The sequence below is a fragment of the Streptococcus sp. 1032 genome, from assembly GCF_013277015.1.
GTDB lineage: Bacteria > Bacillota > Bacilli > Lactobacillales > Streptococcaceae > Streptococcus.
The window spans coordinates 116212-231554 of record NZ_VMMD01000015.1 but is presented as its reverse complement, the minus strand read 5'-3'; the positions used below and the strand labels follow the sequence as shown (position 1 = coordinate 231554).

Sequence of the window (115343 nt, the reverse complement as noted above, 5' to 3'; positions counted from 1 at the left end):
AAAGCCGCAGAAGATGTTAAGAAAGCTATTGAATCAGCTACAACACAAGCAGAAGTAGATGCCAAAGTGACGGAAGGAAGCCAAGCTATCTCATCAGTTGCAGAAGTTGGAAAAGACAAGGCTAAGGCAGCAGTAGACTCAGCCCTATCTGCTAAGGAAACTGCAATTGACAGCAACGCTAAACTTTCAGACGCAGAAAAATTAGCAGCCAAAGCAGTGGCTAAGAAAGCGGCAGAAGATGCTAAGAAAGCTATTGAATCAGCTACAATACAAGCAGAAGTAGATGAAGCTAAAACAACAGGAATAACAGCTATATCAGCAGTAAATCCAGTAGGGAAAGAGAAAGCCCTAGCAGAAATTGAGACAGCTTTAGCAGAAAAATCAAAAGCGATTGATGCAAGAACTGATTTATTGACAGCAGAAAAAACTACTGCCAAAAAAGCCGCAGAATCAGAAGCAGAAACAGCTAAGGATGCGATTCGTAAGGCAATGAGTCAAGACGATGTTGCTAAAGTAACGGAAGTTGGAAAAGCTAATATTGCAAAGATTGATCCAGTAGGTGCAAAAGCAGAATTTAAGAAAGCTGTTAAAGAAGTACTGGCAGATAAGCTGAAAGAAATCGATGCGAGAACAGATTTAACTTTGGAAGAAAAAGATAAGAAAAAAGAGTCGGTAAGAGAAGAAGCGGAAGCAGCTAATATTGCAATCGATAGCTCCACAACCCAAGCAGAACTCGATAAAGTTCTCAGAACCTTCTTATACCAAGTTGATCAAGATGCACTTGTAGCTGATCTTCCAGAATTAAAACTAGAAGACGCCCTGAAAGCTTTAATCAATGGAGTAGTGAAAGTTGAACGCGGTACAGCCCTTTCCCAAGCAGATGTGTTAGCGAAATTAGATTTACCAGAAGAAATCTCAGTCATCAAGATGGTATTGCCTGATACGAATACTATCGGTACTAAAATTGCTACAGTGACATTAAGACTAGCGGATGGAAGTGTACAAAAACTTGAAGTTCCAGTTGAAGTGATTTCACCAAACAATCAAGATATGATACCTCCATATAATGGTGGAAACTACGGCCCTTCTGCCGATAACGGAATGACGAACACTCAAGCCAAAGTGAATAAATCCAAGTTAGAAAGTGCTATTCATCAGCTAGATGAGCTAATCATCCAAGAATCAGCTAAGCTTGATGCAGAAACTGCAAAAGAAGCGAATGCATTATCAGCAGATGCTAAGAAAGTATTTGCTAACGCAGACGCAAGTCAAGCAGAAGTGGATGCAATGGTGAAACGTATCGAAGACTTTATGGCGAAACTTGCTCCAGTAGCTGACCATGTAACTCCAGCTGAGGATCAAGCATCTCAAACACCAGCTGTAGCTCCAGCTACTGCTCAAGCAGCGAATGCCAACCAAGAAGCATCAGCACAAGCAAATGCGCCTAAAGCATCTAAAGAATTGCCAAATACAGGTACAGCAGATTCTACTGTAGCTATGGTAGCAGCTGCCGCAAGTGCCTTACTTGGTCTTGGTCTTGCAGGACGTCGTCGTAAAGAAGACGAAGAAGCTTAATTGGTAGATTGTTTGATAATTATCAGATGATAAGTCCGATTTTCAAAGCTGAAACAAGTACCTCTCATAAGAAAATCTCCTAGCAGGAAAGCCTGCTAGGAGATTTTTGCATTTCAGGAAGTAGACGGCAAACTGTAACCGTTCAATAACGAGGTATATTGAAAAATTTCCAGACTCGAGAACTCACTGATAGTTACTAAGCTGGAGATTTCTTATTTGCAGTTTTTGTAGGGAGTCAGTCTCGGAGAAATCAGACACTATAATGAACTGAGTCTGGACTAGTACAATATTGCTTCTAAAACATTGTTATAAATTGACTTGGTCTTGCCTTATACTCAATGAAAATCAAAGAGCAAACTAGGAAGCTAACTGCAGGTTGCTCAAAACACTGTTTTGAGGTTGCAGATGGAAGCTGACGTAGTTTGAAGAGATTTTCGAAGAGTATTAGCTTTCTAAAAAAGTTGAGAAAAGTAGTACCTTTATTTTTAGACAGAGATTAGGATGAGTTTTGAGAAAAAACGTTAAAAAGAGAAAAATCTCTATGGTCAAAAGTCTAAGTGAACTTGATAATAGGCCTTTTTTCTAAAAATAGTGGGCTTCATTGCTCCTAAAATTTAGTTTGAGAGACTAGCACAGGGTAACAGAGTGACGCCATCACGGTGCAAATAGAGATAAAATAAACAATTGATTTAGGACATTTGTTTGATAGTGGTGATAAAGTTTTAAATCTGCTACATAATTTGTGGAGTTTTTTCTATAATTAGGAGTTTAACCTAATCTGCAAATAGGAGTATACTAATAATGTAATCGTTATCAAAAGTCTAAAAAGGAATTTTTAGATGGATATCAAAATAAAAAGGGAGGAAATTATGAATAAGTTTTCAAAAACCTTGAGAGACAACTGGATCTTTCTCTTGATGGTTTTGCCAGGGGCACTCTGGTTGATTCTATTCTTCTACATTCCAGTATTTGGGAACGTGGTTGCCTTCAAAGACTACCACATGACCAGTAATGGTTTCATAGATAGTATCATAAATAGTAAATGGGTCGGACTCGATAATTTCAGATTCTTATTTAGTTCAAGAGACGCCTTTATTATCACACGAAATACGGTTCTCTACAATCTTGGCTTCATCTTTCTAGGTTTAGTTGTATCTGTAGGGATTGCCATTATCCTCAGTGAACTCCGTTCCAAGAGAATGGTGAAGATTTTCCAAACTTCTATGTTGTTCCCTTACTTCTTGTCTTGGGTTATCATCAGTTTCTTTACAGATGCCTTCCTAAATATTGATAAAGGGGTATTCAATCATTTATTGGAAAGTCTTGGTCTAAAAGAAGCCAACTTCTACGCTGATTTAGGAATTTGGCCCTATCTCCTACTTTTCCTAGGTATTTGGAAAGGTTTTGGATATAGCAGTGTCATGTACTATGCGACAATCATGGGAATTGATCCAACCTACTACGAAGCAGCGACAGTAGACGGAGCCAGCAAATGGCAACGGATTCGCAATGTCACCATTCCGCAGTTGACACCGTTGGTAACTGTATTGACCATCCTTGCAGTCGGAAATATCTTCCGTGCAGACTTCGGTCTTTTCTATCAAATCCCTCACAATGCTGGTCAGCTTTATAACGTAACCAACGTCTTGGACGTATATGTTTATAATGGTTTGACCCAGACAGCGGATATTGGGATGGCTTCAGCAGCAGGTCTCTACCAATCAGTAGTCGGCTTGATTCTGGTGGTTCTATCAAACTTACTGGCAAGACGAGTTGATCCAAACTCAGCCTTGTTCTAGAAAGGAGGAGAATATGGCAGAAAAGAAAATTAAAAAAGAAAAAATTGATAATGTCGGCATTCACTCCTTCAGTAAGAAAGCAGATATCTTCTTCAGTATCATTTCGGGTTTGATTGCCCTCTCTTGTATCCTACCCTTCGTATTCGTTATCATTATTTCAGTGACGGACGAGAAAAGCCTCCTCCAATACGGCTACAGCTTCTTCCCATCCCAATTTGGATTAGACGGTTTTGAGTTCTTGGCACAGTTTAAGGATAAAATCTTACAGGCCCTCTTCATTTCTGTCTTTGTAACCGTAGTTGGGACATTTACAAATGTCTTTATCACAACAACCTATGCCTACGCTATTTCACGGACAACCTTTAAGTATCGCAGATTCTTTACCATCTTCGTTCTGCTCAGTATGTTGTTCAACGCTGGTTTGGTACCAGGTTATATCATGGTGACCCGTGTACTTCAGCTTGGTGACACTGTTTGGGCCTTGATTGTTCCAATGCTTCTCTCACCATTTAACATCATCTTGATGCGTTCCTTCTTCAAGAAGACCATTCCAGAAGCCATTCTCGAATCGGCTCGTATCGATGGTGCCAGTGAGGCTAGGATTTTCTTCCAAATCTGTTTGCCATTGTCACTACCAGGTATCGCAACCATCACGCTTTTGACAGCACTTGGTTTCTGGAATGACTGGTTCAACGCCCTTCTTTACATCAAGAGTGACAACTTGTATCCATTGCAATATTTGCTCATGCAAATCCAACAAAATATGGACTACATTGCCAAAGCGGTCGGCTTGACTGGTCAACTGGGAGTTGCTCTACCGAAAGAAACAGGTCGTATGGCCATGGTTGTGGTCGCAACCCTTCCAATCGCGATTTTGTATCCATTCTTCCAACGCTACTTTGTAAAAGGTTTGACTATCGGTGGTGTGAAAGAATAGTGCTTATTGAGAAAGAACATTTCTCAGTTCCCAACTTCCCTTGTGTGAAGTTAATACTCTTCGAAAATCTCTTCAAACCGCGTCAACGTCGCCTTGCCGTATAGATGTTACTGACTTCGTCAGTTCTATCTGCAACCTCAAAACAGTGTTTTGAGCAACCTGCGGCTAGTTTCCTAGTTTGCTCTTTGATTTTCATTGAGTATAAGATCATTACATTGTTTATAAGTTTAAAAATAAAAAAAGGAGTTTTTATCATGAAAAACTGGAAAAAATATGCTTTTGCATCTGCTAGTGTAGTCGCTTTGGCTGCAGGTCTTGCTGCTTGTGGAAATTTGACAGGTAACAGCAAAAAAGCTGCTGATTCAGGTGACAAACCTGTTATCAAAATGTACCAAATCGGTGACAAACCAGACAACTTGGATGAATTGTTAGCAAATGCCAACAAAATCATCGAAGAAAAAGTTGGTGCCAAATTGGATATCCAATACCTTGGCTGGGGTGACTATGGTAAGAAAATGTCAGTTATCACATCATCTGGTGAAAACTATGATATTGCCTTTGCAGATAACTACATTGTAAATGCTCAAAAAGGTGCTTACGCTGACTTGACAGAATTGTACAAAAAAGAAGGTAAAGACCTTTACAAAGCACTTGACCCAGCTTACATCAAGGGTAATACTGTAAACGGTAAAATTTATGCTGTTCCAGTTGCAGCCAACGTTGCATCATCTCAAAACTTTGCCTTCAACGGAACTCTCCTTGCCAAATATGGTATCGATATTTCAGGTGTTACTTCTTACGAAACTCTTGAGCCAGTCTTGAAACAAATCAAAGAAAAAGCTCCAGACGTAGTACCATTTGCAGCTACTAAGAACTTCATCCCTTCTGAGAACTTTGACTATCCAGTAGCAAACGGGCTTCCATTCGTTATTGACCTTGAAGGTGATACTACTAAAGTTGTAAACCGTTACGAAGTGCCTCGTTTCAAAGAACACTTAAAGACTCTTCACAAATTCTATGAAGCTGGCTACATTCCAAAAGACGTCGCAACAAGTGACACTACATTTGACCTTCAACAAGATACTTGGTTCGTTCGTGAAGAGACAGTAGGACCAGCTGACTACGGTAACAGCTTGCTCTCACGCGTTGCCAACAAAGATATCCAAATCAAACCAATCACAAACTTTATTAAGAAAAACCAAACAACACAAGTTGCTAACTTTGTCATCTCAAACAACTCTAAGAACAAAGAAAAATCAATGGAAATCTTGAACCTCTTGAATACGAACCCAGAACTTTTGAACGGCCTTGTTTACGGTCCAGAAGGCAAGAACTGGGAAAAAATTGAAGGTAAAGAAAACCGTGTTCGCGTTCTTGATGGCTACAAAGGAAACACTCACATGAGTGGATGGAACACTGGTAACAACTGGATTCTCTACATCAACGAAAACGTTACAGACCAACAAATCGAAAATTCTAAGAAAGAATTGGCAGAAGCTAAAGAATCTCCAGCGCTTGGATTTATCTTCAATACTGACAATGTGAAATCTGAAATCTCAGCTATTTCTAACACAATGCAACAATTTGATACAGCTATCAACACTGGTACTGTAGACCCAGATAAAGCGATTCCAGAATTGATGGAAAAATTGAAATCTGAAGGTGCCTACGAAAAAGTATTGAACGAAATGCAAAAACAATACGATGAATTCTTGAAAAACAAAAAATCATAAGATCAATTGATTTCGTGTATTCATTCCTAACTCCTAAAATAAGAATCACTGCTTTCCTCAGGCTTATCTGGGGGAGGCAGTGATTTTTTGAAAGTTGTTGAAGCCATGTATGCTGAGGAAATGTATAAAGACTACCAAACCTAATTTATTTCAGGTTGTTATAAATACCATCTAAATATGAGTGAATTTCTTGTCGTATAGATTGTAAAGAATGATTTCTAGCTGTATCAATGACACCGAATATTCTGTAATGACTACGGAAAAGTTTATCATAATCAATGTAACTTCCTATGATGATAATGTTGGCAAATTCAGAACGGAGTCGTATATCTTCTATATAAGAATACATTGTATCTGAAGATAAAAACATTGATTTTATGATAAAATAGGTAGTAGTGTTATAGGAATAGATGATACGCCTAGAAACTATAATTCTCGTTTTTGTTGATAAGTTTTCTTTAATATAAGAATTGATGTCACTTGTGATGATATATCCTAATAATGAAAAATGTAGAATTTGAATTGTATCCATATTTCTCCTCTTGCTCTATCATATCAAAAACATCCGATAGAAGATGTCGAAATCTTAGATTGTATAACTGTTAGCATGAAATGTTGAAAAATAACCATTTATGATAACTCAGATACCTTTTAAGATTTTTTCCATCATAGGATACTAGTTTTGATATGATATAGGAGAGTAAGGAGGAAAAATATGCAAGAATATATTTTAAGCCAAGGCAGAGCAGTTGTTAAAGTGCCTCATTCTAAGATTTACTATGTGACAACACATCCTACGAAGGCACATGCTGTTATTTTTATTACAGCTGATGGAGTATTTGAGAAGTATATGAGCCTAGCTAGAGTTGAGGAAATGAGTCTGGGTAAATTGTTCAGATGTCATAGAAAGTTTCTTGTTAACTTATCCAAAGTAATAGGATTGAAGTATGAAACGAAGACCATTTTATTTATGGATGAAAGAGTATCAGATATTATCTGCTCTAGAAGATATTTTAAAACTGTAAAAGAAAGATGGTTAAATACTAAAGGGGACGAGAAATGAATATCTTTATATTAGAGGATGATTTTATACAGCAGACTAGGATGGAAAATCTGGTGTATGATATTTTAGAGAAGAATTGTTGGGAAGTAAAGCACTGTGGTGTTTATGGTAAACCGAATCAATTGTTAGAAGATATGATGGAACGTGGAGGTCATCAACTTTTCTTTTTGGATATTGAAATTAAAAACGATGTTAGAAAAGGGTTAGATATTGCTTTGGAAATCAGAGATAGAGATCCAAATGCAGTCATTGTTTTTGTAACAACTCATTCAGAATTTATGCCTGTTAGTTTTCAATATCAAGTATCAGCTTTAGATTTTATTGATAAGGAATTGCCTGAAAGCTCTTTTAGGGAACGTGTGGAAAAGGCAATCGCTTATGTTCACAAGAATAAACATCAACTAATGACTGAAGATTCTTTTGTGTTTACAAATTCTAAAGCACTCGTTCAGGTTCCATTTTCGGATTTGCTTTATATAGAAACGTCAATGATTCCTCATAAGCTAGTTCTTTATTCTATGAGAGAAAGAATAGAATTTTACGGTAAAATTTCTGATATATTGAAGCAAGAACCCAGATTGGTTCAGTGTCATCGTTCTTTTATTGTGAATCCTTATAATATCTCTTCAATAGATAAGGAAGAAAAACTAGTCTATTTGAAGAACGGGTCAAGTTGCCTAGTATCTAGGTTAAAAATGAGGGCATTGCTGAATATAGTTAAAGATTTACATGATAGTAAGGAGTAGTAAATGTCATTTGTGTTAGTATCTTTGAATTTTTACATACTTTTATTTCTTCATGCAAAAATTTATGGCTATCAATTGACTATAAAGAGATCTTTAGAGTTATTGTTTTTCTATTTTTTATTAGAGTTTTTACTTTTAACCTTGATTAAGATGTTCTATATCCCTGTTGTTATTACAGTACTAGATTATCCCATCTTTTTTATTATCTATACATTGTTGTTGGATAAAAAGAAATACAGTCTGATATCGACACTTTTTTATGCTCTGTTTCCTATCACATTTTGGTCGATCATCTATGATTTTTTTGTTGATTTTATTATTCCTAATTTTGCTAGTTTAACAGAAATATATGTTTATTATGATGCTACCATTTTCTCAATTTTAGCAAGTCTCTTATCTTTGCTTATAATAAAAGTTTTTCAGTATGATTTTAGCTATTTAAGAAGTAAAGTGTTGGATAAACATCTGGATCAAATAATGAGGATTGCTAATGCTGCAATGTTGGGTTATTTTATCCTTATTCCTTTTATTGGTTACATTAAAAACAGCCTGAATTTATCTGTAAATCATTATCAAGGAGCTATAACTGCAATCTATTTCTTTTTATTTATCTATTTTGTCAATATACTGGACAGAAATGTACGTGAGGAATTGCAAAAAGATTTAGTACTTCAAAAAGAGATTCAACTTCAAAATCTTAAGAGCTATAGTAAACAAGTAGAAGGACTTTATCAAGAGGTTAGAAGCTTTAGGCATGATTATGCAAATATCTTAACAAGTTTAAAGATAGGGATAGACCGAAAAGATATTGATTTAGTTGCTCAAATTTATGACAGTGTCTTGAAAGACTCAGGGAAAAATTTAAAAGATACAAAATTTGATGTAGTGAGATTGAGAAATATAGAGGATTTATCCTTGAAGAGTTTATTAATCTCAAAATTATCCGAGGCTCAGAGTTTACTAGTGCCAGTTTCTTTGGAAATAGAAAAACCAATCGTTATCAAAAAGATTGAGGAAATTGATTTTTTAACAGTTGTTTCTATATTGTTAGATAACGCGATAGAGGCCGCTGCAAGCGCCACTGTCGAGGAACCTCTAAGTGTTTGTTTTTTTGAAGATATTAGAAGTAATAAGCAAGTTTTAATTATCCAAAATCCGACCCTAGATAGAGAGATTGATGTTACAAAAATATTTGAGAGAGGAATGTCGTCTAAAGGGCAGAATAGAGGAGTTGGTTTGTCTAATGTTAATAGTATTTTGACAAAATACCCAAATATCATTCTAAAAACTACAAGTTCTAATTTTAGATTTAAACAAGTCTTAGAGATAGAAGTATAGGTGGGGATGGGTGACTTGTATCTTCTATAATCTTTTCATGATAAAACGCATAGTATCAGTCATTTTGAAATCTGATATTATGCGTTTTTATAATTCTATAGATTTTTTATGGTTTGAAAGTAGTCCGTAATTTTAATGGTGTTGTTATGGTTTCATATAGCTCTTCCCACAATCCTCCACCTGTAATCTGGTTGAGTTCGGTAGTTGTTAGTTCTTGAAATGAAGTTAGGTTTTGTTTCTTATCCATGTTATGATTCTCCTTTTTGATAAGATAATAAATAGTTATAGAGTGTTATCTGAAAATTAATCAGAATGTGTTAAAATTTTATCTTTGAAATAATCAAAATATGTTTTCTTTGCAGTTACACTAGTGACGCGACCTTGTAAGCCATATTGGATGAGTTTACTATCCTCATTAGATAGTTTTGCAAGAGCGCTTAGTTTAAAGAGATTTCCTTGCTCTGTTCTGGTAGGAGTTTGATCAATGCTCTGAAGTTGGCCGATGATGGTAATGCCATGATTTCCAATCTTCTCCAGTTTTAATCTTACAGTTTGTCCTTTATCTAGTAGAGGTAGATAGTCAGAAGCTACGTAGTAAGTGATTAGTACTTCTCTTGTGTCTGTGATAACAGGGAATATTTGAGCAATTTCTGTACCAGTTGGAATTCTATTTTTACCTTCAAATTCGCTGTTCAGATGAACGATACCTTTACTTGGAGCGGTTAAGGTATTGTTTTCTAAGCGCTGTGTCGCTTGATCTAGTTGTACTTTTAATTCTGTTAATTGATTCTCCACGGTTAGTTGTTGCTGAGAAGCTGTTTGTAAAAACTGAGTGCGGAGTACTTCAATTTTGGTTGCTAAACTATTATCATAAGTTGCTACACTTCTGATACCAGCTTGCTGAATTTTGAGACTTGCGATAGATGATTCCAGACCTGCAATACTTTGATTAATTTGAGATAAAAATGGCTCCTCTGTAGTTCCTTGTGTTTGTCCTTGTGAGGCTACAAGATAACGATTCAAAATTGACTGGTGCGGATTGCCAGTTGGTAAGCGAGCCCTTTTATTTATGATAGCATCACTCAGCTCCTGGTATTCTCTAATCTGCTGTTGAACTTTTGAAATTTCTTGTTCAATAGCTGATGAACTGCTATTGGCAAGATTAGCTTGATTTGAAACTTCGGTGTTAGTCTTTGTGATACCCAGTTCAAGATCATGGGATTGTTTAGTAAAATTCCTAAAGGTATTATGGTAGCCAAACTCATCCTCGCCAGAAAAAAGATCAGTCGCTTTTTCTAAGCTTTGTTTCAAAATTCCAAGTCCTTCTTTTTGCTTCTCAAGTCTTTGTAATTGAGTTGCTAAGGCAGTTTTCTGACTTTCTTCCATTGTTTCAGAGTATTTGATGAGTAAGTCCCCTTTTTCAACTACTTGATTTGCCACTAAATGATTAGCTAGGATAGGATTATCACTTGTTGACTGAATAGATGAAATGACACTTGTAGGGGCGATTTCTCCTTGGGAAGTGACAGTAATTTCTTTTGTGGCAACAAGGGAGAAAATCAAGATGAAAGTAAATAGTAATGAAAGAGGTATAATTAACACTGTCGCATAGTTATGGTAACGTCTCTGATAAAACTCGACGCTTCTAAAAAGATTAGGATTCATGACATTCTCCTTATTTATTGAATAGATGATGGTAGAAACCTTGCGCCTGCATTAACTCTTGGTGGCTACCAACTTCAATGATTTTCCCCTGGTCAAGAACAATGACACGGTTGGTTCGTTCGGCTATACTGAGACGATGGGCTACAAAGAGAATGGTTTTATCAGTTAGGGACATAAGATTATCTATAACTTTTTTCTCAGTCAAGACATCAAGACCGCTAGTAGCTTCATCTAGTATTAAAACAGGAGATTTAGTTAAAAGAGCACGAGAGAGAGCGATTCGTTGCTTCTGTCCTCCTGATAGACCAGCTCCATCAGAGAGCTGAGTTTGATAGCCCATAGGCATTCTTTCAATGTCTTGACGGATTTCAGCTACTTCACAAGCTTTTAGAATATCTTCTTGACTAATCATATGATTACCGCCCAAGGTTAAGTTTTCCAAAATAGAGCCATTAAAGATATAGGCTTGTTGGGGTAGGTAATTAATATGACGGCGCAAGACTTTTTTATCAATGTTTTTAATATCCTGATGATTGATGGAAATATGTCCTTTGTAGGGTTCAAAGAAATTGACAATCATTTTGGCTAAAGTTGTTTTACCAGAACCACTAACTCCAACTAGGCTAACCTTATCTCCTTGTTTAATCGTGAGATTAATATCTGTTAAGGTATCTCGTCCAAAACCATACTTATAAGAAAGGTCATCAAATTCAATATCGCCCATCAAAAAATGTGAATGAACAGGGTTTTCTTGAACTTGAAATTCAGATTCGACTAGATAGACTTCGTTCAAACGGTTATTAGCAACCTTCGCAGATTGGAGTTTGGTTTGGAGGTTGATAATATTTTCCATAGGAGTTGTAAAGTAAGAAAGAAGTGTGTTAAAGGTAATCAGCTGACCGATAGAAATTTTACTCGACATGACTAATTGAGCGCCAAACCATAGGATAAGGATATTCAGAACTAATTTTGTTCCCTGCTTTAAACTTGTTTGTAAAATAGAATATTTACTGAGCTTAAAGGATTTTTCCAAATAATCTACAAATTCGCTGTCTATATTTTGATAGCGATTTTCTTCACTCGTGAGCGACTTTATAGTTTCAATCCCGTTGATATCTTCGATAATGGCAGAGCTAACCATAGAATTACTTTGCATGACATCATGGTTCATTTTTTCGAAAGGCTTCATAAAAGAAAAGATGATGAACATGTATATAGGAATAGAAATAAGAGAAAGAAGGAAGAGATTAGGGTTTTGTGCCAGTAAGACGCCCCCTACAAGAATCAGAATAGAAACATCCAGGAAAAGAGAAAGAATGGTAGAAGCCAAGGCATCTATAATAGAGTTAGCATCTGTGAACCGTGAAATGATTTCTCCTGTACGACGTGTCGCAAAGAAAGACATGGGAAGTTCAAAAATATGGCGAATATAGGACAAAATTACATCAATACTTAATCTTTGACTCAGAACAGTTAGGAGATAATCTCTGGAGAAGCTCATGACTTGTTGGAGGATATAGGTGATAACCAGACCAACTGAGATGATTCCTAAAGTTGATTTCATCTGATTTGGAATGTATTCATCCAAGATTCCTTGGAGATAATAAGAACCACCTATATTGATAATCGTGACCAATAAGCTTGAGAGAACAATGTAAGCAATGAGAGATTTTTGCTTGAAAATCAGAGGAAGGAAGCTTAGTAGATCATTCTTTTTATCTTTATGGGGTTGATAGCTGGGTTTGGGAGCTAGAAAAATAGCTACTCCAGTCCATTCAGAGAAAAAGCGTTCTTTTGACATTTTAGTGATTTTTACAGAAGGGTCAGGATCACCAATAATCAGATAGTCTTTCTTTGTTTGATAGACAACATAGTAATGTTGGAGTTTTCCTTCTTTGTTAACGTGAACGATAAATGGATAGGGGACATCACTCATGTCAAAGAGCGTTTTATCTGCTTGAACAGGTCTTGTTTCAAAGCCCATTTCATCAGCGGCTTTTACAATGCCAAGGGCAGTCGTTCCTTCTTTATTGGTCTTTGCAAGTTCTCTCAAGTGAGCTAGAGAAAAATCTGAACCATAGAATTTAGCAATCGAGGCTAAGGCAGCAACACCGCAGTCTCTAGCATCTATTTGAGGAACAAATGTACGTTTATAAGAAGTCATTGGCAATCCCTTTCATATAGTAGATAGATATATTATGCCAAACTTTACTAAAAAACTTCCTGCTAAATCGTAAACGGTATTTATATTGTCATGAACAGTAATTTTTATTAAGTAAGATGAACCATTGATTTTTATAGTTGACGATAGTATATATTAGTTTTGGTCTTTGATAAAATTTATGAAAAACATTTCGTGATGAAAAAAAGACATTTTATGATTTTAAAGAAATGATATCAGTTGATTATGATATATTGATGTTGTCAAGGTTGCAACAAAACAAAAATTAAAAATAAAAAGGAGGTATTCATCATGAATACAAAAACAATGTCACAATTTTCTGTTATGGATAATGAAATGCTTGCTTGTGTTGAAGGTGGAGATAAAGTAGGGGCTGGAGAAGTTGTTCAAGCATTAGGAATTTGTACAATAGGAGGTGCAGCTCTGGGGAGTGTTATCCCAGTTGTGGGAACTCTTGCCGGCGGGGTTTTAGGAGCACAGTTTTGTACAGCGGCTTGGGGAGCTTTTAGAGCAAGTTAAACTTTTAGCGATATAGTAGATTGGAAATAGTAGTAAAAGGAGGTGATTTATATGAAATACAGATTATTTTTTGTTATTTTATTGAGTAGTATGTTGGATATTCTTTTAGGTACATTTTTGAAAATCTCGAATGTATCGATTGGGTGGATTGTTCTCTACAGTGGCTTATTTGAAGCAGGAGTTTTCCTTCTTGCTAATAAAGGTTTGGCGGTAAAAATCAAGGAAGCAGACATTCAAAAACGCTTTAAATTTATTTTTGGAAAAACGTTATGGTTTCAAATTCTTTTGCTCATCTTTTTGGCGGTAAAACTTTATCTTGGTTTGGATGAGAGACTGATTTTACTTTATGGAAATATTTTCATTGTCTTTAATGCCTTAGTTTATCTTTTGTCTACTAGCCAAATTAATTTAACAAAGAAAGCGTGAAAAGAATGGAACAATCAGTAAATAATTTTATCATTTTATCCGATGAAAAATTAACAATGATAACAGCTGGTGATAAACAACTTGCAGACAGATTTTTAAGTGGAGTAGGTGGTGCAGTTGAGGGGCTTTCGCTTTGTGCACAGACAATCCCTTTCCCAACTCCGCAGATTTATTTAATTTGTGCAGCTGGTGGGGCGGCAGCTTCAGTTTTATGGCCACATTAGAGGATTTAGTTAGGATATAGAATTATTAATCTGGGTATCTCTTTGCGCTTATACTCTCTATACTGTATAGGAACGTATCATGTATAAACACTTATTTTTTCCATATTCAAAAATCTTAGACTGGTTGACACCCTATATTCTAGTCTTGGTTTCTGACACCATTGCATTTAATGTTTTTGTGCTAACCTTTGTATCTGTAGTGGTTTTTTCTTTCCTGAATCCCATGCTAGCTTTTATAGCTATATTCTTAGGGGCTGGCTATGTTGTCGGATTTTGGTTATTAAAATGGTTTGTTTTAGAGAGATTGGAGGTAAAGGATGACTTGTAGGAAGGTGTACTTAGTGTTTAAGTGGTTATCTTTATGGTCGTTTTCAATAAAGATTATACCTTGTTTTTGATTTTTAGTATAGTAACGTCAAATGTAGCTCCTTACATTCATTCCTAACTCCTAAAATAAGAATCACTGTTTTCCTCAGGTTGGTCTGGGGAGGGCAGTGGTTTTTTACCTTATTTAGATAATTATCCGAATTAGATGATATAAACAATATTAAAATGATAACAGATGATTAAAATATTAAAATTTCTTATATCTTTATTAATTTTTCTTAAGTAGATTTTTAGAATAAAGTAGCTTATAATAAGAGTACAATGAAAGCGCTTAACATTGTGAAAATTCATCTTGTTCTGATTTAAGAGATCTATAGATACAAATTTTTAAGCAGTCGTATATAGATGTATATCATTTACATAGTTCTATATACTTAAAAATTTATACAATGATCAATTTAAACGAGATAGGTGAAAAAATGATAAAAGTTGTTCTCTATTCTTTTTAGGAACAAGAAATTTTACATGAGGTTATTCAAATGAAAAAAACACCCAATCGATGGTTAATTTTGGCAGCAGCCATTTTAACGAATCTATCTCTAGGTGCTGGTTACGCCTGGTCAGTTTTTCAAAAGGCGCTGCTAGAAACCAATTCTAGTCAAGGATGGGTTCAATCCCAAACTTCTTTGGCCTTTAGTATTTCTTTTGCAATGGTACCTGTTGGTATGATTATTTTCGGTCCTAAGGTTGATTCAGCAGGACCTAAGAAATTTGTATTCCTAGGTGGTATTCTCTTCGGTGCTGGTATGTTTGCTACTGGATTTGCTACTTCTCTTCCAGTCCTTTACCTCACTTACGGGGTTGTCCTAGGACTTGGTATTGGTTCAGCTTATGGAGCATCTACTTCAGTTGCCACTAAGTGGTTCCCAGATAAAAAAGGTTTAGCTGGTGGTTTGACAGCAGCAGGTTTCGGGTTAGGCCCGCTCATTATCGGTCCAGTTGCCAAAGCTTTGATTGCTTCTATGGGTGTTTACTCAACATTCAAAGTATTGGGTATCATTCTTCTAATTGTTATTTGCACTTCTTCATTGGTAATGGAGAAAGCTCCTGCAGCAGCGCCGGCATCTGGAACAGCTCAACCAGAAGGTAAAACTTACAAAGAAATGCTTCGTGATGGAAATTACTGGCTTCTATGGTTGATTTACGTTCTTGGTGCTACTGGTGGAATGATGATTATCGGTACTGCAGCATCAATTTCTGACCAGTATAAACTTGTAGGAGAAGCTACACTCTTTGTTATGCTGGTATCTATCGCTAATACATTTGGTCGTATCTTCTGGGGTACGGTATCTGATAAGATTGGTCGCTATCCTACTGTTATTGCCATGTTTGGAGCGGTTGCTACTGGTTTGTTGCTCACAGCCTTATTCAAAGGTCCTGGAAGCATCTTGGCCATCCTTGGAATTATGATGGTTGCCTTGTCATTTGGAGGCTTCCTAGGTTCATTCCCAGGAATTACTGCTGAAAACTGGGGAGTTACATACGTAGGGACAAACTATGGATGGATGTTTACTGCTTATGGCGTAGCTGCTATTGCTGGTCCTCAGTTAGGAGCACGTCTTGCACAGGCAAACCAAGGAGATTATACAATGGCCTTCTTTATCGTTATCGGCATGGCTATCCTTGGTATTTTACTCCAACTGTTCTATATGGCTAAAGCTAAAAAAGTTTAAAAATGAATCCTTGGAAAATCCAAGGATTTTTTAAAATATGATTGATACTAAGTGTAGTGTACAAGAAATTTTTTTCTAAATTGAAATATAGCAATTTCCAGTCAAATAAATTGCATTCGTTTTCTCAAGCAGGTATACTAGTATGGATAAATAAAAAATTTAGAAAATTTAAGAATAGAAAAGAGAACAAATCTTATGGCAAAAGATATTCGTGTCTTACTTTACTACCTTTATACTCCAATTGAAAATGCAGAGCAATTTGCTGCAGACCACTTGGATTTCTGTAAATCGATCGGCCTTAAAGGCCGTATCCTAGTCGCTGACGAGGGAATTAACGGAACAGTTTCAGGTGATTATGAAACAACTCAAAAATACATGGACTACGTTCACAGCCTCCCAGGTATGGAAGACCTCTGGTTCAAGATTGACGAAGAAAATGAACAAGCCTTCAAGAAGATGTTCGTTCGCTACAAGAAAGAGATTGTCCACCTTGGTTTGGAAGACAACGACTTTGACAATGACATCAACCCACTTGAAACAACAGGTGCTTACTTGTCTCCAAAAGAGTTCAAAGAAGCGCTTCTTGATAAAGATACCGTTGTCCTTGACACACGTAACGATTATGAGTACGACCTAGGACATTTCCGTGGGGCTATCCGCCCAGACATCCGCAACTTCCGTGAGTTGCCACAGTGGGTTCGTGATAACAAGGAAAAATTCATGGACAAGCGTGTCGTGGTTTACTGTACAGGTGGCGTTCGCTGTGAGAAATTCTCAGGCTGGATGGTCCGTGAAGGTTACAAAGATGTCGGCCAATTGCACGGAGGAATCGCAACTTACGGTAAAGACCCAGAAGTTCAAGGTGAGCTTTGGGATGGAAAAATGTATGTCTTTGACGAGCGTATCGCCGTTGATGTCAACCATGTCAACCCAACTATCGTAGGGAAAGACTGGTTTGATGGAACACCATGTGAACGTTATGTCAACTGTGGAAATCCATTCTGTAACCGTCGTATCTTGACATCAGAAGAAAATGAAGACAAGTACCTTCGTGGATGCTCACACGAGTGCCGTGTTCACCCACGTAACCGCTATGTTTCAGAACATGAATTGACACAAGCTGAAGTGATTGAGCGCCTAGCCGCTATCGGTGAAAGCTTGGATCAAGCAGCTACTGTATAAGATCAAACAGTCCTCAGGGGCTGTTTTTCTATGCTTTGTACTCAAAAATCTAAAGTTTGTTTCTGTATCTTTCAGGAAAATAAGGTTTACTGTATGTAAACGATTTCAAAGGAGTCCAGTTATGGCGAAAACATTTTTTATTCCAAATAAACAGAGCATTTTAGGAGAACAGGAGATTTTGACTGCCAAGTCTATCTTGGCCTTGGTAGATGGCTTGGAGTCACATAGCTATGATGCAGTCTATCTCCGTCAGCCTCTTAACCGTCTTGAGTATATCGAGTGTGCGATAGTGGGGCAATCACAATTTCTTTTTAAGGTCAGTTATGCTGATGGTCAAAAGGCTTACCGTGTCGATCTTCCTGACCTACTAACGCAGATAGACTGGGAGATCATCAAGTCATTTTTAGATGCTTTGCTTGCTTATACAGGAACTGAGATTGAGGGACTCGATGATTTTGACTTTGAAGATTATTTTCAAGCAAGTATTCAAGCCTATCTGGCAGACACTGCAGCCCGCTTTACGATTTGCCAAGGAATTTTTAACCCTGTTTTCTTTAGTCATGAGGACTTGGAAAGCTTTTTAGAGGAAGATGGTTTGGCTCAGTTTGAAGCGTGTGTGCGTGCGGTTCAAGAGACAGATGCTTACTTTGCAAGAGTTTCCTTCTATCAGGATGGAGAAGCCCAAGTGCACGGTGTTTACCATCTGGCTCAAGGGGTCAAGACTGTTTTACCGAGAGAACCATTTGTACCTGCTGCCTATATTGAGCAATTGGTGGATAAGGAAGTCCAGTGGGAGATTGACTTGGTTCAAATCACAGGAGACGGCTCTAAACCAGAAGACTATGAAGCCATTGCCCGATTGGACTATGCAAAATTCCTAGAGTCACTACCATCAGCATCTTACCACCAACTAGACGCCAATCAATTAGAAGTACAACCCATCTTAGACAAATATTTTAAAGCATTAGCACAAGAAAAGTAAAGCAGAAGCAGGTCAATCGACTTGCTTTTTTGGCATAGAAAAATCCTGCCATGAAAGACAGGATTGCTACTCAATGAAAATCAAAGAGCAAACTAGGAAGCTAGCCGCAGGCTGCTCAANNACTGACAAAGTCAGGAACATATATCTACGGTAAGGCGAAGCTGACGTGGTTTGAAGAGATTTTCGAAGAGTATGAAGTTTAAAGAAGGGCCAAGATACGAAGATAATCTCCAATCAGTGCGACTTCAGCTACAAAGAAGAGGAGGATAATAACTCCGTTCACAAGGACAGACAAGAATAATTGATAGAAGGAGTCGGCTTCACTTGCTTGACTTGGTCTGGTAATGATATGGAGACTAGCAAGCAGAATGATTCCAATGCTAATCACACATAAAAGGGCTGAAAATCGTAGGCTATCAAAGAAGGCAAAGAAACTAGCAATAGCAGTGAGGAAGATTGGAATTGCCAAGAGTTGACTATATTGTTGGAGAACCTTTTCTAGCGTCCAGTCCTTTTCTTGGTAGATAAATCGTCTCACGACGAAACTACCCAAGAGGAATGAAAAGAAGAAGAGTGTTGTCGCTACTAGGATAGAGATGATCGAAAAGAGATTTAATGAAGCAAATTGTTCAGGGAAGTGATTATGCATAGTTGCTATATGTCCATAGTAAGCATGTTTGATATGGTAGATACTAAAGAAAAAGGAAGATGCAGAAAACAGAATGAGCAAGAGAAAGGCTGTGTAGCTGTGTGTGCTACTTGTTTCAAGCTTGCTTGTAGGAGATTTGAGAGCCTCCACTAGCCAAGACCAAAAATCAAGTACTTGCTCTTTCCATCTATCCGTAGATTTTGGAGCTTGGTCGGGGATATAGGGACTTTCTAAGGATTTACTGAGAAGAAGAGGCTCTTTCAAGATTGTTTTTTGCTGAGGAAGTGCTTCTTGGCTTTCTTCAGCTTTAGTGACTTTTTCTGTTTCCTCAGAAAGATCTTGCTCTTCTTCAGTAGAATTAGATGCCTTCTTTTCTTCTATTTCTGTTCTCGCTTCACCGCCTTCAGGAGTTTCAATTTTCTCTTCTTGCTGGCTTTCCAGTTCGACTTCAGCTTGAGAGACTTCCTCCTCTACTTGAGTATTTTTTTCAATTGGTGTATCGAGATCGGCTATCGTTTCTTCAGCCTTGTCTGCAACCTCTTGAGCTTGCTCTTCAGGCTTGTTCTTGCTTGTTGTTTTTACAAAATCATTACTTTCAAACCATTCTTGTTTCATGGTAGAACCTCCTTTTTAGTTAGATAAATATGCTTCTATAGTAGCAGATGTAAGCGTTTTTGTCAACGTCTGCTTGGTGTGGATATTAGTTCAATATCATCATCAGATCTCGCAATGAGTTGATCCTTGACATCGGTTTTTTCAGTTTTGTAAGGGTTGCTTAATTCCGTACCTCTTGATTCAGGCTCTTCTCTTGTGAATTGGAAGATAGAACCATAGTTGCTTGAGATGTCCCAGTTAATTCGTTGGCTTTCTTTCTGGTCTAGGATGATTCGGAGATAATCTTTGGCAGTCAGTTCAACCTTACCATGGACTTGGATATTTTCAGCGTGGAAGTGATGTTCTGTTGACTCTAGCTGACTATCTGTCAGATTTGTATCAAAGATATTAACGATATTGGGCGTTGTGAGTTTACTGTTTTTGATACGACTTCCTTCAATTCGGAGGATATAGCCGTTTGTATTGAGGGTCGTATTTTCAAGGCTAGCATTTATGATGGTGGTTTGTCCGCGATTGGCTGAGATGTTGATCCCTTTTAGAGTTCTCCCTTTCGGTAGTCCGATGATGACATCATTAAAACGATTAGATGAACTACTTACAATATGGAGAATCCCATCAATTCCAGAAGAGATAAATGGACTTTCAGATAGTTTCTTATCAGTGAGACTCAGAGTTCTATCGTTCTGATTTGTGATAAGATCATGGTGAGCAGAAAGTGATGGATGATAAGAAATGTGGATTTGATCATCGAAAGAGTCTGTGATGGTCAGCGCGTGTTGGTGGAGAGTAATTTCTAGGTTTTCGACTTCCTTGCCAAAGGTTAGCTCTTCCGTACGGCTATCATAGACAGGTTCTTTGGACATGGAAAGTAGGCTCTTGATTCCGTCAGATTGGATGCCTACAAAGAGCAGGATAAAGCCGATAACGGTAGTCACCACACCAAAAATGAGAAATCCTTTTGTCAATTTACGCATGCTGGTCACCTCTCTTTCCTTTTTTAAGAACAAATTGCACCAAGCGAACAATGAGTAGACCGAAGAAACGAGCTACATAGGAAATGCCTAGTAAAACTAGTGAAGAAGCACCGATAGCCAGTAAACCAGAACCGAAAATCAAGATAAAGGCTGGTTTGGCTTGGGCTAAGACAGTGAAACTTTCAACTAAAAATAGGAATCCGCCAATGATACCAAGTATGGAAATCGCAAAGAAAGCCAGAATGACAGTCAAAGCGGCCACAAGGATTGCGAACAGGGTCACGAGGATGGCGATTCCCAGAGGAATGCCGATAGGTGCTGCAAGGAGAGCTAACAAGGCGATATGTAAAATTTGTCGGTTATTTTTTTGAGCGGGTGCCTCATTGATTTTTTTATCGAGAAGATTGGATAGAACTTCGTGGGCTGCTTCTTTGGGAGTTCCCAAACTGGCAATGAGTTCTTCTTCTCCTTCGACTCCAGCATCGTCAAAGAGTTCCCTGAAATAGTCCATGGCTTCAATTTGGTCAGCCTGAGGCAGTTTTTTGAGATAAAGTTCTAGCTGAGTCAGGTATTCAGTTCTTGTCATGGCGGATACTCCCTTCTATGATGCCATTGATGGTGTCTGTATAGAGTGTCCATTCATCTTTTAGGGTCAAGAGCTGCTCTATACCACCATTTGTCAAGGAGTAGTATTTGCGCATGCGACCTTGGAACTCTCTAGAATAGGTTGTCAGAAAGCTATTGCCTTCCAATTTTTTGAGAATGGGATAGAGTGTGGATTCTTTGATATTAGCGATCAGCTTAATGGTCTGGCTAATCTCATAACCATAAGAATCCCCTTTTTCCAGTACGGCCAAGATGAGAAATTCAATCAAGGCAGAGGATGTTGGAAAGTACATGGGAAACCTCCTTTTCTGATGTGTAGGATTTTTATATATAATTTTTCTATACATACATTGTACATCTAAAAGAAAGCCCTGTCAAGAGAAATGTGTAAAATTTTTATATATAAAAAAACTTCTAGGAAAAACTAGAAGTTTAGAGGATTTTATCAGCTCTGTCTACTATAAAGAGTGAGATAGTCATCAGGATATCGACGAGTAAGAGGGCAGCTACAGCTGGTACCCAAGAGTGGAAAAAGTCAAAACTGTAACCAAAGAGGGTTGGCCCAAAGGCTGCTAGGATATAGCCTCCTGTTTGAGATAGACCTGACAATTGGGCTGTCTTTTCAGGAGCGCTTGTCTTGAGTGAAAAATTGACCATGAGATAAGGGAAGAGGGCGCTGGTTGCGGTTCCGATGAGGAGATGGATGGCAAGCCAGTAAAAGAAATTACCGACTGGGAAAAAGAGCATGGAAATGCCGATAACACCAGCTAGTGAAACCAGAGTGAGCATGAGCTGACGGTTGCGAGTAGATAAGCTGGTTGTCAGGCTTGGGATGGTCATTGAAAAAGGAATGCTAATCAGAGAGAAGATAGAGGTCAGCAAGCCAGCTTCGTGACTGGATAGGCCTGCATGGATAGCCATGGTAGGTAGCCAGGTCATAGCGGTGTAAAAGAGCAAGGATTGAAAACCGGCAAAGACAATCACTGCCCAGACCTGTTTATTATGCATGACCTTTGCTTTGCTTTTTTGTTTTGTTTGTGGAGCCAGTCTGTGATTATAGCAGTGATTAGGCAGCCAGACCAAAAAAGTTGCTAGGCAGAGCAGGGTGAGGAGGATGATAAGTCCTTTCCAAGAACTAGCTTGTGTAATAGGCACGGCTAGATAGGAAGCCAGAGCCGTTGCAATCCCCATAGAGGTTACATATAAGGTGGTCAGAAAACCAATCTTCTTTGGTTGATTGGCTTGGATAAGACTAGGAAGCAGCACATTGATGACTGCGATACTTGCCCCAACCATCAAGGTTCCTAGATAGAGCAGGTGCAGATTGATTAGTCGAATGAGAGAACCGATGGTCAAGAAGAAGAGGCTGTAGGTGAAGAGATGCTCCAAGCCGATTTTCTGAGCCAGTCGGGTAGAAAATGGTGAAAAGAGGGTAAACATAAGGAGAGGAAGGCTGGTCAAGACACCAAGCGAACTAACTTCTACTCCCAGCCCTTGCGAAATATCTCCCAATATAATGGGTAAAACAGTAAAAGGAGTCCGCAAGGAAACACCAATTAGTATAATACCTGGAACAAAAAAGAGTGATTGCTTTTTCATAAAATACCTCTTCTAGCTGATTTTAATAACAGCTTATTTTAAGGCTTTTTCCCTATAATGTCAAGTAAGGTTTCTGGCTTTCAAGATAAAAATGGGAAAGTCTTGAAAATTATGATAAAATAGTGGAAGGAAATCTATACATTGGAGAAAAACTGTGTCTGAAAAGCAAAAAATCAGCGTATTGATGTCGGTCTATATCAAGGAAAATCCGACATTTTTAAAGGATGCTATTGAGAGTGTTCAAAATCAGACCCTGAAACCGAGCGAATTGGTTCTGGTTGAGGATGGGCCTTTGACACCTGAGCTCTATCAGGTATTAGACCAGCTTGAAGCTGAGTCTGATATTCCAGTGAAACGCTATCCTCTTGAGCAGAATCAAGGTTTGGGTCTGGCTCTTCGACAGGGTGTTTTGCGGTGTCAGTATGATATTATTGCCCGTATGGATACGGATGATATAGCTGTTCCAGACCGTTTTGAGAAACAGGTTCAGTTAATGGAGAAGGACAATCTTGACCTATTAGGTGGCCATATTGCAGAATTTATTGATAATCCTGATGAGATTGTTTCTTACCGTCGTGTTCCAACCCAACATGCAGATATTGTAGCTTATCAAAGGATGAGAAGTGCCTTTAACCACATGACTGTTATGTTCAAGAAGGACATGGTTCTCAAGGCAGGCAACTATGAGGATGGCCTTTATATGGAGGATGACCTCCTCTGGCTCAATATGATTGCTGCAGGAGCCAAGACTGGAAATCTGGATCAAATCTTGTGTCAGGTTCGTGTCGGAGCAGGGATGTTTGAGCGTCGTGGGGGACTGCGTTACCTCAAGCTCTATCGTCAGGCTCGTCAACGGATGCTGAAGCGAGGACAAATTTCTTACATGGAGTATGCCAAGAGTGTTGCGATTCAGATGGTTGTTGCTCTTTGTCCAGGATTTGTCCGACAGTTTATTTTTATGAAACTGTTACGAAAAAGCAAGTAAAAGATTGTAGCAAATCGTAAACTGGATAAAAAGTGTTATAATAACAATATAAATATCCAGCTCTTTTAAGGAGGAGTAAATTTCTATGAATAAAAAACTCACAGATTATGTGATTGATCTGGTGGAAATTTTAAATAAACAACAAAAACAGGTTTTCTGGGGAATATTTGATATTTTCAGTATGGTGGTTTCCATCATTGTATCTTATATCTTATTCTACGGCTTGATTAATCCAGCACCTGTTGACTACATTATCTATACGAGTTTGGCCTTCCTGTTCTATCAATTGATGATTGGATTTTGGGGCTTGAATGCTAGTATTAGTCGTTACAGCAAGATCACAGATTTTATGAAAATCTTTTTTGGTGTGACTGCGAGCAGCGTCTTGTCATATAGTATCTGCTATGCCTTCTTGCCACTCTTTTCAATCCGTTTCATCATTCTCTTTATCTTGTTGAGTACCTTCTTGATTTTATTGCCACGGATTACTTGGCAGTTAATCTACTCTAGACGCAAAAAAGGAAGTGGCGATGGAGAACACCGTCGAACCTTCTTGATTGGTGCTGGTGATGGTGGGGCCCTCTTTATGGATAGTTACCAACATCCAACCAGTGATTTGGAACTTGTTGGTATTTTGGACAAGGATGCTAAGAAAAAGGGCCAAAAACTTGGTGGAATTCCTGTTTTGGGTTCATATGATGATCTGCCTGAATTAGCCAAACGTCATCAAATAGAGCGTGTTATCGTTGCGATTCCGTCGCTTGACCCGTCAGAATATGAACGTATCTTGCAGATGTGTAACAAACTGGGTGTCAAATGTTACAAGATGCCTAAGGTTGAAACTGTTGTTCAAGGCCTTCACCAAGCAGCTACTGGGTTCCAAAAAATTGATATTACGGACCTTTTGGGACGTCAAGAAATTCGTCTTGATGAATCGCGTCTGGGCGCAGAACTTACAGGTAAGACGATCTTGGTTACAGGTGCTGGTGGCTCAATCGGTTCTGAAATCTGTCGCCAAGTTAGTCGCTTCAATCCTGAACGCATCGTCTTGCTCGGGCATGGGGAAAACTCAATTTACCTTGTGTATCATGAATTGATTCGCAAGTTCCAAGGGATTGATTATGTGCCAGTTATCGCAGATATTCAAGACTACGACCGTCTCTTGCAAGTCTTTAAGCAGTACAAGCCAGCTATTGTTTATCATGCAGCTGCCCACAAGCACGTTCCTATGATGGAGCGCAATCCAAAAGAAGCCTTCAAAAACAATATCCGTGGAACCTACAATGTTGCTAAGGCTGTTGATGAAGCCAAAGTACCTAAGATGGTTATGATTTCGACAGATAAGGCGGTTAATCCACCAAATGTTATGGGAGCAACCAAGCGCGTAGCTGAGTTGATTGTCACTGGCTTTAACCAACGTAGTCAATCAACCTACTGTGCGGTTCGTTTTGGGAATGTACTTGGTAGCCGTGGTAGTGTCATTCCAGTCTTTGAACGCCAGATTGCTGAAGGTGGGCCTGTAACGGTGACAGACTTCCGCATGACCCGTTACTTCATGACCATTCCAGAAGCTAGCCGTCTGGTTATCCATGCTGGTGCTTATGCCAAGGATGGGGAAGTCTTTATCCTTGATATGGGTAAACCAGTCAAGATTTATGACCTGGCCAAGAAAATGGTCCTTCTAAGTGGACACACCGAAAGTGAAATTCCAATCGTTGAAGTTGGAATCCGTCCAGGTGAAAAACTCTACGAAGAACTCTTGGTATCAACAGAACTCGTTGATAACCAAGTTATGGATAAGATTTTCGTTGGTAAGGTCAATGTCATGCCCCTAGAAGTCATCAGTCAAAAGATTGAAGAGTTTCGTACTCTTAGTGGAGATGAGTTGAAGCAAGCTATTATCGCCTTTGCCAATCAAACTACCCACGTTGAATAAAAAAGAAAAACGCATATTATCAGGTCAGTACAGAAGAACCTTGGTAATATGCGTTTTGTTATGTATAGATTTACTTCATTTTATTCTGAAATGGGGTTGTTGCCCAGTCTATGTTATTGAAAATACCCTAAAACTTCTAATGGTTTGTGGGCGATATAATCAGGTTGATAGTCTAGCAAGTCTGCTTGCTCCCCAAATCCCCAAGTGACGGCCAATTTCTGAATGCCTGTTTCTTGAGCTCCCAGCATATCAAACTTGGTATCTCCGATGATGATGGCTTGTTCCGGTGCTAGTTGATGTATCTGTAAGGCCTGGCGAATGACATCTGCCTTATGAGGTGTTTCAGGGCTGGAACCATAAATGCCATCAAAGAAATGATAGATTCCCAAGTTTTTAGTCATGTCTTGAGCGGTTGGAGTATTCTTTGTAGTGGTGATATAAAGAGGATATTTGCTCGATAGCTTCTCAAGCAAGTCTACAATCTGAGGAAATAGTTGAGCTTCATAGATACCTTTTTCCTTGTAGTAAGAACGGTATATCTGCACGGCTTCAGAAATTTGTTCTTTAGGCAGGCAGGTCGCAAAACTACTTTCGAGAGGTGGTCCCATAAAACCACGAATCGTTTTGGCATCAGGGCTAGGTATCCCCAGCTCCTTAAAGGTATGGGTAAAGGCATTGTGAATCCCGATAGAACTGTCAACGAGGGTTCCATCCAGATCGAAAAAGATAGCTGAGATAGAGGTCATGATTTCTCCTATTTGATAAGCTTATTCTCCGAAAATTTCTTTTTGGAGGTGACGACCAGTAGGGGTGGCAGCAAGTCCACCTTCAGCTGTTTCGCGAAAGGCAGTTGGCATGCTTGAACCCACTTGGTACATGGCATCGATCACTTCATCAACAGGGATTTTAGATTCGATACCTGCCAAGGCCATGTCTGCTGCGATAAATGCAAAGCTAGCTCCCATGGCATTGCGTTTGACACAGGGAACTTCGACCAAACCGGCCACAGGGTCACAGATGAGGCCCAGCATGTTTTTAATGACAAAGGCAATAGCTTGACTGGCTTGATAGGGTGTCCCGCCTGCAGCCAGAGTCAAGGCGGCAGCGCTCATAGCAGAGGCAGAGCCGACTTCGGCCTGACAGCCACCCTCAGCACCTGAGATAGAGGCATTGTTTGCGATGACTAGTCCAAAGGCACCGGCAGCAAAGAGGAAATCCAGCTGTTGCTCGTGGCTGAGGTCTAATTTTTCAATAGCAGCAGTGAGAACGGAAGGCAGACAGCCAGCACTTCCAGCGGTCGGAGTGGCACAGACCAAGCCCATTTTAGCATTGTGTTCATTGACTGCGATAGCATTTCGGGCAGCAGAGAGAATTGTGTAATCTGACAGAGTTTTTCCGTTTTTGATGTAGTGATCCAGTTTGGCAGCATCTCCACCTGTCAGGCCACTACGAGATTTATTTTCATTGAGGCCAAGTTGGACAGAGGCTTTCATGACTTCCAGATTGCGTTCCATGAGAAGGAAGACTTCTTCACGTTCGCGACCGGTCAATTCAAACTCTGTTGTAATCATGAGTTCTGCGACATTTCCTTGAAAGTCCAGATCAGCTTGCTCGACCAATTCTTTGATAGAATAAAACATGCTTCCTCCTATTTAAAGAAATTGACATTGTGGAGATGAGGGATTTTTCGAATTTCTTCGATAGCCTCATCACAGTTGCGACTGTCAACTTCGATAATCATAATAGCTTTTTCACCAGCTTTTTCACGAGTGACATTCATCTGGGCGATATTGATACCATAGCGTGAAAGGGCTTCTGTTACGAGGGCAATCATACCTGGAATATCTTGATGAACAATGATGATAGTCGGTGTATTCATATTGAGAGAGACGGCAAAGCCATTGAGTTCGGTTACCTGAATATTTCCTCCACCGATAGAAATACCAGTCACACTGATGGTCTTGTGGGCATTTTTAACGGTAATTTTAGTGGTGTTTGGATGAGGAGCATTGCTGTCTTTCTGAATGGTCCAGACAATCTTGATGCCACGCTTGTGGGCAATCTCCAGACTATTTGGGATTTCAGGATCATCTGTATCCATGCCTAAAATACCTGCAACAAGGGCTAGGTCTGTTCCGTGACCACGATAGGTCTTGGCAAATGAGTTAAAAAGTTGGAATTCGACTTCTGTCGGAGTATCATCAAAAATGGAAGAGACAATCTTCCCAATACGAACAGCACCAGCTGTATGGCTACTAGATGGGCCAATCATAACTGGTCCGATGATATCAAAGACAGATTGAAAACGAAGTGATTTCATCAGTTTCCCCTTATAAAAATTCTTATCTCTATTATATCAAAGAATGAGGGTCTTGGCTTTAATTGCGGATGAAAACCTTTCTAATACCTCAAATAGCATAAAAATAGTATCTTTTATGACAAAAAACACCTTATTTAGGGAAATAAAAAATAATTTTGTAATATTTCTACATAAAAGTGTCAAGAAACAGTAATATTTAAAGGGTATGATAGAAGTATAGAAAGAAGGAGAATTTTCAAATATGAAATCAACAACTAAAAAGATTAAAACAACTCTTGCAGGAGTAGCTGCCTTGTTTGCAGTATTTGCTCCATCATTTGTATCTGCTCAAGAATCATCAACTTACACAGTTAAAGAAGGTGATACACTTTCAGAAATCGCTGAAACTCACAACACAACAGTTGAAAAATTGGCAGAAAACAACCACATCGACAACATTCATTTGATTTATGTTGGTCAAGAGTTGGTTATCGACGGTCCAGCAGCTCCAGTAGCACCAGCTTCAACGACTTATGCAGCACCAGCTGCTCAAGATGAAACTGTTTCAGCTCCAGTAGCAGAAACTACAGAAGTAGTGGAAGAAACTCCAGTAGCAAGCGAAGCAGTAGCAGAAGAAACAGTTGCTTCAACTGTAAGCGGATCTGAAGCAGAAGCCAAAGAATGGATCGCTCAAAAAGAATCAGGCGGTAGCTACACAGCTACAAACGGACGTTATATCGGACGTTACCAATTGACAGATTCATACTTGAACGGTGACTACTCAGCTGAAAACCAAGAACGTGTAGCAGATGCCTACGTTGCAGGACGTTACGGTTCATGGACAGCCGCTAAAAACTTCTGGCTTAACAATGGCTGGTATTAAGAAATAGGGAAGGAGCTTTGAATGGCTCTTTTTTTTATTACTTGACAGGTTATATATGTTGATTTATAATATAGGTAAAGCAGGAGTTGTGTAAGCGTTAACAAATGCAGTGCCCTTAACTTTGTATTCAGCAAAGAATTATGATGTAGCTAGAAAAGAAAGAATTCTAGTTTGATACAATACTACCAGTCTTATTTAAAGTTGTTATGGAACTATTTTCAAAATAGATAGGCCTCTGTTTTAGGCGGAAAAGTTAATCAGGAGGTTAAGTGATGAACTACAATTTAAAATATCTTTTATCAGGAATATTTGTCCTAGTCTTTATAGGTTTCCTAGTCTGGATGCGTTATTTTAATCAGAGGAAGGAAGAAGAGCATTCGGATGTGTCTTTTGAAGCGAGGTTAGATAGTGAGGTCAAGGACTTATATAAACAACTAGGATTGGGTGAGGAGCCTCATTATTTCTTAGCCTATCGCTACCTACATCCTTGGTTTGATTTGGCGATTTTACCACCAACAGTTGAAATTTTCTTAACTAAAATAGCGTTGGTGATGGTAACTCCAGATGAACTACTGATAAGAAATATTGGGAATGGGATGACTTTCACAAGTGAGCATCATCGTGATTTGCGACAAGGCCTTATCCGCATTCCAAAATCAGAGATGAAAGAATTTGAGATTCGTAACTGGAAAAAATTTTTTGTATTTGGCGATTTTTTGACAATTAAAACAAGCCAACATAGCTATTATTTGCAGGTTAGAGATGATGGACTTCAAAAAGGAAGTCTTTCTACCAAACATTTCTCAGACTTGAAACGACAAGATTTTCTAGGATTATTGACAGATAAAAGGACATTCTGATAGACAATTGCCCTAGCGGCTTATTGTAAACTTTACAGATAAGCTGTAAATACTAGAATCCATTCAGAAAGGCAATTCCTATGAAAAATAAAATTTTAATCATTATTTATATTTTAGCCTCGCTAATCATCAATTTTCTAATCTTTTCACTTTTGCATATTGATTTTAAGTGGTGGACAACTCTGGCTATCAGTGCAGGATTTATTTACACCTACTTAAAATTTAGTAAAAAATAAAAAGAGGTTGCACTGATTAAAGAAAATTAGAATATATTAGAGGTAAACAGATAGTAGTAGGGGGATTAAGATTTCTATTGATGAGCCTGAATTTTCTTATAACGTTATCCAACAAACTGACCTATGAAACTTCAAAAATTTAAAAACCACAGGGTATTCCTTTCAACTTGATTGTATTCAAGATTGGAATTACAGTGTGGTTTTATTTAGAAGTTAGTTTTTTCTAAGCCCTTTTCTCTTTCCTTCCGTTGATAATAGGTCTCTACTTCTTTTTTGAGATGAGACAGCATAGAAGTTTCCTCGGTCAGCTCCAGAAGTGAGAAACCTTTTTGGATAAGTCTAGCGTCATCCCTACAAATCCCGATACGGGCATAGCAGATAGCAAGCCTATCGTAGTGCTTCTTTTTCTTGGCATCCTCTAGTAAAGTATAGCAGATTTGTTGACACATGTTTTTGTCTTGATGGTATAAGTAAATGGTGGACAGATTGAGTAGGATTGCCATTCGTAAGTCATATAAATGTTGGTAGTTTTTATAGACTTCTAGGCGTTGCAATATTTTTCCAGTGATGAGATGGAGGTGTTCGATGGGAAAGCTGAAAAGGATGGTATTGAGGATTTTTAGGTCGCTTTCATACCATGTATCTTGTTTTTCAATTTTTTCCCAAAGATTTTTGATAGTCTGTTTCACTTGATCTGACAGTTCCCCAGTCCCATGTTGACGGAGATAAATAACAACTTCCAGCATATCCCTGATTTCTTCTATAGGTAGGTCGTGGCGGGTCTTGAGATAGTTTTGGCATTTTTGAAATAGTTTTTCGAGTTCACTAGTCCCTAGAATTGAGCTCATATTGAGATAGGTTTGCATGATTTCTGTTCGTTGGCTTGGTTGATAGAGATGGCAGATATAGTCAAACTCTTCAAAACTCATATTGATTTGCCGGAGAAGAAACTCCATATTTTCATATTTGGGAGTTACCTTGCCGCTTTCAATCTTTGATAGGCTGGTTCTTGAGATGACATTTCCACAGACCTCTTCTTGGGTCAATCCTTTTGACTCGCGTATTTCTTTATAGACCTTTCCGAAATCATAACGCATAATTTTCTCCTTTTCGTGAAAAAAGTTAACAAATAATAAAATCCTATTAAAAATATTGTATCATAATAACAGGAATAGTAAAAAAGAAAACTAAAATAATGTGTGAAAAAAGTTAACTAATTTTAAAATAGAATAAAGAAGAGGTATACTATAGATACAAAATACAGATAGGAGGGAAAAAGTATGAATAAAAAAGTTTTTCGCTTTTTAGTTCTTCTTGCTTTCTTATTCAGCATTGCTACGGTTTTCCCATGGAACTGGCCGATATAATGCGCTAGTTGTAAAAATGAAAGGAAGGTGAGTCCAATGGACTACGATACTTGTTGATAAATTACTATAGCTGTTTTTACGGAACAGCTCTCAATAATAGGAGAAATAAATCATGAGAAAATTAGTTAAAATTGGTGTTGCATCTTTAATGGTATGTGGTATACTTGCTACTACAAATGCTTTAGCAGTATGGGTTGATGGTGGTCAATGGAACTATGGAGTAGGTTGGACAGGAACTTTTGGATATTCTGATTATTTACATTCTACTCGATCTCATACAGCAACTGTTAAGCATGGAGGTAGAATCTCTAAGGATCGTGAAGATCCCGAGGTTTGGGCTAAAGCTGCCCTTAATCAAATTCCACCAACAGGAATGGAATATTTCTATGGATTTTAAGTGAAATTCTCCCTCTTCTATTAGGAGAGGGAGAACTTTAGTGGAGGTACTTTTATGAAAAAAATCAGTCATCTTTGTATGTTTCTGCTGTTGCTGTGTACCACTTTTTTTGTTTTTAATGTAAACTACACACGTGAAGCGGTTCGGATTCGGGAAATGGGAAAGACTGTAGATTCTTTGGATTTGTATTTGAAAGATATTAACGAACCTGCAGCGTCTGTTCTTCGATTTTTTGAGGATGTATCAAAGGAGTACAAAGTCTCCATCATCAAAACAGACAGTGGTGATGAGGTAATCAAGTCTGGTGTTTTTGATAAAGATACCTTCCCCTACCAAGAGTTTGGGATTTCTTCTCTTGATTTTACCACAGATGGTGAAGGAGTCTACAGTAATAAAGAAATTTCTAATAAACTTGATACGATACCGACCTTTCTAAAAGCCAAGCCTATTCAGCTTATAACTTTTCAAACCTATATCAAGGATACATCTCGTAGTTTAAATGGTCGCTATACGATAACTTCTACACAAGAGATGGATAAGGATAGGATTGTACAGAAATGGAGCGATTTTTTCAAGATAGACCAGGCTACCTTGCTAGAGCCTACCTATAAAAGTGCAGTGGAAGTCATAAATCGAGATTTGCTTTTATCTGCCATTGTTTTTGTCTTGGCTATTTTACTTCTTGTGTTAGTAACAGTTTATCAGCCGATGATGGAGATGAAACGAGTGGGGGTTCAAAAGTTACTTGGTTTTCAAAGCGGGGCGATTTTAGCTGGTTTTGTAAAGACTAATTTTTATCTTCTCTTGGGTGGAAGTCTTGTCATTGACTTGGGACTATTTTTAGTGCTGGACTACAGGCCAAAACTTCTGTTCCCAAGTTTACTCTTATCCCAATTTCTGCTTTTACAGTTATATTTGTTCATCAGTTGGCTGACCTACCTGATGATTCAGAAAATGACAGTCAGTTCCATGTTGAAAGGTTTTTCATCTGTCAAACTTGGTCTCATCTTCAATTATGTGATGAAAATAGGGACAACTATTTTACTGACGGCCTTACTGATTGGGGTGGGCAGAAGTCTAGAACAAGAAAACAAAGAACTTGCTTATCAGCAACAGTGGGTAAGCCAAGGAAATTACCTGACCTTGGAAACCTTCAAACTCAATGATAATCTGTGGCAAGAAGAGCTAGCAGGGTCAGGGAAATCTACAGATTATTTCTACCAATTTTATCAAGACTTGCTAGCAAAAATACAAGTAAACTATGTGCGAAGTGCGAGTCTTTCTATCAAACCAGTCATCAAAGCTGAACAAGTGCAGAACTACCAACTGCCTGATAAGGTAGATGTTTACTATGCTAATAGCAATTTTCTAAAGAGCAAGGGATTCAAGTTACCAGATACCGGCACTAAAAAAGTTATTTTGATGCCAGCCAGTGACAAAGGACAAGAAGGCAAGAATCAATTCTTGGGAAAATCCATCGCCTATCTTTCTCTGAGGTATGAAGATCAGCAAAAGCAAACAATAGAAGATATGGATGTAGAAATTGCCTACTATGAAGGAGATTGGTCTTTCTTCCCTTATAATAATGAGCGAAAGGAAAATCTCCACAATCCAATCATTAGTCTAGTAAATGATCAAGACATGATGTGGGAAGAAAAGACTCGCTTGTCAACGACAGGTTTAAACAACCCGATGAAAGTTGAAAATACAGAACAAAATCAAAAAGTGATTACGGAGTTAGTTGAGAAATTATCAGATGGGAATTATTTAAAATTTTCATCGATTCAAGCCATTCAACAAGAGAAAGTGGATTCTTATCGAGATGCAGTTCGAAATCTTAATATACTCTTTGCTTTGTTTGGTCTCCTTAGCATGATGATTTCCTACTTTTTACTCGTTACTACTTTCTTGTTGAAGCGCAGGGATATCATTACCAAGAAGTTTATGGGGTGGAAACTGGTCGATCGCTATCGTCCTCTCCTCGTTCTGCTCTTGCTGGGCTATAGTCTGCCTCTTCTAGTCTTGATTTTCTTTGCCCATGCGCTCTTGCCACTCCTGCTGTTTGCAGGCTTTACATGTTTGGATATACTATTTGTGCTAGGCTTGGCTTCTAGGATGGAGAAAAGAAGTCTAGTAGAGTTATTGAAAGGGGGCATCTTATGATTGAGTTGAAAAATATTACCAAAACCATTGGGGGAAAAGTGATTTTGGATAACTTATCTCTCAGGATTGATCAGGGGGATTTGGTAGCCATTGTTGGCAAGAGTGGTAGTGGTAAGTCGACCTTGTTAAATTTATTAGGTTTGATAGATGGTGATTATAGCGGACGGTATGAGATTTTTGACCAGACAAATCTAGCGGTTAATTCTGCCAAGTCACAAACAATAATCCGTGAACATATCTCTTATCTATTTCAAAATTTTGCCCTGATTGATGATGAAACGGTCGAGTACAATCTTATGCTGGCACTGAAATATGTGAAATTGTCTAAGAAAGACAAGCTCAAAAAGGTGGAAGAAATTTTAGAGAGAGTAGGTTTGTCAGCTACGTTGTATCAAAAGGTTTCCGAGTTGTCTGGTGGGGAACAACAACGAATTGCAGTTGCTAGAGCCATCTTAAAACCCAGCCAGCTGATTTTAGCCGATGAACCAACAGGTTCTCTGGATCCTGAAAATAGAGATTTGGTCTTGAAGTTTCTCTTAGAGATGAATCGCGAGGGGAAAACAGTCATTATTGTGACCCACGATGCTTATGTAGCCCAACAATGTCATCGTATCATTGAATTGGGCGAGGGGAAATGAGTTAGTTCTGCTTATTTTGACTGAGTGAATACTAAATTGTCAAATTAAGTTAGATTTTTCATGTAACTCAGAAAAACTTGGTAGGGTGATTGATAATTCGATGATTTCCTAGGAATTCTATTTATTGAGTATAGGTCATTTATGTTAGTTTCTTTCAGACAAATGTGGTGTTTATCTGAGCCTAACATAGATGACTTTTTCTGTCTAGTTTAATTTTACAAATTGGGTCTCTCAATCTCAAAAGTGCATAGAATACTCATTACCATTACTTGAAAATTTGATAATCTTAAAGTAATTATAAGGAGGAATTACTATGTCAGCAATTACAGATAAATGGATAAAACTATTTAATAATGTCAATAATTCTCAGGAGTTAGATACATTTTTAAAGAATGTTTCAGGGAAAGGGCTCAATGAATGGGAACAACTATATAATGACTATGATGAAAGTAAAGATTTATTTATTGAAGAAGCGCTAGAACAAGGTGAATGGATGTTATATACTCCACAGCAAAGGCTTAAGACTAGAATCAATTGGTTAGATTTATATAAACCATTGTGTTATAAATATGTCCAAAAAATTTATAGTATTGTTGAAACTAAGAATTATATTTCTGATAAACAGACTTTTATAGAAGGTATTGAAACATATTTTTTTGAGATTTGTATGAATATTAGTTATCGTACAGTTGTTTTAGAAATTAATGATTTACGCAGAAATTCAAAACTTCTGGGGGAGAGTAGTGAGGATAGATATAAATACTATATAGACACTTTATTACGAGATAAAGAATATATTGTTGATTTTTATAAAAGATATCCAATGTTATATGAGGTATTAGATCAAAAATTAAAAAATATAAGTTTTTATATTCAAGAAATTTTAAATAATTTAGAAGACGACATTCAAGATATTCAGAATTATTTTAAAGTATCGAATTTACAATTATCCAAAATTAATTTTAATGCAGGTGATACTCATTCTAAAGGCAAGACAGTTTGTATATTAAATTTCAAAGATAAGGATATTGTGTATAAACCTCGTAATATGATATTGGATGTTAATTTAAAATTATTTGCAGAAGAATTTGAAAAGACATTTGGAATCTCGAATACATTATTTATCCCTAAGACTTTAACTAAGAAAGGATATAGCTATGTAGAAATGATTGAAATTCAAGAATGTTCTACTTTAGAAGATGTAAAAATATATTTCGAAAATATGGGGAAAATTCTAGCATTTTTACATTTGTTTGGTGCCAAAGATTATCATGGAGAAAATGTATTAGCATCTGGGAGATTTCCTTATTTGATTGATAATGAAACAATTCTTCATTTTAGTGAAAATGAGACAATTAATACATCTATACATAAAATGTATGACTTTGTAGCTAACTCAGTATATAGTACAGGTATTTTGCCAATGACGCTATATTCAATTAATAATAACAAAGGAATGGAAATAGGTGCATTAAATTCTGGTGCAAGAAGAGAATCTCCCTATTTAACACATCAGCTGTCTAATGTTGGCACTGATGAAATCAGAATTGAAAAAGTTTTTAAAGAGGTTGGAAGCTTTCCCAGTACTGTTAGATACGAGGGTGAGAATGTCTCTTGTTCTAATTATTTACCTCAAGTTCAACAGGGATTTGAAGAGATTTATAGAATTTTTGTTGATAATAAGTCAGTTATCTCAAAAATGATTAAGAAATATTTTAATAATTGTGAAACGAGATACATTTATAGAAATACCAATATATATGTACAGTTACTAGAGACTAGTCATCACCCAGAACTCTTAAAAAATCGTTATGATTTTGAAATGTATTTTCTTAGATTATGTGAATATGGTGATATTTCCAATGAATTTGATAGTAAAATGATTCATGATGAGATTAATCAATTGAAAAATGATGATGTCCCAATTTTTTATTCCGATTCATCTAATAATAATATTTCAAATGGAGTTAAGGAATATATTTTATCACTTGAGGGCGAAAGTATTGTAGAGAAAATTTTAAATAGAATAAAAATAGCATCTACTTCAAACTTAGTTCGTCAGAAGAGAATTATTAATATGTCTTTTATGGGGACCGAATTATTTGTAAAAAATATTGAACCTTCTAAAAGAAAAGATCTTGGAAGAGAATTATTTGTAAAAAGACTATTATCTAGTAGGTTTGAACATAATGGCGAAATTAGCTGGTTAGCAATGCTAGCTATGGATAAAAATTATGATATATCACCTATGAAGTATGATTTATATTCAGGTACAGCAGGCATTTTACTTGGAATCAATAGTTTAAAAATCAAGGAGTTAGAAGAACTTTTTCCTGGAGTAATGAAATACACTGTTAACTACATAAAGGATTTTAGTTCTGATATTACATATCAAAATGTTGGAGCTTTTACCGGAATTTATGGCTATCTATATGCATTGTGTGTATTAAAGGAGAGTAATAAAGATATTCCTTTGGAGATTGAAACATGTATCTTTGAAACCATTTTTAGAACTAAAGATATAGTTTCAAATTTAGATAATTTAGATATTATCGGTGGGATTTCTGGTATTTTAGGTGTTTTATTGAAAGTCAATAGTACATTTAAAGGAAATTTAGATATATTAAATTTGACAGATAAGTTGATGAAACTAATTGTTCAACGTCTGCTTAAAATATATGCCGAAGAAGGGGTATGGATTTCAGAAGATCCAGGGTATGCTCACGGGAATTATGGTGTAATTGTTCAGCTATATAAATATAGTTTAAGTTTAAGTACAGATTCAAATATTAGAAAAATGATTATTCAGTGTGTACAAGACTATTTAAGGAAAGAGAGAGAGGAACTAAATCCCAATAAAGTTCTAAAAGTAAGAAAAAATGCTAAATACTACTCCTGGTGTAATGGTATTGTTGGTATTGTAAAAGCTAAGCATTATTTGTTAATTAATGGGTTATCAGATAAGTTGTTATCGGAAGAAGTGGAGTATTACAGCAGAGATATACTAATTAATGGATTAAATTTGGATAATTCAATTTGTCATGGGAATGTGGGTAATTTGGTGATTTTGGATTCAATTTTACCTGTTCAAACTAATCAATTTGAAAATGAGATACATCAGGAAAGCAATCAATATTTATTAGAAAAAATGACCTATGAAACTGATGATTGGGGTGTTTTGACAGGTGAAATGGGAATATTGATGGCTAATTATAAGGCGGGTAGAAAATGTCTTAATGAATTGCTATTATTAAATTAAGGAGGAATGTAATGAAGAGAAGAGTACCATTTATAGAACAGCATCAAAAAACAGAGTGCGGTTTATGTTGTGTAGCAATGGTATCAAGTTATTTTGATCATGAGATTTCTGTCAAAGATTTACGTAATATTCAGGAAACAGGAAGGGATGGAACAAATTTTGGAAACTTAATTGATATATTAGAAAATATTGGATTTTCTATTAAGTCGTTTCGTTATCCCAAAGAACAAATTGAAAATTTCTCTAAAATTTTGACTCCAGCAATTGCCTTATGGCAAAGTAAACATTTTGTAGTAATTGAGAAGGTAAACGAAAAATTTGTATGGGTTGTCGATCCAGAACTTGGTAGAATTAGATATAGTTTGGAAGAATTTTCAGAAGGTTTTTCAGAGTATCTAATCAGTATAGTAGATAGTTCACAAGTATCTAGGAGAAAGAGTAAAGAAAACTTTCAAGTAGTTTATAAACAGTTGTTAAAAACTTGGCCATATTTTATTCCATTGCTTTTTTTAACACTAGGTAGTTATGGAGTAAATTTTATTTTTCCTCTATGGATGCAACAAATTTTAAACGAAGTCTCAAAGGGAGTTTTTATTAAACAATTCGATTTATTACTTAGATTCTTAGTTTTTGTCTCCATATATTTTATTATCATGTTGTGCCAGAGATATTTTGCAATTATATTGACAAGTGCTATTGATGAGCGACTAAACAATAATGTGATAAGTAATCTCTTTAAGTTACCTTATAAATTTTTTTCTACTAGAAGTAGCGGAGATTTAATCTACTCAATAAATGGTTTGTCTAGAATCAGACAGTTATTTACAAATCAGTTTATACTTGGGATTTTAGATATAGGGTTTGCTATTTGCATTTTAATCTATTTTGCTAGATTTAATTATATTATATCCTTATTAGCTGTTCTATTGTTTTTTTTGAATCTTTTTATATTATTCTTGACCAGACAGAGTTTAGAACAAAGAAATAAGTCATTTATAATTTCTCAAAATGACTTACAGAATAAACAGATTGAAATGGTTTATTCTATGATGGGAATTAAAATGGAAGGTTTTGAAGACCAGACATATAAGCAGTGGAAGAGTTTATTTGATAAAAATATATATAGATATAAATGTAGTGAAATTTTTTCAGGATTTGTGAATTCGTTATTTACTATTATCACATTTATTTCACCTTTTATATTGCTGTTTGTTGCTTTACAATCAAATAGTAGTGTTGGTATAGGAAGTGTATTTGCACTTTATTCTTTAAGTACTCTTTTATTCAGTAAAACTAATAATATTTTTGAAACAGTAGTATCATTTTACAATAGTAAAACGTTTTTAGCTAGGATAGTTGAAATTTTAGAAGAAGACATGGAGGAAAATGGAGAATTAAAATTTGATTTAAAAGGCGATATTGAATTAAGAAATGTATCATTTTCATATACAAAAGATAGTAAAAAGGTTTTAGAAAATATTTCTTTAGAAATAAAACAAGGAGAGCAGGTTGCAATTGTCGGATCATCTGGTTCTGGGAAAAGCACTCTATCTAAGTTATTAATTGGTCTATATCCAGCAAGTTCAGGAGAAATATTGTTTGATAATATAGATTATGATAAATTTGAGAAAAAATACTTACGTCAACAAATTGGAATTGTACCTCAAGATATGACACTCTTTAATAAAACTATTCTTGAAAATATTATAGGTGATAATATTATTTCACAAGAAGAAGTAGAGGAAATTTGTAAATTAGTAAATATTCACGATGAAATCCAAAATATGCCTATGGGATATCATACGCTAGTTTCGGAGATGGGATTGAATTTGTCTGGTGGGCAACGTCAAAGAATTATTTTGGCTAGAGCATTAGTCAAGAAACCTCGAATTATGCTCTTAGATGAAGCGACAAGCTATTTAGATAATGTAAACGAAAAACAAATAATGAGAAAATTTAAAGAGCAGAATATTACTATAATCTTGATTGCACATCGTTTATCTACAATTATTGACTCTGATCAGATTTTTGTTATGGACAATGGAAAAATTTCTGAGAGAGGGACGCATAGAGAGCTATTAAATAATAGAGATGGTTTATACAGTCAACTTTATCAAATGAATTATTAATTTTAATAAAAAATTTCAAGTTTAAGTTATTTTGCATTAAATGAGTTGATTATGCTTATCATTTGTATCACACTTCCAAGAAAAGTAAGAATAAACTTATGTCTCAGAAGTATGGGGTTTAGTTTTATAGTATCACTCACTAAAAATATTGGAAAATGTAAAAATTGAAAAGAATTCTACTTCGTCAAGGTGTAATGACCTCAAAAGTTGAACTATTAATTTATGCTAAGGATTGAATCCTGTATTGCACAGGACTCAGTCCTTTTAATTGTGGTTTCAAGCCAGTTTTTCTCTGTGAGAAAAATTAGTCAAATAATATAGCATGACCTGAACGAAGTTCAGCGAGCGTTTTTAGACGCCGCTGGAGAGAAACGGCTTATAGCCAGTGTACAAGCCACCCGTTTTCACGGGTGGTTATGACTAGTCGAATTGCCACCGATCAACACTTTACTCAAAATGGTTTCTATTGTTTCTTGATTGAGAGCTTGAAACAAGGTAAGTTTTAATTTTCTAATACGAACTTTAAGAACAGATTATTTCTATTTTTCTGAAAAAAACGACAAGATTATGGAATTTCCAAAGAAATACTCCGTTGTGACATCAATATAGCCTCCAACTTTATTTTCTACTAGCAGTATGCTGAAGGTGTGAGAATTATGATAGATACATTGTCATAGAGCTAAATTGATTGTTCCAATTTAATTGTTCAAGCTAGCTTGACATAGATAGAAAAAGATATTTCACACGGAGTCTATTGCTATATTAGAATATCTAGCTAATCAATCTGTATTACCATTTTTAATTTTTAAATCGTTCAATATTATTGCACGATTTACTCATTACTAAAGCTATTTAGCGATGTATACTTAGTAGTGTAAAGATGATTATCTTAAAAAAAGAAAGGAGAGTTGTTTATGACTAAACATATTCATAAATGTGAAGAAATTGATAGTCTTGATTTTGAAGTAAACGAGCAAGAGCTTTCAGGCAAATCAGGTTCAGGTTGGTTTACGGCAGTTCAATTAAGTCTAGCAGGTCGTTGCGGTCGATGGTTTACAGGATCATTTGAATGCACTAGTAACAACGTAAGTTGTGGTAAATAAAAATGGGGGAAAAATGATGGAAGAAAAGAAAATGTCATCAGAGATTGATAATTTGGATTTTGAAGTAAACGAGCAAGAGCTTTCAGGTAAATCAGGTTCAGGTTGGTTTACGGCAGTTCAATTAAGTCTAGCAGGTCGTTGTGGTCGATGGTTTACTGGTTCATTTGAATGTACTAGTAACAACGTAAGTTGTGGTAAATAAAAATAGGAGAAAATGATGGAAGAAAAGAAAATGTCATCAGAGATTGATAATTTGGATTTTGAGGTAAACGAGCAGGAGCTTTCAGGCAAATCAGGTTCAGGCTGGTTCACGGCAGTTCAATTAAGTCTAGCAGGTCGTTGTGGTCGATGGTTTACTGGTTCATTTGAATGTACTAGTAATCATGTAAAATGCGGTTAACTAAGGATTAGAAAATTTTATTCTGATAAATAGTATTTGTTAAATTTATTATAAACAAGGAAAGTTTTGCGAGGGACAATATGGAAAACAAGCAATATAATTCAGAAATTGACACTTTAGACTTTGAAATTAGCGCTCAAGAATTGGAAGGAACTTCTGGTGCAGGAGGCTGGTATTCAGCATTTAAAATGACTCTAGCTGGTCGCTGCGGTCGATGTTTCACATGTTCTTATGAATGTACAAGTAATAATGTTAATTGTTAATTTAGGAAGTATATATGTTTCTTGAGATGTGAAAATTTTCCTTGTTATAGTTGACAGATATAGAGTTAAATGATAAATTATAGGAGAAACAAAATGGAAGAAAATTATGTAGAAGTTGATAGCTTGCGTCATGAAATTGACAATCAAGAATTAGCAGGTAATTCTGCAGCTGGACTCAGAACAGCAATTCGAATGACTAGTCAAGGTCGCTGTGGGTGGGCTTTCACGCTTTCTTATGAATGTACGTCACCAAATGTCCGCTGTAGATAGAATGAACAAGATTGGAGAGTAAGATGGAAGGAATTATTGGAACACTTGAGTTTTATGCTCCCGTATTGATTCTAGGAGCATCTATTATTGGTATCGTCTACGTTATGAAAAAACGAAAAGAACGAAAATGATGTATATTTAAAAAGCCATACTAGTTTATGGCTTTTTTACTTGTCTTTAGAGAGATTATGCACGAATTACTCATGATATTAAAGCTCAGATTGATTATAATAGTCTTGTAAAATAGAAATGGAGGAATATTTATGTCACAATTAGTTGTAAAAAATTTAAATAAAGAGTTTGGGGAGGGAGATAGCCTAGTTCATGCTTTATCGGATGTTAATCTCTCTGTAAAGACAGGAGAATTTCTTGCTATTATGGGAGCAAGCGGCAGTGGAAAAACAACTTTGTTAAACTGTATTTCAACAATCGATAAGCCGACGTCAGGTGATATTTCCTTTGAGGGATTTGATATCATCAATGCAACAGATAATCAATTGGCAAACTATCGCTCACAAAATATTTCCTATATCTTTCAATCTTATAATTTAGTTGAAACTTTAACAGTTTATGAGAATATTGTCTTACCATTACAAATTCAAGGGAAAAAAGTTGCTGATTGTCATTTAAAAATAGAAAATATCCTAGAAAAATTATCAATTGGTCAATTACGAAATAAATTTCCCAATCAATTATCAGGAGGACAAAGACAGCGTGTTGCCACCGCACGTGCTCTAATTGATGAATCTAAACTGCTTATTGCAGATGAACCAACAGGTGCTTTAGATTCGGCTAACTCAGAAAATTTAATGGCTCTTCTGCAAGAGATTAATCAAGTTTTTGGCATTACCATTTTAATGGTGACACATGATCCGGCAGCAGCTAAGTATTCATCACGAATTATTCTATTAAAGGATGGACAAGTTACAGCAGATATGTACCGCCATTCTTTATCAAATGAAGAATACTTACAAAAAATTTATAAACATACACGATAAGGAGAAGTAGGATGTATCCAAAATTAATTCTCAGAAATGTTCAAAGAAATTTACAGACCTACACAGTTTATTTTCTTAGTTTAACGTTAATTTATAGTCTACTCTATGCATTTAATGCTTTGCCAAGTCATCCTGTTATGCAAAGTTTATCAGGTGCTAAGGAGATGATGACAACCATTATGACACAATATATGGGACTATTATCTTATGTTGTATTGAGTACAATTGCTTTTTTAGTTGTTTACTCCACTGGTTTCGTATTAGGTCGAAGAAAACAAGAGCTAGGTCTATACGCAACATTGGGGATGAAAAAACGTCATATTGTAGGAACGCTTTTCTGTGAGACAATGGTTGTTAATCTGTTTGCTTTGCTTGCAGGATTTATCTTAGGGTTAGGAGTATTGATTGTTCTAGCACATATTGCATCTAATTTTTTTATGGGGAATTATTTTGGTAATATGTTTTTTCTAGACATGAAATCAGTTAATTTATTAGGAATATCATATTTAGCAACAAGTGTAATCATTGGTGTGATGGACATAGTTACCTTTAGAAAGCAAGCTATTATTTCTCTTATTCAAGAAAATGGTGTTAAAAGTTCTATTTTTTCGAAAGGAGAAACAAAATGGCAATTGCTACTATTTATCTTGTCGGCACTAGTTATTTGCTTTGGATGTGTCTATTTATCAGACTATACACATATTTCAATTCTTAGAAATTGGGGAATGTTACTTATAACACTGTTTGTACTAGTTATATTTATTTTTTACAGTACATTAAGTCATTCTTTGATCCGCTTAACTTATTCATTGCCAAATTGGTATTTCAAGAAATATAATTCATTTAAACTCAGACAACTATCTAAGCAAGCAGATCGTAATTCGGTGACCATATCGGTATTATCGCTTTCCTTGGCATTAGCAACTAGCTTATTGATTTTTAGTGGTAGTGCCTACAGTTCATTGAGTAATGATTTAAATAAATTTATTCCTTATGATATTGATGTGCAGATGTTTAAGGGAGAAAAATACCATCATAACAATATAGATGTAAAGAATAAGTTAAAAGAAGATGGTTTTGACTTTTCGATTATTGATAAAGAGTTTGAGTATCCAACTTATATAAGTGAATTGACTTATAAAGATATTATTGATACAAGCAATTTATGGGATTTAGATAAAGAATTAGGAGGCTCGTTCGTTAATATTGTTTCGCTTACTGATTATAATTCTTTATTAAGACTTCAAGGGAAAAAAGAAGTCAGTTTGTCAGACAATGAATTTTTAATAAATGCAAACTATAAAGGCACTAGGAAGCAGATTAGGGAATTTCTCTCTAAAACTAACGAATTGACTGTTTCCGATGTAAAGTTAAGGTCAAGTTCTAAAAGTCCTTTGGAAAATGTTTATTTTGTTACTACAGTAGAAAATAATGATCGAGGGACATTGATAGTCCCTGATAAAGTAGCGAAAAAATTGACTATTAACAGTTTACATTATGTAGCCTTATATAAAAAAGGGATTGATAAACGAAATGTTGAATCATTTTTAGAGAACTGGATTGAAAATTATTATTTTACGGATCAAGAAGGAAATCAAGCTGATTTTGTATATCAAACAAAAGTTCGATCAGCAGAACTATATCTAGGAGTTATGGGAGTCATTGTATTAGTTCTAATTTTTGTTGGAGTTATTTTTACAGTTATCACATTGAGTATTCTGTCGTTGCAGGCTTCCACAAATGCATTAGAAAGTGTTAATGATTACAATATACTTTATTTATTAGGAAATCAAAGAATGCAAAATAAAAAAATTATTTTTCAACAGATTCTCGCCTATTTTCTAATACCGTTGCTAATAGCTATTCCATTGAGTTGTTCACTTAGTAATAGCTTATTAGGCTACTTTGAAAATTTTGCAAATACAACAGTTGTAATTGATGTAAAATATTTATTGTTTATGATTGGTTTATTTACAATTTATATCTATTTTACCTATAAAATTTGTGTGAGGGCCAGTAATCAGATCTAATGAGTGAAAACCAGAATGGGATATTAGCTATCCTTATTCTGGTTTTGTGATATAATGATAACAAAAAATCATAGTAGGAAATTTTAAATATGAAGACGTGGTTAAAGAATATTTCTGATAACTCATTATTGTTATGGTGGAGCACTTTAATAAATCATTTTATATTAATGGTTTATATATACCTTAAAATTCCATTTGACTTTTCATCAACTTTTACTCAAAAATTTGCAGTTGTTTTTATTATTTTGTTGATTATTTCTACTTATATTTGTAATTTCTTAAAGTTTAAATATAGTGAATTAAAGTTGTGGCTATTACTATCTCTATTTTTAATTAGTTGGCAATTGGCTCTGAGTTTGAATGTTGAACACACATTATTCCATTTTTTAGATCTGCTTCATCCCATTAATTCTTTTCTATTAGTTTATAGTTCAGTATCTATTATTCTGTTAGGTAAAAAAATAGGTGAGGAACTATTTTTTGTAACTTTTATTGTTACGATTATTACAGAGATATCTTATTTTTTTAGTGAGCCTCTCTTTTTATTCTTATCTATATTTACATCATTTTTCATTTCTTGCTTACCTATTGTTCTGTTAATGATGTATAAAAAAGAGTTGAAATCTTTTTTAAATTACCAGAGGAAAAATTTAACCTTCCTTTCATTTTTTCTACCCGTTACTTATGTCATTTTATATATTAACACGGCTGATATTGGTATTTTAAATTTTTTATGGTATGTAGAAATTTTTTTGGTACTTGTTTCGTTCCACTTGAAAACAATTTATATGAGTTTTCAAAAAAAGATAGATGAGTTGAAACTATTATATATTGAGGCAAGTTTAAAAGTACTACTGGGGGTAAGTATCCTTTTAATTGCTACATTTATTATTGCAAGACTAGATTTAAAACAAAGTTTTATTTGTTTTAATTTACTTGTGCTGATTGTTGGATTTCTAACGGAAGAATTTATTAGATTATTTAGAGGTAAGCGGCTAACGGGTGCAAAAGATTATTTAGAAGTTTTATTTTTGAAAAGAAATAAGATGGTGAAGAATTTGTTAGCTAATGAAGATATAGAGCAACAATTCGCAGAATTTCTTCATAACGAAGTATTACAAAGTGTGATGGCTATTAAAAATTTTAATAAATATGGAGAAGATGAGAAGTTTAGAACTCAGATTGGATATGTCTCAGATGAACTAGTTCAACGTATCCGAGAGAGAATGGATTATTATCAACCAATGAGTAGTGGCAATGAGGAGTTAACTAAAAAATATACATCATTAATTGATAGAATATTGAGGAGATATGAGACTATGAAAGAAGTTGAAACAGATTTTCAGTCTGATTTTTTTCTAATGGAACCGTATGATAAGATTCTTTATCGCTTTATTGAAGAATTAGTGACTAATGCTGTTAAATATTCATCAGGACATACTATTTGGTTATCTCTCTCTGTATCTGACGATATTATTTATTTATCTTGTAAAAATAATTATGATATTTCTAGTAACCATCTTGGTTATGGGTTAAAGAATTTAGAAAATCGTGTTAGTGTTTTAGGTGGAACAATAGAAATTCAGACAATGGATGCTATGTTTCAAGTAGAAATTCAATTACCAATAGATAAGGAGCTATGCTATGAAAATTTTATTAATTGATGATCACAAGTTGTTTAGTCAGAGCATAAAAATGATTTTAGAGTTATCAGAAACAATTGAATATGTTGATTTAGTTGAAAATTTTCAATCAGTAGATGATATTGATTATAGTCCATACGATATCATTTTGATAGATATTAATTTGACTAGTATTTATGAAACAGATGGATTAGCCTTGGCAGAAGAAATGATAAAAAAAGAACGAGGTATTAAAATCGTTATTTTAACAGGGTATAGCAAAAAAATTTATGAGTATCGAGCTCAGAAGATGGGAGCCTATGCTTTTATTGATAAAAGTATCGATCCAGATAAGCTTCTTACTCAATTAAAAGGTATATATAGTGGAAAAAAGTATTTTTCGGTAGAAGAAATCGTGGATATCTTGTCTGAACGAGAGATAGAAGTGTTAGAATCGATTAGAAATGGTTTAACAATTGATGAGGTTTGTGAAACCTTATTTTTAAGTAAGCGGACTGTTTCGAATCATTTGGCAAATGTATTTTCAAAGCTAGGTGTTAATAATAGGCAGGAGGCAATCCATAAAGCAGAACTTTTAGGATATTTCTCTCCAGAGTAAGATTATCTTTTATGCCAAATTGGCATAAAACTATGAATTATGAATCAAGTAAACCATTAAGTTATGCACGATTTAAGCGCCTTGTTGGTGTTCAACGCACTACTTTTGAAGAGATGTTAGCTGTGTTAAAAACAGCTTATCAACTTAAACACGCAAAAGGTGGACGAACCCCTAAGTTAAGCCTAGAAGACCTCCTCATGGCTACTCTTCAATACATGCGAGAATACCGAACTTATGAACAAATTGCGGCTGATTTTGGCATTCACGAAAGCAACTTAATCCGTCGGAGTCAATGGGTTGAAGTGACTCTTCTTCAAAGTGGTTTTACGATTTTAAAAACTCATCTTAGTGCTGAGGATACGGTGATTGTGGATGCAACAGAGGTAAAAATCAATCGTCCTAAAAAAATCAACTAACCAATTATTCTGGTAAAAAGAAATGTCATGCTATGAAGGCTCAGGCGATTGTCACAAGCCAAGGAAGAATTGTTTCTTTGGATATTGCAGTGGACTATTGCCACGATATGAAGTTGTTCAAAATGAGCCGCAGAAATATCGGACAAGCTGGTAAAATCTTGGCTGACAGTGGTTGTCAAGAGCTCATGAAGATGTATTCACAAGCGCAAACTCCGAGGAAATCAAGCAAACTTAAGCCACTAACTCTTGAAGATAAATCCTATAATCATGTGCTATCTAAAGAGAGAATCAAGGTTGAGAATGTTTTTGCCAAAGTAGAAACGTTTAAAATGTTTTCAACAACCTATCGAAATCGACGTAAACGCTTTGGATTACGAATAAATTTAATTGCTGAAATTATCAACCGTGAACTAGGATTCTAGTTTCGCAGGAAGTCTAATAGCATAAATACGCCTAGAAATGACATTTTTATGTAGTATTTCTAGGTTTTTTTTGTTTCAAATTGAAAATTTTTTCAATTTAGGCTTGACAAACGATGAGCATAGGAGTATTATTTATACAACAAAAAAGAATAAACATAAAGGAGGCTTTGTTATGAATAAGATGAAGAAGGTGTTGATGACGATGTTTGGTTTAGTGATGCTCCCCCTACTATTTGCTTGTAGTAACAATCAATCGGCTGGAATTGAAGCCATCAAGTCCAAAGGAAAATTGGTTGTAGCCCTCAATCCAGATTTTGCTCCATTTGAATACCAAAAAGTGGTTGATGGGAAAAATCAGATTGTGGGTTCAGATATCGAATTAGCCAAGGCTATCGCAACAGAACTAGGTGTCGAATTGGAACTATCTCCCATGAGTTTTGACAATGTACTGGCTAGTGTTCAATCAGGAAAAGCCGATCTTGCCATATCTGGTGTTTCTAAGACAGATGAACGGAGCAAGGTGTTCGATTTTTCAACTTCCTACTATACTGCAAAAAATAAGCTCATTGTCAAAAAATCTGACTTGGCCACTTATCAGTCTGTAAATGACTTGGCGCAGAAAAAGGTTGGAGCGCAGAAAGGTTCGATTCAAGAAACGATGGCGAAAGATTTGCTACAAAATTCATCCCTCGTATCTCTGCCTAAAAATGGGAATTTAATTACAGATTTAAAATCAGGACAAGTGGATGCCGTTATCTTTGAAGAACCAGTTGCCAAGGGATTTGTGGAAAATAATCCTGATTTAGCAATCGCAGACCTCAATTTTGAAAAAGAGCAAGATGATTCCTACGCGGTCGCCATGAAAAAAGATAGCAAGGAATTAAAAGAGGCAGTCGATAAAACCATTCAAAAGTTGAAGGAGTCTGGAGAATTAGACAAACTCATTGAGGATGCCTTTAAAGCGTCCATTGAAAAATAGAAAGAAGGAAAAGAACATGAGTAAAGAAAAAGTAATTTTGGCCTATTCTGGCGGTTTGGACACATCAGTTGCTATTACCTGGCTGAAGAAAGACTATGATGTTGTTGCAGTTTGTATGGATGTGGGTGAAGGGAAAGACTTAGATTTCATCCATGATAAGGCTCTTAAGGTTGGGGCAGTCGAATCTTATGTCATTGATGTCAAGGACGAATTTGCTACAGATTATGTGCTAGTAGCTCTCCAGTCACATGCCTATTATGAACAAAAGTACCCCTTGGTATCTGCCTTGAGCCGCCCTCTGATTTCTAAAAAATTGGTTGAAATTGCGCATCAGACAGGAGCGACTACAATTGCTCATGGTTGTACAGGTAAGGGGAATGACCAAGTACGTTTTGAAGTATCGATTGCAGCCTTGGATCCCAATTTAAAAGTGATTGCGCCAGTTCGTGAATGGAAATGGTCTCGGGAGGAAGAAATTCATTATGCTAAGGAAAATGGGGTACCTGTTCCTGCTGACCTTGACAATCCCTACTCTGTTGACCAAAATCTTTGGGGACGTGCCAATGAGTGTGGTATTTTGGAAAATCCATGGAATCAGGCTCCAGAAGAAGCCTTTGGCATCACAACTTCTCCAGAGCAAGCTCCAGATACGCCAGAATACATTGAGATTGAGTTTAGTGAAGGCGTTCCAGTTTCCCTCAATGGAGAAGTGTTAAAATTGGCGGATTTGATTCAAAAACTCAATGAAATAGCTGGAAAACATGGGGTTGGACGGATTGACCACGTGGAAAATCGTTTGGTTGGGATTAAATCAAGAGAAATCTATGAATGCCCAGGGGCAGTGACTCTGCTGACAGCTCATAAGGAAATTGAGGACTTGACGCTTGTGAGAGAAGTGGCTCATTTTAAACCAATCATAGAAAATGAATTATCAAATCTCATTTATAATGCTTTGTGGTTTAGTCCAGCTACACAATCCTTGATTGCTTATATTAAAGAGACTCAAAAAGTTGTCAATGGGACTGCAAAAGTCAAACTCTATAAGGGAAGTGCTCAGGTCGTAGCTCGGAAATCACCAAATTCTCTTTACGATGAAAATTTGGCGACTTATACCAGTGCGGATACCTTTGACCAAGATGCGGCTGTTGGATTTATTAAGTTGTGGGGACTTCCAACCAAGGTTCATTCTGAGGTTCAAAAAAGCGCCAAATAGGACGATTGGATAGAGAGGTGGATGTGATATGGCTAAGAATACAAAATTATGGGGTGGTCGCTTTGAAGGTACTGTCGAAGACTGGGTAGAGCGCTTTGGTGCGAGTATATCTTTTGACCAGAAATTAGCTAAATTTGACTTGATTGGTTCTTTAGCCCACGTTCAGATGTTGGGTCAGACGGGAATTTTGAGTTTGAAGGAGTCAGAAAAGATTCAAGAAGGTTTGAAAGAGCTTTTAGAAGAGCTAGAGGCAGGCCAACTTGTCTTTGATATTGCAAACGAAGATATTCATATGAATATGGAAGTGTTGCTGACAGAAAAAATTGGTCCCCTTGCAGGGAAGTTACATACAGCTCGTTCTCGAAATGACCAAGTTGCGACAGATATGCACTTGTATCTCAAGGAGCAACTAGGCCATGTCCTAGATAAACTGGCTCATCTCAAGGGTGTTTTATTAGATTTAGCGGAAAATCATGTGGAGACGATCATGCCGGGCTATACCCATCTGCAACATGCCCAGCCTATTAGTTTTGCCCACTATCTGATGGCTTACTACAATATGTTTCAAAGAGATAGTGAACGTTTTGAATTTAACCAGAAGCATACAGACCTATGCCCTCTAGGTGCGGCAGCTTTGGCAGGAACGACTTTCCCCATTGATCGCCAATTGTCTAGCGATTTGTTAGAGTTTAAGCAACCTTATACAAATTCTTTGGATGCTGTTAGTGACCGCGATTTTATCTTAGAATTTCTATCCAATGCCAGTATACTCATGATGCATATGAGCCGTTTTTGCGAAGAAATGATCAATTGGTGTAGCTTTGAGTACCAATTCATTACCTTGTCAGATACGTTTACAACAGGTTCCTCTATTATGCCCCAAAAGAAAAATCCAGATATGGCTGAGTTGATTCGAGGAAAGACTGGTCGAGTTTATGGGAATCTGTTTGGACTATTGACAGTCATGAAGTCCTTACCCTTAGCTTATAATAAGGATTTGCAAGAGGATAAGGAAGGGATGTTTGATACGGTCGAAACGATTTTAAATTCTTTGGATGTGTTGGCCGGTATGTTATCTAGCTTGCAGGTAAACAAGGAAAAAATGCAAGAGTCGACAGAGAAGGACTTTTCAAATGCGACTGAGTTGGCAGATTATTTGGCAGGGAAAGGCTTGCCATTTAGAGAAGCTCATGAGGTTGTGGGAAGATTAGTGCTAGACTCTATCAAGTCTGCTAAAAATATCCAAGATTGGACTTTGGAGGAATTACAAACCTATCATTCCCTCATTGCCGAGGATATTTATGTCTACTTGCAACCTAAAACTGCTGTTCAAAGACGAAATTCCTTGGGGGGTACAGGATTTGACCAAGTGAAATACCAGATTGAAGTCGCTAAGAGAGCGAATGAAGCTAGAAAGTGCTAGATTGATAGGTTCAGAATAAGAGGTTGGTCTATTGACAGCCTCTTTCTTGTCTTCTCCAACCAAGCATGTTATAATGAATACTGCTCAAGCGACCTTCAATCGTGAAGCACACACGACCTTCAATCGTGAATAAACGAATAGATGGGAGACTTACCATGAGTGATAACTCTAAAACACGTGTTGTTGTGGGGATGAGTGGTGGTGTTGATTCGTCGGTGACGGCTCTTCTTCTCAAGGAGCAGGGCTACGATGTGATTGGTATCTTCATGAAGAACTGGGATGACACAGATGAAAACGGCGTCTGTACGGCGACCGAAGATTATAAGGATGTGGCTGCGGTAGCAGACCAGATTGGCATTCCCTACTACTCTGTCAATTTTGAAAAAGAGTACTGGGACCGCGTTTTTGAGTATTTCCTAGCGGAATACCGTGCAGGACGCACGCCAAATCCAGATGTTATGTGCAACAAGGAAATCAAGTTTAAGGCCTTTTTGGACTATGCCATGACCTTGGGGGCAGACTATGTAGCGACTGGGCACTATGCCCGAGTGGCGCGTGATGAGGATGGCACTGTTCACATGCTTCGTGGTGTGGACAATGGCAAGGATCAGACCTATTTCCTCAGCCAGCTTTCGCAAGAACAACTTCAAAAAACCATGTTCCCACTGGGGCATTTGGAAAAGCCTGAAGTTCGCAGACTAGCAGAAGAAGCAGGTCTTGCGACTGCCAAGAAGAAAGACTCGACAGGGATTTGTTTTATCGGAGAAAAGAACTTTAAAAACTTTCTCAGCAACTACCTGCCAGCTCAGCCTGGTCGCATGATTACTGTGGATGGTCGCGATATGGGCGAGCATGCAGGTCTTATGTACTATACGATTGGTCAGCGTGGCGGTCTGGGTATCGGTGGGCAACACGGCGGTGACAATGCCCCTTGGTTCGTTGTCGGAAAAGACCTAAGCAAGAATATCCTCTATGTCGGCCAAGGTTTCTACCATGATTCGCTCATGTCAACCAGCCTAGAGGCTAGCCAAGTCCACTTTACTCGTGACATGCCAGAAGAGTTTACGCTCGAATGCACAGCAAAATTCCGCTACCGTCAGCCTGATTCTAAGGTGACCGTCCATGTCAAAGGAGATAAGGCAGAAGTTATCTTTGCAGAACCGCAACGCGCGATTACACCAGGACAGGCAGTTGTCTTTTATGATGGCGATGAGTGTCTAGGTGGCGGTTTGATTGACAATGCTTACCGCGATGGACAAGTTTGTCAGTACATTTAGATTGACAAATTTTCTCAATTTGCTACAATAATAAAAGCAATAGAAATGATGGTCAAAGCTCATGGATGTTGCAGGCTTTTTTGTCCTGCACTTCTTTGGAGTTTTGACTGTTTTTGTGTCGTTTAGAGGAAAGGAAAAAAGATGACTCAACGAGACTTTCGGACAAAAATAGAAAATACGGTTTTTGGTGTTCGGGCGACAGCTTTGATTGTCCAAAATCGCAAGCTCCTAGTTACCAAAGATAAGGGCAAGTATTACACAATTGGAGGTGCGATTCAAGTCAATGAAAGTACGGAAGACGCGGTAGTCCGTGAAGTAAGAGAAGAACTGGGAGTCAAAGCTCAAGCTGGACAGCTAGCTTTCGTAGTTGAAAATCGTTTTGAACAGGACGGTGTTTCTTATCACAATATCGAGTTTCATTATCTGGTGGACTTGCTTGAAGATGCTCCATTGACCATGCAGGAAGACGAAAAAACGAAGCCCTGTGAGTGGATTGACTTAGACAAGCTTAAGGGTATCAATCTAGTTCCAGCCTTTCTAAAAACAGCCCTGCCAGATTGGGACGACCAACTAAGACACATTCATCTTGAGGAATAGGAGAGAAACATGACTTATAATTTTACTGAAGAATACGATATTATTGTAATCGGTGCGGGACATGCTGGGGTCGAGGCTTCCTTGGCCGCTAGCCGTATGGGTTGTAGGGTCTTACTTGCGACTATCAACATTGAAATGCTGGCTTTCATGCCTTGTAACCCCTCTATCGGTGGTTCTGCCAAGGGGATTGTCGTGCGTGAAGTTGATGCCCTCGGTGGCGAGATGGCCAAAACCATTGACAAGACTTACATCCAGATGAAGATGCTTAATACAGGGAAGGGGCCAGCTGTCCGTGCCCTTCGTGCGCAGGCTGACAAGGAGCTTTACTCTAAGGAAATGCGCAAGACGGTTGAAAATCAAGAAAATCTGACCCTTCGTCAGACCATGATTGATGAGATTTTGGTTGAAGATGGTAAGGTTGTCGGTGTCCGTACAGCTACTCACCAAGAGTATGCTGCCAAGGCTGTTATTGTGACGACAGGGACTGCTCTCCGTGGGGAAATCATCATCGGAGACCTCAAGTATTCGTCAGGTCCTAACCATAGCCTAGCTTCTATTAACCTAGCTGACAATCTCAAGGAATTGGGACTTGAAATTGGTCGTTTCAAGACAGGAACCCCTCCACGTGTCAAGGCTTCTTCTATCAACTACGATGTGACAGAGATTCAGCCAGGAGACGAAGCGCCTAATCACTTCTCATACACTTCACGTGATGAGGATTATGTCAAAGATCAAGTGCCATGCTGGTTGACCTATACCAATGGTACCAGTCATGAGATTATCCAAAATAACCTCCACCGTGCGCCTATGTTTACAGGTGTGGTCAAGGGAGTGGGGCCTCGTTACTGTCCGTCGATTGAAGACAAGATTGTGCGCTTTGCGGACAAGGAACGTCACCAACTATTCCTTGAGCCAGAAGGGCGCAATACTGAGGAAGTCTATGTTCAAGGACTTTCAACCAGTCTGCCTGAGGATGTCCAGCGTGACTTGGTTCATTCTATCAAAGGTTTGGAAAATGCAGAGATGATGCGGACAGGTTATGCCATTGAGTATGATATGGTCTTGCCTCACCAGTTGCGTGCGACTTTGGAAACCAAGAAAATCTCTGGACTTTTCACTGCTGGTCAGACAAATGGGACGTCAGGTTACGAAGAAGCTGCTGGTCAAGGGATTATCGCAGGTATCAATGCGGCTCTGAAAATCCAAGGCAAGCCTGAGTTGATTTTGAAGCGCAGTGACGGTTATATCGGGGTCATGATTGACGATTTGGTGACCAAGGGAACCATTGAACCCTACCGTCTATTGACCAGTCGTGCTGAATACCGTCTCATTCTCCGCCATGACAATGCCGATATGCGTTTGACTGAGATGGGACGCGAGATTGGCCTTGTGGATGATGAACGCTGGGCTCGCTTTGAAATCAAGAAAAATCAATTTGATAATGAGATGAAACGCTTAGACAGCATCAAACTCAAGCCAGTCAAGGAAACCAATGCCAAGGTTGAGGAGATGGGCTTCAAGCCGTTGACCGATGCAGTGACAGCCAAGGAATTCCTTCGCCGTCCAGAAGTTTCTTACCAAGATGTGGTGGCCTTCATCGGACCAGCTGCAGAGGAATTGGATGACAAGATTATCGAATTGATTGAAACAGAAATCAAGTACGAAGGCTATATTTCAAAAGCCATGGACCAGGTTGCTAAGATGAAACGCATGGAAGAAAAACGCATTCCATCCAATATAGACTGGGATGACATTGATTCTATCGCAACGGAAGCCCGTCAGAAGTTCAAACTCATCAATCCAGAAACCATCGGCCAAGCCAGCCGTATTTCGGGAGTAAACCCAGCAGATATTTCTATTTTGATGGTGTATCTTGAAGGTAAAAATCGTAGTATTTCTAAAACTCTTCAAAAATCAAAATAATACGTCGTCGGCTTCTTACGAATGAGTTCAAAGCTTGGCTTTGATTCATCTACAGCCTCCCATAGTTCCCCGAACTATGGGAGCTAACTCAAGTTATGCTTTCGCCTAGCCTTCTAGTCTGATTTCGATTTTTATTGAGTTTTAATCTCAAAAGAAAGCATAGAGAAAAACAGCTCCGAAAATCGGGGCTGTTTTCTTGCTTTATTCTTCATCTGGTGTGAGAATCATCGGGATGATAATCGGTTCACGTTCGGTATTTTCATAGAGGAAGGGGCGAATAGCGTTGACAATGGCACCATTGACTGATTGCACGCTAGCGTCCTTGTTTTTCAGTGCGATACGAATGGCATTGAAGAGGATACGCTGGCTTTGGCGAATCAAGTCGCCAGACTCTCTCATGTAGACAAAGCCTCGGCTGAGGATGTCTGGACCAGACAGAATCATCTGCGATTTGAAGTCAACAGTTGCGACTGCCAGAACGACACCGTCTTCAGATAGATCGCGACGATCTTTGAGGACAGCAGCGCCGATTTCACCGATACGATTTCCATCGACATAGATATCTTGGGCGTTGAAATGACCTGCTATACGAGCTGAGTCAGCAGTGAGGGCAAGCACATCACCATTGCTCATGATAAAGATATTGTCCTTCTCAACCCCAGTATCTACCGCCAGTCCAGCGTGGACTTTTTGCATGCGGTATTCACCGTGGACAGGCATGAAGTATTTTGGCTTAATCAAGCGGAGCATGAGTTTTTGCTCTTGCTGACCACCGTGTCCAGATGTATGGATATTGTTAACCTTACCGTGGATAACTTCGACACCAGCTTCTGAAATGATGTTGATCAGCTTGTTGACGCTAGTAGTGTTTCCAGGGATTGGACTTGAAGAGAAGATAACCGTATCACCTGGTTGTAGTTGTACTTGACGGTGGGTTCCGTTGGCGATACGAGAGAGGGCTGCCATAGGTTCACCCTGACTACCTGTACAGAGGATAAGAATCTCGCCTGCAGGGTAATCTTTGATTTCATTTGGCTCGATAAAGGTTCCCTTAGGAGCCTTGATATAGCCAAGTTCGATTCCGTTGACAATGGCCTTTTCCATAGAACGACCAAAGACCGCGATCTTACGTCCAGTCTTAACAGCAGCTTCTGTTGCTTGCTGGAGACGGAAGATATTTGAGGCAAAGGATGCAAAGATGATACGTCCTTCAATGCCTTGGATAATCTTCATGATGGACTGGCCAACGACTTTTTCAGAGTTGGTAAAGGTTGGAATTTCTGCATTTGTCGAGTCAGACAGGAGACAGAGTACACCGTCTTCACCAAGAGCTGCCATACGGTGCAAGTCTGCTGGTTCACCAACTGGTGTTAAGTCAAACTTGAAGTCACCCGTACAGACAATTTTCCCTTGAGGAGTATGAATGACAATCCCCAAAGGTTCTGGAATAGAGTGAGTCGTTCTAAAGAAAGTTGCCTTGAGATTTTTAAAGGTCAACTCAGTATTGTGGTTGATTTCGTAAAGTTTGGCGTTGCGCAAGAGGCCGTGTTCTTCGAGTTTCCCACGGATCAAAGCCAAGGCAAGCGGCCCAGCGTAGATAGGGACATTTGCTTGCTTGAGTAGGAATGGAATCCCACCGATGTGGTCCTCGTGTCCGTGTGTGATTAAGACAGCCTTGACGCGGTCGATATTGTCTACGATGTAAGAGTAGTCAGGAATGACATAGTCGATACCCAGCAAGTCATCTTCTGGGAATTTAATCCCAGCATCGACGATGATAATCTCATCTTGGTATTCAATTCCGTAAGTGTTTTTCCCGATTTCTCCCAGACCACCGATGGCAAAAACGCCGACTTCTTCAGGTTTAAGAGTATAGGCCATATTAGAACTCCGTAATTTCGAAGGCGCCAGTTTCTTTTTCGTAATCTAGCAATTTGTCAGACAAGAGTTCGATATATTCGATATTGTACTCTGGGCGATTTTCTTCGACAAGTTGGCGAGCAGCGATACGGCCCTCAAGTTCTGAGCTGGCATCGATGTCTAGGTAAAGTGCGCGTGTTGTTTCACGACGTGGGCTACGTTCTTTTGTTTCTTGATAAAAAACTTTGTAAATCATATAGTTCCTTTCTATTTTACAGGTCAGCTTATTCCAAACTTTTAGCATAGATTTGCTTGATTTCATTCCATTTTGTATCTAGATTGACCTTGATTCGTTACAATTATTTCAATTATACCACAAAATGAAAAATTAGTAAAAGACGGAAACGAGAAAGTCATGGGATAATTCCTTTAGTAAGCGCTTGCAAAAACGAAGAAAATGTGTTATATTGATAACAGAAGTGGAATTTATTGTTTGTCATAATTCCATATAGTTTTTAAGTCAAGGAGGTTGCCCTATGTATAACTTATTTGCTATTGCTATCGGAGCTCGCTTGGTAGCTTTTATTGTTTTTGTTGCTTGCGTTTATGGAGGGAATCTTCTATTTGCCAAACTGGAACGACGACAAAGCAAGTTCTTGTGGAAGATTAGTTTTATGACTCTCTACTCGCTTTTTCTCCTCCTCGTAACCTATGTCGTTTGGTTTGTATTTTACTTTGGATTAAATGCTTAGATGCTCTGCTTATGCTGGGGCATTTTTGTTTGGGGATATAGTGATAGTAGATTTACGACACGAAAATTCCACCCCATCTATCAAGATGAGGTGGTCTTTGCATTTTTCTAAAATGACATGACAATCGAATTTTCATAGCTTATTAGTTTTATGTTAATGATTCTTCTGTTCAAAAATAGAGTTGAAGCATAAAAATAAAACAATACAAACAGATAAATCAATTGGTAAAGGGATAGTAGTCATGTTTAAATCATTGAGAATGCTGAGCAAACTGTAAGAGATAAAGATAATAAAATTTATCTTTCTAAAAATGTGTTTTTTATTTAGCATGACTTACCAAATTTTTTACGAAGGTCTTTTCCAATGGTATAACCTGCCATAAATAAAGCGATACCAACACCTACACCAAAACCACCCTTTATTTCTTGCAATTCCTTATTAGAAATTTCACAATAGTTGTTCAAATCTTTCATCATATTAATCTCCTCCTAAAAAATAACCAGCTGCCAAACCAGAACCTATAAGTGCTGTTCCGCCTGCAATAGCTTTCCAAGATACTGCTACTCCAAAGATAATCAAGGGAGCGAGACCGCCATCAATATCTGATAATTCATTTTCAGATAGGGATAAAAATTGATTGTCAAGAACGTCAAAATTTGTCATTGAACTTTCCTCCTTTTTTCTTGTTCACTTTTATATTCGGAAAAGAAAAGGAAAAGCGAACATTTTTTAAATTATTTTTTAGCTAAGTATAGGCATTTTTGTTTGGGGATAAAGAAAATTCCCATGTGCCAGCTTTTGTAGTATAATAGTAAGCAGACAAAAAGATAGGAATGTGTTATGAAAGTATTAGCTTTTGATACGTCTAGCAAGGCTCTTTCTCTCGCTATTTTAGAGGACAAGCAGGTTCTTGCCGAGACGACGATTAATATTAAGAAAAATCACAGTATTACCCTTATGCCTGCCATCGATTTTTTGATGGCAAGTTTGGACTGGACGCCCAAGGATTTGGACCGAATCGTGGTGGCGGAAGGGCCAGGTAGCTACACAGGCTTGCGAATTGCGGTAGCAACTGCCAAAACTTTGGCTCACACTCTGAACATCGAGTTGGTTGGTATGTCTAGCCTCTTGGCTCTGGTGCCCTACCAACAAGAAGGCTTGTTCGTCCCTTTGATGGATGCGCGTCGCAACAATGTTTACGCAGGATTTTATGAAAATGCTAAACCTGTCATGCCAGAAGCTCACCTGCCCTTTGAGCGAGTGATTGAGCTAATCAAGGGTGCTAGTCAGGTAACCTTTGTCGGAGAAGTTGTCCCCTTTGTGGAGCAGATTCAAGAACACTTGCCAAGGACTAATTATAAAGAAACATTGCCTAATGCAGCTAATCTAGCTCTCTGGGCCTGGGACAAGGAAGCAGACTCCTTGCATGATTTTGTGCCGAATTACCTCAAACGAGTCGAGGCTGAGGAAAACTGGCTCAAGAACCACACCGAGTCTGGCGAGTCTTACATTAAACGCCTATGATTGAAATCAGACGAATCCAACAGCAACCTGATCTGGCTCAAGCTATCTACGCTGTCATGGCAGTTGTTTACCCAGTCAGTCCTTGGACTCTGGAACAAATCCAAGCAGACCTGTCCCAAGATCAGACTTGGTATGCTCTGGCTTATGATGGGGCAGAAGTGATTGGCTTTCTAGCTGTTCAGGAAAATATCTTTGAGGCAGAAGTCTTGCAAATCGCTGTTAAAGGAGCCTATCAGGGTCAGGGAATTGCGTCAGCCTTGTTTGCTCAATTGCCGACAGACAAAGAGATTTTCCTCGAAGTCAGAAAGTCAAACCAACGAGCGCAAGCATTTTACAAGAAAGAAAAGATGGCGGTCATCGCTGAGAGAAAGGCCTACTACCATGATCCAGTCGAGGACGCCATCATCATGAAGAGAGAAATAGATGAAGGATAGATATATTTTAGCATTTGAGACATCCTGTGATGAGACCAGTGTCGCCGTCTTGAAAAACGACGATGAGCTCTTGTCCAATGTCATTGCTAGTCAAATTGAGAGTCACAAACGTTTCGGGGGCGTAGTGCCTGAAGTAGCCAGTCGTCACCATGTCGAGGTCATTACAGCCTGTATCGAGGAGGCTCTGGCAGAAGCAGGGATTACCGAAGAGGATGTGACAGCTGTTGCGGTTACCTACGGACCAGGCTTGGTCGGAGCCTTGCTAGTTGGTTTGTCAGCTGCCAAGGCCTTTGCTTGGGCTCACGGACTTCCACTGATTCCTGTTAATCACATGGCTGGGCACCTCATGGCAGCTCAGAGTGTGGAGCCTTTGGAGTTTCCCTTGCTAGCCCTTTTAGTCAGTGGTGGACACACAGAGTTGGTTTATGTTTCGGAGGCTGGTGACTACAAGATTGTTGGGGAAACGCGAGATGACGCGGTTGGCGAGGCCTATGATAAGGTTGGCCGTGTCATGGGCTTGACCTATCCTGCCGGTCGCGAGATTGACGAGCTAGCCCATCAGGGGCAGGATATTTATGACTTTCCTCGTGCCATGATTAAGGAAGATAATCTGGAGTTTTCATTCTCTGGTTTGAAATCTGCCTTTATCAATCTTCACCATAATGCAGAGCAAAAGGGAGAAAGCTTGTCCACAGAGGATTTGTGTGCTTCCTTCCAAGCAGCTGTCTTGGATATTCTTATGGCAAAAACTAAGAAGGCTTTGGAGAAATACCCTGTTAAAACCCTTGTCGTGGCAGGTGGTGTGGCAGCCAATAAAGGCCTCAGAGAACGCCTAGCAACTGAAATCACAGATGTCAAGGTTATCATCCCACCTCTGCGTCTTTGCGGAGACAATGCAGGAATGGTTGCCTATGCCAGCGTCAGCGAGTGGAACAAAGAAAACTTCGCAGGCTTGGATCTCAATGCCAAACCAAGTCTCGCTTTTGATACGATGGAATAAAATGGAGTCAGCTTAAGGCTGGCTTTTTTAATCACCAAAGTGTCAGAATATTTTGACAAAACTATAAAAATAATGATATAATATGCAAAAGCTAGGAGGTGGTAAGATGATCGAGAGAATGGAATTGGGAGAATTTTACAAGGAGTTGCGCTTGGCTAGAAAGCTCAAGCAGTCAGATGTGGCTTGTGCTGGACTAACAGCTTCTCAGCTGTCCAAGTTTGAACTAGGGCAGTCTATGCTATCTGCGGACAAGCTAATCCTAGCTATTCAAGGAATCAATATGAATTTTGATGAGTTTGGTCATAAGCTCAATAACTATCAAGAATCTCCACATATGAAGATTGGTAGGAGGGTTGTGGATCGCTTTGCCCATCAAGATATAGCTGGCTTAGAGCAACTGTTGGAGGAAGTCGAGCAAGGACAGATGGCAGAGACCTATCGTTGTTTGAATGCCATTGTGATTAAAAATGCTATTCATTCCTTAAATAAGAGCTATCTGCTAACAGAGGAGGATAGGGAGTTTTTGACTACTTATCTCTATGCTATTGAGTCTTGGACTTGGTTTGAACTCTATCTCTTTTGTAATACCATGCCCTTCTTGAGCAATCAAGATCTGATTTTTTTATCAACCTCTTTGCTTGAAAAATCCAAGGAATTTAAAGAGTTAGTACACAATCGATTGTATATGAAGCAAGGACTCTTAAATATCTTATCAGAGCTCATGGAGCGAAAACTTTTCTCCTACATCCCAATCTTCGAAGCCGAATTGGAGAGCATGTTGCGTCCGTACGATGTTTTTGAGAAAGTATCGTGGCAATTTTTAAAGAAAATGAGTGTCTTTCTTCAAACTAAAGGAAGCAATCAAAAAGAGATTGAACACTTTATCCAATCTCTGCAAGTATTAGAAAATCCACAATTAACAGCTCTATTCGAATTGCGTTTTCAGCAATACAAAGAACTTATCGATTGATTAGAAACGGGAAGACGATAACCCACTCCGAAATAAGCAGGAGTATCAGTTGGATTTTTCTTTTTTTCATCATTATATCCCTCCTTGTTAGTAGTAACTTTATTATACCAGTGAAATAATCAAATCCACTAAAATCGCAAATCAGAAATTTCTATAAGAAAAAATATCAAATATGCGATTTTCTCAAATACGCCAATTTTCGTGTTATAGTGTTCTTGTAAAGTACTTGAAGCAAATCCTAGGTCGCATAAGTGGTTTACAAAGAAAAATAATTGGAGGAGAAACAATGTCTGCTGTACCATATTCATTTCAAGGGCATCGTTTAGGTGGCCGTTAGTTAAATAATAGCAATCTATAGGATAGAAAAGATAAACTTTGGATTAGATATAGTGGATTGAAATCAAGATAAACATATACGACAAAAATTCTAATTAATATATATTTTGCTGCAAATGCAACGGATATTATACAAAAAATCTTAAATCTTAATAATTGTGAAGAATGATGATATTCATAATGTTTAAAAGTTAATATCTGCATGCTATTAAGATTTTAACTGAATTTTAGAAGTCGATAAGTTTTTTGTATTTTAATTTATTATATGGATAGAAATTATAAATGAGTTGTATTCGTATTTATAATTTTGGAGTTTAGGAAAATATTTTCCAAACTCCTATTTGTTGTTTATCTTTTAATAGTTTTTGATTAGGAGGATCTAAATGAGAATAAAGAGAACTCTTCAACCGTATATATTTAAAGATAAAATAAAATTTGGTTTTGGTAATGCTTCTCTTGTAAGGGAGATTGATTTTAATGAAGAGAACATCAATTTAATAAAAAAATTAGATAATGACATTGATATAAAATTGTTGTCTAATGGAGAAAAACAAGTTGTTGAGTCGATGATATCTATGGGATTAGTGACTAGTAATCAATATGATAATTCCAAATATTCCCGAAATATTAATTTCTTTGAGTGGGTTGATTTGTCAGAAAATTTAGACCCTAGTAAGTATCAGGATAGATTATTAAATTCAACAGTTTTAATTGTTGGTGTAGGGGGTATTGGATCAACAACAGTCGAAATTTTAGCTCGTCTAGGTATAGGTAATTTCATATTAGTAGATTTTGACATTGTGGAAGAGTCAAATCTTACTAGACAAACATCCTTTAAGAAATCTGATATTGGTAAGCTAAAAATAGACATAATAAAACAGCATATTCAAGAGATTTCTGATTCAAATGTGACAACTATTTATAGGAAGTTAGAGTGTCAGAATGACTTAGAAACTATTTTTAAAGATTATAATTTTGACATTGCTTTATGCTGTGCAGATACTCCTAGAATAGAGATAGACTACTGGTTTGATGATTTAGCTCATAAATATACGAGACCTATTATTGTTGGCTCATATGCATCTACGGTAATAAACTACCTACATATTATTCCGGGCAAAACTATTTCATTGAGGGAGTTTTATAGGGACTTTATGATAACAGATGATCATGTTTTGGATAGTAGAATACCGTATAGTGTTATTTCTCCAATATCATATATGGCTGCATCAATCATATCTTATAAAGTATTAGATACTTTAACAGGATTATTGAATTTAACGGATTATATTCAAATCGATTGCATGAATTTTGAGGTTTATAAGCATGATATTAAGAAAATTTAGCCAAAATTTTATAAATTTAATATTAGGTAGATCGTCTAGGAATATTGCAGATAGTTTTTACTTTATTGCTTTATCGATAGGGTTAGTAAGTGTATATCATATTGAGGCAGGACAGTTATCTCTATTTACTCTAATTGGTTTTATCCCAAATTTGCTTGCTGTTTTTTATGGAAGTTTTATAAATAAAATTCAGAGAGATAAAATTTGGCTAGTGATTTTCCAGATTCTCCAGTTTATTATAATTGTGATTACAATTCTGTGTTTAAGGTATCATTTTCGTGTTGTGTATATCTATGTATTGAATTTTTTGTTCGCATTATCAACTAATTTATTAAATACACTGCAGATGAAAATTGTTCCAGAAACTTTAAATAATGATGACATGCTAATAAAGAAATCGATAGATGTTCAATACTTGGCATCAAATGTGTTAGATATTATTAGTAATTTAACTGCATCTCTACTATTAGGGCTTCTATCTTATTTTGTTGTTTTTAATTTAAGTATTCCGTTTTTTGTGGCTGCTATTTATTTTATGATTAAAATCAGATTGCCCGGTTCCAAAAACAATACTAAAAGTGTTCGACCTGAAAAGGTAGATTTGGAAAGTAATTCTTCTTTCCAATTTTTGGAAACTGTTTCTGCTTTTCGAGAATCAAAATTTGCCTCTTTTATAGTAGTTACAGAGTCAATTTTAAGTGGGGGTACAGATCTACTTTTAACTTTAATGCCACTGTATCTTTTATCAGAAGGCATACCTATTCAATATTTGGGATTGGTACTAGGAGCTCAAAGATTTGCCGATTTGATAGGAGCAATTTTGGCTCCTAGAGTGGGAATTCCGTATAAAATGTTTTTCTTTATTGATTATACTGTATCTGGATTAGCACTCATGCTAGTATTTATTACTCCATTTCCGTTAATAAAGTTGTTGTTATTTTTTTTAGCATTTATTTTAATAGGTATATCAGGAAATATGTTTGAAAAAATGATTTACTCAGAGTATAGATACGACACTATGGGATTGATATATTCGACTAATTCAAGTTTATATGCTTTATTTGCCATTCTATTTTTGATTATTCCTCAATTTTATACAGATATAAAAATTTTGGGTATTTTAATAAATGGATTTACACTATCTATAGGAATTTATTTATTAGTTATTTGTAATTTTTTCAAAAAGAATGATACTAATTGTTAAAATTTATTTTATATGAATGTTGCATGATTATTTGAAAAGAACTTCTAAAAATTTTTAGAGGTGTCCATGAAAGAAACGAAATTTCACCTAGCAACTGGAAGTCTGTACAATATATTTCTAATTTGGAACACACTGTAAATGTTATGGTGGATGGTTGGGCTAAATATGGTCCTTGGCGTCCTAGATAAAATGAGGTAAACGATGGAAAAACAGAGTCAGTTACAAATTTTAATTCATTCCCTGTACAATAATAAAGAAATTAGCTTGACGGAAGAATTTAGGAAGCAATTGCTGGAAACAGCAAAACAGTTCTCTAGTACTAGTGAAGATTTGCTAGCTGTACGTCTCTCATTTGCCGTCTCTAAAGAATTATTGGGCTTTAAAGGTGAACCACCGACAGAGTTATTGGATTTGGCAAAATTTGTCCAAAAGAAAGAAGCTAAATATAAGCAGGGAGTAGTGTGGTCTGGTATTTTTAAAATATGATTCATTATAAAATACGGCATGAGCATCGCATAATGGATGAATCTGAATATGAGCAAGACTTGGATTTCAATGCCAAACCAAGTCTTGTTTTTGATACTATAGAATAAAATGGAGTCTGTCTGATTACAATCAGCAGACTTTTTTCTCTTTCCTGAATATGTTATAATAGTCCATGCTGTGGCTGGAGCCTTTTCAGCCCATTTATTAAGACAATATGAGGAGAAAGATGAAAGAAAAAGGATTTTGGGAGGGGGCGCAGGCAGCTATGCCAACGGCACTTGGTTATGTCAGTATCGGCCTGGCCTGTGGGATTATTGGTGCGCCCTATGTGACACCTGTGGAGATGGGCTTGATGAGCCTCTTTGTTTATGCTGGGAGTGCCCAGTTTGCCATGCTGGCACTGATTGCGGTTCAAGCACCTGTAGCAGCTATTGCGATGACGGTCTTTTTGATCAATTTGCGTCTCTTTTTGTTGAGTTTGCATGCGTCGACCTATTTTCGTCATACTAGTCTCTGGCACAATATCGGTATGTCTAGCATCTTGACAGATGAGACTTATGGCGTTTTGATGGGCGAGTTAGCCCATACAGACAAGGTCAATCCTATGTGGATGCACGGAAACAACCTCAATAGCTATGTGGCTTGGTTTGTGGGAACAGTGGTTGGAACGGCTCTGGGTGGTCTGCTGCCAAATCCAGAAATCTTTGGCTTGGATTTTGCCCTGGTTGGGATGTTCATTGGGATTTTTGCTTCGCAATTCCAGATTATGCAAAGACGGATTCCTGTCCGCAATCTGCTTATTATTCTAGCAGTTGTTGCGGTGTCCTTCTTTTTGCTCTTGACAGTGGTGTCTCAGTCACTAGCTGTTCTGTTTGCGACGCTACTTGGTTGTACAATGGGGGTGGTTTTAGATGGTCAGTAAGTATCTTTTATTAGCAGTTCTCTTCTCTGGCTTGGTGACCTGGATTCCCCGTATGATTCCCTTCATCTTGGTCAAGTATAAGGGTTTGCCTGCAATCGTTGAGCGTTTTTTGAAGTTCTTGCCCGTTTCTATTATCTTTGCCTTGATTCTTTCAAGCGTAGTGACAGGCAAGGTTGGGAACCTTCCTCAAATCAAATGGCTGGACTTCTTAGCAGTATTTCCGACGGCTTGGATAGCCTTTCGCTACCGTAATCTAGTCGGAACGGTTCTCTTCGGAGTAGTCTTGATTGCCATCTTGCGTTTGGTCTTTTAAATCAGCCATAAAGAAAACTTATCACAGAGATAGATATCATATAATGGCGTAAATAGTCTTTTTCTGTTAAGATTATAAGGTATTCTATTTTGGAGGAAATGACATGAAAAAAATCGTTAAATACTCATCTCTTGCTGCTCTAGGGCTTATTGCTGCAGGTGTGCTTGCGGCTTGTTCAGGTGGTGCTAAGAAAGAAGGAGAAGCAGCTAGCAAGAAAGAAATCATCGTTGCAACCAATGGCTCGCCAAAACCATTTATCTATGAAGAAAATGGTGAATTGACTGGTTACGAGATTGAAGTCGTTCGCGCTATCTTTAAAGATTCTGACAAATATGATGTCAAGTTTGAAAAGACAGAATGGTCAGGTGTATTTGCTGGTCTTGACGCTGACCGTTACAATATGGCTGTCAACAATCTGAGCTACACTAAAGAACGTGCGGAGAAATACCTCTATGCCGCACCAATTGCCCAAAACCCTAATGTCCTTGTAGTGAAGAAAGATGACTCTAGTATCAAGTCTCTCGCTGATATCGGTGGAAAATCGACGGAAGTCGTTCAAGCCACTACATCAGCTAAGCAGTTAGAAGCATACAACGCTGAACACCCGGACAACCCAACTATCCTTAACTATACTAAGGCAGACTTCCAACAAATCATGGTACGTTTGAGCGATGGCCAATTTGACTATAAAATTTTTGATAAAATCGGTGTTGAAACAGTCATTAAGAACCAAGGTTTGGACAACTTGAAAGTCATTGAACTTCCAAGCGACCAACAACCGTACGTTTACCCACTTCTTGCTCAAGGTCAAGATGAGTTGAAATCATTTGTAGACAAACGCATCAAAGAACTCTATAAAGACGGAACGCTTGAAAAATTGTCTAAACAATTCTTCGGAGACACTTACCTACCGGCAGAAGCTGATATTAAATAATTTCTTGAAGTCATCCATTCTGAGTAAGATGGGTGATTTCTCAGTTTTTAGATATATAGTTTTAAACTATATATCTGACTATCTAATAACAATTTGTGCAATTGAACAAAGTATGAGATACTAGTACGGTATTATTTTTAAGGAGAAAGAATCATGAAAATTAAAAAATGGCTTGGTGTAGCAGCCCTTGCTACAGTCGCAGGTTTGGCTCTTGCAGCTTGCGGAAACTCAGAAAAGAAAGCAGACAATGCAACAACTATTAAAATCGCAACTGTTAACCGTAGCGGTTCTGAAGAAGCGCGTTGGGATAAGGTCCAAGAATTGGTTAAAAAAGACGGAATTACCTTGGAATTTACAGAGTTCACAGACTACTCACAACCAAACAAGGCAACTGCTGACGGCGAAGTAGACTTGAACGCTTTCCAACACTACAACTTCTTGAACAACTGGAACAAGGAAAACGGGAAAGACCTTGTAGCGATTGCTGATACTTACATCTCTCCAATCCGCCTTTACTCAGGTTTGAATGGAAGTGACAACAAGTACACTAAAGTAGAAGACATCCCAGCAAACGGAGAAATCGCTGTACCAAACGATGCTACAAACGAAAGCCGTGCGCTTTACTTGCTTCAATCAGCTGGCTTGATTAAATTGGACGTTTCAGGAACTGCTCTTGCAACAGTTGCTAACATCAAAGAAAATCCAAAGAACTTGAAAATCACTGAATTGGACGCTAGCCAAACAGCTCGTTCATTGTCATCAGTTGACGCTGCCGTTGTAAACAATACCTTCGTTACAGAAGCAAAATTGGACTACAAGAAAGCACTTTTCAAAGAACAAGCTGATGAAAATTCAAAACAATGGTACAACATTATCGTTGCGAAAAAAGATTGGGAAACATCACCAAAAGCTGATGCTATCAAGAAAGTGATCGCAGCTTACCACACAGATGACGTGAAAAAAGTTATCGAAGAAACATCAGACGGTTTGGATCAACCAGTTTGGTAATAAGAAACAGGGAGGTGGGAGAGAAAATTCCACCTCTTGCTTTTGTATAGAGCATGGATTGTAAAGAAGACTATAGGTTCATAGAAAGGTAGAGAGAATATGGTTTTTCCTAGTGAACAAGAACAAATTGAAAAATTTGAAAAGGATCATGTAGCCCAGCATTATTTTGAGGTTTTGCGTACCTTGATTTCTAAGAAATCAGTCTTTGCCCAGCAGGTGGGACTCAAGGAAGTCGCAACCTATCTGGGTGAGATTTTCAAGCGTGTTGGGGCTGAAGTGGAGATTGATGAGACTTACACGGCGCCTTTTGTCATGGCGCATTTCAAGAGTTCGCGTCCAGATGCCAAAACCTTGATTTTCTATAACCACTATGACACTGTGCCAGCGGACGGGGATCAGGTCTGGACAGAGGATCCCTTTACGCTTTCGGTGCGCAATGGCTTCATGTATGGGCGTGGGGTTGACGATGACAAGGGTCATATCACAGCTCGTTTGAGTGCTTTGAGAAAATACATGCAGCACCACGATGACCTGCCTGTCAATATCAGTTTTATCATGGAGGGAGCGGAGGAATCGGCTTCAACAGACCTAGATAAGTATCTGGAAAAACATGCGGATAAACTCCGTGGTGCAGATTTGTTGGTCTGGGAACAAGGGACCAAAAATGCCTTGGAACAGCTAGAAATTTCTGGTGGAAATAAGGGGATTGTGACCTTTGATGCCAGGGTGAAAAGCGCTGATGTCGATATCCACTCTAGTTATGGTGGTGTTGTGGAGTCAGCTCCATGGTACCTCCTTCAAGCCTTACAGTCTCTTCGTGCAGCAGATGGCCGTATCTTGGTTGAAGGCTTGTACGAAGAAGTACAAGAGCCGAATGAACGGGAATTGGCCTTGGTGGATACCTATGCTCAACGCAATCCAGGGGAAATCAGCCAGATTTATGGTTTGGAATTGCCTCTCTTACAAGAGGACCGTGCAGCCTTTCTGAAACGTTTCTTTTTCGAGCCAGCCCTTAATATCGAAGGGATTCAGTCAGGTTACCAAGGACAAGGGGTTAAAACGATATTACCTGCAGAAGCCAGTGCTAAGTTAGAAGTTCGTTTGGTTCCTGGTCTAGAACCACATGATGTTCTGGAAAAAATTCGGAAACAGCTAGACAAAAATGGCTTTGATAAGGTAGAATTATACTATACCTTGGGAGAGATGAGCTATCGAAGCGATATGAGCGCACCAGCCATTCTCAACGTAATCGAGTTGGCCAAGAAATTCTATCCACAGGGCGTTTCAGTCTTGCCGACGACAGCGGGGACAGGGCCTATGCATACGGTCTTTGATGCCCTAGAGGTGCCAATGGTGGCCTTCGGTCTAGGAAATGCCAACAGCCGAGACCATGGTGGAGATGAAAATGTGCGAATCGCCGATTATTACACCCATATTGAATTAGTAGAGGAGCTGATTAGAAGCTATGAGTAGAGATATTATCAAGTTAGATCAGATCGATGTGACTTTTCACCAAAAGAAGAGAACCATCACAGCGGTCAAGGATGTGACCATTCACATCCAAGAAGGGGATATCTACGGAATCGTTGGATATTCTGGAGCAGGGAAATCAACCCTTGTACGGGTGATTAACCTCTTGCAAAAACCATCTGCAGGGAAAATCACCATTGACGACGATGTGATTTTTGATGGTAAGGTGACCTTGACGGCAGAGCAGTTGCGTCGTAAACGTCAAGATATCGGAATGATTTTCCAGCATTTTAACCTGATGAGTCAGAAGACTGCAGAGGAGAATGTGGCTTTTGCCCTCAAACACTCTGGACTCAGCAAGGAAGAAAAGAAGGCTAAAGTAGCTAAGTTGTTGGACTTGGTCGGCTTGGCAGACCGTGCTGAAAATTACCCTTCACAACTATCTGGAGGGCAAAAACAGCGTGTGGCTATTGCGCGTGCCTTGGCCAATGATCCAAAAATCTTGATTTCAGATGAGTCAACTTCTGCCCTCGATCCGAAGACAACCAAGCAGATTTTGGCCTTGTTGCAAGATTTGAACCAAAAATTAGGCTTAACTGTTGTCTTGATTACGCATGAAATGCAGATTGTCAAAGATATTGCCAACCGTGTGGCAGTTATGCAGGATGGGCATTTGATTGAAGAGGGCAGTGTCCTTGAAATCTTCTCAGACCCTAAACAACCTTTGACCCAGGACTTTATCTCAACAGCAACAGGAATTGATGAAGCTATGGTCAAGATTGAGAAGCAAGAAATCGTGGAACACTTGTCTGAAAACAGCCTTTTAGTGCAACTCAAGTATGCAGGTGCTTCAACAGACGAGCCACTTTTGAATGAATTATACAAGCATTACCAAGTAACAGCTAATATCCTTTATGGAAATATCGAAATCCTCGATGGCACTCCTGTTGGAGAATTGGTTGTAGTCTTGTCAGGTGAAAAAGCAGCGCTAGCAGGTGCTCAAGAAGCCATTCGTCAAGCAGGCGTACAGCTAAAAGTATTGAAGGGAGGACAGTAAGATGGAATCATTGATTCAAACCTATTTGCCAAATGTCTATAAAATGGGCTGGGCTGGTCAAGCAGGCTGGGGAACAGCCATCTACCTAACCCTCTGTATGACAGTTCTTTCCTTTATCATTGGAGGGTTCTTGGGGCTAGTAGCAGGTCTCTTCCTTGTCTTGACAGCACCAGGTGGTGTCTTGGAAAATAAGGTCGTCTTCTGGATTTTAGATAAGATCACGTCAATCTTCCGTGCGGTGCCATTTATTATTCTCTTGGCAGTCTTGTCACCCTTCTCTCATCTAATCGTAGGAACAAGTATCGGACCAAATGCGGCTATCGTACCCCTATCTTTTGCGGTCTTTGCCTTCTTTGCCCGTCAGGTGCAGGTTGTCTTGGCTGAATTGGATGGTGGTGTCATTGAGGCGGCTCAAGCGAGCGGAGCGACCTTTTGGGACATCGTGGGTGTTTACCTATCAGAAGGTCTTCCAGATTTGATCCGTGTGACGACTGTGACCTTGATTTCCCTTGTTGGGGAAACAGCTATGGCCGGTGCGGTTGGTGCTGGTGGTATCGGTAACGTAGCTATCGCTTATGGATTTAACCGCTATAATCATGATGTGACAATCTTAGCAACCATTATCATCATCTTGATTATCTTTGCAATCCAATTCTTGGGAGATTTCTTGACCAAAAAATTGAGCCATAAATAAAAAGTGCAAGGTAATCTATACATCATTCACAGGATTTGTCGTACAGTCAAGACTTAAAATTTTCTGTACTAGCTACTATCAGTCGTTACTTTTATGAGTTAGAGAGTTAAGAATTGTGGGGAGTCAATATGCAAAATCTGGGAGAAGTTTTTAAAGAATTGAGAAAGAGTCGGAATATATCCCTACAGGAGGCGACGGGAGGAGAGTTTACTTATTCCATGCTGAGCAAATTTGAGCGTGGAGAAGCAGACTTATCATCTATGAAATTGATTACTGCCTTAGATAACATCCACTCTGATTTGAATGAATTTATGTACTTGGTACGTGGTTTTTCTCAGAAACAGGTTTTGGCTTTTCAGGAAAATCTCTGGGAGCTGTATGACAGAGAAGGGATTGATTCTCTCCAATCCTTATATGAAGAGACGACTCAAAAGTATAGATCAAGTGCTAAAAAAAGCTATCTTTTACAAATGATTCGTATCAAAAGCCTTCTCGTGTTTTTTGATTCAGAGATAAGGGCAACGGATGAAGAACTGACTTTTCTCTATGACTATTTTTTTACTATTGATATCTGGGGAAATTATGAATTGGAATTATTTTCAACGATTTCTACTTTGTTCCCTCTGCCCCTCTATTTTAAATATTCTAGGGAGATGCTACAAAAGACAGATTTATTAGGCTCCTTACCTAGTAACAAAATTGGTATTGATACCATTTTGATTAATGGACTCTTTAAAGCAATAGAGGAAAAGGATAAATTAAAAGCAGACTATTTTGTTTTTCAGATTGAAAAACGAGAATTGCCAGAGTCTGAAGCATATCTTAAAATTATTTATATGATTGCTAAAGGGTATTATGATACTATTTTTAAAGTAGAAAATAAGGGTCTTGAAAAAATCCAGAGAGGCATTACAATCTTACAAGATTTAGAGTATGTAGATGGTGCAAGATACTATGAAAACTATTTTGCAAATCAGCTCTCAAATAAAGATTTGTAATATATTCTCATTACATCGATTGACGAAAAATAAATAGGCTTGTAGATGGATTGATAATTAGCAATTTCTAGGCGCTAGAGTTTCTATTTTCAGAAAAAATATATTACAAAAAAGTGGGGAGTCCCGCTTTTTTTGTTAGACTGGTTTCAATAGAATACTCTTTGAAATATGGAGAAAGCCCTGTTATGAAACTATTCTTAAAACATCATTTATTTAGAATACTGACCTTATCAAGGTTTTTGAGCTCAAGTGGAGCTTATATTTATAATCTGGTATTTATCGTTTATGCTACGAGTCTACCCTTTAAAAATATAGCTGTATTTATGGCGAATATGATTACGATTTTACCTTTCCTATTTACTTTTTATGTTGGGATTAAGGCTGATCATACTCGGAATAAAGCAGGGACAATTATCTGGGTTGGTTGTGTGCAAAGTCTGCTATTTCTTTTGATTGCTAGTGTGATTCATGATCCGAACTTCGTAACGTTTGCTGTTATCTGTATGGTTAATATCTGTTCAGATATTTTATCAGATTATACAGCAGGCCTTCGTATGCCGATTATCCAGCATAATATTTCGGAAGATAAGCTCTATGAAGCTTATTCCTTTACTCAGTTTGTCTCCTATTTATCAAATCTAGGAGGTCAAGCCTTAGGAGTGTGGTTACTCACAACCAGCCATCAAAATTTTTCTTTTGTTGCGATTGTGAATGCTGGTTTCTTTTTACTATCTTCTCTCATTTTGTTCAAAAATAGCAGAGAATTGACGTATTTGTCTGTAACGGTAGAGAATGAGCCTATTAGTTTACTTCAACAAGTTAAGGCAATCTATGCGGACATGGATAATATATTTAGACAGAGAGAAAGTAAATCTTTGTTTAAAATGATTCTTGTCATTTTGGTAATGAATACTTTGGGAGGGGCTGTTGGAGGTATTTATCACTTTTACTTATTAGACCATACTATCTATCATCTCAGCTATGCTCAAGCCCTATTTTTAATTGAATGTGTTAGCTTGGGAGGAGCTATTCTTGGTAGCCTAACTCCCCATGATTATTTTGGGAAATTGTCGTTTTCAAGTTTGCTATCGCTCAATGCAATTCTGTTTGTCTTGCTTGCTGCTACTAATATTTTAGATTTTTCTCCTCTAGTAGGTGTTGCTTGCTTAGCCTTTGTCATGTATTTGATGTCGAAATCAATGCCTAAATTAGATACTCTGTTACTGTCTAATTTGAGTGCGGATGTATTAGCTAGAAGTAATAATCTCTTGAGTATGATTTTTTCCCTAACATTACCCTTGGGGATGTCTGTATTTTCCTTCTTAGCTTTACAAGATATCAGACTTTGTTGGTGGGTGTTTTTGGTAGTGAGTGTGATAGGGTTGATTTTATCACTAGAAAAAAGAAGTTTTTCAGGTAAAAAATGTTAACCTAGGAAGCTAAGGCTTACTAGAAGATCTTCCAGATTTGATTCGTGTGACGACTGTGACCTTGATTTCCCTTGTTGGGGAAACAGCTATGGCTGGTGCGGTTGGAGCTGGTGGTATCGGTAACGTAGCCATCGCTTATGGATTTAACCGCTACAATCACGATAAAACTATCTTGGCAACCATCATTATCATTTTGATTATCTTTAAATTCATACTCAATGAAAATCAAAGAGCAAACTAGGAAACTAGCCGCAGGCTGCTCAAAACACTGTTTTGAGGTTGGAGATAAGACTGACAAAGTCAGTAACCATATATACGGCAAGGTGACGTTGACGTGGTTTGAAGAGATTTTCGAAGAGTATCAATTCTTGGGAGACTTCTTGACTAAGTCTTGAGCCATAAATAAAAAAGAGCCGCCTGGCTCTTTTTTAGTAATCAGATTTTCTGTGCAAATTTTTTACTCAAGGCTTGTCCAATCAAGGCACCAACTAGGGCTCCGATGACAATACTTGCGATAAATAGAAGGACAGTTCCAGGGTTTGGTGCAACCATGATACGGTCGATATATTCTTGGGATTTTCCTCTTGCTAGAAGGGTTGCCATATAGGCTTTGGGCGCAATCCACATAAGCAAGATTGGACCGGTTGAGCTAAAGGCAAAAATAAGGAAAGAAAGGAAGTTCTTTGTTTGGTTCTTGTATTTTCCGAGGCTAGCTACTCCATCTGCTAGCAGACCACAGATAATTCCAGGAAGGAAGGCACCAGCACCGTGTTTAGTTCCCAAGAAAAAGAGGGCGATGACAAGGCCGATAGTGGTAATGGATCCAAAGCGTGGAACTTTTGCGACCAGAATCATATAGACGCTACCGCCGACAAGGGCAGTAAAGGCAGGCGCATAAAACATGTTTCCAGTTTGGTCAAAGAGATTGCCCAAAAGGACACCAATCCCCATGCAGAGGAAGTAAAGAACTGCAAAAAGCAGTGTAGTTAAGATAGATTTTTTCATGAATCATCTCCTGATAATTTTTTCACAATTCTCATTTTACCATGGTTTGGTGGGATTGTAAATGGATACTAGAAGTTTTTGAAAACGCTTGAAATATGATATAATAGTTTCATAGTTATTTTTAGGAGGATATCATGGGGAGATTTTTAGATTTTGTCTTTAATCGTTTCTTTTTAGGGATGATTGCGACAGCCTTCTTTTGGCTATTAACTTTAGCAGGAGGGATTATCCTTGGTCTAGCGCCGGCTAGTGCCACCTTGATGAGCTTGTATGCAGAACATGGTTATAGCTTTCGGGAATACAGTTTGAAGGAGGCTTGGCCTCTTTATAAGCAAAATTTTGTCTCAAGCAACCTGATTTTCTATAGCTTTTTAGGAGTGGATTTAGTTTTGGTCTATGGCTTGTATCTCTTGGTTCAATTGCCTCATCAGACCATCGTTCATTTGATTGCGACCTTTTTTAATGTTCTAGTAGTTGCCCTGATCTTTTTGGCTTATACAGTATCTTTGAAATTACAAGTTTATTTTGACTTGTCTTATCGAAATAGTCTCAAACTATCCTTGATTGGCATCTTTATGAGTCTAGCAGCTGTGGCCAAGGTTCTCCTTGGAACCGTGCTACTTGTGGCAATTGGTTACTATATGCCTGCCCTGCTATTTTTTGTAGGAATTGGGATGTGGCATTTCTTTATCAGTGATATGTTGGAACCGGTCTATGAAAGTATTCATGAAAAATTGGCGACAAAGTAGGATGAAGCAGTTTTGGCTACATACGCTTCTGCGAACCTACAGTTCAGTGATGATCATTATTATTGCGAGTTTTGCAATCTTACTCTCTTACGCTGACTGGGATTCACGGGAAAAGGAAGCCCAGAGAGTAGCCCAGCGTGTAACTGCTAGAACAGTGAGTGAAATTGAATATTACCATAGAGAATCAACCCAGATAGCTCAGGCTTTAGTTGAAAATCAAGCTCGTATTGAGGGAATCTATAAATACTTTAGCCTTAGCATGCCAGACTATTTTTACTGGCAATTAGAGCGGAAAGCTTCGCCTTATGTATCAGTCTCTCTGCATGAAAATGTTGATGACCTCTATGTTCGAAATGATTTTGTAACTGGAGTGGCCATTGCTTTTCAAGATTACAAGGAAGTCTATGTTTCTACTAAAGACAAACGTAGTGGAGAAAAAATCAGGGCTGAGGATTTCAAACCAGCAGGAAATAGTTTTGCCATTCCGGTGTCAGATCCAGTGTCAGATCAAGACTTAGGAGTGATTTACATCTCCTTGGATCCTGCTGTTTTATACCATGCCATTGATAATACTAGAGGTCATACTCCGATGGCAGTAACAGTGACCTCACCTTTTGATACGGAGATTTTTCATATTGGTGAAACAGTTGATAAGGAGAGTGAAAATTGGCTAGTTGGCTTAACCTCTCATGGATATCAGGTTCAGGTGGCAGTTCCCAAAAACTTTGTTTTACAAGGAACAGTGACTAGCTCTGCTTTGATTGTGGGCTTGAGCCTTCTCTTTATTATCATTCTTTATCTGACTTTGAGGCAGACTTTTGCTAATTACCAAAAGCAGGTAGTGGATTTAGTAGAATCCATTCAAGTCATTGCTCAAGGCGAAGAGGGGCGTCGGATTGACATTTCCGAAAAAGATCAGGAATTACTCCTAATCGCGGAGACGACCAATGATATGTTGGATCGCTTGGAAAAGAATATCCATGATATTTACCAGTTAGAGCTTAGTCAAAAAGATGCCAATATGCGAGCCTTGCAGGCGCAAATCAATCCTCATTTTATGTATAATACGCTGGAGTTCTTGCGCATGTATGCAGTTATGCAGAGTCAAGATGAGTTGGCAGATATCATTTATGAATTCAGTAGTCTCTTGCGTAACAATATTTCCGACGAAAGAGAGACCCTCCTCAAACAGGAATTAGAATTTTGCCGTAAATATAGCTACCTCTGCATGGTTCGCTATCCCAAGTCCATTGCCTATGGTTTCAAGATAGATCCAGAGTTAGAGAATATGAAAATTCCTAAGTTTACCTTGCAACCGCTGGTAGAAAATTATTTCGCGCATGGTGTTGACCATAGACGGACAGATAATGTGATTAGCATCAAGGCTCTTAAACAGGATGGTTTTGTGGAAATTTTAGTGGTAGATAATGGTCGTGGGATGTCTGCTGAAAAGCTGGCAAATATTCGAGAAAAATTAAGTCAGAGACATTTTGAACACCAAGACAGCTACAGTGATCAAAGGCAGTCTATCGGGATTGTCAATGTCCATGAGCGTTTTGTGCTCTATTTTGGGGAACGATATGCTATTAGTGTAGAGTCTGCAGAGCAAGCAGGTGTTCAGTATCGTATTACAATTCAAGATGAGTAGAAAGGGAGAAAATGTATAAAGTATTATTAGTAGATGATGAGTACATGGTGACAGAAGGTCTGAAACGTTTGATTCCCTTTGATAATTGGGATATGGAGGTCGTCGCAACAGCCAGTCATGCCGATGAAGCCCTAGAATATGTTCAGGAAAATCCCATCGATGTCATCATTTCAGATGTCAATATGCCCGACAAAACAGGGCTTGATATGATTCGGGAGATGAAAGAAATCTTACCAGATGCTGCCTATATCTTGCTCTCAGGTTATCAGGAGTTTGATTATGTAAAAAGAGCCATGAACCTTAGTGTAGTGGACTATTTGGTCAAGCCTGTTGATAAGGTAGAGTTAGGAAATCTGCTGGAGAAGATTGCAGGTCAGCTTGGAGAGAGAAGAAAGAAAAGTCAGACCCTCAGTCAAGATTTAGATGAGGCTGGATTTGTCAGTTATTTAGGAGGTAAGGAGAATTGGTGGATAGGTCTATCCAAGGAAAAGCAAGGTTCCTTCACCATTCCCTACTATGTATTGGGTCAAGACTGGCAGATTTTCATTTCTGACCAACCCCTAGATGGTTTAGTCGTTACTCCCTTTGAAGCTCCCTATCAAGAACACTTTGAAGGCTGGAAGCTGAATGCTGAGAAAGCCCTCTTTTACGGCTCTGTAAATCTACAACAGTCTCAGAGTCTCTTTGCCTATTACGAACCGATTTATAGGGTTATCATTCAGGGGAATCTCAATCAAATCGTGGAAGAGTTAAACCTCTTGGAGAAAGTGGTTCTTGAAAATACACCGCGTGTTCCGATTACCAAACAGCTTTTTATCCAGTTTGTCATGGATGTCTTTCACTTGTTTGAACATCTCAAAGCTGATGATATGACGGACATTGTCAAAACCATTCATGCTATTCAAGCCTTCGATGAATTGGTTTCTTATATCAAGGAAACTCTGACCAGCTTTTTCGGTCAATACCGTATGAATGAAAATGTGGTCAGTGTGCTGGAAGTCATTGGTCGTGATTACCAAAAAGAGCTTTCCCTCAAGGATATCAGTAAGGCTCTCTTTATCAATCCTGTCTATCTAGGGCAGTTGATTAAGCGAGAAACCGATTCGACCTTTGCAGAGTTACTAAACAAACAACGTATTAAGGCTGCCCAGCAGCTCTTGCTTTCAACCAGTGACAGTATCGAAGATATTTGTTATGCTGTTGGTTACAGTAACCTTGGATATTTCTATAAAGTGTTCCGAAAATTGTGCGGAAAATCGCCAAAAGCTTACCGAAAACAGGTAGAAACGATACTATAAGATTTGTATTCCTTTGCAAAAAGTGCTATAATATGAATAATATTATCAGGAGGTTCTATTATGAAAAAGAAACCAATTTATCTATGGGTCTTGCTAATCTTGTCTGCCCTTATTTCAGCTATGTCTCTGTTTGGAATGTTGAGTCCCTTACCTAGCAAAGAAGCCCTTCGTGCCGCTCAGAAACAAGTTGCAGGGGTCAGTGCTCAGCAATTAGAAGACAACATCAATTACAGCTATAGAGTAGCAGAATCAACTCATTCTATTTTTAATATGGCCTTGATTGTGCTATCTGCTATTTTAGTGGTTGTAGCGATTGTCTTCCTTATTCGTAAGAATTTGCAATATGCAAACTATACTTATGTCGGCTATGTTTTGCTAGCCATTATTGGTTCGATTTATGGCTATGTTGGTTTACAGGATGCTGTGCAGTTAGTTCACGATGAAACCATGCGTTTAGGGATAAGTGTTATTTCACAAGCCGTTAGCATTCTCTCTATCGTCATCAATGTTCTTTTCCTAGCCCTTGTCTTCTACAAGATATGGCGTCAGCAGAAAGCCTTGGCAGAAGAAGAGGAAGCAGAAAATCTTGCTTAAGTATTGACAAAAAAGAGCTATCAAGTTACAATCTTGGTAGTTCTTTTTCGATTAAAAATAAAATCATGGAGGAAAATATGAAGACAATTTCTTTAGTTTATATTAGTTTGAGTGGCAATACTGAGAGTTTTGTGACGCGCTTGAAAGACTATCTCTTGTCCCAGTACGAGGGGATTGAGGTCCAAAAGATTCATATCAAAGATTTGGTCAAGGAAGGTCAAGATTTCTATGAAATGGACCATCCCTATGTCGCTTTTTTGCCAACCTACCTAGAAGGTGGGAATGGCGTGGATAACGGAGATGTCGAGATATTGACGACACCAGTGGGGGATTTTATCGCCTATGGTGACAATGCTAGTAAGTGTTTTGGCGTGGTTGGCTCAGGAAATCGTAACTTTAATAACCAATACTGCCTGACAGCTAAGCAATACAGTCAACGTTTTGGTTTCCCTGTCTTGGCTGACTTTGAAATGAGAGGCATGCTGGAAGATATCAAACGTGTTGCAGCGATTATCGCAGATTTGTATGAGTTGGAAAAGGAGAATTAATACTCAATGAAAATCAAAGAGCAAACTAGGAAGCTAGTCGCAGGTTGCTCAAAGCACAGCTTTGAGGTTGCAGATAGAGCTGACGTGGTTTGAAGAGATTCTCGAATAGTATAAAGTTCTTATAAGAGGTGGTTGAAGTTGTTCAACTGTTTTTTGAGTATAAACAGTCTTTAAGAACGTAAAAAAGCATAAGTTCAGGTCTTCAAAACCTTGTTCTTATGCTTTTTATCATAGAAATATTTGCTGAATTTTCTCTTGAAATGAAACCTTATCTTCATCTCGCGCTTGTCCCTTACCCTGCTTTTCCGATTGCGAGTGCGTAGATAAAGAAGATGGCGAAGCCAAAGAGGAAAATCAATCCTGCAATGGCAAGGTGTTTGAGCCAAGAAGGAAGATTTTTGTTTTCACGCGTTACCAAGGCATAATTCAAAAGAGCGAAGAATGGTGTTGTCAGGAAAGAGCCAATCATGGCAAAGCGGAGCATGGTTGATACCTGACCAGCGAAGAACTTGATAATGACGATACCGATGATAGCAGTGATGGTCATCCAGATGTTCAAAGATTTACGATTGTCCTCTTTTTGACTGATTAGCAGTCGGAGAGATTCCTGATTGACACGAGAATAGCCATCGATAACAGTAATAACTGTTCCAAAGATACACAGGAAGGCAATAAAGGTAATCAAGTAACGGGACCATTCGCCAAGGACAGAGGCATACATGCCCACGAATTGAGAGATGTATTTAGCTGAAGCAGCTTCAACTGCTTGCCCTGTAGGATATTGAATCAATGCTCCCAGTGCCACAAAGAACACAGCTAGGATAGCTGTTCCAATGTAACCAACGTTAAAGTCAAATAGAGCGTCCTCGGTGTTAAAGTTGACGGTCTTTTTCTTTTCAGCAGACCAAAGTGAATTGATAGCTGAAATTTCAATAGGAGCCGGCATCCATCCTAGGAGGGAGACGATGAAGGGCAGAGCTGCCATTTGCCAAGGTGTTTTCTCGACAAAATCAGAGCTGTATTCGGGATGCTTGACCGCCGCGATGATAACTGCAAGAACAGTTGCAATGGTCAAAGCGGACATGATCCATTTTGCCATGCCGTCTAAGAGTTTGTAGCCTCCAAAGAGCAACCCCAAATGATTGCAACGAGAATGAGGGACCACTGAGTGATGCTCAGACCGATCATTGGGAAGGCACTGGCGATGATAGCTGAGCACAGAATGGCGACACCAGCTGTGTTGACCATAGCCGAAAAGACATTGAGGATAAAGAAAATCCAGAGATAGAATTTTCCTTTTTCGGCATAACCTTCAACCAAAGTCTTTCCAGTATCAGCGGTGTATTCAGCACCAAAACGGAAAAATGGATATTTAAAGACATTGGCTAAGATGACCAAGAGGAGTAGCGACCACCCATAAGAACCACCAGCTTGAGTGGAAGATACAATGTGAGAACCGCCAACAGCAGCAGAAGCCATTAGGATTCCAGGTCCCATTGCTTTTAGTTTACTTGTCCAGGTTGATTGATTTAAGGAAATAGCTTGTGACATGATAGACACTCCTTTTTGAATTTTCAGAATAATCTGGATATGTAATCTATATTCTACAAAAAATTTTGGGAAAATGCAAGAATATTTTGAAAAAAGATAGAAAATTACAGAAAATTTACAAAGAAGATCTGAAAATAACTGCTATGATAGCAAGGTGCAGCAGGATAAAGAAAAACCGAGAAGTTTCTTTCTCGGATTTGCTTATTATGAGGTTCTTACTTTCTATGCTCCAAGAGTTGATTGATATGGTCTACTTTTTTTGATGCTCTTTTATAGGAAATAGTCCAAATGATGAGGTAGACAATCGCAAACTCGATAATGAGTTGGAGATAGAAAATCCAGTGGAAGGGGAACCAACCTGCTAGGGTTGCTAGTGGGACAAAGCCAGCCAGCATAAGGAAGAAATGAGTCAGAGTTGCACGGAGCAAGCTCCAGTCACGGCTGAATAACCGCTTGCCAAAGTTGAAGAGAATGCCGATGCCTGCCCAGATCAGTGTGCAGTAGAGCAAGACCAAGGCACCGTGAACCTGATGTTGAGCCATCATTTGTCCGATGAGAGAGTCGGGACTTAACGGGGCGTAGGTACTTGGTGCATAAATGAGTGAAAAGATGATAGAGAGGATGAGACCGATGAGGACACCAGTAGCTGCGTCGTGGAAGATTTGTTTTTTCATAGTTCTAATTTCTCCTTGATGGTTTTTAGATAACGGCGTGAAGAGTAGGTGAAGCTTTCGTTTTCCAAGAAAATTTCTACTAGGCCGTTGGGGGTGAGCTTGAGATGAGAGATGGAATCGATATTGATGATTTCTGATTGGGAAATTTGGATAAAATTGGTTGGCAGAATTTCAAGGACCTGATAGAGTCGCAAATCAATGCTGTAGGTCTGACTCGCGGTTTCTGCTAGAACCTTCCGATTCTCGATATAGAAGCGTTGAATCTTGCTAATCTCAACGAGATAGACCTGATTATCGATTTTCCCTTTAATTGTTTCTGTTCGGTCCAGATTTTCTGCAAATTCGATGACTTTCTGGATTTTATCGGTTTCTTGAGGTGCTTGAACAATCAGCTTTTCCTCTTCGTAAGACTTACTAATCTGTAGTTCTACTTTCATAAATTTCTCTCCTTTTCAGTTATACAAGGTTGTGATCACTGCTTGTACACCTTTATTAAACACTATTTTTCAGCCCCTTGCAAGGGACTTTGTCTATGTGGAGGGATTTAGCTCCTATGTGGTGGAGATTTTCTGTCCTATCTGAAATATGGTATAATAGCACTAATCAATTTCTAGGAAAACAGATAAAGAAAGGGGCTGAAAAATGTCTCATATTATTGAATTGCCAGAGGTGCTGGCAAACCAGATTGCAGCTGGAGAGGTTATCGAGCGTCCAGCTAGCGTTGTTAAGGAGCTGGTAGAAAATGCCATTGACGCGGGTTCTAGCCAGATTATCATTGAGATTGAGGAAGCTGGTCTCAAGAAGGTTCAAATCACAGATAATGGTCATGGAATTGCCCACGATGAGGTGGAATTGGCCCTGCGCCGCCATGCGACCAGTAAGATAAAAAATCAAGCAGATCTCTTTCGGATTCGGACGCTTGGTTTTCGTGGTGAAGCCCTGCCTTCTATAGCGTCTGTTAGTGTTCTGACCCTTTTGACGGCGGTGGATGGTGCAAGTCATGGAACCAAGCTCGTCGCGCGTGGGGGTGAAGTTGAGGAAGTCATCCCAGCGACCAGTCCAGTGGGAACCAAGGTTTGTGTGGAGGACCTTTTTTTCAACACGCCTGCCCGCCTCAAGTATATGAAGAGCCAGCAAGCGGAGTTGTCTCATATCATTGATATTGTCAACCGTCTGGGCTTGGCCCATCCTGAGATTTCTTTCAGCTTGATTAGTGATGGCAAGGAAATGACGCGGACAGCTGGGACTGGTCAACTGCGACAAGCAATCGCAGGAATTTATGGTTTGGTCAGTGCCAAGAAGATGATTGAAATTGAGAATTCGGATCTTGATTTCGAAATTTCAGGCTTTGTTTCCCTGCCTGAGTTGACTCGGGCTAATCGCAACTATATCAGCCTCTTCATCAATGGTCGTTATATCAAGAATTTCCTACTCAATCGTGCTATTTTAGATGGTTACGGAAGTAAGCTCATGGTAGGCCGTTTTCCACTGGCTGTCATTCACATTCATATCGACCCTTATCTAGCGGATGTCAATGTTCATCCAACCAAGCAAGAGGTGCGGATTTCTAAGGAAAAAGAACTGATGACGCTGGTCTCAGAAGCTATTGCAAATAGTCTCAAGGAACAAACCTTGATTCCAGATGCCTTGGAAAATCTTGCCAAATCGACTGTGCGCAATCGTGAGAAGGTGGAGCAAACTATTCTCCCACTCAAAGAAAATACACTCTACTATGAAAATACTGAGCCGACAAGACCTAGTCAAGCTGAGGTGGCTGATTATCAGGTCGAATTGACTGATGAAGGGCAGGACTTAACCCTGTTTGCCAAGGAAATCTTGGACCAATTGACCAAGCCAGCAAAACTGCATTTTGCAGAGAGAAAACCTGCTAACTACGACCAGCTAGACCATCCAGAGTTGGACCTTGCGAGTCTTGATAAGGTTTATGACAAGCTGGAGCGAGAAGAATCTTCAAGCTTTCCAGAGTTGGAATTTTTCGGGCAAATGCATGGAACCTATCTCTTTGCCCAAGGGCGAGATGGGCTCTATATCATAGACCAGCACGCGGCGCAGGAACGGGTCAAGTATGAGGAATATCGTGAAAGCATTGGCGATGTTGACCAAAGTCAACAACAACTCCTAGTGCCCTACATCTTTGAATTTCCTGCGGATGATGCTCTTCGTCTTAAGGAAAGAATGCCTCTTTTGGAGGGAGTGGGTGTCTTTCTAGCAGAGTACGGGGAAAATCAATTTATCCTACGGGAGCATCCTATTTGGATGGCAGAGGAAGAGATTGAGTCAGGTATCTATGAAATGTGCGACATGCTGCTCTTGACCAAGGAAGTTTCTATCAAGAAATACCGAGCAGAGCTGGCTATCATGATGTCCTGCAAGCGGTCTATCAAGGCCAACCATCGTATTGATGACCATTCAGCTAGACAGCTTCTTTATCAGCTTTCTCAATGTGACAATCCCTACAACTGTCCTCACGGACGCCCTGTTTTGGTGCATTTTACCAAGTCGGATATGGAAAAGATGTTCCGACGCATTCAGGAAAATCACACCAGTCTCCGTGAGTTGGGGAAATATTAAATGATGTTTGAGGTGAGATAATAGAAGATTTGCCGAGATTATTAGATATACAAAAATTGGATTTTAATTTAGCATAAAAATGAGTGACTGAAATNNATTTCAGTCACTCATTTTTGCATAGATTAATAATTATTTATCAAATCCATTATGTTAGTTATTTTAGGTATAAATTCATTTAAAAAGGATTGATAGCCACAGAAATCACTTTTTTCATCAACGTACATTGAATTTTTCATTCGCTTACATCCACCACGACATATGTTTAGAAAAGGGCAGGATGTACATTTGGAAGGAATTTTCGATAATGGACGAGAATATAAAAATTGTTTAGCAATTTTGCTAGAAAAGAGTTCTTTCAATCCCATCTCTTGGATGAATCCCATTCTGTATTCATCCAAAGCGAAAAAATCGCAAGGATAGACACTTCCGTCTCCTTCTATGACATATTGAATACTACAATTTCCGACAAGCCCGCAAGCGTTTACTTCTTTTCTTACAATTAAATTAAAAACATCATCAAATAATTTAATGGATATATAGTGTCCACTAGCTAATTCAGCTAGCCAAAGAGGTAGAATATCATGGTAGAATTGAAAGAATTTCTGAGGAGTAAGTGCATAAGAACTTTTTTCGCTTGGATTTAGTTCATCTAAGCAAGGGATAAATTGGACATAGTGGATATTTTCTTGTTTTAAAAAAATAAAGATATCTTTTGCGTGTTGAGCTAATTCTTGTGTTAAAACACAAAGCACATTATAATCGATTGAATAATCATCAAAAAGACGTTTTGTCTGTATTACTTTTTGGAATGTTCCTCTACCTCTTGGGTCAAGTCGACTCATATCATGTAGAATTGGTGTTCCATCTATTGATAAACCGACTAAAAAGTTATTCTCTTTGAGAAATTCACACCATTTTTTGTTGATAAGAATTCCGTTTGTTTGTATTGAATAATGTACAGAAACTTTTTTTGTCTGTTTTTGTACGCAAGTGATAAGATGCTTAAAATAAGATAATCCTGCTAAGGTAGGCTCCCCTCCTTGGAAGCCTATGGACAACTCATCTCCATCAGCTAAATCTATAAATAAATGTTCAATCATTTTTTCAGTAGTCTCGGGTTTCATTTTTCCATAGGAACGAACTTCTCGTAATGAAGTTACATCAGCATAAAAACAATATTTACACCGAATATTACAAAGAGATGAAGATGGTTTGATTAGTACGGATATCTTTTTCATGTCTATTTCCTACTTTAAATTTACAAAGGAGAATCTATTGTTTTAGATGATAAAATTTTAACAAATTGAGAGTATTTCGCAATTGTTTTCTCTTCTATATTGTGGTCAGTAATCAAATAGTTAATATCTTCTAAATTGTAAAATTGATAGAAATCGATTTTATTAAACTTTGAATGATCTACTAGTAAAAACTTTTCTTGTGCTTTATTTAAGGCTGCGGTTTGTATATCCCCAGCACTTTCAGTGAATGTTGAGATGTTTGTACCATATATAGCATTACAGCTGATGAAAGCTTTAGTAAAATTCATTGATTCTAAACAATTAAATGCTGTTTTTCCGACAAATGCACCTGTTCGTTCACGATATGTTCCGCCTACTAATACTAATTCCTTAAAATTTTTTTGATTTAGTATGACGAAAACAGGCCAGCTATTAGTAACAACTCGTATATCTTCTTCAGTGATTTTATATGCTAATTGTTCTAATGTTGTTCCAGAACCGATAAAGATAGTTTCACCAGGTTTAATAAAGTGAGAAGCGATATCTGCGATTTCTTTTTTCTCGTTCATGTATAAGGATTGTTTTTCAAATTGTGATTTTTCGTTTCGAACTAATTTACTTTCTGCTCCGCCATGAACCTTTATTAATTCATCTTTTTCTTCTAGTTCAGTTAAATAGCGTCGGATTGTCATAGTTGATACATTGAGATGTTGAGCAAGTTCTTGGATTGAGACATAGCCTTTAACGTTTACTGTATCTAGGATAAATTTTATTCGCTCATTTTTTTTCATAGTAGATTCCTTCTTGTTATCTTTTGAATTTATAATATCATTAAAATGTCATTTTTTCAACCAAAAAGCACAAAAGGACATAAAATAACACTTAAAAAGAACAAAATATAATAACATCTAACATTATTAAGAAAAAAATAACAAAAATAGAACAAAAAGTGTTGACAAATGATTAAAAAAGATTATAATTAATATTGTAAGCGATGTCATAAATATAATTTAGGAGGGAAAAGATGAGATATCTTGTTATAAGTCATGGACCGATGTCAAAAGCTGCGGTAGAAAGTGCAGAAATGATTTTAGGTTCTCAAAATCGTGTTAATACGTTATCGGTGACAATGGATTCGACGATAGAATCAATGTATGAAGAAATTGTGACAGTTACGTCCGTATATCCAGATGAGGAATGGATTATCCTGACAGATATTATTGGTGGAACTCCGTTTAATGCATCTTATCGTTTTTTAGAAACTAATGGAAATGTATTGATAGTAACAGGCTTTAATTTGCCCTTGTTAATTGAGTTGTTTATGCACTCGGAGTTACGCTTGTTAGAGGCAACAGAGGTAATAAAAAATATATTACCAAATACAATGTCAATTGTTGATAAGGCAATAACTTCCGAACCTATTGAGGAAGATTCATTTGATTTATAGAAGGAGACATAGAAATGGCAGTAGAACTTGTTAGAATTGATGACCGCTTGATTCATGGTCAAGTGGCAACTACTTGGACTCGTAATTATGAAATTGAACAAATCTTAATTATTAATGATGAAGCTAAAAATGATCCAGTTCAGCACAGTGTTGCAAATTTTGCCGTTCCCCCTGGTGTTAAGGTTGTTATTTTTGGAGTTCGTCAATTTGCTGAGGTTATGAAGAAAAGTGAAATCAAAAAGAGAACGATGTTATTATTTACAAATCCCATAGATATTAAATTTTTAGTAGATGAAGGATTGAAAATTAAAGAAGTTAATGCAGGAGGGATGAGATTTAAAGAAGGACGTAAAAGATTAGAGAAAGCAATCTCTGTAACAGACGAGGAACATCAAGCCTTTGTTGATTTGATGAATGAAGGAATTCATATCAATGTACAAATGGTTCCTAAAGATCCTAGGGTGGATTATAAAACGTTAGTTTAAGACCTTTATTGATTAAATTAAATTCAAAAGAAAAATAAAAGAAAGGAGAAAATCTTATGATTTTCAAAGCGCTTATTGTGGCGATTTGGGCGGGGCTATGTGCCCTTGACCAGTTCGGACCACACCTTGGCTTTCGAAAACCATTATTAGCAGGTGTAGTAGTAGGATTCTTGCTGGGAGACCCAGGGCAGGGATTGATTATCGCTGGTACTCTTGAGCTATTGTGGTTAGGAACAAATAATGTAGGAGCCTATCAACCACCTGATGTTATTTCAGGAGCTGTTGTTGGTGTCGCTATCGGTATTTTATCAGGTGGTGGTGAGGCTGCAGGTGTTGCAGTTGCAGTACCTGTTGCACTTCTAGTTCAACAACTAAGTATGATTATAATGACTACTAATGTATCATTAGTACATACGGCAGATAAAATTGTTCAATCGGGTAAATTTGGAAAAATTGATAAGTTGCAGTATTTGGGCGGTTTATTCTTCTTTTTAAGTCGAGCTGTGCCAGTGTTTATCTCAGTATGGTTAGGTGCTCCAGCAGTAGAAGCTGCACTAGGTGTTATTCCAGCTTTTGCCTTAACTGGATTGACAGTTGCTTCTAAACTCATTCCAGCAGTTGGTCTTGCTATGCTACTTTCAATGATGTTGAAAAAGAATATGTGGATTTTTCTTACACTAGGTTTTGCATTAGCAACATTTTTACAAATACCAACTGTTGGCATTGCAATTTTTGCTCTTGCAGCAGCTGCCTTGTATGATATTTTAATGAATCGTGGTGGAATAGAAAAAAACGGAGATTCTGAAGAATCGAGTGTAGTTGTTGCAGATGGGGAAGGAGAGTTTGATTTATGACCAACGAAAATAAAATAACAAAAAAAGATTTGAATAAAATGTTTTGGCGTTGTCAGATGATTCAATTCTCTCATAACTATGAGCGGTTACAAAGTCTAAGTACTCTATTTGCATTGACACCAGTTTTGTCTAAATTATACAAAGGTAAAAGTAAAGAAGAATGTGTCAATGCTCAAAGACGCCATTTAGAATTTTTTAATAGCCATCCAGTACTTATTCCGTTCATATTAGGGGTTACAACTGCATTAGAAGAAACCACTACTGAAGATGAAAAAGAATCTGTTATTGCTGTAAAAACAAGTTTGATGGGGCCTTTGGCTGGTTTGGGCGATAGCTTATTGAACTTTACATGGTTTCCGATTGCAGGAAGTATAGGGGCTTCATTTGCAGTTCAAGGAAATTGGATGGGGCCAATATTGATGTTCTTGCTGATAAATGGTTTATATTTCCCTTTGAAATATTACAGTATTCACATAGGATATAGTAAAGGGAAAGAATTATTAACATCGGCAAATGGGAAAAAGATTTTAGATAGAATTTCAACATCGGCGAATGTTCTTGGTGTAATGGTAGCGGGTGCGTTAATTACATCTACAGTTAAGTTAAAATTAGGGTTACAATTTGGTGAAGGCGATGGGGCTATAGTGCTTCAAGATACTCTTGATAAAGTATTACCGAATATGTTGCCTTTAATTCTTACATTAGTTTGTTTGTATTTAATGAAAAAATGGAATGGTAAATACGTTGTGTCAATGATTTTTGTGATTATTGGAGTTTCTATCTTCTTATCATATTTTGGAGTCATTGTTTAGATTAAAACGAGGTAGGAAATGAAGGTTGTTCTAGTATTAATGGATACGCTACGAAAGGATTTTTTGAAAACATATAATACAAATTCTTTTGTAGCGACACCTAATTTAGATGCATTTGCTCAAGATTCGGCTGTTTTTGATAATCATTATATTGGCTCAACTCCCTGTATGCCTGCACGACGTGATATTATGACTGGTCGTTTAAATTTTTTAGAGAGATCATGGGGACCAATTGAACCATTTGACATCACTGTATCAAAGGTGCTTCAAGAGCATGGAGTATATTCACACTTAACGACAGATCATACACATTATTTTAGACTTGGTGGCGAAGGATATATTAACCAATTTACAACTTGGGATTTTCATCGTGGTCAAGAAGGCGATCCATGGATTTCACGAATAAAAGATCCAGAGTGGATGCCAGAACAGTATTATGGTAAGCTAAGACGTCAATATCAAGCGAATCGTGAATATTGGTATGAAGATGAGGATAAATATCCTACTCCTAGGACATTTAAATCGGCGTGTGAATGGTTAGAATTAAATAAAGATGAAGATGATTTCTTTATTCAAGTAGAAGTTTTTGATCCTCATGAACCGTTTGATGTACCTAAAAAATACATGGAGTTGTATGATAAAGTATATACTGGTCCATATTTTGAAACTCCAAATTATGGGGAAGTAGATGTCCCAGAAGAGGCGGTAGACTATATTCGAAAACGGTATGCTGCACTTATGACTATGACAGATGTCCATTTTGGTCGCTTAATTAATAAAATGAAGGAATTAGGAATATACGATGATACTTTAATCATTGTGACATCTGACCATGGATATTTCTTGGGAGAAAGAGAGCTGTTCGGAAAAAATTATATGCATAATTTTAATGAATTAGCAGCAATTCCTTTATTTGTCAAAGACCCAGTTCATCGTAAACAAGGTGAAAGAATAAAAACAGTATCACAGAATATTGATATTATGCCAACCATATTGGATTATTTTGATATCCCAACTCCAGATGAAGTACAGGGAAAATCATGGTTGCCGCTATTAGATGGGAGAGAAAATGAAAAAGAGTATGCCGTTTATGGTGCTCATGGCATCACAGTGAATATTACAGATGGACGGTATACCTATTTCAGAGCTCCAAAACCAGACAATTCTCCTTTAAATGAGTATGCTGGAATCCCAACAACTATTCGTCATTATTTAGGAGAGCAGAATCCTTCAGAAATTGAAATGGGACAGTTTCTTGAACGAACTCCTTTTCCAGTTTATAAAATTCCTATAAAAAAACCAGCTATTTTAGATGGTTTAGGGGATATGTCAGGGTATACAAAGGATAGTTTACTTTTTGATTTGGAAATTGATGAAGGTCAAACTTCTCCACTTCAGGATGATGAATTAGAAGACCGTATGAAGCATTTGCTGGTAGAAGAAATGAAGAAACTCGAAGCTCCAGAGGAACAGTTTGAAAGATTAGATTTATTGGATATCTTATAAAAGAAGGGACATGTTTATGATTTATATTCCTGGTGGTAATTATTGTATCGGAACAAATGAAAGGATAGGGTTTGAGTATGATTATGAAGGTCCCCGTACTGAAATATCTATTGCTCCTTTCTACATTGATGAGACAACAGTAACAAATCAAGAATTTTCAGAGTTTGTGAAACAAACTGGATATATTACTGACGCTGAAAAAATTGGTTGGTCTTATGTGTTCAAATATTTTATAGAGGATATAAATCAAATTTCTATAGAGATGCAGAAGACACCTTGGTGGTTAGCAATAGCAGGAGCATCATGGTGCCATCCGGAAGGACCAATGACAGATATCCGTACTCGTATGGATCATCCTGTAGTACATGTTACTCGGAACGATGCACTAGCCTATTGCCAATGGGCTGGAAAAAGATTACCTACAGAAGCAGAATGGGAAATAGCAGCTCAAGGTGGAACCGAGTATGAGCATTATTATTGGGGTGATAATCTTATCTTTAGTGATAAGCATATGTGCAATACATGGCAAGGGCAGTTCCCTACTCTTAATTCATTAGATGATGGATATGCGGGGACTGCTCCTGTTAAGACATATGAACCGAACCCTTATGGGCTTTATCAAATGATAGGGAATGTTTGGGAATGGTGTGTAAACCCAGGAAAAATAGAACTGCAATCTTTTCAGATTGTGTCTGGTAAAGATTTTTGGAGAGAACATCAAATCTGTGATAATGAACAGTATGCTATAAAAGGAGGTTCCTTTTTATGCCATTATAGTTATTGCAATCGCTATAGAATGTCTGCTAGAAATTCTACAACAGCTATGACAAGTAGTCAAAATATGGGTTTTCGTTGTGTAAAGGACATCAGCTAATAAAGGAAGTGAGATGTATATATGGAACAAAAAATATTATATTTCCTTGTCATCATAGTAGCTAATGCAATAGGGGCGGTATCCGGTATGGGAGGAGGCGTTATTATAAAACCGGTACTTGATTTTATTGCATGGGATAATGTGGCAACTATTTCCTTCTATTCCTCTGTTGCTGTATTTGTTATGTCGATTTCATCAACAGTCAGACAGATTCAGTCTGGTCAAAAGTTAAAAGTTATGGAACTAAGTTATCTTGCTATAGGTTCTATTTTTGGAGGATATATAGGTAGTCTACTATTTGACTGCCTTTTAGTTTTATCTGGGTCAAGAATAGCACAATTTGTTCAAGTAATTATCACAGTACTTATGTTGCTATTTGCTTTATTGGCTTCAAAAAAGTTTTTTAAACAATATAATTTTATTCACAAGACATGGTATTTTTTCTGTGGTTTTTTATTGGGAGCTATATCTAGTTTTTTAGGGATTGGTGGTGGTCCAATCAATGTATCTTTTTTTATAATTTTATTTGGATTACCTATAAAAAAAGCGACAGTTTATTCTATTGCCACTATTTTTTTCTCTCAACTTTCTAAAATTATTTCGTTAGTGTTGATTTCTAAATTTAATCAGTATGATAGCCGTATGCTTATGGTGATTATCATTGCTGCTATTTTTGGAGGAATTTTTGGAGCTAAATTCAGTAAAATTCTATCAGAAGATAAAATTGCGATAGTTTTTCAACTGGTTGTTGTCGCTGTTTTAGCATTAAATATTTATAATTTATTTGCAGTGGTTTTAGAGTAGATTTTGCATGCTAATATAAAAATGAAAATTTAAAATGATATATATTAAAAATTGAAAGGGAAGTCATGAATCGATTTATAAAAAAATTATTTTTGAAAAATAATCACAACTCCGAAAACAGAAGTTAAAAAACGAACGAAAAGTATTCTAAGCTTTTTAAGAATGCAATTCGTTCGTTTAATTTTGTTCTTAAATTTTGTCGCTAATTATTTTGATTATGTCAAAATCATACTTTGTTAAAATATTCTTTTTCGGACTATTACTCTATAAAATGCTGACAGATAGGAATTCTCTTAGGATATTGAAGGTTAGGGTCTAAAGTATGGTATACTATAAAGTAGATTAAATAGTAGACGAGAAAAGGAAAACTATGTACGAATATTTAAAAGGAATCATTACCAAAATCACTGCCAAATACATTGTCCTTGAAGTCAACGGTATCGGTTATATCTTGCATGTGGCCAATCCTTATGCCCACTCAGGTCAGGTTAATCAAGAAACTCAGATTTATGTGCACCAAGTTGTCCGTGAGGATGCCCATCTGCTTTATGGCTTTCGCTCAGAAGACGAAAAGAAGCTCTTTCTCAGTCTGATTTCGGTCTCTGGGATTGGTCCTGTATCGGCTCTTGCTATTATCGCTGCTGATGACAATGCTGGCTTGGTTCAAGCCATCGAAACCAAGAACATCACCTACTTGACCAAGTTCCCTAAAATTGGCAAGAAAACAGCCCAGCAGATGGTGCTGGACTTGGAAGGCAAGGTAGTAGTTGCAGGAGATGACCTGCCTGCCAAGGTGGCAGTGCAAACCAGCGCTGAAAACCAAGAATTGGAAGAAGCTATGGAAGCTATGTTGGCACTGGGCTACAAGGCGACCGAACTCAAGAAAATCAAAAAATTCTTTGAAGGAACGACAGATACAGCTGAGAACTATATCAAGTCGGCCCTTAAAATGTTGGTCAAATAGGAGCAGAGCATGACAAAACGTTGTTCGTGGGTCAAGATGACCAATCCGCTCTACATTGCCTATCATGATGAGGAGTGGGGCCAGCCCCTCCATGATGACCAAGCATTGTTTGAGTTGTTGTGTATGGAAACCTATCAGGCAGGCCTGTCTTGGGAAACGGTACTCAACAAACGCCAAGCTTTCCGAGAAGCCTTTCATAGCTATCAAATTCAAGCGGTCGCAGAGATGACCGACACTGAATTGGAAGCCTTGCTGGATAATCCATCCATCATTCGAAATAGAGCCAAGATTTTTGCTACACGCACTAACGCCCAAGCCTTTTTACGACTACAGGAAGACTATGGCTCTTTTGATGCCTATCTTTGGTCCTTTGTTGAGGGGAAAACGATCGTTAACGATGTTCCCGATTACCGCCAAGCCCCAGCTAAAACCCCCTTATCTGAGAAATTAGCCAAAGATCTCAAAAAACGAGGCTTCAAGTTCACAGGCCCAGTCGCCGTCTTGTCTTTTCTACAGGCTGCAGGCCTGGTTGATGACCATGAGAATGATTGTGAGTGGAAAAGCGGTCATTAGTGTGTACAGGTAACTAGCATATCTGAGAATAGAATATAGAAAAAAGCTGAGAAACTTTTCCCAGCTTTTTATATATACTATTAGATTTGTTAGAGTGAAGTCAAAAAAGTGATTCCACCTAAAATAACACCAGCTGAATTTGGAATGATTAGTATCCAATCCTTCTTAGGTTCCTTTGTCCATCCATAAATAACCCAGATTAAGCAAGATATAGCAGCTGATAAAGGTTGAAATGGTTGAGCTTTATTTCCCTGTAAATTAGCGATAATTTGAGGTATGTAGGCAATAAATACTATAATTCCAATAAAGGCACCAATAGAACCTACGATTCGATTAATTTTTTGTTTTGTCATATACACCTCCTTCAAAAGGATAACATAGAAATTAGCGAAATGCAATAAATTCAGATACAAATTGTAACGAAAACGAATACAAAAGCACAAAAATAGAGAAACTATTTATTTTTTGTTATAGTCAAAACGAATGACTTGTTCCTGTGCATCTACGTGGGCATGGACGCCAAAGGGGACAATTGCTCTTGGAGTTGCGTGGCCAACATTTAGATTATAGAGAATCGGGATATTGCTGTCAATAATATCCAATAGTGCCTCTTTATAGTCGCCATAGAAAGTTTCATCCATAGGTTTTCCGACCAGGAGTCCACTGATGACCTCGAATATCCCAGTGTTTTTTAAAGTCCGCAACATCTTTTTGAAGTCTTCTGGTTCAGGCTTTTCTTCGCTTGTTTCTAGCAAGAGGATTTTTCCTTCCCAGTCTGACAAGTCAGGGAAAAGTTTATATTTTTGGCAGAGCTCCGTGCTATCTGTGTATCGAGAGTTGTCAAAGATATCGTAGAGGGATTCGAGGCAACCACCGAGGATTTTTCCCTCGAACTGGGCATTTCCTTGCAACAACTCCAAACCAGTATTTGCATGACTGATACGATGTGTCCCCAGAGCCTTGGGACTAAAATCCGTTCGTTCCTCATACCAAACATTGCTAGGGCGGATTTCTGAAATTCTTCCAGTCTCAATCAATTCTTTAAAGTAGTGAAAGCTATAGGGCAACATCTCCTTGTCTAATTCACAAATGTCTGCTAAGAAGGATTGACCATAAAAAGTCTTGATTCCTAGTTTATGCAACATGAGATGGTTCATGGTTGTATCCGAGAAGCCAAGAAAAATTTTTTGTTTGATAACCTTTTGGAGTTGGTCATTTTCAAAAAGATAAGGTAGTAAGCGATAGGTATCGTCCCCACCGATGGCACATAGGATTATGTCGATGCTATTATCAGAAAAGGCATGAATCAAATCCTCTGCACGAGCTTCAGGATGGTCCTTGATAAAGTCTAATCCATTTAGCGAATGGGGCAAAAAGATAGTATTGAGTCCCAGGTTCTTGAGACGTTGGGTACCCAAGTTCACTTCGTGTTTGGCAAAGTCTTCTCCGATAATGCCACTAGATAAACTAACAATACCAATAGTAGAAATCATATCTCATCCTCCTAGAAATAGATTGAGCCTATTTTATCACAAAAGATAAGAGAACGCTATGTGGGATGTCAGAAGAATACTTTAAAATCAAAAAAGTAAGTGAAAAAGCAACCGCATCTGCAGTTGCTTTTATGATTCTTCTTAATAGCGTGTTGGTCCTGCACTTGCGCTGCGGATGTTCAAGCGTTTCTTGAGATAGAAGCGAAGGGCTAGGAGGGCTGCTCCAATAATAGCCAGTGGCAATGGAGCAAGTACTGGGTTAAGGCTAGCTGGTAGGAAGCTTGTTGCAAAGAAGACAAGCAACCAAAGGAACATAGAAGCTAGGATAACCAGTACAGATTTCCAGAAAGGTGGGCGTTGACTGCGGTCCATATCTGGTCCATAATATTGGTAAACAAAGTAGTACATCAAGTAGAAGGCAAATCCACCAACCAGTCCAACTAGCAGGAGAGTGACAAATCCATAGCCGAAAGCTTGATCTGCCGCAAAGAAGGTTGTGAGGGCGCTGACGAGGGCAAAGAGGCTAGTGATGAAAAGAGCTGAGTCCATAATCATGAGTTTTGGATCATCATTTTCTTTTGGATGCTCTTTTTCATATTGTTCCTTGACAGTGAAACTATGAGCCCAATGGGTCGGTGCGCCATAGAGGGAACGAGCAGTCGTACCCTTGGCTTGCTCTTCAAGGATTTGGGGAATAACTTCCTCAAAAATAGCCTTGATTTCAGCGTCTGTTTTTCCATCTTTGATGAATTGTTGGGTAGCGATGTGGACAAACTCTTGGTTTTTCTTGGTTAATTTTTGTAGATCAATCTGAGACATAGGAACTCCTCTTAGAACCATTTTTTATGGATGAGATAGAGAGTGAGCGAGACACTCATAGCAAAGGCGATAAAGACGATTAACCAGAAGGCATTTGGCTCTCCGTTTAGGGGGATTTCATTATCCTTAAAGTTCATCCCGTAGGCAGAAAAGACCATGGTTGGGATGGACATGACGATGGTCACAAGGGCCAAGGTTTTCATGATGTTGTTCTGGTTGTTAGAAATGATAGAGGCGAAGGTCTCTGTCATAGAATGCAAGACGTTTCCATAAATATCTGCCATCTCGATGGCCTGTTGGGTTTCAATCAGGGTATCTTCAAGCAGGTCTTCGTCTTCAAGGTATTTCTTGATATTGCTGGTTGAGCTGGTCAATTTCTTAATCACGCGCTCATTTGTTTTGAGGGAAGCCTTGAAATAGACGATGGTTTTTTCCAATTCCATGAGCTCAATCAATTCTTCATTACGAGTTGATTGATGCAGTTGACTTTCGATTTGTTCACTCTTACGGTCGATTGAACGAAGGGCTGTCAGGTAAAGCTCTGCATTGCGATAGAGAATCTGAAAGATAAAACGCGAACGCATGAAGGTGTAGAAATTACGCAATCGACGGTTGATAAAGACATCGAGGACCGGTAATGGTTCCAAACACGTAGTGATAATGGTTTCCTCGGTGATGATAATACCAAGCGGGATGGTTACGTAGTAGGTGCGGTTATTTCTTTCTTCTGTGACCGGCACGTCTACGATAATCAGGGTATACTCGTCTTCAATGGTAATACGAGACATTTCTTCCGCATCGAGCGGTGCTCGAAGGTCGGCGATATCAATATCGAAGGCGTTGGCGATTTCGAGTGATTCATTTTGAGTTGGATTAACGAGATTGATCCAAGTACCCGGTTCAAGCGTATCGATCTCTTTAAATTCAGTTGTTGTAGAGAGAAAAACTTGTTTCATATCCCTTATCCTTTCTCATTTTTCAGATTTTTTCACACCGTACTATTATACTACAAAATCGGCCTTTTGGGTAATAGAATCTCACTTTTTTTGGTATAATGGTAAGCAATAATGGACTAGAAAGAACAAAGATGCAAGATAAAATTGTCATTCATGGGGCGCGTGCCCATAATTTAAAAAATATTGATGTGGAGATTCCGCGAGACAAGCTGGTTGTAGTGACTGGCTTGTCAGGTTCAGGGAAATCCAGTCTGGCCTTTGATACCCTCTATGCGGAGGGACAACGTCGCTATGTAGAGAGTTTGTCAGCCTACGCTCGTCAATTCTTAGGAAATATGGAGAAGCCGGATGTAGATGCTATTGATGGTCTCAGCCCAGCTATTTCCATTGACCAAAAAACGACTAGTAAAAATCCTCGCTCGACGGTGGGAACAACGACTGAAATCAATGACTATCTGCGTCTCCTCTACGCACGTGTGGGGACGCCTTACTGTATCAACGGGCATGGAGCTATCAAGGCCTCTTCTGTGGAGCAAATCGTGGATAAGGTTTTAGAATTGCCTGAACGCCAGCGCTTGCAGATTTTGGCCCCTGTCATCCGCAAGAAAAAAGGCCAACATAAGAGTGTTATCGAGAAGGTTCAGAAAGATGGGTATGTTCGTGTCCGTGTGGATGGGGAAGTCTATGATGTGACCGAAGTGCCAGAGTTATCTAAGAGCAAGCAACACAATATTGATGTCGTGGTTGACCGTATTGTTATCAAGGAGGGTATCCGTAGTCGTCTCTTTGATTCCATTGAGGCTGCCCTTCGTATTGCAGAAGGTTATGTCATTATCGACACTATGGACGACTCTGAGTTGCTGTTCTCTGAGCATTATGCCTGTCCAGTTTGTGGTTTTACCGTACCAGAGTTAGAGCCTCGTCTCTTCTCCTTCAATGCTCCTTTTGGTTCTTGTAGTGAGTGTGACGGCTTGGGCATCAAGCTGGAGGTGGATACTGATTTGGTAGTACCAGATGCCAGCAAAACCTTACATGAGGGAGCCTTGGCTCCTTGGAATCCTATCTCATCCAACTACTATCCAAACATGCTAGAGCAGGCTATGACAGCTTTTGGAGTGGATATGGATAAGCCTTTTGAGGACTTGTCAGAAGAGGATAAGAACTTGATTCTCTATGGGTCAGATGGCAAGGAATTCCATTTCCACTATGAGAATGAATTTGGTGGCGTGCGTGATATCGACATTCCTTTTGAGGGAGTTGTCAATAATATCAAGCGTCGCTACCATGAGACCAATAGTGACTACACGCGCACCCAAATGCGCCTCTACATGAATGAGCTGACCTGCGGAACTTGTCACGGCTATCGTCTCAATGATCAGGCCTTGTCTGTCCGTGTGGGTGGCGAGCAAGGGCCACATATCGGAGAAATCTCAGATCTGTCTATCGCAGATCACTTGAACTTGGTAAGCCAGTTGACTCTATCTGAAAATGAAGCCATCATTGCTCGCCCTATTCTCAAGGAAATCAAGGATCGTTTGACCTTCCTTAATAACGTGGGTCTTAACTATCTAACCCTGTCACGTTCAGCAGGAACCCTTTCAGGTGGGGAAAGTCAGCGTATTCGATTGGCAACACAGATTGGTTCTAACCTATCAGGCGTCCTCTATATCCTAGATGAGCCGTCAATCGGTCTTCATCAGAGGGATAATGATCGCCTGATTGCCAGTCTCAAAAAGATGCGTGATTTGGGCAATACTCTCATTGTGGTGGAACACGACGAAGATACCATGCGTGAGGCGGATTATCTGATTGACGTTGGTCCCGGTGCCGGTGTTTTTGGTGGGGAGATTGTTGCTGCAGGTACTCCCAAGCAAGTGGCTCGCAACAGCAAGTCTATCACAGGTCAGTACTTGTCAGGCAAACGTGCCATTCCAGTGCCAGACGAGCGCCGTACCGGAAATGGTCGTTTTATCGAAGTGACAGGAGCGCGTGAGAACAACCTGCAAAATGTCACAGCTCGCTTTCCACTAGGAAAATTCATCGCAGTGACAGGTGTATCAGGTTCAGGGAAATCGACCTTAATCAACAGCATCCTCAAAAAAGCTATTGCTCAAAAACTTAACCGCAATTCAGACAAACCTGGTAAATTCAAAACCATCACAGGGATTGAGCATGTAGACCGCTTGATTGACATTGACCAGAGCCCAATCGGACGAACGCCTAGGTCCAACCCAGCTACCTATACAGGAGTTTTTGACGATATACGTGACCTCTTTGCTCAGACAAATGAAGCCAAGATTCGAGGCTACAAGAAGGGGCGTTTCAGTTTCAACGTCAAGGGTGGTCGTTGTGAAGCCTGCTCAGGTGATGGGATCATCAAGATTGAGATGCACTTCTTACCAGATGTTTATGTGGCTTGTGAAGTTTGCCACGGAACCCGTTACAACAGTGAAACCCTAGAAGTCCACTACAAGGAAAAAAATATCTCGCAGGTCTTGGATATGACCGTCAATGATGCGGTGGAATTCTTCCAACACATTCCAAAGATTCAACGTAAACTCCAGACCATCAAGGATGTGGGACTGGGCTATGTGACGTTAGGGCAGCCAGCTACTACCCTTTCTGGGGGAGAAGCCCAGCGTATGAAGCTGGCTAGTGAACTCCACAAACGGTCGACAGACAAGTCATTCTATATTCTGGATGAGCCGACGACAGGGCTTCATACCGAGGATATTGCTCGCTTGCTTAAAGTCTTGGCTCGCTTTGTAGATGATGGCAATACAGTCCTCGTCATTGAGCACAATCTAGATGTTATTAAGACTGCAGACCATATCATTGACCTAGGCCCAGAAGGTGGTGTCGGTGGTGGAACCATCATCGCAACAGGAACTCCAGAAGAAGTAGCTGCCAACGAAGCCAGCTACACAGGACATTATTTGAAAGGAAAATTAAAACATGAATAAACGTGTACAAGCATTTCTAGATAAAATGCAAGCAAAAGAATTGGATGGCATCATCATCAATAACCTCAAAAACGTCTATTATTTGACTGGTTTTTGGGGTTCAAATGGAACAGTCTTCATCAGTCGTGACCGCCAGGTCTTGGTGACAGATTCTCGCTATATCATTGCAGCCAAGCAAGAAACCAGTGATTTTGAGATTGTAGCAGACCGTGATGAATTGGCTGTCATTGCAGGAATTGTCAAGGATATGGGCTTGTCTAGAATCGGTTTTGAAGATGAGATTTCGGTCTCTTATTATCACCGTATGCAGGCAGCCTTTGAAGGAATTGACTTGCTTCCACAAACTCAGTTTGTCGAAGGTCTTAGAATGATTAAGGATGAAGCGGAGATTGCAGCTATTCGCAAGGCTTGTTCTATCTCAGACCAAGCTTTCCGCGACGCGCTTGACTTTATTAAGCCAGGAAAGACTGAAATTGAGATTGCCAACTTCCTTGACTTCCGCATGCGTGAGTTGGGAGCATCTGGCTTATCTTTTGACACAATTCTAGCTAGCGGTATCAACTCTTCCAAACCCCATGCCCATCCTATGCACAAACCAGTGGAGCTAGGAGAAGCCATTACAATGGACTTCGGTTGCCTTTATGACCACTATGTCAGTGATATGACACGGACTATCTATTTGGGGCATGTCAGCGACGAGCAAGCAGAGATTTACAATACGGTTTTGAAAGCCAACCAAGCCTTGATTGATCAGGCTAAGGCTGGCTTAGGTTTCCGTGACTTTGACAAAATCCCTCGTGATATTATCATTGAGGCAGGTTATGGCGACTACTTTACCCACGGTATTGGACACGGTATTGGACTGGATATCCATGAGGAACCATACTTTAGCCAGACTTCTACAGAAACTATTAAGGCAGGTATGGCCTTGACAGATGAGCCAGGTATCTATATCGAAGGCAAATATGGCGTTCGTATCGAGGATGATATCCTGATTACAGAGACAGGTTGTGAATTATTGACCCTTGCTCCAAAAGAGTTGATAGTTATTTAAGAGTTAAACAACTCAAATGATTGACTTTTAAATTTTAAAGGTTTATACTGAAAGACGAAAACGGTAGGTGAGGCTACCATAGGGATACGGATGACTACCGCAAAGCAGTGGAGACACTACTCGTTGGTCAACAGTCCTGGTCGCGAAGGCCAAGACTAAGCTCATTACATTGCCCTATGGAGTTAAAGCTTGAACGAAAAACAGATAATTAGTTTTTTAATCCTGCCATTTTATGGTGGGATTTTCTACTGTTTAAATCAAAGAAAGGAGATAAACGATGCAAATTGACGATCATCCGGAACCGCACATACACAGCCAATCGCTGATTTGTGTCGTTCTGCCCTTATAAAGTGATTGGTCTCTGTGTATGAAACACATCATTCATACAGATAGGAGAAACCAATGAAAACTACAAAAGAAAGATTAGCAACAGCTATTCATACATCTTTAAACGAAACTCTATCTTTTTATAAGACAAGTCTAACAGGCTTGACTGAGGAGCAGGTGGAGAAAAATCGTGACCTATATGGCGAAAATACCATCACAAAGGGTCAAGAAGACAGTATCCTCAAAAAGATTTACGAATCCATTATCAATCCTTTTACGATCATCTTACTGGTCATCGCCGTGATTTCCTTGGTGACCAATGTCTGGTTGGCAAAACCAGGTCAAGAGGATCCGACGACTTCTATTATCATCGTTGTCCTAGTCCTCATTTCTGGTGGCATACGCTTTGTCCAAGAACTCCGTAGTGATAAGGCTGCGACCAATCTATCAAAAATGATTGTCAACACAGCGACTGTCATTCGTCAAGGAGAAATCCAAGAAGTACCTATCGATGATTTGGTAGTGGGTGACGTGGTTAAATTAAGCGCTGGAGATATGATTCCAGCAGATCTTCTTTTATTTGAGTCGCGCGATTTCTTTGTACAACAGTCAGGCTTGACAGGTGAAAGTGAATCGGTTGAAAAATTGGCCTTGACCAAGGCAACAGTTCAACAATCTGATAGTCTGCTAGAAGCAGAAGCGCTCGCCTTTATGGGAACCAATGTCTTGTCTGGTAGTGCCAAGGCCGTGGTTTTAGCAGTTGGTGATGATACCATGATGGGGGCCATTGAGCAGACTTTGAACACCTATGACGAGCCTACTTCGTTTGAGCGGGAAATGAATAGTATTTCGTGGCTCTTGATTCGTTTGATGCTGGTCATGGTGCCCATCGTTTTCTTGTCCAATGGTTTAACAGATGGCGACTGGTTGGAAGCTGGCGTATTTGCTTTGAGTGTTGGTGTTGGGCTTACACCTGAGATGCTTCCTATGATCATCACGGCCAGTCTAGCAAAAGGCTCCATCATTATGGCCAAGGAAAAAGTGGTTATCAAGAAACTCAATGCCATACAGGACTTAGGGGCGATTGATATTTTGTGTACAGATAAGACAGGGACTCTAACCCAAGACGAAATTGTCCTTGAATATCCCTTGGACATCCACGGACGCTTGGATTTGACCGTCTTGAGACGAGCTTATCTCAATTCTTATTTTCAAACGGGCTTGAAAAATTTGATGGACAGAGCCATCATCAAACGGACTGAAAAGGAAGCAAAAGAACACGCCCTCTTGCAAAATCTGGCTCGAACTTTTCAAAAAATAGATGAGCTTCCCTTTGATTTTGAACGTAGACGTATGAGTGTTATCGTTAAGGATGAACACGAAGTTGTTAGTTTGGTAACCAAGGGTGCCCTAGAGGAAATGCTGACGATTTCCAGTTATGCGGAATACCAAGGAGTGATTACTCCCTTGACAGATGTTATTAGAGAAGAAATTTTAGCAGAAGTCAGACAACTAAATCAACAAGGTTTGCGTGTCTTGGGAGTGGCCTATAAGTCAGGTTTGAGGGAAGGTCATGCCTATACAGTTGATGACGAAGGGGACATGATTCTAACTGGTTATTTAGCCTTTCTAGATCCACCAAAACCATCTGCTGCACCAGCAATTAAGGCTCTGTTAGAACATGGAGTTCAAACAAAAATTTTGACGGGAGACAACGAAAAAGTTACCCAAGCAGTTTGTGAAAAGGTTGGTTTGGATATCAATCAGATGCTGTTGGGGTCCGAAATTGATCAGATGAGTGATCAAGAATTGGCTCAAGCCGTGGAGGAGGTAACAGTCTTTGCCAAACTTTCTCCTGACCAAAAAGCAAGGATTATTTTGCAATTTAAGACTAATGGTCATGCTGTAGGCTATATGGGGGATGGAATCAATGACGCTCCTTCTATGAAAGTTGCAGATGTGGGAATTTCTGTTGATACAGCAGTAGATATTGCTAAAGAAACAGCTGATGTTATCCTGCTTGATAAGGATCTCATGGTGCTTGAAAAAGGACTTGTTGAAGGGCGTAAGGTCTATGCCAATATGACCAAATATATCAAAATGACAGTGAGTTCTAATTTTGGAAATATCTTATCCCTATTGGTATCTGGAATCTTTTTGCCATTTTTACCAATGGCACCAGTCCATTTGATTATCCTAAATCTAGTCTATGATTTGTCTTGTATTGCCTTGCCTTTTGACAAGGTGGATAAAGATTTTTTGAGAAATCCGCATACTTGGGAAGCCAAGTCTATCACACGTTTCATGGTTTGGATGGGGCCTATCTCTTCTGCCTTTGATATTTTGACCTTTATTTTGCTCTATTTTATCATTGTACCCATGACGACAGGTCAAGCCTATGTTCATGGAGCGGAGTCTGCCGTAGGATTTATTGTCTTGTTTCAGACAGGTTGGTTTATCGAGTCCATGTGGTCACAGACCATGGTTATCCATATGCTGCGTTCAGCCAAAATTCCCTTTTTACAAAGTCGTCCAGCTTGGCTAGTTCTTGTGACAACCTTATTGGCTGCAGCCTTTGTGACCTTCCTTCCCTACAGTCCACTCGCAATCCTACTTCATCTAACCCCTTTAAAATCGATTTATTTCATCTTTTTACTTTTCATCATTATTTTGTATATGATTAGCGTGACAATTGTGAAAAAAATCTATATCAAGAAATATAAAGAATGGCTGTAAATTTCATTTTGTCAAGAAAAAAGTACGAAAATGACGAAAAAAGTCAAAAAAATTTAAAAATAGGTCGCAAGTCGGATGTTTTTTATGGTATAATAGACTAAACTGATAGTAACATGTAGCGAAAGGGGTAGGTACATGATTAAAATTTATACAGTCTCAAGTTGTACTAGCTGTAAAAAAGCAAAAACCTGGCTCAATGCCCACCAGTTAAGTTATAAAGAACAAAATCTTGGTAAAGAAGGAATTACGCGAGAAGAATTACTGGATATTCTAACCAAAACAGATAACGGAATAGCCAGCATCGTTTCATCTAAAAATCGCTATGCCAAAGCCCTTGGAGTGGATATCGAAGATTTGAGTGTCAATGAAGTCCTCAATCTGATTATGGAAACACCGAGAATTTTAAAGAGCCCAATCCTTGTAGATGAAAAACGCCTGCAAGTTGGCTACAAGGAAGACGATATTCGTGCCTTCCTACCACGCTCTGTCCGTAATGTAGAAAATGCAGAAGCACGTTTACGTGCAGCTCTATAAACATCAAGGCTGGGAGCAACTCCCAGTCTTATTTTAATTTCAAAAAGAAAGAAGAAAGAAATGAAAAAAATTGTTCTTGTTAGTCTAGCTTTCCTTTTTGTCCTGGTTGGTTGTGGACAGAAAAAAGAAACTGGACCAGCTACAAAAACAGAAAAGGATACGCTTCAGTCGGCATTGCCAGTTATTGAAAATGCTGAGAAGAATACAGTTGTAACCAAGATTTTGGTTTTGCCGAAATCAGATGATGGTAGCCAGCAAACCCAAACCATTACTTACAAAGACAAGACTTTTTTGAACCTAACCATCCAACAAAAACGTCCAGTCTCAGATGAGTTGAAGACTTATATTGACCAACATGGAGTGGAAGAAACTCAGAAAGCTCTTCTTGAGGCGGAGGAGAAGGATGAGGCTATCATAGCAGCTCGTAAATTAGCAGGCTTTAAGCTTGAAACAAAACTATTGAGTGCAACGGAACTTCAAACAACGACTAGTTTTGATTTTCAAGTTCTGGATGTCAAGAAGGCTTCTCAGTTAGAATATTTGAAGAACATTGGCTTGGAAAATCTTTTGAAAAATGAACCAAGCAAATATATTTCAGACAGATTGGCAAATGGTGCGACAGAACAATAGAAAATCCAAATAAATAGACTGCCTGAATTGTAGAACGTAAGGAATTATGCTATAATGGTACTATTCTAAGGAAAGAGGGTGTTAGAATGGGATTTACTGAAGAAACAGTACGTTTTAAATTGGACGATTCCAATAAAAAAGAAATTAGCGAAACTTTGACTGATGTCTATGCTTCGTTGAACGATAAGGGCTACAACCCAATCAACCAAATCGTAGGTTACGTATTGAGTGGAGACCCTGCCTACGTTCCTCGTTATAATAATGCACGAAATCAAATCCGTAAGTATGAGCGTGATGAAATCGTTGAGGAATTGGTCCGCTACTACCTTAAAGGACAAGGAGTCGATCTATAACCTATGAGAATTATGGGATTGGATGTCGGTTCAAAAACGGTAGGGGTGGCCATCAGTGATCCGCTCGGTTTTACAGCTCAAGGACTTGAAATTATCCAAATCAATGAGGAGCAAGGGCAATTTGGTTTTGACCGCGTTAAGGAGTTGGTTGATACGTACAAGGTGGAACGATTTGTAGTGGGCTTGCCTAAAAACATGAACAATACAAGCGGACCGCGCGTGGAAGCTAGTCAAGCCTACGGAGCGAAGTTAGAAGAACTTTTTGGTTTACCAGTAGACTATCAGGATGAACGCTTGACAACAGTGGCTGCTGAGCGCATGTTGATTGAACAAGCAGATATCAGCCGTAACAAGCGCAAGAAAGTCATTGATAAGTTAGCAGCTCAGCTGATTTTACAAAATTATTTAGATAGAAAATTTTAATATAAAGGAGAGGCTATGTCACACGATCATAACCACGACCACGAAGAACGTGAACTCATCACACTAGTAGATGAGCAAGGGAATGAAACCTTGTTTGAAATCCTTTTGACGATTGATGGAAAAGAAGAATTTGGTAAAAACTATGTTCTGCTAGTACCAGTTAACGCAGAAGAAGATGAAGACGGACAAGTTGAAATCCAAGCTTACTCATTCATCGAAAACGAAGATGGAACAGAAGGCGAATTGCAACCAATCCCAGAAGACTCAGAAGACGAATGGAACATGATTGAAGAAGTCTTTAACAGCTTTATGGAGGAGTAAACACGTCCAGTGGATGTGTTTAGCCCTGCGCTAGAAATTAGAAACGCAGGCACATCCAGTGAACATTTTTACCCCAGTTCCTTTAAATAAGAGAGAACTGGTAAATCTGGGAGACTGTATCAGCCCAACTCCCAGAAATTGGGAAGAGTTGGAATGTCCTGTGGACGTTTTTAGCCCAAGTTAATATTCATAGTTGCTAGTGATTAGCTAACCAGGTAAGAGGTCGGGACGAAAATCCTGACCTCATTTTTTGTTATCTACGGAATTTTGCTAGATAATTGATTAGACTTTTGTCAAGGAGATGTATATGTTTGAAGTAGAAGAATGGCTCCATAGTCGGATTGGTTTGAATTTTCGATCAGGTTTGGGCCGAATGCAAGAAGCGGTGGATTTGTTAGGAAATCCTGAGCAGTCTTACCCTATTATCCACGTAACAGGGACTAATGGGAAAGGATCTACCATTGCTTTTATGAGGGAGTTATTTATGGGGCATGGCAAAAAAGTTGCGACCTTTACCTCCCCTCATATCGTCTCTATCAATGATCGAATCTGCATTAATGGGCAACCTATAGCAGACACAGACTTCATCCGTTTGGCCGAGCAGGTCAAGGAGATGGAGAAAACGCTTCTGCAAACCCATGATCAGTTGTCCTTTTTTGAATTGCTGACCTTGATTGCTTTTCTCTATTTTAGGGAGCAAGAGGTGGACTTGGTTTTATTAGAAGTGGGAATTGGCGGCTTACTTGACACGACCAATGTGGTAACTGGAGAGATTGCTGTCATCACCTCCATGGGGCTTGACCATCAGGAGACCTTGGGCGATAGTCTAAAAGCAATCGCAGAGCAGAAAGCTGGTATTTTCAAGGCTGGGAAGAAGGCAGTGATTGCGAAATTGCCTCCAGAAGCTAGGCTTGTCTGTCAGAAAAAAGCCGAATCTTTAGCTGTTGACCTTTATCAGGCGGGCCAAGATTTTTCAATGCTGAATGGGGATTTTTCAAGTTCTTTGGGAACTTTTTCACAGTTGAAAATAGGTTTAGAAGGAGCTTATCAGCAGGAAAATGCGGCCTTGGCGTTGCAAACTTTTCTTATCTTTATGAGGGAAGAAAAGGAAGCTGTTGATGAGCAAGCTGTAAGACAGGCATTGGAGAAGACCTGTTGGGCTGGCCGTTTGGAGCGTATTCGTCCTCGGATATACTTGGACGGTGCCCATAACCTCCCTGCCTTGACTCGCTTGGTTGAATTTATCAAAGAAAAAGAGCAGGAAGGTTATCGTCCCCAAATCCTCTTTGGGGCCTTGAAACGCAAGGATTATCAGGGAATGTTGAGTTATCTGACTGAAAATTTACCTCAGGTGGAACTCAAGGTGACTGGTTTTGACTATCAAGGTTCTCTGGACGAGACAGATGTAACAGGTTACGATGTAATTCCCTCTTACCGAGAATTTATTAGCAGTTTTGAAGAAAGAGCAGATGCTCAGGATTTGTTATTCATTACAGGATCTCTCTATTTTATCTCAGAAGTACGGGGCTACCTGCTGGATCGTGAGCAGATAAATTGACCTCTTCTTTTGTCTTTGTTATACTAGATGAATTGCTGGCTAAGGAAAAATCTATTTCTTTAGCATGGCAAGAGAAAGGACATTTATTATGACATTCAAAACAGCAGCACTTTCTATTATTTCTTTAGCGAGTGTATCTTTGCTAGTTGCTTGTTCCCAAAGAACACAACCAGTTCAACAGCCTGTGGCTCAGCAGCAGGTCCAACAACCTGCTCAACAACCTGCTCAACAGAATACCAATACTGCAAATGCAGGGACTAATCAAAATCAAGCGGCTCCAGTACAGAACCAACCTGTTGCTCAACCGACTGATATTGATGGGACTTATACAGGCCAAGATGATGGAGACCGTATCACTTTAGTGGTCACTGGAACGACTGGTACGTGGACTGAGCTCGAATCTGACGGGGATCAGAAAGTCAAACAGGTTACATTTGATGCAGCAAATCAACGCATGATTATTGGCGATGATGTCAAAATTTACACTGTAAACGGTAATCAAATCATCGTAGATGATATGGATAGAGACCCATCGGACCAAATCGTTTTAACTAAATAAGACTATGCAAGTAGGAAGGGCTGGATTTTTCAGCCTTTTTACTTTTACCTAGAAAATAATCATAAATACTTGCCTTCTGTCGAATACCTGAGTTATACTAGTATCAATTACTTGTTTTTAGCATTCATACTCTTCGAAAATCAAATTCAAACCGCGTCAACGTCGCCTTGCCGTACTCAAGTACAGCCTGCGGCTAGTTTCCTAGTTTGCTCTTTGATTTTCATTGAGTATCAAAATATCAAGGAGGGGATATGAAATATAGAAAATTTCAATTATTGATGTCCAAGTATGGCTTTAGTCTTTCGATTATGCTACTTGAACTTTGTCTGGTTTTTGGTCTCTTTCTTTATTTAGGACGCATGGCTCCCATTTTATGGATTACTGTCCTCATTCTACTGAGTATCATCACAATCATTTCGATAGTCAACCGTAATACGACTCCTGAGAATAAGGTAACCTGGTTATTAGTAGCCTTTGTACCAGTATTTGGCCCCCTGCTCTATCTGATGTTTGGGGAAAGGCGATTGTCCAAAAAAGAAATCAAACAACTGAAGAAGCTAGGCTCCATGCATTTCCAAGAAGCAAATAGCCAGCTACTAAAAGAGGAATTAAAAGAAAGTGACAAGGCAGCTTATGGCGTCATCAAGTCCTTGTTGAGTATGGATACCAATGCTGATGTCTATGATCAAACTGCCTCTACATTTTTTCCTAACGGAGAAGCTATGTGGAAAAAGATGGTAGAAGATCTTAAAAAGGCTGAGAAATTTATCTTCTTGGAATATTACATTATAGAAGAAGGTTTGATGTGGAATCGTATCCTAGAAATCTTGGAGCAAAAGGTCGCTCAAGGCATTGAAGTTAAACTGCTCTATGATGATATTGGCTGTATGGCTACTTTAACAGGAGATTATGCACATCGACTTCGTCAGCTGGGCATCGAGGCCCATAAATTCAATAAAGTTATTCCTCGTTTGACAGTAGCCTATAATAACAGAGATCATAGAAAAATATTGATTGTTGATGGTCAGATAGCCTATACTGGTGGGGTCAATCTGGCAGATGAGTATATTAACCACGTCGAGAGATTTGGTTATTGGAAGGATAGTGGAATTCGCTTAGACGGACTAGCGGTAAAAGCTCTGACACGCTTATTTTTAACCACTTGGTACATCAATCGAGGAGAGATTAGTGATTTTGATCAATATCATTTAGAAAATCATTCTATCCCAAGTGACGGTTTAACCATTCCATACGGAAGTGGACCCAAGCCAATTTTTCGAACGCAGGTAGGGAAAAAGGTTTATCAGAGTTTGATCAATCAAGCAACGGAATCGGTCTATATTACGACACCTTATTTGATCATAGACTATGATTTAACGGAGACAATCAAAAATGCTGCTATGAGAGGGGTCGATGTTCGGATTGTTACCCCTTACATACCAGATAAGAAGTTCATTCAGTTAGTCACAAGAGGCGCTTATCCAGACCTTCTTTCTGCTGGTGTTCGAATTTATGAGTATAGTCCAGGTTTTATTCATAGTAAGCAGATGTTGGTAGACGAAGATTTTGCGGTGGTGGGGACAATCAATCTCGACTACCGAAGCTTGGTACACCATTATGAAAATGCAGTCTTACTCTATAAAACTCCCTCTATAATGGAAATCGCCCGAGATTTTCAAAATATATTTGCAGATTCTCAGGAAGTTTATCCCCATTCTATCAAAACGAGCTGGTATCAAAAACTTGTAAAAGAAATCGCCCAGTTATTCGCCCCAATCTTATAAGAAATCTAGGACTTAGGAAATGACCGAGTCCTCTTTTTCTTGCTTTTTACGAATAGAAAGATATAGGGGAGGGACGATGCTGACTCAGAAAGAATTGGATTATATCATAACATTTAAACAGACACATTTACACCGTTTTCGGGAAATTGAAACCTTTGTGAAACTATGCAAAAAATCACTCAAACAGCCATCGCAAGCTGACAATCCTAGGACTTTTTGATATACTAAGACAGATAAATTGAATAGGAGAAACGATATGAGTGTGTATGGTAGAGTAGAAGAAGTTCATCAGGAGAATCGTGAACCTCTAGAATACCAAATCAAACAAGAATCGCATCATCGTGAATCAAGTCGTCTTCCTTTGGTGAAAATTTTACTATGGAGTACGCTTGTAACGGGGATAACTCTAGGAGTACCGCTATTACTCGATTTAATGAGTGCACAGGAAGTGCAGGATTTTTATACAGGTTGGGCCCTTCATCAGGCAGGGAAGATTTACAGCGATTATTATGGAAGTCAAGGTTTGCTTTATTATTTGCTGACTTACGTGACTCAGGGCGGATTTTTCTTTGCCATCTTTGAGTGGTTAGCCTTGGTAGCAGGAGGATTTTTCCTCTTTAGATCAGCGGATACCTTGACAGAGCAAGGAGAGCAAGCTGGACAAGTGGTGACTATTTTTTACATGCTAGTTACAGGTCTTGCTTTTGGTGGAGGCTATGCGACTCTTTTAGCGCTTCCTTTCTTATTCGCGGCCTTTAGTTTAGTTGCGGCTTATCTAAGCAATCCAAGCCATGATAAGGGATTTATACGGATTGGGCTGGCTTTGGCGGGAGGATTTTTCTTTGCCCCCTTGTCATCGCTCCTGTTTATTGCTGTAGTGAGTTTAGGCTTGTTGGTCTTTAACCTTGGGCATAGACGCTTTGCGCATGGGTTTTATCAGTTTCTTGCAGTGGCTTTAGGTTTTTCACTTATCTTTTATCCAACTGCCTACTATAGTGTTGCAACAGGAAGTTTTGGGGATGCCATTAGTGGTATTCGTTATCCTATTGACAGTATTAGCTTTGATTTCACTTCTAAAATTTTAGAGAATATGGCTTTTTATGGCTTGTTGTCCCTTGGTTTGGGATTTGTGGTTTGTATCTTTTTAGGTCTCTTTCAATCCAAGCCCTCTAAACTATACGTCATTTCGGTTCCTGCAAGTCTTGTGACAATTTTAGGTTTGATTTTGCTTTTCTTTTCACAAGAGCCTCTGCACGCTTCTTATTTGATGGTCGTCTTCCCTGTTTTCCTACTTTTATTGGTAACCAATATTAAGAGTCAACAGAGGGGGCGTAGTGTTAGAAGAAGACGAAGAGAAACGCCAGTTAGCCTATGGAGTCGTTTTTTTAAAGGAAATCTATATCTGCCAGTTTTAGGGCTTGTCTATCTTTTGACTGTTCCTTTTTTGATGAAGTTTGTCCTTTATCCGGTACCTTATCAAGAACGTAATCGTCTTGCTGATTTGGTAAAAGAGGAGACAAATACGGAAGATGCTATCTATGCATGGGATGATACTGCGACTCTTTATCGTAAGAGTGAGCGCTTGTCGCCATCGGCGATTTTGTCTCCCGTGCACTATACAGCAACTGAGGAAAACCGGAATAAGCTACTCAATGACTTGAAAGAAAAACAACCTAAGGTGATTGTGGTGAATGACAAGGTGCCAGTCTGGTCTGAAGTGGAAACACTCTTAAAAGAAAATTACCAACCAGTAAAGACGGATTACTCAGAGTTTAAAGTCTATAAAATTAAATAACCAAATCAATATCTTGTGTATTTTTAAAAATTTTAGGATTTTTAACACAAGATATTGATTTTTCTTTTTAGAGTGGTATAATACTTTTTAGAAAGAACATTTTAGAAAAGAGAATGCATATGATTGCACTAGAAGAAAAAATTACAATTTTGCCAACTCTCTTCGTCGAGAAACGAGATGGGAGACGTGTTGTATTTGATGTGGACAAGATTGACAAGGCTCTCCACAAGGCGGCAGACAAGGTTATGGATGTGACACCCTTGGTCGAAAAACGCCTCAATGCTCTGACCGAGCGAATTGTCACAGAAATTCATAGTCGCTTTCCACAGGGGGTTAAGATTTACGAAATTCAAAATATTGTAGAACATGAACTCCTTGAAGCCAAAGAATATGCGCTGGCTGAGGAGTATATTACTTATCGGACGCAGAGGGATTTTGAGCGCTCAAAAGCGACAGATATTAACTTTAGTATCCATAAACTACTCAACAAAGACCAAGCAGTTGTCAATGAAAATGCTAATAAAGACAGCGATGTCTTTAATACCCAGCGTGATTTGACAGCAGGGATTGTTGGGAAATCAATCGGACTGCAAATGCTGCCTAAGCACGTAGCCAATGCCCACCAAAAGGGAGATATCCACTATCACGATTTGGACTACAGCCCCTATACCCCTATGACCAACTGCTGTTTGATTGACTTTAAAGGTATGTTGGAAAATGGTTTTAAGATTGGAAATGCAGAGGTAGAAAGTCCCAAGTCTATCCAGACTGCGACAGCTCAGATTTCCCAAATTATCGCCAACGTTGCTTCTAGCCAGTACGGTGGCTGTTCAGCTGACCGTATCGATGAAGTTTTGGCGCCTTATGCAGAGAAGAACTATCAAAAACATCTCAAAGATGCAGAAGAGTGGGTATTGCCTGAAAAACGAGAAGATTATGCCTGGAAGAAAACCCAAAAAGACATCTATGATGCCATGCAATCTCTTGAGTATGAAATCAATACTCTCTTCACTTCAAATGGACAAACACCTTTTACTTCGCTAGGTTTTGGTATGGGAACCAGTCGTTTTGAACGAGAAATTCAAAAAGCTATTTTAAACATTCGCATCAAGGGGCTTGGTTCGGAGCATCGTACAGCCATCTTCCCTAAGCTCATCTTTACGCTGAAAAGAGGCCTTAACTTGGAAGAAGGGACTCCCAACTACGACATTAAGCAGTTGGCTCTTGAGTGTGCAACCAAGCGGATGTACCCAGATGTTTTGTCCTATGATAAGATTATCGAGTTGACAGGTTCTTTCAAAGTTCCTATGGGATGTCGTTCGTTCCTTCAAGGATGGAAGGATGAAAATGGTGTAGAAGTCAATTCAGGTCGGATGAATCTAGGCGTTGTGACGGTTAACCTGCCTCGTATTGCCCTCGAGTCTGAGGGCGACATGAATAAGTTCTGGGAAATCTTCAACGAGCGTATGAATATCGCTGAGGATGCTCTGGTTTACCGTGTCGAACGAACCAAGGAAGCGACACCGGCAAATGCTCCTATTCTTTATCAGTACGGTGCTTTTGGCCATCGTCTAGGTAAAGAAGAGAGTGTTGACCAGCTCTTTAAGAATCGTCGTGCAACCGTTTCGCTGGGCTATATCGGCTTGTATGAAGTAGCGACAGTTTTCTTTGGAAATAGCTGGGAACACAATCCAGAAGCCAAGGAATTCACGCTAGACATCATTCGAGATATGAAACGCCGTGTAGAAGAGTGGTCAGACCAATATGGTTATCATTTCTCTATCTACTCAACACCGTCCGAAAGCTTGACAGACCGTTTCTGTCGATTAGATACAGACAAGTTTGGCTCTATTCCTGATATCACAGACAAGGAATACTACACCAACTCTTTCCACTACGATGTTCGTAAAAATCCAACACCGTTTGAAAAATTGGACTTTGAGAAAGTCTATCCAGAAGCAGGTGCGTCAGGTGGTTTCATCCATTATTGTGAGTATCCAGTTCTTCAACAAAATCCTAAGGCCCTGGAAGCTGTCTGGGACTATGCCTATGACCGTGTGGGATATTTGGGGACCAATACACCAATAGACCGTTGCTACAAGTGTGACTTTGAAGGGGATTTTGAACCAACTGAGAGGGGCTTTGCTTGTCCAAACTGTGGCAATAGCGATCCTAAAACAGTAGACGTTGTTAAACGGACTTGTGGCTATTTAGGTAATCCTCAAGCGAGACCTATGGTCAATGGGCGTCACAAGGAAATCGCAGCGCGTGTCAAACATATGAATGGTTCAACGATTAAAATAGCTGGGCATCAAGTAACAAATTAGAAAGAAATGAAATGGGAAAATATCAATTAGACGATAAGGGGCGTGCACAAGTGACCCGTTATCACGAGAAACACTCTAAAGGTGGAGCTGGTAAAAAAGAACGCTTGCTCAACCTCAAAGAACAATTTTTAAACAAGAATAAGAAAAAATAAAAGTGATACTCAATGAAAATCAAA

Annotated in this window: 112 protein-coding genes, 3 pseudogenes and 1 riboswitch (1 of these 116 running past the window's edge); of the genes and pseudogenes, 88 read left to right on the top strand and 27 right to left on the bottom strand. The window is 38.5% G+C overall.

Translation table 11 applies throughout. The annotated features are described in order from the left end of the window. The 4 genes from HT711_RS05765 to HT711_RS05750 all read left to right on the top strand — a co-directional run. Positions 1 to 1575, top strand: partial view of a DUF1542 domain-containing protein gene (locus HT711_RS05765; RefSeq protein WP_173249824.1) — the final stretch only. 3834 nt of this gene lie to the left of the window's left edge; 1575 of the gene's 5409 nt are visible here — the last part of the coding sequence; its start codon lies off the left edge, out of view; the stop codon is at positions 1573 to 1575. An 869-nt stretch (positions 1576 to 2444) separates the two neighbouring features. Further along, positions 2445 to 3374, top strand: a complete 930-nt coding sequence (locus HT711_RS05760; RefSeq protein ID WP_173249823.1) for a sugar ABC transporter permease — start codon at positions 2445 to 2447, stop codon at positions 3372 to 3374. Positions 3375 to 3387: 13 nt separating this feature from the next. Then, a complete protein-coding gene (locus HT711_RS05755; protein WP_000818348.1) occupies positions 3388 to 4311 on the top strand; it encodes a carbohydrate ABC transporter permease in 924 nt (307 codons plus the stop codon). A gap of 254 nt (positions 4312 to 4565) precedes the next feature. Continuing rightward, on the top strand, positions 4566 to 6044 hold the full coding sequence (locus HT711_RS05750; RefSeq protein ID WP_173249822.1) for an ABC transporter substrate-binding protein: 1479 nt from the start codon (positions 4566 to 4568) through the stop codon (positions 6042 to 6044). A 145-nt stretch (positions 6045 to 6189) separates the two neighbouring features. On the opposite strand, the gene HT711_RS11245 is transcribed toward HT711_RS05750, so the two are convergent. Continuing rightward, positions 6190 to 6576, bottom strand: a complete 387-nt coding sequence (locus HT711_RS11245) for a hypothetical protein (protein WP_225904702.1) — start codon at positions 6574 to 6576, stop codon at positions 6190 to 6192. A gap of 183 nt (positions 6577 to 6759) precedes the next feature. On the opposite strand from HT711_RS11245, the gene HT711_RS05740 reads away from it, so the two are divergent. Genes HT711_RS05740 through HT711_RS05730 form a run of 3 tightly spaced genes read left to right on the top strand, consistent with a single transcriptional unit; the run spans position 6760 to position 9191 of the window. Further along, a complete protein-coding gene (locus tag HT711_RS05740; RefSeq protein ID WP_173249821.1) occupies positions 6760 to 7107 on the top strand; it encodes a LytTR family DNA-binding domain-containing protein in 348 nt (115 codons plus the stop codon). Beyond that, positions 7104 to 7853: a response regulator transcription factor gene (locus tag HT711_RS05735; RefSeq protein ID WP_173249820.1), complete on the top strand. Its 750-nt coding sequence runs from the start codon at positions 7104 to 7106 to the stop codon at positions 7851 to 7853. Before HT711_RS05740 ends, HT711_RS05735 begins: the two co-directional genes overlap by 4 nt. A gap of 3 nt (positions 7854 to 7856) precedes the next feature. Next, positions 7857 to 9191, top strand: coding sequence for a GHKL domain-containing protein (locus HT711_RS05730; RefSeq protein ID WP_173249819.1), 1335 nt, complete (start codon positions 7857 to 7859; stop codon positions 9189 to 9191). A 106-nt stretch (positions 9192 to 9297) separates the two neighbouring features. Here HT711_RS05730 and blpC read toward each other — a convergent pair whose 3' ends face one another. From blpC to blpA, 3 genes are read right to left on the bottom strand one after another with little or no spacing between them, the layout of a single operon-like run. After that, complete coding sequence (gene blpC, locus HT711_RS05725; protein ID WP_173249818.1) at positions 9298 to 9438, bottom strand: quorum-sensing system pheromone BlpC; 141 nt, start codon at positions 9436 to 9438, stop codon at positions 9298 to 9300. Positions 9439 to 9494: 56 nt separating this feature from the next. After that, positions 9495 to 10856: a bacteriocin secretion accessory protein gene (locus HT711_RS05720; protein WP_173249817.1), complete on the bottom strand. Its 1362-nt coding sequence runs from the start codon at positions 10854 to 10856 to the stop codon at positions 9495 to 9497. 10 nt (positions 10857 to 10866) lie between these two features. Continuing rightward, on the bottom strand, positions 10867 to 13020 hold the full coding sequence (gene blpA / locus HT711_RS05715) for a peptide cleavage/export ABC transporter BlpA (RefSeq protein ID WP_173249816.1): 2154 nt from the start codon (positions 13018 to 13020) through the stop codon (positions 10867 to 10869). Between the two features lie 309 nt (positions 13021 to 13329). Between blpA and HT711_RS05710 the strand changes: the two genes are divergently transcribed. The 7 genes from HT711_RS05710 (at position 13330) to HT711_RS05680 (ending at position 18431) form a co-directional block, all read left to right on the top strand. Continuing rightward, positions 13330 to 13557, top strand: coding sequence for a Blp family class II bacteriocin (locus HT711_RS05710; RefSeq protein ID WP_173220077.1), 228 nt, complete (start codon positions 13330 to 13332; stop codon positions 13555 to 13557). Between the two features lie 51 nt (positions 13558 to 13608). After that, positions 13609 to 13983: an immunity protein gene (locus HT711_RS05705; RefSeq protein WP_173220074.1), complete on the top strand. Its 375-nt coding sequence runs from the start codon at positions 13609 to 13611 to the stop codon at positions 13981 to 13983. 5 nt (positions 13984 to 13988) lie between these two features. Next, positions 13989 to 14207, top strand: coding sequence for a hypothetical protein (locus HT711_RS05700; protein ID WP_173213201.1), 219 nt, complete (start codon positions 13989 to 13991; stop codon positions 14205 to 14207). Between the two features lie 79 nt (positions 14208 to 14286). Beyond that, positions 14287 to 14535: an immunity protein BlpZ gene (blpZ, locus tag HT711_RS05695; protein WP_173220071.1), complete on the top strand. Its 249-nt coding sequence runs from the start codon at positions 14287 to 14289 to the stop codon at positions 14533 to 14535. Positions 14536 to 15073: 538 nt separating this feature from the next. Continuing rightward, a complete protein-coding gene (locus HT711_RS05690; RefSeq protein WP_173220068.1) occupies positions 15074 to 16267 on the top strand; it encodes an OFA family MFS transporter in 1194 nt (397 codons plus the stop codon). Between the two features lie 195 nt (positions 16268 to 16462). Further along, positions 16463 to 17449 (top strand): rhodanese-related sulfurtransferase, encoded by a 987-nt coding sequence (locus HT711_RS05685; protein ID WP_173220065.1) that lies wholly within the window; start codon positions 16463 to 16465, stop codon positions 17447 to 17449. A 121-nt stretch (positions 17450 to 17570) separates the two neighbouring features. Beyond that, on the top strand, positions 17571 to 18431 hold the full coding sequence (locus HT711_RS05680) for a DUF4299 family protein (RefSeq protein WP_173220062.1): 861 nt from the start codon (positions 17571 to 17573) through the stop codon (positions 18429 to 18431). 199 nt (positions 18432 to 18630) lie between these two features. On the opposite strand, the gene HT711_RS05675 is transcribed toward HT711_RS05680, so the two are convergent. From HT711_RS05675 to HT711_RS05655, 5 genes are all read right to left on the bottom strand, one after another. Further along, positions 18631 to 19695 carry a DUF6574 domain-containing protein gene (locus HT711_RS05675; protein ID WP_173219416.1) on the bottom strand — a complete coding sequence of 355 codons (1065 nt, stop codon included), beginning with the start codon at positions 19693 to 19695 and terminating at the stop codon, positions 18631 to 18633. Positions 19696 to 19757: 62 nt separating this feature from the next. Continuing rightward, complete coding sequence (locus tag HT711_RS05670; RefSeq protein ID WP_173219419.1) at positions 19758 to 20669, bottom strand: DUF4097 domain-containing protein; 912 nt, start codon at positions 20667 to 20669, stop codon at positions 19758 to 19760. Further along, a complete protein-coding gene (locus HT711_RS05665; protein WP_023941404.1) occupies positions 20662 to 21255 on the bottom strand; it encodes a DUF1700 domain-containing protein in 594 nt (197 codons plus the stop codon). The genes HT711_RS05670 and HT711_RS05665 overlap by 8 nt, the downstream gene beginning before the upstream one ends. After that, a complete protein-coding gene (locus HT711_RS05660; RefSeq protein ID WP_000273855.1) occupies positions 21242 to 21568 on the bottom strand; it encodes a PadR family transcriptional regulator in 327 nt (108 codons plus the stop codon). The genes HT711_RS05665 and HT711_RS05660 overlap by 14 nt, the downstream gene beginning before the upstream one ends. A gap of 139 nt (positions 21569 to 21707) precedes the next feature. Next, the gene (locus HT711_RS05655) at positions 21708 to 22874 is read right to left on the bottom strand and encodes an MFS transporter (protein ID WP_173219422.1); all 1167 of its coding nucleotides are present in this window, start codon (positions 22872 to 22874) and stop codon (positions 21708 to 21710) included. 57 nt (positions 22875 to 22931) lie between these two features. Here HT711_RS05655 and HT711_RS11480 point away from each other — a divergent pair. The 3 genes and pseudogenes from HT711_RS11480 to HT711_RS05645 all read left to right on the top strand — a co-directional run. Next, a pseudogene (locus tag HT711_RS11480) lies at positions 22932 to 23079 on the top strand (glycosyltransferase family 2 protein); the annotation flags it as partial. Then, on the top strand, positions 23059 to 23859 hold the full coding sequence (locus HT711_RS05650; RefSeq protein WP_188109850.1) for a glycosyltransferase: 801 nt from the start codon (positions 23059 to 23061) through the stop codon (positions 23857 to 23859). The pseudogene HT711_RS11480 and the gene HT711_RS05650, both read left to right, overlap by 21 nt. An 85-nt stretch (positions 23860 to 23944) precedes the next feature. Then, positions 23945 to 25795 carry a nucleoside-diphosphate sugar epimerase/dehydratase gene (locus HT711_RS05645; protein ID WP_173219427.1) on the top strand — a complete coding sequence of 617 codons (1851 nt, stop codon included), beginning with the start codon at positions 23945 to 23947 and terminating at the stop codon, positions 25793 to 25795. 113 nt (positions 25796 to 25908) lie between these two features. Here HT711_RS05645 and HT711_RS05640 read toward each other — a convergent pair whose 3' ends face one another. Genes HT711_RS05640 through sdaAB form a run of 3 tightly spaced genes read right to left on the bottom strand, consistent with a single transcriptional unit; the run spans position 25909 to position 28115 of the window. Continuing rightward, a complete protein-coding gene (locus HT711_RS05640; protein ID WP_112444490.1) occupies positions 25909 to 26541 on the bottom strand; it encodes an HAD family hydrolase in 633 nt (210 codons plus the stop codon). Positions 26542 to 26562: 21 nt separating this feature from the next. Continuing rightward, positions 26563 to 27435 carry an L-serine ammonia-lyase, iron-sulfur-dependent, subunit alpha gene (gene sdaAA, locus HT711_RS05635; protein ID WP_112444492.1) on the bottom strand — a complete coding sequence of 291 codons (873 nt, stop codon included), beginning with the start codon at positions 27433 to 27435 and terminating at the stop codon, positions 26563 to 26565. Positions 27436 to 27443: 8 nt separating this feature from the next. Continuing rightward, the gene (gene sdaAB, locus HT711_RS05630) at positions 27444 to 28115 is read right to left on the bottom strand and encodes an L-serine ammonia-lyase, iron-sulfur-dependent subunit beta (RefSeq protein WP_000838912.1); all 672 of its coding nucleotides are present in this window, start codon (positions 28113 to 28115) and stop codon (positions 27444 to 27446) included. Positions 28116 to 28356: 241 nt separating this feature from the next. Here sdaAB and HT711_RS05625 point away from each other — a divergent pair, with 241 nt between their 5' ends. Next, the gene (locus tag HT711_RS05625) at positions 28357 to 28977 is read left to right on the top strand and encodes a LysM domain-containing protein (protein WP_000843460.1); all 621 of its coding nucleotides are present in this window, start codon (positions 28357 to 28359) and stop codon (positions 28975 to 28977) included. Positions 28978 to 29249: 272 nt separating this feature from the next. Further along, positions 29250 to 29837 carry a hypothetical protein gene (locus HT711_RS05620; protein WP_001108794.1) on the top strand — a complete coding sequence of 196 codons (588 nt, stop codon included), beginning with the start codon at positions 29250 to 29252 and terminating at the stop codon, positions 29835 to 29837. Positions 29838 to 30279: 442 nt separating this feature from the next. Here HT711_RS05620 and HT711_RS05615 read toward each other — a convergent pair whose 3' ends face one another. After that, entirely contained in the window at positions 30280 to 31170 is an 891-nt protein-coding gene (locus HT711_RS05615) for a helix-turn-helix transcriptional regulator (protein ID WP_001268180.1), read from the bottom strand. Between the two features lie 382 nt (positions 31171 to 31552). On the opposite strand from HT711_RS05615, the gene HT711_RS05610 reads away from it, so the two are divergent. The 21 genes from HT711_RS05610 to mnmG all read left to right on the top strand — a co-directional run bounded on the left by HT711_RS05610 (position 31553) and on the right by mnmG (position 55581). Continuing rightward, on the top strand, positions 31553 to 31837 hold the full coding sequence (locus HT711_RS05610) for a lactococcin 972 family bacteriocin (protein ID WP_050242664.1): 285 nt from the start codon (positions 31553 to 31555) through the stop codon (positions 31835 to 31837). 54 nt (positions 31838 to 31891) lie between these two features. After that, positions 31892 to 34000 (top strand): amino acid ABC transporter permease, encoded by a 2109-nt coding sequence (locus HT711_RS05605; RefSeq protein WP_050242663.1) that lies wholly within the window; start codon positions 31892 to 31894, stop codon positions 33998 to 34000. Further along, positions 33997 to 34638 carry an ABC transporter ATP-binding protein gene (locus tag HT711_RS05600; RefSeq protein ID WP_173249815.1) on the top strand — a complete coding sequence of 214 codons (642 nt, stop codon included), beginning with the start codon at positions 33997 to 33999 and terminating at the stop codon, positions 34636 to 34638. The genes HT711_RS05605 and HT711_RS05600 overlap by 4 nt, the downstream gene beginning before the upstream one ends. Positions 34639 to 34951: 313 nt before the next feature. Then, entirely contained in the window at positions 34952 to 37897 is a 2946-nt protein-coding gene (gene lanM, locus HT711_RS05595) for a type 2 lanthipeptide synthetase LanM (protein ID WP_057487956.1), read from the top strand. A gap of 11 nt (positions 37898 to 37908) precedes the next feature. Then, positions 37909 to 40026, top strand: coding sequence for a peptidase domain-containing ABC transporter (locus HT711_RS05590; RefSeq protein WP_078156163.1), 2118 nt, complete (start codon positions 37909 to 37911; stop codon positions 40024 to 40026). Between the two features lie 914 nt (positions 40027 to 40940). Next, positions 40941 to 41129 (top strand): salivaricin M family lantibiotic, encoded by a 189-nt coding sequence (gene slmA, locus HT711_RS05585; RefSeq protein WP_057487957.1) that lies wholly within the window; start codon positions 40941 to 40943, stop codon positions 41127 to 41129. A 31-nt stretch (positions 41130 to 41160) separates the two neighbouring features. Next, positions 41161 to 41331: a salivaricin M family lantibiotic gene (slmA, locus tag HT711_RS05580; protein WP_240148715.1), complete on the top strand. Its 171-nt coding sequence runs from the start codon at positions 41161 to 41163 to the stop codon at positions 41329 to 41331. Between the two features lie 30 nt (positions 41332 to 41361). Continuing rightward, complete coding sequence (slmA, locus tag HT711_RS05575; protein WP_240148716.1) at positions 41362 to 41529, top strand: salivaricin M family lantibiotic; 168 nt, start codon at positions 41362 to 41364, stop codon at positions 41527 to 41529. Between the two features lie 80 nt (positions 41530 to 41609). Then, entirely contained in the window at positions 41610 to 41792 is a 183-nt protein-coding gene (slmA, locus tag HT711_RS05570; RefSeq protein ID WP_078156164.1) for a salivaricin M family lantibiotic, read from the top strand. Positions 41793 to 41885: 93 nt separating this feature from the next. Next, positions 41886 to 42062 (top strand): salivaricin M family lantibiotic, encoded by a 177-nt coding sequence (gene slmA, locus HT711_RS05565; RefSeq protein WP_057487960.1) that lies wholly within the window; start codon positions 41886 to 41888, stop codon positions 42060 to 42062. 263 nt (positions 42063 to 42325) lie between these two features. Then, entirely contained in the window at positions 42326 to 43060 is a 735-nt protein-coding gene (locus tag HT711_RS05560) for an ABC transporter ATP-binding protein (RefSeq protein ID WP_023945195.1), read from the top strand. 11 nt (positions 43061 to 43071) lie between these two features. After that, complete coding sequence (locus HT711_RS05555) at positions 43072 to 45090, top strand: FtsX-like permease family protein (RefSeq protein WP_023945194.1); 2019 nt, start codon at positions 43072 to 43074, stop codon at positions 45088 to 45090. A gap of 89 nt (positions 45091 to 45179) precedes the next feature. Further along, complete coding sequence (locus tag HT711_RS05550) at positions 45180 to 46754, top strand: ATP-binding protein (protein WP_023945192.1); 1575 nt, start codon at positions 45180 to 45182, stop codon at positions 46752 to 46754. Continuing rightward, positions 46735 to 47331, top strand: a complete 597-nt coding sequence (locus HT711_RS05545; protein WP_023945190.1) for a response regulator transcription factor — start codon at positions 46735 to 46737, stop codon at positions 47329 to 47331. Before HT711_RS05550 ends, HT711_RS05545 begins: the two co-directional genes overlap by 20 nt. Positions 47332 to 47363: 32 nt before the next feature. Continuing rightward, positions 47364 to 48169, top strand: a protein-coding gene (locus tag HT711_RS05540; protein ID WP_100104433.1) for an IS5 family transposase whose coding sequence is annotated in 2 segments (ribosomal slippage) — positions 47364 to 47738 and positions 47741 to 48169 — 804 coding nt in all. Because the reading frame shifts where the segments join, the coding sequence is not laid out codon by codon here. 172 nt (positions 48170 to 48341) lie between these two features. Next, positions 48342 to 49148: an ABC transporter substrate-binding protein gene (locus tag HT711_RS05535; protein ID WP_173249814.1), complete on the top strand. Its 807-nt coding sequence runs from the start codon at positions 48342 to 48344 to the stop codon at positions 49146 to 49148. A 16-nt stretch (positions 49149 to 49164) separates the two neighbouring features. Further along, the gene (locus HT711_RS05530) at positions 49165 to 50361 is read left to right on the top strand and encodes an argininosuccinate synthase (protein WP_173249813.1); all 1197 of its coding nucleotides are present in this window, start codon (positions 49165 to 49167) and stop codon (positions 50359 to 50361) included. Positions 50362 to 50389: 28 nt separating this feature from the next. Next, on the top strand, positions 50390 to 51784 hold the full coding sequence (gene argH / locus HT711_RS05525) for an argininosuccinate lyase (RefSeq protein ID WP_173249812.1): 1395 nt from the start codon (positions 50390 to 50392) through the stop codon (positions 51782 to 51784). A 155-nt stretch (positions 51785 to 51939) separates the two neighbouring features. Then, positions 51940 to 53061 (top strand): tRNA 2-thiouridine(34) synthase MnmA, encoded by a 1122-nt coding sequence (gene mnmA, locus HT711_RS05520; RefSeq protein ID WP_164226297.1) that lies wholly within the window; start codon positions 51940 to 51942, stop codon positions 53059 to 53061. 141 nt (positions 53062 to 53202) lie between these two features. Further along, positions 53203 to 53658, top strand: a complete 456-nt coding sequence (locus HT711_RS05515; RefSeq protein WP_112444506.1) for an NUDIX hydrolase — start codon at positions 53203 to 53205, stop codon at positions 53656 to 53658. A 9-nt stretch (positions 53659 to 53667) separates the two neighbouring features. Further along, positions 53668 to 55581, top strand: a complete 1914-nt coding sequence (mnmG, locus tag HT711_RS05510) for a tRNA uridine-5-carboxymethylaminomethyl(34) synthesis enzyme MnmG (protein ID WP_173219451.1) — start codon at positions 53668 to 53670, stop codon at positions 55579 to 55581. Between the two features lie 201 nt (positions 55582 to 55782). On the opposite strand, the gene HT711_RS05505 is transcribed toward mnmG, so the two are convergent. Both HT711_RS05505 and HT711_RS05500 read right to left on the bottom strand, forming a co-directional pair. Then, positions 55783 to 57462, bottom strand: a complete 1680-nt coding sequence (locus HT711_RS05505; RefSeq protein ID WP_143952736.1) for a ribonuclease J — start codon at positions 57460 to 57462, stop codon at positions 55783 to 55785. Position 57463: 1 nt separating this feature from the next. Then, positions 57464 to 57697, bottom strand: a complete 234-nt coding sequence (locus tag HT711_RS05500) for a DNA-dependent RNA polymerase subunit epsilon (protein ID WP_000639572.1) — start codon at positions 57695 to 57697, stop codon at positions 57464 to 57466. Positions 57698 to 57977: 280 nt separating this feature from the next. Here HT711_RS05500 and HT711_RS05495 point away from each other — a divergent pair, with 280 nt between their 5' ends. Further along, entirely contained in the window at positions 57978 to 58193 is a 216-nt protein-coding gene (locus HT711_RS05495; RefSeq protein WP_173219454.1) for a hypothetical protein, read from the top strand. A 323-nt stretch (positions 58194 to 58516) separates the two neighbouring features. Here HT711_RS05495 and cibB read toward each other — a convergent pair whose 3' ends face one another. Both cibB and cibA read right to left on the bottom strand, forming a co-directional pair. After that, a complete protein-coding gene (gene cibB / locus HT711_RS05490; protein ID WP_000974044.1) occupies positions 58517 to 58669 on the bottom strand; it encodes a fratricide two-peptide bacteriocin subunit CibB in 153 nt (50 codons plus the stop codon). A gap of 1 nt (position 58670) precedes the next feature. Next, positions 58671 to 58856: a fratricide two-peptide bacteriocin subunit CibA gene (cibA, locus tag HT711_RS05485; protein ID WP_173219457.1), complete on the bottom strand. Its 186-nt coding sequence runs from the start codon at positions 58854 to 58856 to the stop codon at positions 58671 to 58673. Between the two features lie 177 nt (positions 58857 to 59033). On the opposite strand from cibA, the gene tsaB reads away from it, so the two are divergent. The 18 genes and pseudogenes from tsaB (at position 59034) to HT711_RS11240 (ending at position 74714) form a co-directional block, all read left to right on the top strand. After that, complete coding sequence (tsaB, locus tag HT711_RS05480) at positions 59034 to 59717, top strand: tRNA (adenosine(37)-N6)-threonylcarbamoyltransferase complex dimerization subunit type 1 TsaB (protein ID WP_173219460.1); 684 nt, start codon at positions 59034 to 59036, stop codon at positions 59715 to 59717. Then, on the top strand, positions 59714 to 60151 hold the full coding sequence (rimI, locus tag HT711_RS05475) for a ribosomal protein S18-alanine N-acetyltransferase (RefSeq protein WP_112444512.1): 438 nt from the start codon (positions 59714 to 59716) through the stop codon (positions 60149 to 60151). The genes tsaB and rimI overlap by 4 nt, the downstream gene beginning before the upstream one ends. After that, complete coding sequence (tsaD, locus tag HT711_RS05470) at positions 60141 to 61151, top strand: tRNA (adenosine(37)-N6)-threonylcarbamoyltransferase complex transferase subunit TsaD (RefSeq protein WP_173249811.1); 1011 nt, start codon at positions 60141 to 60143, stop codon at positions 61149 to 61151. The genes rimI and tsaD overlap by 11 nt, the downstream gene beginning before the upstream one ends. A gap of 106 nt (positions 61152 to 61257) precedes the next feature. Then, positions 61258 to 62121 (top strand): XRE/MutR family transcriptional regulator, encoded by an 864-nt coding sequence (locus HT711_RS05465; protein WP_173213263.1) that lies wholly within the window; start codon positions 61258 to 61260, stop codon positions 62119 to 62121. Between the two features lie 719 nt (positions 62122 to 62840). Further along, positions 62841 to 63803: a ThiF family adenylyltransferase gene (locus tag HT711_RS05460; RefSeq protein ID WP_050271616.1), complete on the top strand. Its 963-nt coding sequence runs from the start codon at positions 62841 to 62843 to the stop codon at positions 63801 to 63803. Next, the gene (locus tag HT711_RS05455) at positions 63784 to 65007 is read left to right on the top strand and encodes a hypothetical protein (RefSeq protein WP_000603362.1); all 1224 of its coding nucleotides are present in this window, start codon (positions 63784 to 63786) and stop codon (positions 65005 to 65007) included. The genes HT711_RS05460 and HT711_RS05455 overlap by 20 nt, the downstream gene beginning before the upstream one ends. Before the next feature lie 201 nt (positions 65008 to 65208). Beyond that, positions 65209 to 65493 carry a hypothetical protein gene (locus tag HT711_RS05450; RefSeq protein WP_000415011.1) on the top strand — a complete coding sequence of 95 codons (285 nt, stop codon included), beginning with the start codon at positions 65209 to 65211 and terminating at the stop codon, positions 65491 to 65493. 226 nt (positions 65494 to 65719) lie between these two features. Continuing rightward, positions 65720 to 66415: an AzlC family ABC transporter permease gene (locus HT711_RS05445; RefSeq protein WP_000659737.1), complete on the top strand. Its 696-nt coding sequence runs from the start codon at positions 65720 to 65722 to the stop codon at positions 66413 to 66415. Further along, complete coding sequence (locus HT711_RS05440) at positions 66405 to 66728, top strand: AzlD domain-containing protein (RefSeq protein ID WP_000253947.1); 324 nt, start codon at positions 66405 to 66407, stop codon at positions 66726 to 66728. Before HT711_RS05445 ends, HT711_RS05440 begins: the two co-directional genes overlap by 11 nt. A gap of 103 nt (positions 66729 to 66831) precedes the next feature. Beyond that, positions 66832 to 67662 (top strand): amino acid ABC transporter substrate-binding protein, encoded by an 831-nt coding sequence (locus tag HT711_RS05435; protein WP_049513066.1) that lies wholly within the window; start codon positions 66832 to 66834, stop codon positions 67660 to 67662. A 153-nt stretch (positions 67663 to 67815) separates the two neighbouring features. Beyond that, the gene (locus HT711_RS05430; RefSeq protein WP_023948487.1) at positions 67816 to 68670 is read left to right on the top strand and encodes a MetQ/NlpA family ABC transporter substrate-binding protein; all 855 of its coding nucleotides are present in this window, start codon (positions 67816 to 67818) and stop codon (positions 68668 to 68670) included. A gap of 99 nt (positions 68671 to 68769) precedes the next feature. Then, complete coding sequence (locus HT711_RS05425) at positions 68770 to 70143, top strand: M20/M25/M40 family metallo-hydrolase (protein ID WP_173219465.1); 1374 nt, start codon at positions 68770 to 68772, stop codon at positions 70141 to 70143. After that, complete coding sequence (locus tag HT711_RS05420; RefSeq protein ID WP_000085666.1) at positions 70136 to 71197, top strand: methionine ABC transporter ATP-binding protein; 1062 nt, start codon at positions 70136 to 70138, stop codon at positions 71195 to 71197. Before HT711_RS05425 ends, HT711_RS05420 begins: the two co-directional genes overlap by 8 nt. A gap of 1 nt (position 71198) precedes the next feature. Beyond that, positions 71199 to 71891 carry a methionine ABC transporter permease gene (locus tag HT711_RS05415; RefSeq protein ID WP_173249810.1) on the top strand — a complete coding sequence of 231 codons (693 nt, stop codon included), beginning with the start codon at positions 71199 to 71201 and terminating at the stop codon, positions 71889 to 71891. Positions 71892 to 72019: 128 nt separating this feature from the next. Beyond that, positions 72020 to 72889 (top strand): Rgg/GadR/MutR family transcriptional regulator, encoded by an 870-nt coding sequence (locus HT711_RS05410; RefSeq protein ID WP_173249809.1) that lies wholly within the window; start codon positions 72020 to 72022, stop codon positions 72887 to 72889. A 185-nt stretch (positions 72890 to 73074) separates the two neighbouring features. After that, on the top strand, positions 73075 to 74319 hold the full coding sequence (locus HT711_RS05405; protein WP_173219467.1) for a transporter: 1245 nt from the start codon (positions 73075 to 73077) through the stop codon (positions 74317 to 74319). A gap of 28 nt (positions 74320 to 74347) precedes the next feature. Beyond that, positions 74348 to 74560: pseudogene (locus HT711_RS05400) on the top strand (hypothetical protein); the annotation flags it as partial. Beyond that, a complete protein-coding gene (locus HT711_RS11240) occupies positions 74538 to 74714 on the top strand; it encodes a hypothetical protein (RefSeq protein ID WP_160109915.1) in 177 nt (58 codons plus the stop codon). The pseudogene HT711_RS05400 and the gene HT711_RS11240, both read left to right, overlap by 23 nt. Positions 74715 to 74754: 40 nt before the next feature. Here HT711_RS11240 and HT711_RS05395 read toward each other — a convergent pair whose 3' ends face one another. Further along, on the bottom strand, positions 74755 to 75324 hold the full coding sequence (locus tag HT711_RS05395) for an MptD family putative ECF transporter S component (protein ID WP_112444527.1): 570 nt from the start codon (positions 75322 to 75324) through the stop codon (positions 74755 to 74757). Between the two features lie 134 nt (positions 75325 to 75458). Between HT711_RS05395 and HT711_RS05390 the strand changes: the two genes are divergently transcribed. The 5 genes from HT711_RS05390 to nrdI all read left to right on the top strand — a co-directional run bounded on the left by HT711_RS05390 (position 75459) and on the right by nrdI (position 80161). Then, positions 75459 to 76073 carry a DUF624 domain-containing protein gene (locus HT711_RS05390; protein ID WP_112444529.1) on the top strand — a complete coding sequence of 205 codons (615 nt, stop codon included), beginning with the start codon at positions 75459 to 75461 and terminating at the stop codon, positions 76071 to 76073. Further along, a complete protein-coding gene (locus HT711_RS05385) occupies positions 76051 to 77721 on the top strand; it encodes a sensor histidine kinase (protein ID WP_078374262.1) in 1671 nt (556 codons plus the stop codon). Before HT711_RS05390 ends, HT711_RS05385 begins: the two co-directional genes overlap by 23 nt. Positions 77722 to 77732: 11 nt before the next feature. Further along, positions 77733 to 79019 carry a response regulator transcription factor gene (locus tag HT711_RS05380; RefSeq protein WP_050207614.1) on the top strand — a complete coding sequence of 429 codons (1287 nt, stop codon included), beginning with the start codon at positions 77733 to 77735 and terminating at the stop codon, positions 79017 to 79019. A gap of 60 nt (positions 79020 to 79079) precedes the next feature. Continuing rightward, complete coding sequence (locus HT711_RS05375; RefSeq protein WP_023935558.1) at positions 79080 to 79613, top strand: hypothetical protein; 534 nt, start codon at positions 79080 to 79082, stop codon at positions 79611 to 79613. A 77-nt stretch (positions 79614 to 79690) separates the two neighbouring features. Beyond that, positions 79691 to 80161 carry a class Ib ribonucleoside-diphosphate reductase assembly flavoprotein NrdI gene (gene nrdI / locus HT711_RS05370; RefSeq protein WP_050209058.1) on the top strand — a complete coding sequence of 157 codons (471 nt, stop codon included), beginning with the start codon at positions 79691 to 79693 and terminating at the stop codon, positions 80159 to 80161. A gap of 292 nt (positions 80162 to 80453) precedes the next feature. On the opposite strand, the pseudogene HT711_RS05365 reads toward nrdI, so the two are convergent. The 3 genes and pseudogenes from HT711_RS05365 to HT711_RS05355 all read right to left on the bottom strand — a co-directional run bounded on the left by HT711_RS05365 (position 80454) and on the right by HT711_RS05355 (position 82823). After that, positions 80454 to 81712 (bottom strand): annotated as a pseudogene (locus HT711_RS05365) (NRAMP family divalent metal transporter). 215 nt (positions 81713 to 81927) lie between these two features. Then, entirely contained in the window at positions 81928 to 82386 is a 459-nt protein-coding gene (locus HT711_RS05360) for a DUF3021 domain-containing protein (RefSeq protein WP_173249808.1), read from the bottom strand. Continuing rightward, entirely contained in the window at positions 82383 to 82823 is a 441-nt protein-coding gene (locus HT711_RS05355; protein WP_173249807.1) for a LytTR family DNA-binding domain-containing protein, read from the bottom strand. The genes HT711_RS05360 and HT711_RS05355 overlap by 4 nt, the downstream gene beginning before the upstream one ends. Before the next feature lie 205 nt (positions 82824 to 83028). On the opposite strand from HT711_RS05355, the gene mutL reads away from it, so the two are divergent. After that, positions 83029 to 84978, top strand: coding sequence for a DNA mismatch repair endonuclease MutL (mutL, locus tag HT711_RS05350; RefSeq protein ID WP_173249806.1), 1950 nt, complete (start codon positions 83029 to 83031; stop codon positions 84976 to 84978). Between the two features lie 122 nt (positions 84979 to 85100). Here mutL and HT711_RS05345 read toward each other — a convergent pair whose 3' ends face one another. Both HT711_RS05345 and HT711_RS05340 read right to left on the bottom strand, forming a co-directional pair. Next, positions 85101 to 86216, bottom strand: a complete 1116-nt coding sequence (locus HT711_RS05345) for an SPASM domain-containing protein (RefSeq protein WP_173249805.1) — start codon at positions 86214 to 86216, stop codon at positions 85101 to 85103. A 20-nt stretch (positions 86217 to 86236) separates the two neighbouring features. Then, positions 86237 to 87007 carry a DeoR/GlpR family DNA-binding transcription regulator gene (locus HT711_RS05340; RefSeq protein WP_049513092.1) on the bottom strand — a complete coding sequence of 257 codons (771 nt, stop codon included), beginning with the start codon at positions 87005 to 87007 and terminating at the stop codon, positions 86237 to 86239. Positions 87008 to 87240: 233 nt separating this feature from the next. On the opposite strand from HT711_RS05340, the gene HT711_RS05335 reads away from it, so the two are divergent. From HT711_RS05335 to HT711_RS05295, 9 genes are all read left to right on the top strand, one after another. Beyond that, positions 87241 to 87663 carry a PTS sugar transporter subunit IIA gene (locus tag HT711_RS05335; RefSeq protein WP_050242633.1) on the top strand — a complete coding sequence of 141 codons (423 nt, stop codon included), beginning with the start codon at positions 87241 to 87243 and terminating at the stop codon, positions 87661 to 87663. Between the two features lie 14 nt (positions 87664 to 87677). Next, complete coding sequence (locus tag HT711_RS05330) at positions 87678 to 88148, top strand: PTS sugar transporter subunit IIB (RefSeq protein ID WP_049513096.1); 471 nt, start codon at positions 87678 to 87680, stop codon at positions 88146 to 88148. Between the two features lie 56 nt (positions 88149 to 88204). Next, positions 88205 to 89002, top strand: coding sequence for a PTS sugar transporter subunit IIC (locus tag HT711_RS05325; protein ID WP_050390479.1), 798 nt, complete (start codon positions 88205 to 88207; stop codon positions 89000 to 89002). Further along, positions 88999 to 89814, top strand: coding sequence for a PTS system mannose/fructose/sorbose family transporter subunit IID (locus tag HT711_RS05320; protein WP_173249804.1), 816 nt, complete (start codon positions 88999 to 89001; stop codon positions 89812 to 89814). The genes HT711_RS05325 and HT711_RS05320 overlap by 4 nt, the downstream gene beginning before the upstream one ends. A gap of 18 nt (positions 89815 to 89832) precedes the next feature. Further along, complete coding sequence (locus HT711_RS05315) at positions 89833 to 91320, top strand: sulfatase (RefSeq protein WP_173249803.1); 1488 nt, start codon at positions 89833 to 89835, stop codon at positions 91318 to 91320. Between the two features lie 16 nt (positions 91321 to 91336). After that, positions 91337 to 92194 carry a formylglycine-generating enzyme family protein gene (locus HT711_RS05310; protein ID WP_173249831.1) on the top strand — a complete coding sequence of 286 codons (858 nt, stop codon included), beginning with the start codon at positions 91337 to 91339 and terminating at the stop codon, positions 92192 to 92194. Between the two features lie 21 nt (positions 92195 to 92215). Beyond that, entirely contained in the window at positions 92216 to 92998 is a 783-nt protein-coding gene (locus HT711_RS05305) for a sulfite exporter TauE/SafE family protein (RefSeq protein ID WP_050242630.1), read from the top strand. 370 nt (positions 92999 to 93368) lie between these two features. Continuing rightward, positions 93369 to 93962, top strand: coding sequence for a Holliday junction branch migration protein RuvA (gene ruvA, locus HT711_RS05300; protein ID WP_173249802.1), 594 nt, complete (start codon positions 93369 to 93371; stop codon positions 93960 to 93962). 9 nt (positions 93963 to 93971) lie between these two features. Then, positions 93972 to 94535 (top strand): DNA-3-methyladenine glycosylase I, encoded by a 564-nt coding sequence (locus HT711_RS05295; protein ID WP_000166599.1) that lies wholly within the window; start codon positions 93972 to 93974, stop codon positions 94533 to 94535. A gap of 89 nt (positions 94536 to 94624) precedes the next feature. Here the strand turns inward: HT711_RS05295 and HT711_RS05290 are convergent, their stop codons facing one another. The 4 genes from HT711_RS05290 to HT711_RS05275 all read right to left on the bottom strand — a co-directional run bounded on the left by HT711_RS05290 (position 94625) and on the right by HT711_RS05275 (position 97803). Further along, entirely contained in the window at positions 94625 to 94888 is a 264-nt protein-coding gene (locus HT711_RS05290; RefSeq protein ID WP_000166114.1) for a SemiSWEET family transporter, read from the bottom strand. A gap of 105 nt (positions 94889 to 94993) precedes the next feature. Beyond that, positions 94994 to 96028 (bottom strand): S66 peptidase family protein, encoded by a 1035-nt coding sequence (locus tag HT711_RS05285; protein ID WP_173249801.1) that lies wholly within the window; start codon positions 96026 to 96028, stop codon positions 94994 to 94996. A gap of 141 nt (positions 96029 to 96169) precedes the next feature. Further along, entirely contained in the window at positions 96170 to 96847 is a 678-nt protein-coding gene (locus HT711_RS05280) for a DUF1129 domain-containing protein (protein ID WP_000078011.1), read from the bottom strand. A gap of 11 nt (positions 96848 to 96858) precedes the next feature. After that, positions 96859 to 97803, bottom strand: a complete 945-nt coding sequence (locus tag HT711_RS05275; RefSeq protein ID WP_000815623.1) for a magnesium transporter CorA family protein — start codon at positions 97801 to 97803, stop codon at positions 96859 to 96861. Positions 97804 to 97934: 131 nt separating this feature from the next. Here HT711_RS05275 and uvrA point away from each other — a divergent pair, with 131 nt between their 5' ends. The 14 genes from uvrA (at position 97935) to HT711_RS05205 (ending at position 115319) form a co-directional block, all read left to right on the top strand. After that, a complete protein-coding gene (gene uvrA / locus HT711_RS05270; RefSeq protein WP_173249800.1) occupies positions 97935 to 100766 on the top strand; it encodes an excinuclease ABC subunit UvrA in 2832 nt (943 codons plus the stop codon). Continuing rightward, positions 100759 to 101820: a Xaa-Pro peptidase family protein gene (locus HT711_RS05265; protein WP_173249799.1), complete on the top strand. Its 1062-nt coding sequence runs from the start codon at positions 100759 to 100761 to the stop codon at positions 101818 to 101820. Before uvrA ends, HT711_RS05265 begins: the two co-directional genes overlap by 8 nt. 57 nt (positions 101821 to 101877) lie before the next feature. Further along, positions 101878 to 102028, top strand: a riboswitch (M-box (ykoK) riboswitch). 194 nt (positions 102029 to 102222) lie between these two features. Beyond that, positions 102223 to 104883 (top strand): magnesium-translocating P-type ATPase, encoded by a 2661-nt coding sequence (gene mgtA, locus HT711_RS05260; RefSeq protein ID WP_173234712.1) that lies wholly within the window; start codon positions 102223 to 102225, stop codon positions 104881 to 104883. A 135-nt stretch (positions 104884 to 105018) separates the two neighbouring features. Beyond that, the gene (gene spx / locus HT711_RS05255; RefSeq protein ID WP_000591165.1) at positions 105019 to 105417 is read left to right on the top strand and encodes a transcriptional regulator Spx; all 399 of its coding nucleotides are present in this window, start codon (positions 105019 to 105021) and stop codon (positions 105415 to 105417) included. 60 nt (positions 105418 to 105477) lie between these two features. Then, positions 105478 to 106047 (top strand): SP0191 family lipoprotein, encoded by a 570-nt coding sequence (locus tag HT711_RS05250; protein WP_173234710.1) that lies wholly within the window; start codon positions 105478 to 105480, stop codon positions 106045 to 106047. 86 nt (positions 106048 to 106133) lie between these two features. Next, positions 106134 to 106400 (top strand): IreB family regulatory phosphoprotein, encoded by a 267-nt coding sequence (locus HT711_RS05245; protein ID WP_000507059.1) that lies wholly within the window; start codon positions 106134 to 106136, stop codon positions 106398 to 106400. 3 nt (positions 106401 to 106403) lie between these two features. Then, a complete protein-coding gene (gene ruvX / locus HT711_RS05240) occupies positions 106404 to 106823 on the top strand; it encodes a Holliday junction resolvase RuvX (protein WP_004239076.1) in 420 nt (139 codons plus the stop codon). A gap of 15 nt (positions 106824 to 106838) precedes the next feature. Next, positions 106839 to 107144: a DUF1292 domain-containing protein gene (locus tag HT711_RS05235; RefSeq protein WP_000017620.1), complete on the top strand. Its 306-nt coding sequence runs from the start codon at positions 106839 to 106841 to the stop codon at positions 107142 to 107144. 307 nt (positions 107145 to 107451) lie between these two features. Then, positions 107452 to 108702 carry a folylpolyglutamate synthase/dihydrofolate synthase family protein gene (locus HT711_RS05230; RefSeq protein ID WP_173234708.1) on the top strand — a complete coding sequence of 417 codons (1251 nt, stop codon included), beginning with the start codon at positions 107452 to 107454 and terminating at the stop codon, positions 108700 to 108702. A gap of 88 nt (positions 108703 to 108790) precedes the next feature. Beyond that, entirely contained in the window at positions 108791 to 109261 is a 471-nt protein-coding gene (locus HT711_RS05225) for an SP_0198 family lipoprotein (protein ID WP_240148985.1), read from the top strand. Between the two features lie 251 nt (positions 109262 to 109512). Continuing rightward, positions 109513 to 111045, top strand: a complete 1533-nt coding sequence (cls, locus tag HT711_RS05220) for a cardiolipin synthase (protein WP_000877327.1) — start codon at positions 109513 to 109515, stop codon at positions 111043 to 111045. Positions 111046 to 111301: 256 nt separating this feature from the next. After that, entirely contained in the window at positions 111302 to 112840 is a 1539-nt protein-coding gene (locus HT711_RS05215; RefSeq protein WP_173234705.1) for a damage-inducible protein CinA, read from the top strand. 119 nt (positions 112841 to 112959) lie between these two features. Then, on the top strand, positions 112960 to 115167 hold the full coding sequence (gene nrdD, locus HT711_RS05210) for an anaerobic ribonucleoside-triphosphate reductase (RefSeq protein WP_173234704.1): 2208 nt from the start codon (positions 112960 to 112962) through the stop codon (positions 115165 to 115167). A gap of 11 nt (positions 115168 to 115178) precedes the next feature. Next, entirely contained in the window at positions 115179 to 115319 is a 141-nt protein-coding gene (locus HT711_RS05205) for a hypothetical protein (protein WP_000521615.1), read from the top strand. Positions 115320 to 115343: the final 24 nt, after the last annotated feature.

Bases quoted from the DNA above. Each gene is read 5' to 3' on its own strand.
- HT711_RS05760 (WP_173249823.1), top strand. From the start codon at position 2,445: ATGAATAAGTTTTCAAAAACCTTGAGAGACAACTGGATCTTTCTCTTG.
- HT711_RS05755 (WP_000818348.1), top strand. From the start codon at position 3,388: ATGGCAGAAAAGAAAATTAAAAAAGAAAAAATTGATAATGTCGGCATT.
- HT711_RS05750 (WP_173249822.1), top strand. From the start codon at position 4,566: ATGAAAAACTGGAAAAAATATGCTTTTGCATCTGCTAGTGTAGTCGCT.
- HT711_RS11245 (WP_225904702.1), bottom strand. From the start codon at position 6,576: ATGGATACAATTCAAATTCTACATTTTTCATTATTAGGATATATCATC.
- HT711_RS05740 (WP_173249821.1), top strand. From the start codon at position 6,760: ATGCAAGAATATATTTTAAGCCAAGGCAGAGCAGTTGTTAAAGTGCCT.
- HT711_RS05735 (WP_173249820.1), top strand. From the start codon at position 7,104: ATGAATATCTTTATATTAGAGGATGATTTTATACAGCAGACTAGGATG.
- HT711_RS05730 (WP_173249819.1), top strand. From the start codon at position 7,857: ATGTCATTTGTGTTAGTATCTTTGAATTTTTACATACTTTTATTTCTT.
- blpC (WP_173249818.1), bottom strand. From the start codon at position 9,438: ATGGATAAGAAACAAAACCTAACTTCATTTCAAGAACTAACAACTACC.
- HT711_RS05720 (WP_173249817.1), bottom strand. From the start codon at position 10,856: ATGAATCCTAATCTTTTTAGAAGCGTCGAGTTTTATCAGAGACGTTAC.
- blpA (WP_173249816.1), bottom strand. From the start codon at position 13,020: ATGACTTCTTATAAACGTACATTTGTTCCTCAAATAGATGCTAGAGAC.
- HT711_RS05710 (WP_173220077.1), top strand. From the start codon at position 13,330: ATGAATACAAAAACAATGTCACAATTTTCTGTTATGGATAATGAAATG.
- HT711_RS05705 (WP_173220074.1), top strand. From the start codon at position 13,609: ATGAAATACAGATTATTTTTTGTTATTTTATTGAGTAGTATGTTGGAT.
- HT711_RS05700 (WP_173213201.1), top strand. From the start codon at position 13,989: ATGGAACAATCAGTAAATAATTTTATCATTTTATCCGATGAAAAATTA.
- blpZ (WP_173220071.1), top strand. From the start codon at position 14,287: ATGTATAAACACTTATTTTTTCCATATTCAAAAATCTTAGACTGGTTG.
- HT711_RS05690 (WP_173220068.1), top strand. From the start codon at position 15,074: ATGAAAAAAACACCCAATCGATGGTTAATTTTGGCAGCAGCCATTTTA.
- HT711_RS05685 (WP_173220065.1), top strand. From the start codon at position 16,463: ATGGCAAAAGATATTCGTGTCTTACTTTACTACCTTTATACTCCAATT.
- HT711_RS05680 (WP_173220062.1), top strand. From the start codon at position 17,571: ATGGCGAAAACATTTTTTATTCCAAATAAACAGAGCATTTTAGGAGAA.
- HT711_RS05675 (WP_173219416.1), bottom strand. From the start codon at position 19,695: ATGAAACAAGAATGGTTTGAAAGTAATGATTTTGTAAAAACAACAAGC.
- HT711_RS05670 (WP_173219419.1), bottom strand. From the start codon at position 20,669: ATGCGTAAATTGACAAAAGGATTTCTCATTTTTGGTGTGGTGACTACC.
- HT711_RS05665 (WP_023941404.1), bottom strand. From the start codon at position 21,255: ATGACAAGAACTGAATACCTGACTCAGCTAGAACTTTATCTCAAAAAA.
- HT711_RS05660 (WP_000273855.1), bottom strand. From the start codon at position 21,568: ATGTACTTTCCAACATCCTCTGCCTTGATTGAATTTCTCATCTTGGCC.
- HT711_RS05655 (WP_173219422.1), bottom strand. From the start codon at position 22,874: ATGAAAAAGCAATCACTCTTTTTTGTTCCAGGTATTATACTAATTGGT.
- HT711_RS05650 (WP_188109850.1), top strand. From the start codon at position 23,059: ATGTCGGTCTATATCAAGGAAAATCCGACATTTTTAAAGGATGCTATT.
- HT711_RS05645 (WP_173219427.1), top strand. From the start codon at position 23,945: ATGAATAAAAAACTCACAGATTATGTGATTGATCTGGTGGAAATTTTA.
- HT711_RS05640 (WP_112444490.1), bottom strand. From the start codon at position 26,541: ATGACCTCTATCTCAGCTATCTTTTTCGATCTGGATGGAACCCTCGTT.
- sdaAA (WP_112444492.1), bottom strand. From the start codon at position 27,435: ATGTTTTATTCTATCAAAGAATTGGTCGAGCAAGCTGATCTGGACTTT.
- sdaAB (WP_000838912.1), bottom strand. From the start codon at position 28,115: ATGAAATCACTTCGTTTTCAATCTGTCTTTGATATCATCGGACCAGTT.
- HT711_RS05625 (WP_000843460.1), top strand. From the start codon at position 28,357: ATGAAATCAACAACTAAAAAGATTAAAACAACTCTTGCAGGAGTAGCT.
- HT711_RS05620 (WP_001108794.1), top strand. From the start codon at position 29,250: ATGAACTACAATTTAAAATATCTTTTATCAGGAATATTTGTCCTAGTC.
- HT711_RS05615 (WP_001268180.1), bottom strand. From the start codon at position 31,170: ATGCGTTATGATTTCGGAAAGGTCTATAAAGAAATACGCGAGTCAAAA.
- HT711_RS05610 (WP_050242664.1), top strand. From the start codon at position 31,553: ATGAGAAAATTAGTTAAAATTGGTGTTGCATCTTTAATGGTATGTGGT.
- HT711_RS05605 (WP_050242663.1), top strand. From the start codon at position 31,892: ATGAAAAAAATCAGTCATCTTTGTATGTTTCTGCTGTTGCTGTGTACC.
- HT711_RS05600 (WP_173249815.1), top strand. From the start codon at position 33,997: ATGATTGAGTTGAAAAATATTACCAAAACCATTGGGGGAAAAGTGATT.
- lanM (WP_057487956.1), top strand. From the start codon at position 34,952: ATGTCAGCAATTACAGATAAATGGATAAAACTATTTAATAATGTCAAT.
- HT711_RS05590 (WP_078156163.1), top strand. From the start codon at position 37,909: ATGAAGAGAAGAGTACCATTTATAGAACAGCATCAAAAAACAGAGTGC.
- slmA (WP_057487957.1), top strand. From the start codon at position 40,941: ATGACTAAACATATTCATAAATGTGAAGAAATTGATAGTCTTGATTTT.
- slmA (WP_240148715.1), top strand. From the start codon at position 41,161: ATGTCATCAGAGATTGATAATTTGGATTTTGAAGTAAACGAGCAAGAG.
- slmA (WP_240148716.1), top strand. From the start codon at position 41,362: ATGTCATCAGAGATTGATAATTTGGATTTTGAGGTAAACGAGCAGGAG.
- slmA (WP_078156164.1), top strand. From the start codon at position 41,610: ATGGAAAACAAGCAATATAATTCAGAAATTGACACTTTAGACTTTGAA.
- slmA (WP_057487960.1), top strand. From the start codon at position 41,886: ATGGAAGAAAATTATGTAGAAGTTGATAGCTTGCGTCATGAAATTGAC.
- HT711_RS05560 (WP_023945195.1), top strand. From the start codon at position 42,326: ATGTCACAATTAGTTGTAAAAAATTTAAATAAAGAGTTTGGGGAGGGA.
- HT711_RS05555 (WP_023945194.1), top strand. From the start codon at position 43,072: ATGTATCCAAAATTAATTCTCAGAAATGTTCAAAGAAATTTACAGACC.
- HT711_RS05550 (WP_023945192.1), top strand. From the start codon at position 45,180: ATGAAGACGTGGTTAAAGAATATTTCTGATAACTCATTATTGTTATGG.
- HT711_RS05545 (WP_023945190.1), top strand. From the start codon at position 46,735: ATGAAAATTTTATTAATTGATGATCACAAGTTGTTTAGTCAGAGCATA.
- HT711_RS05535 (WP_173249814.1), top strand. From the start codon at position 48,342: ATGAATAAGATGAAGAAGGTGTTGATGACGATGTTTGGTTTAGTGATG.
- HT711_RS05530 (WP_173249813.1), top strand. From the start codon at position 49,165: ATGAGTAAAGAAAAAGTAATTTTGGCCTATTCTGGCGGTTTGGACACA.
- argH (WP_173249812.1), top strand. From the start codon at position 50,390: ATGGCTAAGAATACAAAATTATGGGGTGGTCGCTTTGAAGGTACTGTC.
- mnmA (WP_164226297.1), top strand. From the start codon at position 51,940: ATGAGTGATAACTCTAAAACACGTGTTGTTGTGGGGATGAGTGGTGGT.
- HT711_RS05515 (WP_112444506.1), top strand. From the start codon at position 53,203: ATGACTCAACGAGACTTTCGGACAAAAATAGAAAATACGGTTTTTGGT.
- mnmG (WP_173219451.1), top strand. From the start codon at position 53,668: ATGACTTATAATTTTACTGAAGAATACGATATTATTGTAATCGGTGCG.
- HT711_RS05505 (WP_143952736.1), bottom strand. From the start codon at position 57,462: ATGGCCTATACTCTTAAACCTGAAGAAGTCGGCGTTTTTGCCATCGGT.
- HT711_RS05500 (WP_000639572.1), bottom strand. From the start codon at position 57,697: ATGATTTACAAAGTTTTTTATCAAGAAACAAAAGAACGTAGCCCACGT.
- HT711_RS05495 (WP_173219454.1), top strand. From the start codon at position 57,978: ATGTATAACTTATTTGCTATTGCTATCGGAGCTCGCTTGGTAGCTTTT.
- cibB (WP_000974044.1), bottom strand. From the start codon at position 58,669: ATGATGAAAGATTTGAACAACTATTGTGAAATTTCTAATAAGGAATTG.
- cibA (WP_173219457.1), bottom strand. From the start codon at position 58,856: ATGACAAATTTTGACGTTCTTGACAATCAATTTTTATCCCTATCTGAA.
- tsaB (WP_173219460.1), top strand. From the start codon at position 59,034: ATGAAAGTATTAGCTTTTGATACGTCTAGCAAGGCTCTTTCTCTCGCT.
- rimI (WP_112444512.1), top strand. From the start codon at position 59,714: ATGATTGAAATCAGACGAATCCAACAGCAACCTGATCTGGCTCAAGCT.
- tsaD (WP_173249811.1), top strand. From the start codon at position 60,141: ATGAAGGATAGATATATTTTAGCATTTGAGACATCCTGTGATGAGACC.
- HT711_RS05465 (WP_173213263.1), top strand. From the start codon at position 61,258: ATGATCGAGAGAATGGAATTGGGAGAATTTTACAAGGAGTTGCGCTTG.
- HT711_RS05460 (WP_050271616.1), top strand. From the start codon at position 62,841: ATGAGAATAAAGAGAACTCTTCAACCGTATATATTTAAAGATAAAATA.
- HT711_RS05455 (WP_000603362.1), top strand. From the start codon at position 63,784: ATGATATTAAGAAAATTTAGCCAAAATTTTATAAATTTAATATTAGGT.
- HT711_RS05450 (WP_000415011.1), top strand. From the start codon at position 65,209: ATGGAAAAACAGAGTCAGTTACAAATTTTAATTCATTCCCTGTACAAT.
- HT711_RS05445 (WP_000659737.1), top strand. From the start codon at position 65,720: ATGAAAGAAAAAGGATTTTGGGAGGGGGCGCAGGCAGCTATGCCAACG.
- HT711_RS05440 (WP_000253947.1), top strand. From the start codon at position 66,405: ATGGTCAGTAAGTATCTTTTATTAGCAGTTCTCTTCTCTGGCTTGGTG.
- HT711_RS05435 (WP_049513066.1), top strand. From the start codon at position 66,832: ATGAAAAAAATCGTTAAATACTCATCTCTTGCTGCTCTAGGGCTTATT.
- HT711_RS05430 (WP_023948487.1), top strand. From the start codon at position 67,816: ATGAAAATTAAAAAATGGCTTGGTGTAGCAGCCCTTGCTACAGTCGCA.
- HT711_RS05425 (WP_173219465.1), top strand. From the start codon at position 68,770: ATGGTTTTTCCTAGTGAACAAGAACAAATTGAAAAATTTGAAAAGGAT.
- HT711_RS05420 (WP_000085666.1), top strand. From the start codon at position 70,136: ATGAGTAGAGATATTATCAAGTTAGATCAGATCGATGTGACTTTTCAC.
- HT711_RS05415 (WP_173249810.1), top strand. From the start codon at position 71,199: ATGGAATCATTGATTCAAACCTATTTGCCAAATGTCTATAAAATGGGC.
- HT711_RS05410 (WP_173249809.1), top strand. From the start codon at position 72,020: ATGCAAAATCTGGGAGAAGTTTTTAAAGAATTGAGAAAGAGTCGGAAT.
- HT711_RS05405 (WP_173219467.1), top strand. From the start codon at position 73,075: ATGAAACTATTCTTAAAACATCATTTATTTAGAATACTGACCTTATCA.
- HT711_RS11240 (WP_160109915.1), top strand. From the start codon at position 74,538: ATGAAAATCAAAGAGCAAACTAGGAAACTAGCCGCAGGCTGCTCAAAA.
- HT711_RS05395 (WP_112444527.1), bottom strand. From the start codon at position 75,324: ATGAAAAAATCTATCTTAACTACACTGCTTTTTGCAGTTCTTTACTTC.
- HT711_RS05390 (WP_112444529.1), top strand. From the start codon at position 75,459: ATGGGGAGATTTTTAGATTTTGTCTTTAATCGTTTCTTTTTAGGGATG.
- HT711_RS05385 (WP_078374262.1), top strand. From the start codon at position 76,051: ATGAAAAATTGGCGACAAAGTAGGATGAAGCAGTTTTGGCTACATACG.
- HT711_RS05380 (WP_050207614.1), top strand. From the start codon at position 77,733: ATGTATAAAGTATTATTAGTAGATGATGAGTACATGGTGACAGAAGGT.
- HT711_RS05375 (WP_023935558.1), top strand. From the start codon at position 79,080: ATGAAAAAGAAACCAATTTATCTATGGGTCTTGCTAATCTTGTCTGCC.
- nrdI (WP_050209058.1), top strand. From the start codon at position 79,691: ATGAAGACAATTTCTTTAGTTTATATTAGTTTGAGTGGCAATACTGAG.
- HT711_RS05360 (WP_173249808.1), bottom strand. From the start codon at position 82,386: ATGAAAAAACAAATCTTCCACGACGCAGCTACTGGTGTCCTCATCGGT.
- HT711_RS05355 (WP_173249807.1), bottom strand. From the start codon at position 82,823: ATGAAAGTAGAACTACAGATTAGTAAGTCTTACGAAGAGGAAAAGCTG.
- mutL (WP_173249806.1), top strand. From the start codon at position 83,029: ATGTCTCATATTATTGAATTGCCAGAGGTGCTGGCAAACCAGATTGCA.
- HT711_RS05345 (WP_173249805.1), bottom strand. From the start codon at position 86,216: ATGAAAAAGATATCCGTACTAATCAAACCATCTTCATCTCTTTGTAAT.
- HT711_RS05340 (WP_049513092.1), bottom strand. From the start codon at position 87,007: ATGAAAAAAAATGAGCGAATAAAATTTATCCTAGATACAGTAAACGTT.
- HT711_RS05335 (WP_050242633.1), top strand. From the start codon at position 87,241: ATGAGATATCTTGTTATAAGTCATGGACCGATGTCAAAAGCTGCGGTA.
- HT711_RS05330 (WP_049513096.1), top strand. From the start codon at position 87,678: ATGGCAGTAGAACTTGTTAGAATTGATGACCGCTTGATTCATGGTCAA.
- HT711_RS05325 (WP_050390479.1), top strand. From the start codon at position 88,205: ATGATTTTCAAAGCGCTTATTGTGGCGATTTGGGCGGGGCTATGTGCC.
- HT711_RS05320 (WP_173249804.1), top strand. From the start codon at position 88,999: ATGACCAACGAAAATAAAATAACAAAAAAAGATTTGAATAAAATGTTT.
- HT711_RS05315 (WP_173249803.1), top strand. From the start codon at position 89,833: ATGAAGGTTGTTCTAGTATTAATGGATACGCTACGAAAGGATTTTTTG.
- HT711_RS05310 (WP_173249831.1), top strand. From the start codon at position 91,337: ATGATTTATATTCCTGGTGGTAATTATTGTATCGGAACAAATGAAAGG.
- HT711_RS05305 (WP_050242630.1), top strand. From the start codon at position 92,216: ATGGAACAAAAAATATTATATTTCCTTGTCATCATAGTAGCTAATGCA.
- ruvA (WP_173249802.1), top strand. From the start codon at position 93,369: ATGTACGAATATTTAAAAGGAATCATTACCAAAATCACTGCCAAATAC.
- HT711_RS05295 (WP_000166599.1), top strand. From the start codon at position 93,972: ATGACAAAACGTTGTTCGTGGGTCAAGATGACCAATCCGCTCTACATT.
- HT711_RS05290 (WP_000166114.1), bottom strand. From the start codon at position 94,888: ATGACAAAACAAAAAATTAATCGAATCGTAGGTTCTATTGGTGCCTTT.
- HT711_RS05285 (WP_173249801.1), bottom strand. From the start codon at position 96,028: ATGATTTCTACTATTGGTATTGTTAGTTTATCTAGTGGCATTATCGGA.
- HT711_RS05280 (WP_000078011.1), bottom strand. From the start codon at position 96,847: ATGTCTCAGATTGATCTACAAAAATTAACCAAGAAAAACCAAGAGTTT.
- HT711_RS05275 (WP_000815623.1), bottom strand. From the start codon at position 97,803: ATGAAACAAGTTTTTCTCTCTACAACAACTGAATTTAAAGAGATCGAT.
- uvrA (WP_173249800.1), top strand. From the start codon at position 97,935: ATGCAAGATAAAATTGTCATTCATGGGGCGCGTGCCCATAATTTAAAA.
- HT711_RS05265 (WP_173249799.1), top strand. From the start codon at position 100,759: ATGAATAAACGTGTACAAGCATTTCTAGATAAAATGCAAGCAAAAGAA.
- mgtA (WP_173234712.1), top strand. From the start codon at position 102,223: ATGAAAACTACAAAAGAAAGATTAGCAACAGCTATTCATACATCTTTA.
- spx (WP_000591165.1), top strand. From the start codon at position 105,019: ATGATTAAAATTTATACAGTCTCAAGTTGTACTAGCTGTAAAAAAGCA.
- HT711_RS05250 (WP_173234710.1), top strand. From the start codon at position 105,478: ATGAAAAAAATTGTTCTTGTTAGTCTAGCTTTCCTTTTTGTCCTGGTT.
- HT711_RS05245 (WP_000507059.1), top strand. From the start codon at position 106,134: ATGGGATTTACTGAAGAAACAGTACGTTTTAAATTGGACGATTCCAAT.
- ruvX (WP_004239076.1), top strand. From the start codon at position 106,404: ATGAGAATTATGGGATTGGATGTCGGTTCAAAAACGGTAGGGGTGGCC.
- HT711_RS05235 (WP_000017620.1), top strand. From the start codon at position 106,839: ATGTCACACGATCATAACCACGACCACGAAGAACGTGAACTCATCACA.
- HT711_RS05230 (WP_173234708.1), top strand. From the start codon at position 107,452: ATGTTTGAAGTAGAAGAATGGCTCCATAGTCGGATTGGTTTGAATTTT.
- HT711_RS05225 (WP_240148985.1), top strand. From the start codon at position 108,791: ATGACATTCAAAACAGCAGCACTTTCTATTATTTCTTTAGCGAGTGTA.
- cls (WP_000877327.1), top strand. From the start codon at position 109,513: ATGAAATATAGAAAATTTCAATTATTGATGTCCAAGTATGGCTTTAGT.
- HT711_RS05215 (WP_173234705.1), top strand. From the start codon at position 111,302: ATGAGTGTGTATGGTAGAGTAGAAGAAGTTCATCAGGAGAATCGTGAA.
- nrdD (WP_173234704.1), top strand. From the start codon at position 112,960: ATGATTGCACTAGAAGAAAAAATTACAATTTTGCCAACTCTCTTCGTC.
- HT711_RS05205 (WP_000521615.1), top strand. From the start codon at position 115,179: ATGGGAAAATATCAATTAGACGATAAGGGGCGTGCACAAGTGACCCGT.